Origin of the sequence: Pseudomonas sp. Snoq117.2, assembly GCF_900110545.1 — a bacterium.
In the GTDB taxonomy this organism is placed as follows: Bacteria; Pseudomonadota; Gammaproteobacteria; order Pseudomonadales; family Pseudomonadaceae; genus Chryseomonas; species Chryseomonas benzopyrenica.
In genome coordinates, this window is sequence record NZ_FOED01000005.1 from 1 (window position 1) to 113,053 (window position 113,053).

General features: G+C 66.2%; 100 protein-coding genes and 2 pseudogenes (1 of these 102 cut by a window edge). 39 read left to right on the forward strand and 63 right to left on the reverse strand.

Going from position 1 to position 113,053, the window contains the following annotated elements; translation table 11 throughout:
• The 3 genes from BMZ43_RS13950 to BMZ43_RS13960 form a co-directional block, all read left to right on the forward strand.
• A partial coding sequence (locus tag BMZ43_RS13950; protein WP_305881734.1) for a group II intron maturase-specific domain-containing protein occupies positions 1-266 on the forward strand: 266 nt, incomplete at its 5' end.
• 356 nt (positions 267-622) lie between these two features.
• Entirely contained in the window at positions 623-1,771 is a 1,149-nt protein-coding gene (locus tag BMZ43_RS13955) for a pyridoxal phosphate-dependent aminotransferase (RefSeq protein WP_093254407.1), read from the forward strand.
• Positions 1,759-2,550, forward strand: a complete 792-nt coding sequence (locus tag BMZ43_RS13960) for an amidohydrolase (RefSeq protein WP_093254410.1) — start codon at positions 1,759-1,761, stop codon at positions 2,548-2,550. The genes BMZ43_RS13955 and BMZ43_RS13960 overlap by 13 nt, the downstream gene beginning before the upstream one ends.
• Here BMZ43_RS13960 and BMZ43_RS13965 read toward each other — a convergent pair whose 3' ends face one another.
• Positions 2,551-3,699, reverse strand: a complete 1,149-nt coding sequence (locus tag BMZ43_RS13965; RefSeq protein WP_093254412.1) for an aminotransferase class V-fold PLP-dependent enzyme — start codon at positions 3,697-3,699, stop codon at positions 2,551-2,553.
• 131 nt (positions 3,700-3,830) lie between these two features.
• On the opposite strand from BMZ43_RS13965, the gene BMZ43_RS13970 reads away from it, so the two are divergent.
• Complete coding sequence (locus BMZ43_RS13970) at positions 3,831-4,292, forward strand: Lrp/AsnC family transcriptional regulator (protein WP_064309406.1); 462 nt, start codon at positions 3,831-3,833, stop codon at positions 4,290-4,292.
• 203 nt (positions 4,293-4,495) lie between these two features.
• Here the strand turns inward: BMZ43_RS13970 and BMZ43_RS13975 are convergent, their stop codons facing one another.
• From BMZ43_RS13975 to leuA, 3 genes are all read right to left on the reverse strand, one after another.
• Complete coding sequence (locus BMZ43_RS13975) at positions 4,496-5,446, reverse strand: aldo/keto reductase (protein WP_093254415.1); 951 nt, start codon at positions 5,444-5,446, stop codon at positions 4,496-4,498.
• 53 nt (positions 5,447-5,499) lie between these two features.
• Positions 5,500-8,811, reverse strand: a complete 3,312-nt coding sequence (locus tag BMZ43_RS13980) for an EAL domain-containing protein (protein WP_093254418.1) — start codon at positions 8,809-8,811, stop codon at positions 5,500-5,502.
• Between the two features lie 140 nt (positions 8,812-8,951).
• Positions 8,952-10,622, reverse strand: a complete 1,671-nt coding sequence (gene leuA, locus BMZ43_RS13985; RefSeq protein ID WP_093254421.1) for a 2-isopropylmalate synthase — start codon at positions 10,620-10,622, stop codon at positions 8,952-8,954.
• A gap of 363 nt (positions 10,623-10,985) precedes the next feature.
• Here leuA and BMZ43_RS13990 point away from each other — a divergent pair, with 363 nt between their 5' ends.
• Positions 10,986-11,417, forward strand: a complete 432-nt coding sequence (locus tag BMZ43_RS13990) for a DUF4174 domain-containing protein (protein WP_093254423.1) — start codon at positions 10,986-10,988, stop codon at positions 11,415-11,417.
• Positions 11,418-11,591: 174 nt separating this feature from the next.
• Here BMZ43_RS13990 and BMZ43_RS13995 read toward each other — a convergent pair whose 3' ends face one another.
• Entirely contained in the window at positions 11,592-12,260 is a 669-nt protein-coding gene (locus BMZ43_RS13995; RefSeq protein WP_093254425.1) for a glutathione S-transferase family protein, read from the reverse strand.
• Between the two features lie 28 nt (positions 12,261-12,288).
• Positions 12,289-13,569, reverse strand: coding sequence for a mechanosensitive ion channel family protein (locus BMZ43_RS14000; RefSeq protein ID WP_017640651.1), 1,281 nt, complete (start codon positions 13,567-13,569; stop codon positions 12,289-12,291).
• A 112-nt stretch (positions 13,570-13,681) separates the two neighbouring features.
• Between BMZ43_RS14000 and BMZ43_RS14005 the strand changes: the two genes are divergently transcribed.
• Entirely contained in the window at positions 13,682-14,071 is a 390-nt protein-coding gene (locus BMZ43_RS14005; RefSeq protein WP_093254428.1) for a DUF6491 family protein, read from the forward strand.
• A gap of 6 nt (positions 14,072-14,077) precedes the next feature.
• A complete protein-coding gene (locus tag BMZ43_RS14010) occupies positions 14,078-14,632 on the forward strand; it encodes a DUF488 domain-containing protein (RefSeq protein WP_064309398.1) in 555 nt (184 codons plus the stop codon).
• 5 nt (positions 14,633-14,637) lie between these two features.
• Here BMZ43_RS14010 and BMZ43_RS14015 read toward each other — a convergent pair whose 3' ends face one another.
• The 3 genes from BMZ43_RS14015 to BMZ43_RS14025 form a co-directional block, all read right to left on the reverse strand.
• Complete coding sequence (locus BMZ43_RS14015) at positions 14,638-14,844, reverse strand: hypothetical protein (RefSeq protein WP_064309397.1); 207 nt, start codon at positions 14,842-14,844, stop codon at positions 14,638-14,640.
• A gap of 95 nt (positions 14,845-14,939) precedes the next feature.
• Positions 14,940-15,761, reverse strand: a complete 822-nt coding sequence (locus tag BMZ43_RS14020; protein WP_064309396.1) for a M23 family metallopeptidase — start codon at positions 15,759-15,761, stop codon at positions 14,940-14,942.
• A 75-nt stretch (positions 15,762-15,836) separates the two neighbouring features.
• Positions 15,837-16,943, reverse strand: a complete 1,107-nt coding sequence (locus tag BMZ43_RS14025) for an L-dopachrome tautomerase-related protein (RefSeq protein WP_093254430.1) — start codon at positions 16,941-16,943, stop codon at positions 15,837-15,839.
• A gap of 160 nt (positions 16,944-17,103) precedes the next feature.
• Between BMZ43_RS14025 and BMZ43_RS14030 the strand changes: the two genes are divergently transcribed.
• Entirely contained in the window at positions 17,104-17,298 is a 195-nt protein-coding gene (locus BMZ43_RS14030) for a hypothetical protein (RefSeq protein ID WP_059315809.1), read from the forward strand.
• A gap of 10 nt (positions 17,299-17,308) precedes the next feature.
• Here BMZ43_RS14030 and xseA read toward each other — a convergent pair whose 3' ends face one another.
• Entirely contained in the window at positions 17,309-18,688 is a 1,380-nt protein-coding gene (gene xseA, locus BMZ43_RS14035) for an exodeoxyribonuclease VII large subunit (protein ID WP_093254432.1), read from the reverse strand.
• 102 nt (positions 18,689-18,790) lie between these two features.
• Between xseA and BMZ43_RS14040 the strand changes: the two genes are divergently transcribed.
• Complete coding sequence (locus tag BMZ43_RS14040) at positions 18,791-19,342, forward strand: sugar ABC transporter ATPase (RefSeq protein ID WP_093254435.1); 552 nt, start codon at positions 18,791-18,793, stop codon at positions 19,340-19,342.
• A gap of 519 nt (positions 19,343-19,861) precedes the next feature.
• Here BMZ43_RS14040 and otnI read toward each other — a convergent pair.
• The 6 genes from otnI to BMZ43_RS14070 all read right to left on the reverse strand — a co-directional run bounded on the left by otnI (position 19,862) and on the right by BMZ43_RS14070 (position 25,810).
• Complete coding sequence (otnI, locus tag BMZ43_RS14045) at positions 19,862-20,641, reverse strand: 2-oxo-tetronate isomerase (protein WP_093254438.1); 780 nt, start codon at positions 20,639-20,641, stop codon at positions 19,862-19,864.
• A gap of 15 nt (positions 20,642-20,656) precedes the next feature.
• On the reverse strand, positions 20,657-22,117 hold the full coding sequence (locus tag BMZ43_RS14050) for a GntP family transporter (protein ID WP_017638641.1): 1,461 nt from the start codon (positions 22,115-22,117) through the stop codon (positions 20,657-20,659).
• A gap of 138 nt (positions 22,118-22,255) precedes the next feature.
• Positions 22,256-22,894 (reverse strand): 3-oxo-tetronate 4-phosphate decarboxylase, encoded by a 639-nt coding sequence (locus BMZ43_RS14055; protein WP_017638640.1) that lies wholly within the window; start codon positions 22,892-22,894, stop codon positions 22,256-22,258.
• The gene (gene otnK, locus BMZ43_RS14060) at positions 22,891-24,183 is read right to left on the reverse strand and encodes a 3-oxo-tetronate kinase (protein WP_093254441.1); all 1,293 of its coding nucleotides are present in this window, start codon (positions 24,181-24,183) and stop codon (positions 22,891-22,893) included. Before otnK ends, BMZ43_RS14055 begins: the two co-directional genes overlap by 4 nt.
• Before the next feature lie 5 nt (positions 24,184-24,188).
• Positions 24,189-25,082, reverse strand: coding sequence for an L-threonate dehydrogenase (ltnD, locus tag BMZ43_RS14065; RefSeq protein ID WP_093254444.1), 894 nt, complete (start codon positions 25,080-25,082; stop codon positions 24,189-24,191).
• 23 nt (positions 25,083-25,105) lie between these two features.
• The gene (locus tag BMZ43_RS14070) at positions 25,106-25,810 is read right to left on the reverse strand and encodes a FadR/GntR family transcriptional regulator (protein ID WP_017638637.1); all 705 of its coding nucleotides are present in this window, start codon (positions 25,808-25,810) and stop codon (positions 25,106-25,108) included.
• 192 nt (positions 25,811-26,002) lie between these two features.
• Between BMZ43_RS14070 and dksA the strand changes: the two genes are divergently transcribed.
• Positions 26,003-26,407 carry an RNA polymerase-binding protein DksA gene (dksA, locus tag BMZ43_RS14075; RefSeq protein WP_093254447.1) on the forward strand — a complete coding sequence of 135 codons (405 nt, stop codon included), beginning with the start codon at positions 26,003-26,005 and terminating at the stop codon, positions 26,405-26,407.
• 538 nt (positions 26,408-26,945) lie between these two features.
• On the opposite strand, the gene pdxY is transcribed toward dksA, so the two are convergent.
• Positions 26,946-27,839, reverse strand: coding sequence for a pyridoxal kinase PdxY (pdxY, locus tag BMZ43_RS14080; RefSeq protein ID WP_064309387.1), 894 nt, complete (start codon positions 27,837-27,839; stop codon positions 26,946-26,948).
• A 198-nt stretch (positions 27,840-28,037) separates the two neighbouring features.
• On the opposite strand from pdxY, the gene BMZ43_RS14085 reads away from it, so the two are divergent.
• The gene (locus BMZ43_RS14085) at positions 28,038-28,475 is read left to right on the forward strand and encodes a DUF4345 family protein (protein WP_093254452.1); all 438 of its coding nucleotides are present in this window, start codon (positions 28,038-28,040) and stop codon (positions 28,473-28,475) included.
• On the opposite strand, the gene BMZ43_RS14090 is transcribed toward BMZ43_RS14085, so the two are convergent.
• On the reverse strand, positions 28,476-29,405 hold the full coding sequence (locus tag BMZ43_RS14090) for a LysR family transcriptional regulator (protein WP_093254455.1): 930 nt from the start codon (positions 29,403-29,405) through the stop codon (positions 28,476-28,478). It lies immediately after the preceding gene.
• Positions 29,406-29,525: 120 nt separating this feature from the next.
• Here BMZ43_RS14090 and fpr point away from each other — a divergent pair, with 120 nt between their 5' ends.
• Both fpr and BMZ43_RS14100 read left to right on the forward strand, forming a co-directional pair.
• Complete coding sequence (fpr, locus tag BMZ43_RS14095) at positions 29,526-30,305, forward strand: ferredoxin-NADP reductase (protein ID WP_007160677.1); 780 nt, start codon at positions 29,526-29,528, stop codon at positions 30,303-30,305.
• A gap of 137 nt (positions 30,306-30,442) precedes the next feature.
• Entirely contained in the window at positions 30,443-31,129 is a 687-nt protein-coding gene (locus tag BMZ43_RS14100; RefSeq protein WP_093254457.1) for a dihydrofolate reductase family protein, read from the forward strand.
• Here BMZ43_RS14100 and BMZ43_RS14105 read toward each other — a convergent pair.
• The 6 genes from BMZ43_RS14105 to BMZ43_RS14130 all read right to left on the reverse strand — a co-directional run bounded on the left by BMZ43_RS14105 (position 31,126) and on the right by BMZ43_RS14130 (position 37,708).
• Complete coding sequence (locus BMZ43_RS14105) at positions 31,126-33,363, reverse strand: putative bifunctional diguanylate cyclase/phosphodiesterase (RefSeq protein WP_093254459.1); 2,238 nt, start codon at positions 33,361-33,363, stop codon at positions 31,126-31,128. The two genes, BMZ43_RS14100 and BMZ43_RS14105, sit on opposite strands and share 4 nt — an antisense overlap.
• 349 nt (positions 33,364-33,712) lie before the next feature.
• Complete coding sequence (gene ppnN, locus BMZ43_RS14110; protein WP_093254462.1) at positions 33,713-35,089, reverse strand: nucleotide 5'-monophosphate nucleosidase PpnN; 1,377 nt, start codon at positions 35,087-35,089, stop codon at positions 33,713-33,715.
• A gap of 119 nt (positions 35,090-35,208) precedes the next feature.
• Positions 35,209-35,904 carry a tRNA (N6-threonylcarbamoyladenosine(37)-N6)-methyltransferase TrmO gene (gene tsaA / locus BMZ43_RS14115; RefSeq protein WP_093254465.1) on the reverse strand — a complete coding sequence of 232 codons (696 nt, stop codon included), beginning with the start codon at positions 35,902-35,904 and terminating at the stop codon, positions 35,209-35,211.
• 31 nt (positions 35,905-35,935) lie between these two features.
• Positions 35,936-36,208 (reverse strand): hypothetical protein, encoded by a 273-nt coding sequence (locus tag BMZ43_RS14120; protein WP_017638627.1) that lies wholly within the window; start codon positions 36,206-36,208, stop codon positions 35,936-35,938.
• Between the two features lie 69 nt (positions 36,209-36,277).
• On the reverse strand, positions 36,278-36,904 hold the full coding sequence (locus tag BMZ43_RS14125) for a CatB-related O-acetyltransferase (RefSeq protein ID WP_064309382.1): 627 nt from the start codon (positions 36,902-36,904) through the stop codon (positions 36,278-36,280).
• Between the two features lie 54 nt (positions 36,905-36,958).
• Positions 36,959-37,708 (reverse strand): haloacid dehalogenase type II, encoded by a 750-nt coding sequence (locus BMZ43_RS14130; protein WP_017638625.1) that lies wholly within the window; start codon positions 37,706-37,708, stop codon positions 36,959-36,961.
• A gap of 99 nt (positions 37,709-37,807) precedes the next feature.
• Between BMZ43_RS14130 and BMZ43_RS14135 the strand changes: the two genes are divergently transcribed.
• Together BMZ43_RS14135 and BMZ43_RS14140 are read left to right on the forward strand one after the other, a co-directional pair.
• Positions 37,808-38,395 (forward strand): HAD family hydrolase, encoded by a 588-nt coding sequence (locus BMZ43_RS14135; RefSeq protein WP_064309381.1) that lies wholly within the window; start codon positions 37,808-37,810, stop codon positions 38,393-38,395.
• Between the two features lie 92 nt (positions 38,396-38,487).
• Positions 38,488-40,677 (forward strand): hybrid sensor histidine kinase/response regulator, encoded by a 2,190-nt coding sequence (locus BMZ43_RS14140; RefSeq protein WP_093254469.1) that lies wholly within the window; start codon positions 38,488-38,490, stop codon positions 40,675-40,677.
• Between the two features lie 3 nt (positions 40,678-40,680).
• On the opposite strand, the gene BMZ43_RS14145 is transcribed toward BMZ43_RS14140, so the two are convergent.
• From BMZ43_RS14145 to BMZ43_RS14160, 4 genes are all read right to left on the reverse strand, one after another.
• Entirely contained in the window at positions 40,681-41,682 is a 1,002-nt protein-coding gene (locus tag BMZ43_RS14145; RefSeq protein ID WP_093254472.1) for a hypothetical protein, read from the reverse strand.
• 18 nt (positions 41,683-41,700) lie between these two features.
• Entirely contained in the window at positions 41,701-42,561 is an 861-nt protein-coding gene (locus tag BMZ43_RS14150) for a KPN_02809 family neutral zinc metallopeptidase (protein WP_017638621.1), read from the reverse strand.
• A 118-nt stretch (positions 42,562-42,679) separates the two neighbouring features.
• Complete coding sequence (locus BMZ43_RS14155) at positions 42,680-43,747, reverse strand: NAD(P)-dependent alcohol dehydrogenase (RefSeq protein ID WP_064309378.1); 1,068 nt, start codon at positions 43,745-43,747, stop codon at positions 42,680-42,682.
• Between the two features lie 239 nt (positions 43,748-43,986).
• Entirely contained in the window at positions 43,987-44,919 is a 933-nt protein-coding gene (locus BMZ43_RS14160) for a LysR family transcriptional regulator (protein ID WP_017638619.1), read from the reverse strand.
• A gap of 165 nt (positions 44,920-45,084) precedes the next feature.
• Between BMZ43_RS14160 and BMZ43_RS14165 the strand changes: the two genes are divergently transcribed.
• From BMZ43_RS14165 to BMZ43_RS14175, 3 genes are all read left to right on the forward strand, one after another.
• On the forward strand, positions 45,085-46,149 hold the full coding sequence (locus BMZ43_RS14165) for an SDR family oxidoreductase (protein WP_017638618.1): 1,065 nt from the start codon (positions 45,085-45,087) through the stop codon (positions 46,147-46,149).
• A gap of 102 nt (positions 46,150-46,251) precedes the next feature.
• A complete protein-coding gene (locus BMZ43_RS14170) occupies positions 46,252-47,022 on the forward strand; it encodes a sulfite exporter TauE/SafE family protein (protein ID WP_064309376.1) in 771 nt (256 codons plus the stop codon).
• 372 nt (positions 47,023-47,394) lie between these two features.
• Entirely contained in the window at positions 47,395-48,282 is an 888-nt protein-coding gene (locus BMZ43_RS14175) for an alpha/beta fold hydrolase (protein WP_064309375.1), read from the forward strand.
• A 264-nt stretch (positions 48,283-48,546) separates the two neighbouring features.
• Here the strand turns inward: BMZ43_RS14175 and BMZ43_RS14180 are convergent, their stop codons facing one another.
• The 6 genes from BMZ43_RS14180 to BMZ43_RS14205 all read right to left on the reverse strand — a co-directional run bounded on the left by BMZ43_RS14180 (position 48,547) and on the right by BMZ43_RS14205 (position 55,681).
• A complete protein-coding gene (locus tag BMZ43_RS14180) occupies positions 48,547-49,518 on the reverse strand; it encodes a D-2-hydroxyacid dehydrogenase family protein (protein ID WP_093254475.1) in 972 nt (323 codons plus the stop codon).
• A gap of 108 nt (positions 49,519-49,626) precedes the next feature.
• On the reverse strand, positions 49,627-50,433 hold the full coding sequence (locus BMZ43_RS14185) for an ABC transporter ATP-binding protein (protein ID WP_093254477.1): 807 nt from the start codon (positions 50,431-50,433) through the stop codon (positions 49,627-49,629).
• Positions 50,415-51,428 (reverse strand): FecCD family ABC transporter permease, encoded by a 1,014-nt coding sequence (locus BMZ43_RS14190; protein WP_093254479.1) that lies wholly within the window; start codon positions 51,426-51,428, stop codon positions 50,415-50,417. The genes BMZ43_RS14185 and BMZ43_RS14190 overlap by 19 nt, the downstream gene beginning before the upstream one ends.
• Entirely contained in the window at positions 51,425-52,402 is a 978-nt protein-coding gene (locus BMZ43_RS14195; protein ID WP_093254883.1) for a FecCD family ABC transporter permease, read from the reverse strand. The genes BMZ43_RS14190 and BMZ43_RS14195 overlap by 4 nt, the downstream gene beginning before the upstream one ends.
• A 59-nt stretch (positions 52,403-52,461) precedes the next feature.
• On the reverse strand, positions 52,462-53,406 hold the full coding sequence (locus BMZ43_RS14200; protein ID WP_093254481.1) for an ABC transporter substrate-binding protein: 945 nt from the start codon (positions 53,404-53,406) through the stop codon (positions 52,462-52,464).
• 148 nt (positions 53,407-53,554) lie between these two features.
• A complete protein-coding gene (locus tag BMZ43_RS14205; RefSeq protein WP_093254483.1) occupies positions 53,555-55,681 on the reverse strand; it encodes a TonB-dependent siderophore receptor in 2,127 nt (708 codons plus the stop codon).
• A gap of 165 nt (positions 55,682-55,846) precedes the next feature.
• Between BMZ43_RS14205 and guaB the strand changes: the two genes are divergently transcribed.
• Both guaB and guaA read left to right on the forward strand, forming a co-directional pair.
• Positions 55,847-57,316, forward strand: a complete 1,470-nt coding sequence (guaB, locus tag BMZ43_RS14210; RefSeq protein ID WP_093254485.1) for an IMP dehydrogenase — start codon at positions 55,847-55,849, stop codon at positions 57,314-57,316.
• An 82-nt stretch (positions 57,317-57,398) separates the two neighbouring features.
• Positions 57,399-58,976, forward strand: coding sequence for a glutamine-hydrolyzing GMP synthase (guaA, locus tag BMZ43_RS14215; RefSeq protein ID WP_093254487.1), 1,578 nt, complete (start codon positions 57,399-57,401; stop codon positions 58,974-58,976).
• Between the two features lie 71 nt (positions 58,977-59,047).
• Here the strand turns inward: guaA and BMZ43_RS14220 are convergent, their stop codons facing one another.
• From BMZ43_RS14220 to BMZ43_RS14230, 4 genes are all read right to left on the reverse strand, one after another.
• Entirely contained in the window at positions 59,048-60,052 is a 1,005-nt protein-coding gene (locus BMZ43_RS14220) for a protein NO VEIN domain-containing protein (protein WP_093254489.1), read from the reverse strand.
• Between the two features lie 261 nt (positions 60,053-60,313).
• A complete protein-coding gene (locus BMZ43_RS26080; protein WP_143075262.1) occupies positions 60,314-61,180 on the reverse strand; it encodes a hypothetical protein in 867 nt (288 codons plus the stop codon).
• 223 nt (positions 61,181-61,403) lie between these two features.
• Positions 61,404-63,350, reverse strand: a complete 1,947-nt coding sequence (locus BMZ43_RS14225) for a putative bifunctional diguanylate cyclase/phosphodiesterase (RefSeq protein WP_093254491.1) — start codon at positions 63,348-63,350, stop codon at positions 61,404-61,406.
• Positions 63,351-63,594: 244 nt separating this feature from the next.
• Entirely contained in the window at positions 63,595-64,563 is a 969-nt protein-coding gene (locus tag BMZ43_RS14230) for a LysR family transcriptional regulator (RefSeq protein ID WP_093254493.1), read from the reverse strand.
• A gap of 142 nt (positions 64,564-64,705) precedes the next feature.
• Here BMZ43_RS14230 and BMZ43_RS14235 point away from each other — a divergent pair, with 142 nt between their 5' ends.
• Positions 64,706-65,620 carry an NmrA/HSCARG family protein gene (locus tag BMZ43_RS14235; protein WP_093254495.1) on the forward strand — a complete coding sequence of 305 codons (915 nt, stop codon included), beginning with the start codon at positions 64,706-64,708 and terminating at the stop codon, positions 65,618-65,620.
• A gap of 377 nt (positions 65,621-65,997) precedes the next feature.
• Here BMZ43_RS14235 and BMZ43_RS14240 read toward each other — a convergent pair whose 3' ends face one another.
• The 7 genes from BMZ43_RS14240 to BMZ43_RS14270 form a co-directional block, all read right to left on the reverse strand.
• Entirely contained in the window at positions 65,998-66,675 is a 678-nt protein-coding gene (locus tag BMZ43_RS14240) for a type 1 glutamine amidotransferase domain-containing protein (RefSeq protein ID WP_017640032.1), read from the reverse strand.
• Between the two features lie 146 nt (positions 66,676-66,821).
• Positions 66,822-68,072 (reverse strand): hypothetical protein, encoded by a 1,251-nt coding sequence (locus BMZ43_RS14245; RefSeq protein ID WP_093254498.1) that lies wholly within the window; start codon positions 68,070-68,072, stop codon positions 66,822-66,824.
• 177 nt (positions 68,073-68,249) lie between these two features.
• Positions 68,250-69,425: a chromate efflux transporter gene (chrA, locus tag BMZ43_RS14250; protein ID WP_093254501.1), complete on the reverse strand. Its 1,176-nt coding sequence runs from the start codon at positions 69,423-69,425 to the stop codon at positions 68,250-68,252.
• An 11-nt stretch (positions 69,426-69,436) separates the two neighbouring features.
• On the reverse strand, positions 69,437-69,862 hold the full coding sequence (gene arsC, locus BMZ43_RS14255; protein ID WP_093254504.1) for an arsenate reductase (glutaredoxin): 426 nt from the start codon (positions 69,860-69,862) through the stop codon (positions 69,437-69,439).
• On the reverse strand, positions 69,859-70,944 hold the full coding sequence (gene arsB, locus BMZ43_RS14260) for an ACR3 family arsenite efflux transporter (RefSeq protein WP_256562939.1): 1,086 nt from the start codon (positions 70,942-70,944) through the stop codon (positions 69,859-69,861). The genes arsC and arsB overlap by 4 nt, the downstream gene beginning before the upstream one ends.
• A gap of 44 nt (positions 70,945-70,988) precedes the next feature.
• Positions 70,989-71,312 carry an ArsR/SmtB family transcription factor gene (locus BMZ43_RS14265; RefSeq protein ID WP_093254511.1) on the reverse strand — a complete coding sequence of 108 codons (324 nt, stop codon included), beginning with the start codon at positions 71,310-71,312 and terminating at the stop codon, positions 70,989-70,991.
• A 69-nt stretch (positions 71,313-71,381) separates the two neighbouring features.
• Positions 71,382-72,305, reverse strand: a complete 924-nt coding sequence (locus tag BMZ43_RS14270; RefSeq protein WP_093254515.1) for a LysR family transcriptional regulator — start codon at positions 72,303-72,305, stop codon at positions 71,382-71,384.
• A 64-nt stretch (positions 72,306-72,369) separates the two neighbouring features.
• Here BMZ43_RS14270 and BMZ43_RS14275 point away from each other — a divergent pair, with 64 nt between their 5' ends.
• Together BMZ43_RS14275 and BMZ43_RS14280 are read left to right on the forward strand one after the other, a co-directional pair.
• Entirely contained in the window at positions 72,370-72,903 is a 534-nt protein-coding gene (locus tag BMZ43_RS14275) for a GNAT family N-acetyltransferase (protein ID WP_017640025.1), read from the forward strand.
• A complete protein-coding gene (locus tag BMZ43_RS14280; RefSeq protein WP_017640024.1) occupies positions 72,903-74,063 on the forward strand; it encodes an MFS transporter in 1,161 nt (386 codons plus the stop codon). Before BMZ43_RS14275 ends, BMZ43_RS14280 begins: the two co-directional genes overlap by 1 nt.
• 20 nt (positions 74,064-74,083) lie before the next feature.
• Here BMZ43_RS14280 and BMZ43_RS27395 read toward each other — a convergent pair whose 3' ends face one another.
• From BMZ43_RS27395 to mntR, 3 genes and pseudogenes are all read right to left on the reverse strand, one after another.
• Entirely contained in the window at positions 74,084-74,626 is a 543-nt protein-coding gene (locus tag BMZ43_RS27395; protein WP_371913881.1) for a methyl-accepting chemotaxis protein, read from the reverse strand.
• Positions 74,621-75,397 (reverse strand): annotated as a pseudogene (locus BMZ43_RS27400) (PAS domain-containing protein); the annotation flags it as partial. The gene BMZ43_RS27395 and the pseudogene BMZ43_RS27400, both read right to left, overlap by 6 nt.
• A gap of 101 nt (positions 75,398-75,498) precedes the next feature.
• Positions 75,499-75,948, reverse strand: coding sequence for a manganese-binding transcriptional regulator MntR (gene mntR, locus BMZ43_RS14290; RefSeq protein ID WP_017640022.1), 450 nt, complete (start codon positions 75,946-75,948; stop codon positions 75,499-75,501).
• Between the two features lie 218 nt (positions 75,949-76,166).
• Between mntR and BMZ43_RS14295 the strand changes: the two genes are divergently transcribed.
• Both BMZ43_RS14295 and BMZ43_RS14300 read left to right on the forward strand, forming a co-directional pair.
• A complete protein-coding gene (locus BMZ43_RS14295) occupies positions 76,167-77,513 on the forward strand; it encodes an Nramp family divalent metal transporter (RefSeq protein ID WP_093254523.1) in 1,347 nt (448 codons plus the stop codon).
• Positions 77,514-77,638: 125 nt separating this feature from the next.
• Positions 77,639-78,646, forward strand: coding sequence for a YrzE family protein (locus tag BMZ43_RS14300; RefSeq protein WP_093254525.1), 1,008 nt, complete (start codon positions 77,639-77,641; stop codon positions 78,644-78,646).
• A gap of 353 nt (positions 78,647-78,999) precedes the next feature.
• On the opposite strand, the gene BMZ43_RS14305 is transcribed toward BMZ43_RS14300, so the two are convergent.
• A complete protein-coding gene (locus tag BMZ43_RS14305) occupies positions 79,000-79,935 on the reverse strand; it encodes a DNA/RNA non-specific endonuclease (protein WP_093254527.1) in 936 nt (311 codons plus the stop codon).
• Positions 79,936-80,089: 154 nt separating this feature from the next.
• On the opposite strand from BMZ43_RS14305, the pseudogene BMZ43_RS14310 reads away from it, so the two are divergent.
• Positions 80,090-81,445, forward strand: a pseudogene (locus BMZ43_RS14310) (OprD family porin).
• Between the two features lie 412 nt (positions 81,446-81,857).
• Complete coding sequence (locus tag BMZ43_RS14315; RefSeq protein WP_017638643.1) at positions 81,858-82,838, forward strand: IS110 family RNA-guided transposase; 981 nt, start codon at positions 81,858-81,860, stop codon at positions 82,836-82,838.
• Positions 82,839-83,148: 310 nt separating this feature from the next.
• Here BMZ43_RS14315 and BMZ43_RS14320 read toward each other — a convergent pair whose 3' ends face one another.
• The 3 genes from BMZ43_RS14320 to BMZ43_RS14330 form a co-directional block, all read right to left on the reverse strand.
• Entirely contained in the window at positions 83,149-88,281 is a 5,133-nt protein-coding gene (locus BMZ43_RS14320) for a DUF4011 domain-containing protein (protein WP_093254529.1), read from the reverse strand.
• Positions 88,282-88,421: 140 nt separating this feature from the next.
• Entirely contained in the window at positions 88,422-89,804 is a 1,383-nt protein-coding gene (locus BMZ43_RS14325) for a heavy metal sensor histidine kinase (RefSeq protein WP_093254531.1), read from the reverse strand.
• Positions 89,801-90,472 carry a heavy metal response regulator transcription factor gene (locus BMZ43_RS14330; RefSeq protein WP_093254533.1) on the reverse strand — a complete coding sequence of 224 codons (672 nt, stop codon included), beginning with the start codon at positions 90,470-90,472 and terminating at the stop codon, positions 89,801-89,803. The genes BMZ43_RS14325 and BMZ43_RS14330 overlap by 4 nt, the downstream gene beginning before the upstream one ends.
• A gap of 120 nt (positions 90,473-90,592) precedes the next feature.
• Between BMZ43_RS14330 and BMZ43_RS14335 the strand changes: the two genes are divergently transcribed.
• The 4 genes from BMZ43_RS14335 to BMZ43_RS14350 all read left to right on the forward strand — a co-directional run bounded on the left by BMZ43_RS14335 (position 90,593) and on the right by BMZ43_RS14350 (position 93,721).
• A complete protein-coding gene (locus tag BMZ43_RS14335) occupies positions 90,593-91,204 on the forward strand; it encodes a hypothetical protein (protein WP_017640014.1) in 612 nt (203 codons plus the stop codon).
• A gap of 65 nt (positions 91,205-91,269) precedes the next feature.
• Positions 91,270-91,896: a cytochrome b/b6 domain-containing protein gene (locus BMZ43_RS14340; RefSeq protein WP_017640013.1), complete on the forward strand. Its 627-nt coding sequence runs from the start codon at positions 91,270-91,272 to the stop codon at positions 91,894-91,896.
• The gene (locus BMZ43_RS14345) at positions 91,883-92,638 is read left to right on the forward strand and encodes a molybdopterin-dependent oxidoreductase (protein ID WP_093254536.1); all 756 of its coding nucleotides are present in this window, start codon (positions 91,883-91,885) and stop codon (positions 92,636-92,638) included. The genes BMZ43_RS14340 and BMZ43_RS14345 overlap by 14 nt, the downstream gene beginning before the upstream one ends.
• 201 nt (positions 92,639-92,839) lie before the next feature.
• Entirely contained in the window at positions 92,840-93,721 is an 882-nt protein-coding gene (locus tag BMZ43_RS14350; RefSeq protein WP_093254539.1) for an NAD(P)-dependent oxidoreductase, read from the forward strand.
• Positions 93,722-93,763: 42 nt separating this feature from the next.
• Here BMZ43_RS14350 and mqo read toward each other — a convergent pair whose 3' ends face one another.
• The 3 genes from mqo to BMZ43_RS14365 all read right to left on the reverse strand — a co-directional run bounded on the left by mqo (position 93,764) and on the right by BMZ43_RS14365 (position 96,697).
• Complete coding sequence (gene mqo / locus BMZ43_RS14355) at positions 93,764-95,269, reverse strand: malate dehydrogenase (quinone) (RefSeq protein WP_371913882.1); 1,506 nt, start codon at positions 95,267-95,269, stop codon at positions 93,764-93,766.
• A 26-nt stretch (positions 95,270-95,295) separates the two neighbouring features.
• Entirely contained in the window at positions 95,296-95,691 is a 396-nt protein-coding gene (locus BMZ43_RS14360) for a cupin domain-containing protein (protein WP_017640009.1), read from the reverse strand.
• Positions 95,692-95,788: 97 nt separating this feature from the next.
• The gene (locus BMZ43_RS14365; RefSeq protein ID WP_093254544.1) at positions 95,789-96,697 is read right to left on the reverse strand and encodes an AEC family transporter; all 909 of its coding nucleotides are present in this window, start codon (positions 96,695-96,697) and stop codon (positions 95,789-95,791) included.
• A gap of 440 nt (positions 96,698-97,137) precedes the next feature.
• Here BMZ43_RS14365 and BMZ43_RS14370 point away from each other — a divergent pair, with 440 nt between their 5' ends.
• The gene (locus tag BMZ43_RS14370; protein ID WP_093254547.1) at positions 97,138-97,962 is read left to right on the forward strand and encodes an AraC family transcriptional regulator; all 825 of its coding nucleotides are present in this window, start codon (positions 97,138-97,140) and stop codon (positions 97,960-97,962) included.
• On the opposite strand, the gene BMZ43_RS14375 is transcribed toward BMZ43_RS14370, so the two are convergent.
• Together BMZ43_RS14375 and BMZ43_RS14380 are read right to left on the reverse strand one after the other, a co-directional pair.
• A complete protein-coding gene (locus tag BMZ43_RS14375; RefSeq protein WP_093254550.1) occupies positions 97,942-98,529 on the reverse strand; it encodes a LysE family translocator in 588 nt (195 codons plus the stop codon). The genes BMZ43_RS14370 and BMZ43_RS14375 overlap by 21 nt on opposite strands.
• A gap of 201 nt (positions 98,530-98,730) precedes the next feature.
• Positions 98,731-100,953 carry an ATP-binding protein gene (locus BMZ43_RS14380; protein WP_093254553.1) on the reverse strand — a complete coding sequence of 741 codons (2,223 nt, stop codon included), beginning with the start codon at positions 100,951-100,953 and terminating at the stop codon, positions 98,731-98,733.
• A 253-nt stretch (positions 100,954-101,206) separates the two neighbouring features.
• On the opposite strand from BMZ43_RS14380, the gene tadA reads away from it, so the two are divergent.
• Entirely contained in the window at positions 101,207-101,710 is a 504-nt protein-coding gene (tadA, locus tag BMZ43_RS14385) for a tRNA adenosine(34) deaminase TadA (protein WP_093254555.1), read from the forward strand.
• Here tadA and BMZ43_RS14390 read toward each other — a convergent pair.
• The 5 genes from BMZ43_RS14390 to BMZ43_RS14410 all read right to left on the reverse strand — a co-directional run bounded on the left by BMZ43_RS14390 (position 101,707) and on the right by BMZ43_RS14410 (position 105,404).
• Positions 101,707-102,105: a SufE family protein gene (locus BMZ43_RS14390; protein WP_093254558.1), complete on the reverse strand. Its 399-nt coding sequence runs from the start codon at positions 102,103-102,105 to the stop codon at positions 101,707-101,709. The genes tadA and BMZ43_RS14390 overlap by 4 nt on opposite strands.
• On the reverse strand, positions 102,102-103,310 hold the full coding sequence (locus tag BMZ43_RS14395; protein WP_093254561.1) for an aminotransferase class V-fold PLP-dependent enzyme: 1,209 nt from the start codon (positions 103,308-103,310) through the stop codon (positions 102,102-102,104). Before BMZ43_RS14395 ends, BMZ43_RS14390 begins: the two co-directional genes overlap by 4 nt.
• A 50-nt stretch (positions 103,311-103,360) precedes the next feature.
• A complete protein-coding gene (gene dapD, locus BMZ43_RS14400; protein ID WP_042137936.1) occupies positions 103,361-104,395 on the reverse strand; it encodes a 2,3,4,5-tetrahydropyridine-2,6-dicarboxylate N-succinyltransferase in 1,035 nt (344 codons plus the stop codon).
• A gap of 74 nt (positions 104,396-104,469) precedes the next feature.
• Complete coding sequence (locus BMZ43_RS14405) at positions 104,470-104,832, reverse strand: ArsC family reductase (protein WP_017640000.1); 363 nt, start codon at positions 104,830-104,832, stop codon at positions 104,470-104,472.
• Between the two features lie 131 nt (positions 104,833-104,963).
• Positions 104,964-105,404 (reverse strand): Z-ring associated ZapG family protein, encoded by a 441-nt coding sequence (locus BMZ43_RS14410; protein WP_007160614.1) that lies wholly within the window; start codon positions 105,402-105,404, stop codon positions 104,964-104,966.
• 185 nt (positions 105,405-105,589) lie between these two features.
• On the opposite strand from BMZ43_RS14410, the gene BMZ43_RS14415 reads away from it, so the two are divergent.
• From BMZ43_RS14415 to rpsI, 6 genes are all read left to right on the forward strand, one after another.
• Positions 105,590-106,225, forward strand: a complete 636-nt coding sequence (locus tag BMZ43_RS14415) for an alpha/beta hydrolase (RefSeq protein WP_026083826.1) — start codon at positions 105,590-105,592, stop codon at positions 106,223-106,225.
• A 33-nt stretch (positions 106,226-106,258) separates the two neighbouring features.
• Positions 106,259-107,605 carry a tryptophan--tRNA ligase gene (locus tag BMZ43_RS14420; RefSeq protein ID WP_068383794.1) on the forward strand — a complete coding sequence of 449 codons (1,347 nt, stop codon included), beginning with the start codon at positions 106,259-106,261 and terminating at the stop codon, positions 107,603-107,605.
• A gap of 86 nt (positions 107,606-107,691) precedes the next feature.
• Entirely contained in the window at positions 107,692-108,786 is a 1,095-nt protein-coding gene (gene zapE, locus BMZ43_RS14425) for a cell division protein ZapE (RefSeq protein ID WP_017640912.1), read from the forward strand.
• Positions 108,787-108,840: 54 nt separating this feature from the next.
• Positions 108,841-109,542 (forward strand): deoxyribonuclease V, encoded by a 702-nt coding sequence (gene nfi / locus BMZ43_RS14430; protein ID WP_017640911.1) that lies wholly within the window; start codon positions 108,841-108,843, stop codon positions 109,540-109,542.
• A 207-nt stretch (positions 109,543-109,749) separates the two neighbouring features.
• On the forward strand, positions 109,750-110,178 hold the full coding sequence (gene rplM, locus BMZ43_RS14435) for a 50S ribosomal protein L13 (protein ID WP_007160609.1): 429 nt from the start codon (positions 109,750-109,752) through the stop codon (positions 110,176-110,178).
• A 15-nt stretch (positions 110,179-110,193) separates the two neighbouring features.
• Entirely contained in the window at positions 110,194-110,586 is a 393-nt protein-coding gene (gene rpsI, locus BMZ43_RS14440) for a 30S ribosomal protein S9 (protein WP_017640910.1), read from the forward strand.
• A gap of 510 nt (positions 110,587-111,096) precedes the next feature.
• Here rpsI and rne read toward each other — a convergent pair.
• A protein-coding gene (rne, locus tag BMZ43_RS14445; protein ID WP_093254565.1) for a ribonuclease E crosses the window boundary here: on the reverse strand, positions 111,097-113,053 show its 3' portion. It continues 1,370 nt past the right edge of the window; 1,957 of the gene's 3,327 nt are visible here — the last part of the coding sequence; its start codon lies beyond the right edge, outside the window; it ends in the stop codon at positions 111,097-111,099.

The following is a 113,053-nucleotide window of genomic DNA, read 5'->3' on the forward strand; positions in this document are numbered from 1 at the left end:
CTGTTGTGGAGCTGGACGGCTGGGTCAGACACAAACTTCGCTGCGTCATCTGGCGCCAATGGAAGCGGCCCTCTACGAGGGCCCGCAACCTGATGCGCTTGGGGCTGGGCGAAGAGCGTGCCTGCAAATCGGCCTTCAACGGTCGCGGCCCATGGTGGAACTCTGGAGCGCCACATATGAATCAGGCGCTGCCGAAGAAGCTCTGGGATCGACTCGGGCTTGTCTCGATACTGGATACGATCAACCGGCTTAGCCGCATGACCTGAACCGCCGTGTACGGAACCGTACGCACGGTGGTGTGAGAGGACGGCGGGTGTGAACCCGCCTCCTACTCGATTAGAGGATTGGGGTGCGGGCATCCCGGACGACGTTTGTTCCAGTGGAAAAGACTGAGCCGTTTTCCACGCTACGGTGGTTCCTCTTCGCGGCAGCGGCGGTGCATTGATGCGTCCGGGCGGACGAAACATCCCCTCTCCCTTTGGGAGAGGGGATGTTTGGATCAAGCCTTGTACCCAGGCTATGCCGAGACCGCTGGCTGGCTGATCGGCATAGCACTACTTGCCCTCTCGCGCAAAAAATCGCAGTCTGCCGATCTCCTTCCAGCCAGACCCGTGCCCGCGCGATGATCCAGAGCAAGCTTCCCGACCTCGCCGTCACCATCTTTACCCGCATGTCCCAGCTCGCCGCCCAGACCGGTGCGCTGAATCTGTCCCAGGGCTTTCCCGACTTCGACGGCCCCGCCGAGTTGCTCGCGGCGGTCGGTCGCCATGTCGCGGCGGGCCACAACCAGTACGCACCCATGACCGGATTGCCGACGCTGCGCCAGCAGGTAGCGGCCAAGGTTGCCGCCTTCTATGGCCGCGAGGTGGATGCCGAGGCCGAGGTCACCATCGTGCCCGGGGCCACCCAGGGCCTGTTCTGCGCCCTGCAGACCCTGGTGCGGCCAGGCGACGAGGTGATCGTCTTCGACCCCTGCTACGACAGCTACGAACCCTCGGTGCAACTGGCCGGCGGGCGCTGCGTGCACGTGCCTCTGGCGCTGCCGAGCTTCGGTATCGACTGGACGGCGCTGGAAGCGGCCCTGAGTCCGCGTACCCGCGCCATCGTGCTCAATACCCCGCACAACCCCAGTGGCGCTCTGGTCAGCGCCGCCGAGTTGGATCGCCTGGCCGCACTGATCCGCGGGCGCGATCTCTATCTGGTCAGCGACGAGGTCTATGAGCACCTGGTCTACGACGGCGAGCGCCATGCCAGCGTCACCGCCCACGACGAACTCTATGCCCGCGCCTTCGTGGTCAGCTCCTTCGGCAAGACCTATCACGTCACCGGCTGGAAGACCGGCTATGTGGTAGCGCCGCCGGCGCTGTCGGCCGAGTTGCGCAAGGTGCACCAGTACGTGAGCTTCTGCGGAGTGACGCCGATCCAGGCCGCCCTGGCCGACTTCATGGCCGCCCATCCCGAGCACCTCAGCGAGCTGCCGGCCTTCTACCAGGCCAAGCGCGATCTCTTCTGCGATCTCCTGGGTAACTCGCGCTTCACCTTCCAGCGCGCCGCCGGCACCTATTTCCAGGTGGTGGACTATTCCGCCATCCGCCCGGATCTGGACGACGTGGCCATGGCCGAATGGCTGACTCGCGAGCATGGCGTCGCCGCCATTCCGCTGTCGGTGTTCTACCAGACGCCGCCCGCTGACCTGCGCCTGGTGCGCTTCTGCTTCGCCAAGCGCGAAGACACCCTGCGTCAGGCAGCGGAGCGGCTATGCGCGATCTGACCCCCACCCAGGACCTGCGCCTGGCGCTGCTGCAGAGCGAACTGGCCTGGCATGACCCGGCCGCCAATCGCGCCCATTTCGAGCGTCTGCTGACGGCTGTGGGCGAGACCGATCTGGTCATCCTGCCGGAGATGTTCACCACCGGCTTTTCCATGGAATCGGCGGCCCTCGCCGAACCCGCCGATGGGCCGACCGCCGCCTGGCTGCGCGAACAGGCCCGGCGTATCGGCGCCGTGGTGACGGGCAGCCTGATCGTGCAGGACGAAGCTGGACAGCATCGCAACCGGCTGCTGTGGGCGACGCCCGAAGGCGAGTTGCTGCACTACGACAAGCGTCATCTGTTTCGCATGGCCGGTGAGCACGAGCATTACGCGCCTGGCGAGCAGCGCCTGGTGGTGACGCTCAAGGGGTGGCGGATCCGCCCGCTGATCTGCTACGACCTGAGATTCCCGGTCTGGAGTCGCGCTCGGGACGATACCGACCTGCTGCTCTATGTGGCCAACTGGCCAGCGCCGCGGCGTGGGCATTGGAACCGGCTGCTGCCGGCGCGGGCCATCGAGAATCTCTGCTATGTCGCCGCGGTGAACCGCCTTGGCAGCGACGGCAACGGTCATCCCTATGCCGGTGACAGCCAGGTGCTGGACTTCCAGGGTGAACCCCTGGTCGAGGCCGGCGCGGCGGCCGGCATCTTCCACACGACCCTGTCGGCCGCGGAGCTGGCCGGCTATCGCGAGCGCTTTCCGGCGCAGCGCGATGCCGACGCCTTCCGCCTGGACTGATCAGGCCCAGAAGGGCGCGGGCTGGACGGCATGCTGGTGGATCAGGGCGACGGCCTGGTCCACGTCCGTCGCGGTGGTGTAGCGACCCAGGCTGAATCTGTAGCTGCGCGCGGCCTGTTCGGCGGATAGGCCCAGGCCCAGGAGCACATGAGAGGGTGCCGCCTTGGCCGAACTGCAGGCCGAGGTCGTCGAGAAGGCTAACTGACGCTGCAGCGCCACGGTGTCCAGTGGCGTGGCGAAGGTCAGGTTCAGGGTATGGGGAATGCGCTGCCGGGCGCAGCCATTGAGCTGCATGCCGTTCAACGTCTGCACCCCTGCCAGGAACCGCTCGCGCAATTGACCAAGACGCTCGTTTTCCCGCGTCATGGCCTGGCCGGCGAGGGCGAAGGCAGTGCCCATGCCGACGATCTGGTGAGTGGCCAGGGTGCCGGAGCGCAGCCCGCGCTCATGGCCGCCGCCGTGGATCTGCGCCTGCAGGGCACCCTCCGCCCGCGGGCCGACGTAGAGGGCGCCGATGCCCTTAGGACCGTAGGTCTTGTGCGCGGAAAAGGACATCAGATCGACATCCAGGCCGTTCAGGTCGATGGCGACCTTGCCGGTGGCCTGGGCGGCGTCCACATGGAAGAGGGCGCCACGGGCGCGGACCAGCCGGCCGATGGCGTCGATGTCGGTCAGGGTGCCCAGCTCGTTGTTCACCAGCATCAGCGAGACCAGGCAGGTGTCGTCTCGCCAGGCCTGCTCGACGGCGGCGGGGGTGATCAGACCTGCTGCGTCAGGCGTCAGGTAGGTTACGGTGAAGCCCTCGGCTTCCAGTTGGGCCGCGGTATCCAGGACCGCCCGGTGTTCCAGGCAACTGGTGATCAGGTGGCCGCGCCCGCGACGACGGGCCACGCCGAGCAGGGCGAGGTTGTTGGATTCGGTGGCGCCGGAGGTCCAGACCAGCTGTGCGGGCTGGGCGCCGACCAGGGCGGCTACCTGCTGGCGAGCGCTATCCACAGCCTGCTGGGCGTCGTTGCCGAAGGCATGGCCGCGGGAGGCGGGATTGCCGAAGACGCCCTGGCGGCCCAGGCAACCCAACATGGCCTCGATGACGACATCGTCGACGGGGGTAGTGGCGGCGTAGTCGAAATACAGGGGGTAAGCGTCCATGGCGGCCTCGAGCGTTTGAGTGAAACTAGGCTAACGCTCACGCTCGTGAAGAAATTTGCTTTTTTATCTCTTATTGGCGTTTTTATGAGAATAGAATTCTCTTAAATAGCTTTTATGGAGAAAGCCGTTTCATGGATCGCTTCGATCGCGCCATCCTCGAGATCTTGCAGCAGGACAGCACCCGACCGGTGGCCGATATCGCCGAGCGTATCGGCCTGGGCACCACCGCCTGTTGGCGGCGGATCCAGAAGCTGGAGGAGCAGGGGGTCATCCGCGCCCGGGTGGCGCTGCTCGATCCCCGCCAGCTCAACGTGGGGGTGACGGTGTTCGTCTCGGTGCGCACCAACCAGCACGCCATGGACTGGCTGCAGCGCTTCCACGCGGCGGTGGCGGCCATTCCGGAGGTGGTGGAGCTCTATCGCATGGCCGGCGACACGGATTACCTGATGCGCATCGTGGTGCCGGACATCGCCGCCTACGATGGTGTGTACAAACGGCTGATCCAGGTACCGGGGTTGCTCGATGTCAGCTCCAGCTTCGCCATGGAGCAGATCAAGTACAGCACGGCCTTGCCGCTGGATTATGTGCGTTGAGGGGGCGGTCTATCGCGGCCATGGGCCGCTCCTACGGCTAAACCGGAGCGTGTAGGAGCGGCCCATGGCCGCGATTAAATCCTATGATCGCTACCCAACACTGGCGGCGCCTCGAGGCAAGGCCTGTTGGGCTTCGCTACGCTCAGCCCAACCTACGGCGGCCCGTCATGACCACGATGAAGTGGGTTGGGTGGCGCCAAGTCTCAGCGATAGGCGCTGACCTGATTCAGCAGGGTGACGTCGTCGGCGGGCAGCTGCAGCCGAGTGGCGGCGATCAGGTCGTCGAGCTGGGCCTGGGAGGTGGCGCTGGCAATGGGGGCGGTGATGCTCGGACGGGCGATCAGCCAGGCCAGGGCTACTTGGGCCGGGGTGGCGTCGTGCTTTTCGGCGATCTCGTCGAGACCGGCGAGAATGGCCATGCCGCGTTCGTCCAGATAGCCTTTGACCATCTCTGCCCGTGCACCCTGGAGGTCATCCTTGGTGCGGTACTTGCCGGTAAGGAAGCCGCTGGCCAGGGAGAAATAGCTGATCACGCCCAGGCCGAGCTCTTGGACCACCGGCTCCAGGTCGGTCTCGTAGTCCTTGCGCGCGTGCAGATTGTAGTGCGGCTGCAGGCTCTGGTAGGCCGGCACGCCCAGGCGCTCGGCGACCTGGGCCGCTTCGCGCAGGCGCTGGCCACCATGGTTGGAGGCGCCGATCACCCGCACCTTGCCCTGTTCCACCAGACGGGCGAAGGCCCCCAGGGTCTCTTCCAGAGGGGTGTCCTGATCATCGCAATGCGCCTGGTAGAGGTCGATGCGATCGGTCTGCAGGCGCTTGAGCGAGGCCTCCACCGCCTGCTGTACATAGTTGGCGCCAAGGCCTTTGCGACCCTCGCCCATGTCCATGCCCAGCTTGGTGGCCAGGATCACCTGATCGCGCTTGCCGCTCCGGGCGAACCACTTGCCGAGCAGGGTCTCGGACTCGCCGCCACGGTTGCCTGGCGCCCAGCGCGAATAGACGTCGGCGGTGTCGATGAAATCCAGGCCGGCGTCGAGCAGCGTGTCCAGCATACGAAAGGACTGGGCTTCGTCCAGCGTCCAGCCAAAGACGTTGCCACCGAAGCAGAGGGGCGGGACCTGCAGGTCGGAGTGGCCGAGGGTACGTTTTTGCATGGGATCCTCATCTGGATAGGGAAGACATGCAGGTTACGACCGATGGCCGCGGCTCAAGGTTCGAGACGCGGCGGCCCTGACCACTCCAGCAGGGGGATGGGTTTGCCGAGCGCATAGCCCTGGGCGTAGTCGACGCCGATGGTGCCGAGCAACTCGAAGGTAGCCTGGGATTCGACGAATTCGGCGATGGTCTCGGCGCCCAGGTGGTGGGCGACCTGGTTGATGGACTCGACGATGGCGCGATCCAGCGGATCCTGGTCGAGGGTGCGGATGAAGCTGCCGTCGATCTTCACGTAGTCGACGCGGAAATGCTTGAGGTAGGCGAAGGAGCTGAGGCCGGCGCCGAAGTCGTCCAGGGCGATGCGGCAGCCGCGTCCGCGGACCTGGCTGATGAGTTCGGAGGCCACCGAGAGCTTGTTGATCACCGCAGTCTCGGTCAACTCGAAGAGCAGGCGTTGCGGATCCAGCGGCGAGGCGGCGATCAGCTCCAGCAATTCGGGCAGGAAGTCGGGATCGCTCAGGCTGTTGCCCGAGAGATTGATGCCCACGTGCAACTCGGGTCGCTCCTGCAGCCAGAGCACCAGTTCGACCAGCACCTGACGTACCACCCAGCGGTCGATGCTGCTCATCAGGCCGAAGCGTTCGGCGGCCGGGATGAAGGTGGCCGGCGAGATCAGTTGGCCCTGGACATCGCGCAGGCGCAGCAGCAACTCGACATGCTGCGCCGCGCTGCCGCGGCTACGGGTGGGGACGATGGTCTGGGCGTGCAATTCGAAGCGGTGCTGCTCCAGAGCCTCGCGCAGGCCGCTGGCCATGAGGATCTCGCGGTGTTGGCGCTCCACGTCCTCGCTGCCGGCGCGATAGAGCGCCGCACGATTGCGCCCGGCATGCTTGGCGGTGTAGCAGGCCACATCGGCCTGGCTCATCAATTCGGCCGGACTGCGGGTCTCGGCGGTGATGGCGACGATGCCGGCGCTGGCACCGACGTCGTAGATCCGGCTCTGCCAGTTGAAGCGCACGGCGCCAATGCTGGCGATGAGCTTTTCGGCGACGGCCTCGGCCTGCACCAGATCGCAATCACGCAGCAGCAAGGCGAATTCGTCACCCCCGATGCGCGCCACGGCGTCGGAGCCGCGCAGGGAATCGCGCAGCAGGGTGCCCAGCTCGCGCAGCAGCAGATCGCCCGCGGCATGGCCGGCGGAATCGTTGACCACCTTGAAGCGATCCAGGTCGATGAAGCACAGCGCATGCTGGGTGGTGCCGGCCTGGGCCTGTTGCCAGGCGGCTTCCAGCTCCTGCTCGAACTTCAGGCGGTTGAAGAGTCCGGTCAGGGCGTCGTGGGAGGCGTTGTAGCTCAATTCGCGCTGCAGGTTGCGGGCATGGGTGACGTTCTGAAACACCAGTACCGCGCCGATGATGTGGCCATCCACCGTGCGTACCGGTGCTGCGGAATCCTGTACCTCGTGTCGCTCACCGTGCCGGCTGAGCAGCACGGCGCCTTCGTCCAGCGAGGTGATGGTCTGGTCGCGCAGGCAGCGGGCCACCGGGCTGGGCAGCACCTCATCGCTCTGGCTGTCGTGGATGAGGAACACCTCCTCGTGGGGGCGCCCCTGGGCATCCGCCAGCGACCAGCCGGTGAGCTGCTCGGCGACCGGATTGAGAAAGAGGATGCGACCGTCCACGTCGGTGGTCAGGACGGCGTCGGCGATGGAGGCCAGGGTGACCTGCAGCCGTTCCTTTTCCTCGTAGAGCGCCGTGGTCAGCTGATGGTGCTCGGTGACGTCGCTGTTGCTGCCGACCAGGCGGACGTGGCCATCGGCCTCGACCACCGAGATCAACTCGGAGCGGATGTGCCGCACCTCGCCCCCAGGGCCGCCGCGATTGATGCGGAAGTTGAAGGTGTAGGACATCGAGGCGCTGACGACCTTCTCGAACACCTCCAGCGAGAGTGCCTTGTCATCCGGATGGATGAAGGTGAGCCAGAAGTCCATGTCCCGGCTGAGATTGTCGGGGGCGATGCCATACAGGTCACGCAGGCGGGCATCGGCATTGAAGCCCGGACTGCGGGTATCCCACTCCCAGATGCCCACGTTGCTGGCGCGAATGGCCAGTTGCAGGCGCTCCCGGAGCCGGGCGTTGGTCGCCTCGGCACGGCGCTGGGCGTCGATGTCACGAGCCTGCAGCAGATAGCCGCTGAGCAGGTCGCCGTCGTCGTGGTCGGGCGACAGCGCCAGTTGCATCCACAAGCCCTGGCCATCACGGTGCAGCAGGCGCCGGGTCTGTTCACCTTCCTGGACCGTCAACTGTTCTTCGGGATCGGCGATCAACTCCTTGAGCAGCCGGCCGTCGAGACTGTGGCGCGGATAGCCGAGCATGGCTTCCAGGGCCGCGTTCACCTGGCTCAGACGCCCATCCACCGACAGCAGCGCCATACCATAGGGCGCGGTGCTCAGGGCATGGCGGAAGCGTGCCTCGTTGCGCGCCAGGCGCTGGTTGTGATGACGGCTCTGCTCCACGGCGGCGGCCAGCAGCAGCGGTGGAATCTGCATCAGCGCCACCGGGATGTAGGTCAGGGCCTCCTGCATCAGCGAGACGGCTGGGGCGCCAAGCAGGTAGCCGTGAGCCACCAGGTAGGTGAAGATCAGGATGTTCAGGCCGCCCACCACCGCGGTACCCAGGGCGGTGAGCCTCAGGGTCATCAGCAGCAGCAGGGTGGAGACATAGACGAAGGGATAGGGCACATAGGCCAGCAGTCCGAGCACCAGCAAAGGGCTGATCAGCAGCAGGGCGAGGAATTCGCGGGCACCCTGGCGGCTGAATTGCTGCCACTGCAAGGGGCGGCGAAGAAAGGCGAGGGGCATCACCACCAGCAGGCCAAGGGCGTCGCCCAGGTACCAGTGCATGGCCACCCTCAGCAGCTCGGGATTGCCTTGCTGGGCGGCGATCAGGGTACCCAGGGCGGTACCCGCCAGCGGGGACATCAGCACCCCGTAGAACAGCAGTCGCCCCATGGCCGCGATGTTGCGTTCGGGGTGGAGGATGCGGCCATGCAGCAGCCAGGCGCCGAACAGGATCTCCGCCAGATTGGGTAGGGAATAGAGCGCTCCGATGGCCGGGTCACCACTGAAGGGCAATTCGGCCAGGGCGCCAGCCACCCAGATCGCCAGCAGCTGCAGCGGCCAGCGACGCCGGGCCGAGCGCAGCAGCCAGGCGATCGCCAGCCCATTGGGCAGCCAGAGGGTGGCCACGGTGCTGGAGGCCTGGCGGGTGAAGAGAATGCACAGGACGGAACTGATCAGGAACAGCAGGGACAGCGCGGCGATGTCACGCCGCAGGCTGGTGTTTCGCGACAGAATGGAAGTCATTGCCTATCCAGACAAGCTGCTCGGCCGGCAGGTGCCAGGCAGACGAGACGATCCCTAGGAAGCGGGGAGTATCTCCGCTGGTTCGCCATAAAAAAAGGGAACGCCGACGGGCATTCCCTTAAGTTTGACGAATGTCAGTATTAGGCAGCCTTGGCCTGGGCCTGGGTGACCGCGCGATTCAGGGCGCTGAGCAGGGCACGGAAGCTGGCGGTGGTGATGTTCTCGTCGATGCCGATGCCATGCAGCGGGCGCTGGCCCTCTAGGCGAATCTCGATGTAGGAGGCGGCCTTGGCGTTGGCGCCGGCGCCGATGGAGTGCTCGTGGTAGTCCATGATCTCCACCGCCTGGGGCAGGCTGGCGACCAGGGCTTCCAGCGGCCCCTTGGCGGTACCGTGCCAGTGCTCGGTACGACCTTCGACAGCGACCTTGATGTCGACGGTGGAGGTGCCGTCTTCCTCGCGCAGCTTATGGCTGACCAGCGCATAGGGGCTCTTGGCCTGCAGGTATTCCTGTTCGAGCAGACCGTGGATCTGCGCCGCGGTCATCTCCAGGCCCAGGCGATCGGTCTCACGCTGCACCACCTGGCTGAATTCGATCTGCATGCGACGCGGCAGGCTGATGCCGTATTCCTGCTCCAACAGGAAGGCGATGCCACCCTTGCCCGACTGGCTGTTGACGCGGATGACCGCCTCGTAGTCGCGCCCGATGTCGGCCGGGTCGATGGGCAGGTAGGGCACTTCCCAGAGCGCATCCGGCTTCTGCTGGGCGAAACCCTTGCGGATGGCGTCCTGGTGGGAGCCGGAGAAGGCGGTATGGACCAGATCGCCGACATAGGGATGACGCGGGTGCACCGGCAACTGGTTGCACTCCTCGACGGTCTTGCGCACGGCGTCGATGTCGGAGAAGTCCAGCTCGGGATCGACGCCCTGGGTGTAGAGGTTGAGCGCCAGGGTCACCAGGCAGACGTTGCCGGTGCGCTCGCCGTTACCGAACAGGCAGCCTTCGACGCGATCGGCGCCGGCCATCACCGCCAGCTCCGAGGCGGCGACGCCGGTGCCGCGGTCGTTATGGGTGTGGACGCTGATCAGCACGCTGTCGCGGCGATCGATGTGGCGGCCGAACCACTCGATCTGGTCGGCGTAGTTGTTGGGCGTGGCGCACTCGATGGTGGCGGGCAGGTTGAGGATCAGCTTGTTGGCCGGGGTCGGCGCGAACACCGCGATCACCGCGTTGCACACCTCGACGGCGAAGTCGGTCTCGGTGGAGCTGAACACCTCGGGGGAATACTCGAAGCCCCACTGGGTCTCCGGGCGCTCGGCGGCCAGGCGCACGATGGTCTGGCCGGCGGCCACGGCGATGGCCTTGACGCCCGCCTGGTCCTGGTTGAAGACGATGCGGCGGAAGCTCGGCGCGCAGGCGTTGTAGTAGTGGACGATGGCGCGCTTGGCGCCCTTGAGCGACTCGAAGGTGCGCTCAATGAGGTCGTCGCGGGCCTGGGTCAGCACCTGGATGGTGACGTCATCGGGGATGTGCCCGCCCTCGATCAGCTCGCGGACGAAGTCGAAGTCGGTCTGGGAGGCGGAGGGGAAGCCCACCTCTATCTCCTTCAGGCCCACGGCGACCAGGCACTTGAAGAAGGCCATTTTCTTCTCGGCATCCATCGGCTCGATCAGCGACTGGTTACCGTCGCGCAGGTCGGTGGACAGCCAGATCGGCGCCTTGTCGATGACCTTGTCCGGCCAGGTGCGGTCGGGCAGGGCGACGGGCGTGAAGGGACGGTACTTCTGCGAGGGATCTTTAAGCATGGTCATGGCGATTCTTTCCTTGGGCGTGGTCGGGACTTACGAAGCGAGCGCAGTCGAGCTTCGCAGTCGTCGACTGACCAGTCGCAGGCAGCGGTGCTGCCGGAGGAGGATGAGGGTATGGGCGTTGTGCATGGCGCTAACGGTAGTCCGCTCAGGGTAGGGCTCGCAATCTTCTTTTTAAAATTGGCAGGAATGGTCGTCTAGACTTTATAGCCGACGATTTATTGCTATGTAGGGCTCCCTATTGGTGATTTATGAACAGTGGGCCTGGCGGTTTTTGTGTAACCCGAAATCGCCAGGGCGATCCCTGACGCCGGACCGAGGTCAATGCTGGACGACTCTTGGCAACCGAACGGAAGGAAGGCGTCCATGAAGACCCTCGCACTGGTAGGCCTGGCGACCACCCTGATCGCCGGTCTGGCCTCGACGGCCCAGGCGGCCGACAACCCCCTGGAGGCGGAACGCTGGAAGACCCGACCGCTGATCCTGGTCGCGCCGACGGCGAACGATCCCCAGGTGGTGAAGCTGCGCGAGGAGCTGGCGCAACCGGCCAATCGCGAAGCCTTCGTCGAGCGGGACATGGTGCTCTATACCGTGGTGGCCGGCGCCGGCAGCCGCAACGATCAGCCATTGCGTCCGGAGCAGACCCGGGCGCTGCTCAAGGCGCTGGACGCCCGCGCCGTGCAGCCGGCGACGCTTTATCTGGTAGGTAAGGATGGTGGGATCAAGGTGCGCGAAGAGCAGGGGTGGTCGCTCAAGGCCTTGTTCGGCACGGTCGACCGGATGCCGATGCGGCGGTAAGGGAGGGGACCCTCACCCCAACCCTCGCCCAGGGGGAGAGGGGGCCTGTTGAGGCAGCCGGATGCAGCGTAGGTTGGGTTGAGCGTCAGCGAAGCCCAACACTGTGCCTGTTGGGCTTCGGCGATGGAGCTGCCTCAGCCCAACCTACGGGGTGCCGGTATCGGCGTTCGAGTCTCAGGCGTAGACGTAGGGGCCGCCCTGTTCCAGTGCGCGCTGGTAGGCCGGGCGGGCGTGGATGCGCTTGAGGAAGTCCACCAGCCTGGGGCGCTTGCCGTTGTCGAGGCCGGCGCGGGCGGCGGCGGCTTCCAGGGGGAAGCTGAGCTGGATGTCGGCGGCGGTGAAGCTGTCGCCGACGAACCAGCCGCTGGCGCCCAGCTGGCTTTCCAGGTAGTCCAGGTGCAGGTCCAGTTGCGGCTGGATGAAGCTGGCCGTGGCCTTGGCGGCGATGCCCTTGGCGATGGGCCTGGCGAAGAAGGGCATGGGCGAGGTGGCGATGCGGTCGAATACCAGTTTGAGCAGCAGCGGTGTCATGGCCGAGCCTTCGGCGTAGTGCAGCCAGTAGGTGTAGCGCACGAACTCGGGACTGTCCTGGGCCGGCAGCAGTTGCGGCCCGTAGCGCCGAGCCAGGTAGTCGACGATGGCGCCGGATTCGGCCAGGGTCAGGTCGCCGTCGATGATCACCGGCGACTTGCCCAGCGGGTGCACCTTGCGCAGTTCCGGCGGGGCGAACAGCCCGCCGGCGGCCCGTTCGTAGCGCTGTACCCGATACTCGATGCCGAGCTCTTCGAGCAGCCAGAGCACTCGCTGGGAGCGGGAGTTGTTCAGGTGGTGGACGACGATCATGGTCTTTCCTTAGGCCGGGGGCGGGGGATCAGGGCGCCGGGGTGCCCGGTTCGCCCAGGGAGGTCATGGCCTCGCGTGGTTCCAGGCGTCCGCGGAAGTCACGTCCGCTCGGGTGCTGGAATACATGGAGGCCGAATTCCGGGAGGATGGAGAGCAGGTGATCGAAGATGTCCCCCTGGATACCCTCATATTGCGCCCACACCGTGGTGTTGGTGAAGCAGTAGATCTCCACCGGTAGACCCTCGCCGGAGAGCGGCATCTGGCGCACCAGCAGGGTCATGCCTTGGTGGACCCCGGGATGGGCGCGGAGATAGCGTTCGACATAGGCGCGAAAGGTGCCTAGGTTGGTCACCCGGCGGGTGTTGACCGGCTCCTGGCCGCGCTTTTCCAGCTTGCGGTTCCAGTCCGCCAGTTCCTGTTCCTTGGCGGTGAGGTAGTCGTCCAGCAGGTTGAAGCGGTGCAGGTGCTCGCGCTCGGCGTCGCTGAGGAAGTGCACGCTGTTCTGGTCGATGTTGAGCGCCCGCTTGATGCGCCGGCCGCCGGCTTCCTGCATGCCGCGGTAGTTGCGGAAGGAATCGGTGATGAATCTCTTGGTGGGGATGGTGGTGATGGTCTTGTCGAAGTTCTGCACCTTGACCGTGTGCAGGGCGATGTCGATGACGTCGCCATCGGCGTTGAGCTGGGGCATTTCGATCCAGTCGCCGACGCGGATGATGTCGTTGCTGGAGATCTGCACGCTGGCCACCAGGGAGAGCAGGGTGTCCTGGAAGATCAACAGCAGCACCGCGGCCATGGCGCCGAGGCCGGAGAGCAGGATCAGCGGCGAGCGGTCGATCAGGGTGGCGATCATCAGGATGACCGCGATGGCGTAGATGACGATCTTGCTGACCTGGACGTAGCCTTTGATCGGCTTGAGCCGCGCCGAGGGCCGTCGCGAATAGAGCACGTTGACCATGTTCAGGGCGCTGCCCAGGGCGAGGGCGATGGTCAGCACGATGAAGGCGCTGCAGACGTTCTGCACCACGGTGACCAAGGCATCGGGGCGACCCGGCACCAGCTCGATGCCGATCGAGAGCACCAGGGCCGGGACGATGTTGGCCAGCCGGCCGATGACCCTGTGGTGATTGAGTTCGTGATCCTGGCCGAAGGAGGTGCTGCGCAGCAGGCGATAGAAGCCCCGCACCAGGATGCGCTTGACGATCCAGTTGAGGACCCAGGCCGCCAGCAACAAGCCGAGGCAGGCGACCAGGGTGAGCAGTTGAGGGTGTTTTTCGAGGTCGTCGATCAGTCGGGTCAGGGCCGTGGGCATAGGGGGTCTCTTGACGGGATACTACGGACGCCACGTTAGCAAAGCTGCGCCCTGCTTGCCGTATTCGTCATCTGCGGTCGGTCCTAGGTTCAGCCCTTTCAGGAAGATATCCATGCGTCCCTTAGCTGCTGTTCTTACCGTCGCCGCGACATTGCTGCTCGCCGGGTGCGCCGGGCGTCCCTTCGCTCCACCGACCCTGGATGATCGCCTGGCCGATCTGGGCTATCGGCAGGGCGCTGCCGTGGACACCATCCTGGGCTTCGATCTCTCCGGCTGGCACTACCTGGACACCCGCCATCTGGCGCTGGGGACCGGGCTGGGTCGTGCCTATCTTGTGGACTTCGCCGTGCCCTGCCGCAACCTGGCCGCCGGCAATCGGCTGGGCTATCGCTCGCGAGCCGCCGGCCTGCGTCCGGGCGACTTCCTGGTGTCCACCGATGCCCGGGGCAGTCGGATGGAGTGCCCCATCGGCGGCCTGTATCGCCTCGATCCCTTACGCTGAAACGCGATGATCCTGACCCTCGGGCATTCCAATCACCCACTGGCGCGCTATATCGAACTGCTGCAGGCGCAGGAGGTGACGGCGGTGGCCGATGTGCGCTCGCAGCCCTATAGCCGACACGTGCCCCAGTATCGCCGAGAGGCCTTGCGCGAGGGGCTGGCCGCGGCTGGGATCGCCTATGTGTTCCTGGGCCGGGAGCTGGGTGCGCGCAGCCCGGATCCGGCGCACTACGAGGACGGGCAGGTACGTTATGACCGTCTGGCCGCCAGCGCGCTGTTTCAGCAGGGACTGCTGCGCCTGGAACAAGGCCAGGCACGCTGGCGGATCGCCCTGCTGTGCGCCGAGCGCGATCCCCTGACCTGTCATCGTGGCCTGCTGGTAGCGCCCTGTCTGGTGCAGCGGGGCCTGGCGGTGACGCATATCCACCCGGACGGTCGGCTCGAAAGCCAGACCGAGTTGGAAGATCGGCTACTGGCCGCGAGCGGCCTGGCGGATGGCGATCTGTTCAGCTCGCGCGAGGAGCGGTTGAAACGGGCCTATGCCCGCCACGGTTGGCGGTAGCCCGCCTAGCGCTCCGCCGGCTCGCGCTTCTTCCACCAGCCGGCGTAGAGGCCGATGGGATAGACGCTGACCAGCACGGCGTAGACCACCCAGGTGCGCCAGGACCAGGCCGACAAGACGAAGCCCTGGGAGAAGCCCACGAGCAGGTAGCAGGCGGCGGCGACCAGCAGGATGCTGCCGAGGGCACTGCCGAAGCGGGGTCTTGGGGTCATGGCGGTTCCAGGTCTGGGCAGAGGAGGGCGTCTCTTTTAAGCCAGCGCCGGACGCCTGGCAATGCCCCTGACTGCAACCAATTGTTTGTTATCGATCAGGGCTTGAAGGCCCCGATGAAGATGCTCGGGTCGACGCGCACGTCGTTGAGGCTGACGTTCCAGTGGAGATGCGGACCGGTGGCGCGTCCGGTGCTGCCGACGCGACCGACCACGCCACCGCGGGGCACCTCCTGGCCGACCTGGACGTCGACGCGGGACAGGTGGCAGAACATGCTGATCAGCCCCTGGCCGTGGTCGACGAACACCGTCTTGCCATTGAAGAAGTAGTCGCCCACCAGCACCACCTTGCCGGCGGCCGGGGCCTTGACCGGGGTGCCGGCGGGCACCGCGAAGTCCAGCCCCGAATGCGGGTTGCGTTCCTGGCCGTTGAAGAAGCGGCGCAGGCCGAAAGGGCTGGAGAGCGGGCCGTCCACGGGCTTGTCCAGCAGCAGATTGCTGGGCTGGTTGGGGGAGAACAGTCGGTAGGCGGCCTGCTGCTCGGCCAGTTCGCGCTCGAAACGCTTCAGATCCTCGGGATTGGGCGTGACCTGGCGCTGGTTCTTCAGGGTGATGCGCTGCTCGGCGTAGTGGCGGCTGCCAACCGTGAAGGCCTGGGGCGCGGCGCCGGCGACCTCCAATGGCTGGCGGCCTGTGGCCGTGCCCAGGGGGATACCGACGATGGCCACCCAGCCATTGCCGTCCTTGACCACCAGCACCGGCTTGCCCTGGTAGCGCACCCGCGGCGCGGCGTCACCGGGGATGGGGACCACGGCGACACCGCCCGGCACCGGCTTGTCCAGCAGACGTTGCAGGTAGGTGCCGGCGTGGGCGGGCAGGGCGAGGAACAGGCAGCAGAGCAGCGGCAGCAGGCGAGACATGGGTTTTCCAAAGGCGAAAACGCCCATGCTGGAGCAGGCGAGGGCCGCAGGGCAAGGCACCTGCGGCTCTGGTCGTCAGTTGGGGACGATCTTGTAGAGCACGGTTTCCAGCGCCGGCTTCTGCTTGGGATCGAAGAAATTCATCTCGGGGATGCGCGAGTCCGTGACATAGACGGTGCCATCCGGACCGCGACCAAAGGTGTCCGGCCAGATCAACTTCTTGTCCTGTACCAGGGTGGTAAGCTGGCCGTTCTCGCGGATCTTCACCGCATGCTCTTCCACGGCGCTGACATAGAGGCGCCCTTGCGGATCCATCAGCAGGCCATCGGCCGGACCGTTCTCACCGACCTTTTCCACCTTGGCCGGCAGGCTGGCGAGGTCGTCGCTCTGCAGGCTGGCGGTGGCGATGCGATAGAGGGTGTTGCCCTTGACCGCTTGCCAGTAGAGGTAGTCACCGGCCGGGGAAAGGGCGATACCATCGGCGGAGAATTCCACGCCACGGCCATCCGGACGCATCAGCGGCTTGCCGTCAGCCTTGACCTTGACGCCCTTCTCGGCCTGGGTGCTGGGATCGCCATCCAGGGCGCGGCGCGCCTTGCCGCTGTCCAGGTCCAGCACCACCAGGGCCCCGCGTGCACCAGAGTCGGTGATATAGGCATGGCGGCCATCCGGACTGAGACGGACGTCGTTGAGGTAGCTGCCCTGGGGCGCCACGCTCTCGTCCAGCGCGTAGACCTTGCTCACCTGGTTGCTGGCCAAGTCGATCTTCACCAGCTTGGGTGCCCCTGGCACCACCAGAGCCTGGGCTGGGGCGCCCGGGTCGATGACCCAGAGATTGCCACGGCCGTCGGCCACCACGGATTGCACGCACACCCAGTGATTGCCTGGCGTCAGCTCATCGCGCTTGGCATTGCGCCAGCCGTTCCAGGCCGGATCCGGATAGGGCACCAAACTACCGTCGGGTTTGAGTTCAGCTACCGAGACTTCGCTGTCCTCGGTCCAGCGCGGGAAGTTGACGAAGATCCGACCGTTCTCGCTGACGGTAACGCCAGTGACCTGATGGTCGAAGCTGGCGACCTTTTCCAGCTTGGCGCTGGACTCGGCGGCAAAGGCGGCAGGTGCCAGGGGCAGGGCGGTCAATAGCGTGGCCAAGGCGAGGCGGCTGAGGGTGGGTCTGGACATGGTGGGATCCTGGTGGGCGACCGGAGGGACCGGTCCTGCAGGTACGACTGCGCCGCCCGCCTGGAAGATCGCCAGGGCCGACAGCCGGCTGGCCGTTGGCCCGCGCGGGAACGTCCGTGGAAATCCCGGGGTCCTCCCTGAAACCCCAGAGGAGAAGACCATGTTCCGTCCCATCGCCAGCAGCCTGGCCCTGCTTACCCTGAGTGCGGTACTCGCCGGTTGCGACAAATCACCGGAGACCCCGCCGCCCCAGCGCAGCGAGGTGGTGCAGAAGAGCGCGCCCGGCAGCGATCCGGCCACTCAGTCGCCTGATCGCACCGTGGAGCATGGCAATCCGGGGACCAAGGCGCCCTGAGGCGCCAGCGTCAGTCCAGCAACGACAGGGTGACCGGTGCCTGGTGATTGTCCAGCACCCGTACCTCCAGCTCGCCTTCGGCCAGGCGGGCATGGAGCCTCTGACCGGGCTGTACCTGGCCGGCCGCACGCACGGCCTGGCCGCGTTCGTCGAGGAGGATGCTGTAGCCGCGGCCCAGGGTGGCCAGCGGGCTGACGATCTGTAGGGTCTGGACCGCGCCAGCCAGGCGTTGCTGACGTTCCTTCAGCTGTCGTTGCATGACCCGGGGTAGTTGTTCGGCGAGCTGCTCCAGGCGCTGGCGCAGCAAGGCCAGTTGGCGCCCGGGATGCTGGCCGGCCAGGCGGGTATCCAGGTGGGCCAGGCGATCGCGTCGACGATTCTGGGCGATGACGTAGGCGCGCCGCAGACGCAGATCCAGATCATCCAGGCGTTGGGCCTGCTGGCGCAGGCGCTCGCCAGGATGACGCAGGCGCCGGCTGCAGGCTTCCAGGCGCAGTCGCTCGCGCGCCAGGCGCTCGCGCATGCGCAGGAGCAACTGGCGGTGCAGACCGTCCAGGCGCTGGCGCAGGTCGGCGCTATGGGGGGCGAGCAATTCCGCCGCGGCCGAAGGGGTGGGTGCGCGGACATCGGCAACGAAGTCGGCGATGGAGACATCGGTTTCGTGGCCCACGGCGCTCACTACCGGGGTCTGGCAGGCCGCCAGAGCGCGGGCTACGGGTTCTTCGTTGAAGCACCAGAGGTCTTCCAGCGAACCGCCGCCACGGGCCAGGATCAGGGCGTCGAAGCCTTGGCGGTCGGCCAATTGCAGGGCGCGGACGATCTGGGCAGTGGCCTCGCGGCCCTGCACGGCGGTAGGAATCAGCGTCAGTTCGACCTGGGGCGCCCGTCGCTTGAAGACGCTGACGATGTCGCGGATTACCGCGCCAGTGGGCGAGGAGACGATGCCGATGCGCTGGGGATGGGCAGGCAGCGGGCGCTTGCGTTCGGCGGCGAAGAGGCCTTCGGCGGCCAGGCGCTCCTTGAGGGCCTCGAAGGCCAGGCGCAGGGCGCCGTCGCCGGCTGGCTCGACGCTGTCGAGGATCAACTGGTAGTCGCCGCGGCCTTCGAACAGCGAGACCTTGCCGCGTACCTTGACCGCCAGGCCGTCGCGCAGGGCTTGCCGTACCCGGCCGGCGTGCTGGCGGAACAGCGCGCAGCGTACCTGTGCCTGGCCATCCTTCAACGTGAAATACAGGTGGCCCGAGGCAGGCTTGGCTAGGTTGGAGATCTCGCCTTCGACCCAGACCTGGGCGAAGACGTCTTCCAGCAGCACCCGGGCGCGGCTGTTGAGCTGGCTGACGCTGAGCACCTCGCGGTCGAGACCGAGGCGGGCGAAGGGATCCTTGAACATGGGGCGCTTTCTGTGGCTTTCGTCGGCCTCACCTTAGCAGCTCTGGGCGTGGGGCGAGCAGGGGATTAAGCTGCGCGCCCCCTTTGCCGAGACCCGCGTTCCATGACCCTGCGCCAGACCATCCTCGCTCCCCGCATTTCCAGCCATCCGCGAGTGGAGCGTACCGCCGTGGAGATCCTTGGCTGGCTCGCCGCCAGCGGTGTGGTCAGGGCCGAGGCCTCGCCGTGCCTGCCCAGCCGCGGACGGCGCGGCCATGCGCCGGGACCGCGGCTGACCGAGGTATTGCACCTGACGCCGGGCATGGACGATCCGCGCGACTATCCCGATGGTGGCCTGGAGATCGTCACTGAGCGCTGCATCTTCACTCCGCTGGACGGCTTCGAGGGTCGCGCGCGCTGCCCTGCCTGCCGTCGCGAGATCGGCGAGGCGCTGTTCGAGCACCTGGAAGTCTGGATGCCGGCGGAAAGCGACAACTTCGCCTGCCCGGAATGTGATCACGAAGACGACATCAACGGCTTCGACTTTCCCCAACCCTGCGCCTTTTCCGACCTGGGCTTCATCTTCAACCACTGGCCGGCGCGGGCCTTCGCCCCGGCCTTCCTGGAGGAATTCCGGAGGCGGCTAGGACAGCCGTTGGCGGTGGTGGAGGTGTAGGGGGACGGGAAGCTTCATCGCGGCCATGGGCCGCTCCTACGGTTGCCCCGCGGCCGCATCGGCGGCCGCGCCTAGGCATCGGTACATAACGGTGAACAGGGCTTAACCGTAGGTTGGGCTGAGACAGCTCTTTCGTCGAAGCCCAACAAGGGCACGCGACTGGCGTTGTGAGGTGTTGGGCTTCGCTGTGCTCAGCCTAACCTACGGGTTCACGCTTGCAACTGGCGCAGCCACTCCAGCCTCGCCGGGCACGGTGCCTGATCGTAGGTCGGGCTGAGACAGCTCTTTCGTCGAAGCCCAACAAGGGCGCGCGACTGGCGTTGCGAGGTGTTGGGCTTCGCTGTGCTCAGCCCAACCTACGGGTTCACGCTTGCAACTGGCGCAGCCACTCCAGCCTCGCCGGGCACGGTGCCTGATCGTAGGTTGGGCTGAGACGGCTCTTTCGTCGAAGCCCAACAAGGGCACGCGACCGGCGTTGCGAGGTGTTGGGCTTCGCTGCGCTCAGCCCAACCTACGGGTTCACGCCTGCAATTGGCGCAGCCACTCCAGTCCGGCGGAGGTGTCGCCGCGGGGACGGTACTCGCAGCCGATCCAGCCGTCGTAGCCGAGGGCATCGAAGCGTTCGAACAGATAGGGGTAGTAGAGCTCCCCCAGATTCGGTTCGTGGCGATCGGGTACCCCGGCGATCTGCACGTGGCCGATGCCGGCGAAGTCGCGCTCGAAGGTCTTGCTGACGTCGCCCTCGACGATCTGGCAGTGGTAGCAGTCGAATTGCACCTTGAGATTGTCAACGCCTATGGCCTGGCGGATGGCCTGGGCGTCGTCCTGGCGATTGAGGAAATAGCCGGGCATGTCGCGCGGGTTGATCGGCTCGATGAGAATCGTCACCCCGGCCTTGGCCGCCTGTTCCGCGGCATGGGCCAGGTTGCCCAGGTAGGTGTCGCGGGCGCGGGCCCGGTCGACTCCGGCGGGCAGCAGGCCGGCCATCACATGCACCAGGCGATTGCCCAGCACGGCGGCGTAGTCCAGGGCGCGGTCGATGCCGGCGCGGCATTCGGCTTCGCGACCGGGCAGGGCGGCCAGGCCACGTTCGCCGGCGGCCCAATCACCGGGCGGGGCGTTGAACAGCACCTGGGTCAGGCCGGCGGCGTCCAGCCGGGTCCTGATCTCGGCGGCGGAGTGCTCATAGGGAAAGAGGTATTCCACGGCCTGGAAGCCATCCGCCGCGGCGGCGGCGAAGCGGTCGAGGAAGGCATGCTCGGGGTAGAGCATGCTGAGGTTGGCGGCGAAACGGGGCATGGCTTGTCTCCCAGATCAGACGAAGGGCCAGAGCAGCAGGGTGATGGCGAAGCCCAGGCACCCCAGCAGGGTGGTCAGGACGGTCCAGGTACGCAAGCCGTCGGCGACGCTTAGGCCGACCAGCTTGGTGAAGATCCAGTAGCCGGCGTCGTTGATGTGCGACACGGCCAGACCGCCGGCGCCCATGGCCAGGCAGAGCAGGGCCATGTGGTTGGCCGAGAGGTCCAGGGTGGCGATCAGCGGGCCGAGGATGCCGGCGGTGGTGACCAGGGCCACGGTGGTGGAACCCTGGACCGCGCGCAGCAGCAGGGTCAGCACGAAGCCCAGCGCCAGCACCGGCAGGCCGGTGGCGCGCAGCAGGTCCGAGACCACCGCGCCGATGCCGGTGTCCACCAGCACCTTGCCGAAGACGCCGCCGGCGCCGGCGATGAGGATGACCATGGCCACGCCGGGCAGCGCCGAGCCGATGACATCGGAGACCTGCTCGCGCGACCAGCCGCGGCGGAAGCCCAGCACATAGGCGCACAGCAGGGTGTCGATCAGCAGGGCCACCAGGGGCGCGCCGACCACGGTGAGGATGTCCCGCAGCAGGTTGCCGGCGGGCAGCCAACTGGTCGCCAGGGTGCCCAGCAGGATCAGCACGATGGGCAACAGGATCAGGGTCACCACCAGGCCGAAGCCGGGGGCTGGTGCGGGCGGCAGACCGGCGGCGAGGCCGGCCGGGGTCTCGTCGACCTTGACCGCGGCGGCGCCGAGGCTGGGCAGGCCAGGGGCCATGTCCTGGCCGCGACCCCATTGCTGCAGGTGGGTGTCGGTGATCTGCGGGCCATAGACGTCGCTGCGGATGTCGTCGGTCATGGGGTAGTGACGACGGGTCATGCGCCCGGCCACCCACCAGCCGATCAAGGCCAGCACGGCGGTGATCGGCAGGCCGAACAGCAGTACCCGACCCAGGTCGGCGCCCAGCTGGCCGGCGGCGGCCACGGCGCCCGGGTGGGGCGGCAGCATGGCGTGCACGGTGAGCATGGTGGCGCACATCGGCAGGGCGAAGACGATCAGCGGCTTGCGCGCGGTGCGGGCGATGCCATAGGCCAGCGGCATCAGCACGATCACGCCGACTTCGAAGAACACCGGGATGCCGACCAGGAAGCCGGCCAGGGTCAGGGCCAGCGGCGTGCGTCTGTTGCCGAAGCGCTCGATCAGCGTCTTGGCCAGGGCCTCGGCGCCGCCGGAGAGTTCGATGATGCGGCCGATCATGGCGCCCAGGGCGATGATGATGGCGATGTGGCCGAGGATTTTGCCCATGCCGCCTTCGATGGTGGCGACCAGCTTGGACGGTTCCACGCCAGCGGCCAGGGCCACCAGGATGCTCACCAGCATCAGCGCCACGAAGGGCTGGAATTTGTACTTGAGGACCAGGAACAGCAGCAGGGCGATGCCCGCCGCGGCGATGAGGACCAGCAGTAACGGACTCATGAGCGGGACTCCGGGCAGGTGAGGCTGACGACGTGGGACATGGCACTTTCCTCGCTATTGTTGTTTTTCCAGGGCAAGCCGATCCCGCGACGGCCGCGAGGGCCATCGTGGGGGTGTTGCGGTAGCGCGGGCTTCAGGTCACCAGACGGCGCCGAAGGTCTCCGCCAGTTCGGCCAGGGCGGCGGCATCGAGCGGCGCCGGGCGCGGTTCGCTGAGCAGCCACAGCCGCGCGGTTTCTTCCAGCTCCTCCAGGGCGAAGCTGGCCTTGCTCACGCTGCTCTCCCAGACCACCGGGCCGAGGCGTTCGAGCATCACGCCGCGAACCCGGTTGGCCAGTTGCGCCACCTGCTCGGCGACGCTGGCGGCGCCGGGACGGGCATAGGGAATCAGCGGGATATGGCCGACCTTCATCACCTGGTAGGGGGTGATGGGTGGCAGGATGTCGTCCGGGCGCCAGACGCCGGCCAGGGTCAGGGCCACCAGGTGGGTGGAGTGGGTATGCACCACGCCGCCCACGCCGGGATTGCGGTCATAGACCTGGCGATGCAGGGCCAGGGTCTTGGATGGCTTGTCCCCGGAGACCCAGTCGCCATCCAGGCCGACCTTGGCGATGGCTGCCGGGTCGAGACGACCCAGACAGGCGTCAGTGGGGGTGATCAGCCAGCCGTCTTCCAGGCGGGCACTGATGTTGCCGGCGCTGCCCACGGTGTAGCCGCGGGCATAGAGGCTGGCGCCGACGGTGCAGATCTCTTCGCGCAGACGGGCTTCGACGCTCATGCCTGCTCTCCTGCCAGCTGGCGCAACGCCTTGGCGAAGAAGTCGCGGCTGCCGAAGTTGCCGGACTTGAGCGCCAGGGCCAGGGGTTCGCCCGCGACCTGGCCGAGGGTGGCCGGCACGCCCGGATCGATCTGGGCGCCGATGCGCAGGCTTTGCACGCCCAGGGCCTGGACCACGGCGCCGGAGGTCTCGCCACCGGCCACCACCAGACGGCGTACGCCTTGGTCGAACAGGCCGCGGGCGATCAGGCCGAGGGCGCGTTCCACCAGTTCACCGGCGCGCGCCACGCCCAGCTCGCGCTGGATGGCCTTGACCTCGTCGGCGGGACTGGTGGCATAGATGAGCACGGCCTGGCCCTGCTCGCGCGCCCAGGCGAGGGCGGCGTCGATACTGTCGTCACCCCGGGCCAGGGCCAGCGGGTCCAGGCGCAGGGCCGGGCGACCGGCTTCCAGCCAGGCGGCGACCTGGCCATTGGTGGCCTGGGAAGCGCTGCCGGCCAGCACGGCTTCGCCACCGGCGGGCAGCGCCAGGGCGGCAGCGTCATGGGCCTGGAGCAGGCCGGCGCGGCGGAAATTCTCCGGCAGGCCCTGGGCGATGCCCGAACCACCGGTGACCAGGGGCAGCTCGGCACAGGCCGCGCCCAGGGTATGCAGATCGGTGTCGGACAGGGCATCGGCGATGGCCAGGCGATGACCCGAAGTACGGAGTTCGGCGATGGCCGCGCGCACGGCCTCGAGGCCCTTGGCGACCTGATCGTAGCGCAGCAGCCCTACCTTGCCGCGGCTCTGCGCCTGCAGCACCCGCACCAGGTTGGCGTCGCCCATGGGCGTCAGCGGGTGGTGCTGCATGCCGGACTCGCTGAGCAGCTGGTCCTGCACGAACAGGTGGCCGCGGAACAGGGTGCGCCCGGTTTCCGGGAAGGCCGGGCAGGCCAGGGTGAAATCGCAGTCCAGCGCCTCCTGCAGCGCCTCGGCCACCGGGCCGATGTTGCCTGCGGCAGTGGAATCGAAGGTCGAGCAGTACTTGAAGAAGAATTGCCGGCAGCCGCGCTGGCGCAGCCAGGCGAGGGCGGCCAGGGATTCGCTCACCGCCTCGGCGGCCGGCGTGGTGCGGGATTTCAGCGCCACTACCACGGCGTCGGCCGCTTCGAGTTCGGCGTCGGCCGCGGGCACGCCGATCACCTGCACGGTGCGCATGCCGCCACGCACCAGCATGTTGGCGAGATCGGTGGCGCCGGTGAAGTCGTCGGCGATGCAGCCCAGCAGCGGGCGGGTCTCGGTCTGGCTCATGGGTTTCACTCCGCGGCCTTGGGCAGCTCGATGCCCGGGAAGATCTTGATCACGGCCGAGTCGTCTTCACGACCGAAGCCCGCGGTGGAGGCCTGCATGAACATCTGGTGGGCGGTGGCCGACAGCGGCAGGGGGAATTTCGAGGTGCGCGCGGTATCCAGCACCAGGCCCAGGTCCTTAACGAAGATGTCCACGGCGGACAGCGGGGTGTAGTCGGCCTTGAGGATGTGCGGCACGCGATTCTCGAACATCCAGGAATTGCCGGCGCTGTGGGTGATGACCTCGTAGAGGGCGTCCGGATCGACGCCTTCGCGCAGGCCCAGGGCCATGGCCTCGGCGGAGGCGGCGATGTGCACCCCGGCCAGCAGCTGGTTGATGATCTTGACCTTGGAACCCTGGCCAGGCGCATCGCCCAGGCGATAGACCTTGCCGGCCATGGCGGCCAGGACCGCCTCGCCCTTGGCATAGGCCTCCGCGGTGCCGGAGGTCATCATGGTCATCTCGCCGCTGGCGGCCTTGGCCGCGCCACCGGAGAGCGGGGCGTCCAAGAACAGGATGCCGCGCTGGGCCAGGCGCTCGCCCAGCTCGACGGCGTAGGCCGGAGCCACGGTGGCGCAGGCGATCACCAGGCTGCCCGGCCGCAGGGCAGAGGCGGCGCCGCCTTCACCGAACAGCACGGCTTCGGTCTGCTCGGCATTGACCACCACGGTGATCAGGATGTCGCAGCTGTCGGCCAGGGCCGCAGGCGAGGTGCAGGCCACGCCGCCTTCGCTGGCGAAGCTTTCCAGCACGCTGGCGCGCACGTCACAAGCATGCACGGCGAAACCCGCGCGCAGCAGCGAACGGGCGACGCCCAGACCCATGGCCCCGAGGCCGATGACACCGACGTTGTCTTGCATCTTGTTGTTCTCCATAAAAAAGGTCAGGCGAAGCCGGCCTGCCGCAGGCGGCGGGCGGCGTTGTAGATGTGCTGGCGGGCGGCGTTGGCGGCGGCCAGGGGGTCACCGAGGCGGATGGCGGCAACGATGGCCTGGTGTTCTTCGTGCACCTGGCGGGAAAAGTCCTCGCGCCGCGCCTCGTTGGTACGGGTGATGCGCGTGGCCGTCTCCAGGTACTGGCTGACGAATTCCAGGGTCTTGATGAAGTAGGGGTTGCCGGCGGCCTGAGCGATGGTGCGGTGGAAGGCGACGTCGGCGCGTACCCCGTCATGGCCGTCGGCGACGTCTTCGTCGATGGCGGCCAAGGCCTCGTCGATGGCCACCAGATCGGCCTCGCTGCGGTTGATGGCGGCCTCGGAGGCGATCTCTGCCTCGACGGCGCGGCGCAGGGCCAGCAGGTGGAAGACGCTACCGGGCAGGCTGGCTTCGTCGGCGTCGATACGCAGTGGGCGGATGCTGGCGTGGGTGGTGACGAAGATGCCGCGCCCCTGCTGGGGCTGCAGCACGCCTTCGTTCTTCAGCCGCGAAATGGCTTCGCGCACCACGGTACGGCTGACGCCGAAGGCTTCGGAGAGCAGGGCTTCGCTGGGGATCTTGCTGCCGGGGGCGAAGACACCGGCTTCGATCTTGTCCAGCAGCTGTTGAGCGACGTTATCGCTCAGCACATTGGCGGGGACCTTGGCGAACATGGAGACCTGCTGTTGTGGTTGTAAGGTTGTCATACAGGTTGTGGCGCTACTCTCTCATAGCCTTTTGGCTTTGTGTAGTGGTTTGGCAAAGGCACTACGAGATTTTTGTGACGGCTTCGCTAGGTATAAGACCCAGGCTAGAGCACTTGTGAAGTGTTATAATATAACATTTATATCGAGGAGCGCTGTCGTATGACCCCTGAAGAACTCTTGGCCCAACCCGAGTCGGCCTACATGAACAAGGCCCAGCGCGACTTCTTTCGCCGGCTGCTGCTCGATCAGCGTGGCGATCTGCAGCGGCTGATCGACGAGCAGGTGGAAGACCTGCGTGGCATGGACGCCCACGGCGATCCGGCCGATGTCGGTAACGCCGAGCAGCAGCGGCAATGGCAACTGCGCCAGCTGGAGCGGGAGAAGAAGCTGCTGGACAAGATCGACGAGGCGCTGGAGCGCCTGGCCCGTGATGAGTATGGGTGGTGCGAGGAGACCGGCGAACCCATTGGCCTGGCACGGCTGCTGCTGAGACCCACCGCCACCCTTGGCGTCGAAGCCAAGGAACGCCAGGAGCAGCGCGAGCGGCATATGCAGTCGTCGTGAGGGTGCGGTGACTGGGCTTTCCCTCACCCCAGCCCTCTCCCGAGGGGAGAGGGGGCGGTATGGCGCAGGAAGGGTCGCCCGTAGGTTGGGCTGAGACGACTCCATCGTCGAAGCCCAACAGAGCAAGGCCGAGCACGGTACCGTTAGGCTTCGCTGACGCTCAGCCAAACCTACGAAAGCCGTTGCGCCTCGAACCACTGGCCGTAGGTTGGGTTGAGACAGCTCCATCGTCGAAGCCCAACAGAGCAAGGTCGAGCACGGTACCGTTGGGCTTCGCTGACGCTCAACCCAACCTACGCAAGACATTGCGCCTCGAACCACTGGGCGTAGGTTGGGTTGAGACGGCTCCATCGTCGAAGCCCAACAGGCAGACTCGAACGTGACACCGTTGGGCTTCGCTGGCGCTCAACCCAACCTACGCAAACCGCTGCACCTTGAACCCTGGCCCGTAGGTTGGGCTGAGACGGCTACTCCGTCGAAGCCCAACAGGCAGACTCGAACGTGGCACCGTTGGGCTTCGCTGACGCTCAACCCCAACCTACGCAAGCCGCTGTGCCTCGAACAACTCGCCTGGTCGCACGATTTGCTCGCGGGCGGCGATCAGGGGCAGGTCGCGGCTGCCGGGAGCTGTGCGGGCGACCAGGGCGTAGAGGGCGCTGACCGCATGGGACGCCGCGGCGGGCGTGGACTGGCCGTTCAGCAACTGGCCGAGCAGCACCGCCGAGAAGACGTCACCCATGCCGTTGGGCAGTGGTTGCAGGTCCAGGTAGGGCGTCTGCACCAGCCAGGCATCCTGGCTTTCCACCACCAGGGTACTGAGGACGTCGGCGGGCAGGTCCGGGGTGCGCAGGCTGGTGATGACGATGGTCGCGGGGCCCGGCTGACCAGGGCGGCCAAGCAACAGGCGGGCGGCGCTCACCGCGTCGGCGGTATCCGCCAGCGGCTGCCCGTGCAGCAATTCGAATTCGTACTGGTTGGGGGTGATCAGGCTGGCCTGTTCGATGGCGCGGCGGCGCAGGAAGTCGGGGATGCCGGGACGCACGAATATGCCGCGACCGACATCGCCCATCACCGGATCGCAGAGGTAGTGCAGATCGCTGCGCTGGCGACGGATCTCCTGGACCACGCCCAGGATCACCTCGCCGATGGCGGCATCGCCCAGGTAGCCGGAGAGCACCGCTACGCAGCGCTCCAGCACGCCGCGGGCGCGCAGGCCGTCGAGCACGTCGTGGATGTGTTCGGGCGGAAAGACCTGGCCCTTGAATTCGCCGTAGCCGGTGTGATTGGAGAACTGCACCGTGTTGACCACCACCGGCTGCAGGCCGAGCAGTTGCAGCGGCAGGGTGGCGGCGGCGTTGCCGACGTGGCCATAGGCGACATGGGACTGGATGGACAGCACCAGCGGCGGCTGGGCGGGTAGGGTGGCGGGCATGGCGGTCACCTGGGCAGCGGGCTCGCGATCCGAGCCGAAAACGAAAGGTCTCTGCAGCTTACCCCAGCCCTTCCGGCGAACCCTAACCCGCCTGCGGCGGTCTGCATCGGCAGTGCGGATCGCTACCTGCGCCAGGTCGTTTGGCTGGCTACACTGGAGCGGCTGTCATCCACCTCTGGCCCCAAGGAGAAACGGGGAATGTCCGAGCTTCGCTTCGCACGTCTGGTGTTGGGTCTGCAGGCCCTGGTCTGGTTTGGGCTCGCCCTGGCGCACTGGTTCTACCCCTACGAGATGGCCAATGCCCGCGGCATGGTGCTGATGGATTCGGCGTCGGTGGCCGAGGCGCGGGTCTGGTATGGCGGCATGCAGTTCGCCCTGGCGCTGTTCGCCGTGCTGGCCTTTCGACGGGCGGAATGGCTGTCGGCCGGCCTGCTGCTGGTGGCCTTCGTGCAGCTGACGCTGTTCGTGGTGCGGCTGATCAGCGGCGTGCTGGGCGAGTCGGCTACCGCCGAGCTGGATCTCTATTCCCAGGGCTATCGCCTGATCATCGGCATCCTGGCCCTGTTGGCGCTGCGCGCCCACCGCCGCCACGAGCAGCGGGAGCTGGAGAATCGGCGGCTCTACCAGGGCCAGTGATCAGTAGGATCGGGGCCGCGCGGTGTCGATCTGATCGCTGCGGCTCAGGCCCTGGGTGAGCTGGCGGCAGAGGTCGAGGAATTCGACCATGGCCCCGGTCTGGTACTTCTGCTTGTGCCAGATGAAACAGAACTGGCGACGCAGATCCAGGGTCGGGGTCGCGATGGGCACCAGGGTGCCACGGGCGAAGGCGTCGCGCAGTGCCAGCCGTGACAGGCAACCGATGCCCAGCCCCGACTCCACCGCCCGCAGGATGGCCTCGGTGTGCTCCAGCTCCAGTCGCACGTCCAGCGGCTGGGCGTGATGCCGCATGGCCTGGTCGAAGGTCAGGCGGGTGCCGGAGCCCTGTTCACGGAGGATCCAGGCCTGGGCTTCCAGCTCAGCCTGGGTGGCCTGCTTCCCGGCCAGGGCGTGTCCAGGCGCGCAGAACACCACCAATTCGTCTTCGATCCAGGGCTGCACCTCCAGATCCGGATGCTGGCAGTCGCCTTCGATCAGACCGAGGTCGATGTCATGGTTGGCGATGCGCTGCACCACGCTGGCGGTGTTGTGCACGTGCAGCCGCACCCGGCAGTCGGGATGGCGCTGCATGAAGTCGCCCAGCAGCAGGGTGGCCAGGTAGTTGCCGATGGTGAGGGTCGCGCCGACCTCCAGGGAGCCGAAGCCGGTCTTGCCGCGCAGCAGGTTTTCCACCTCGGCGCTGCGGTCGAGCAGGGCCACCGCCTTGGGCAGCAGCTGACGGCCCAGGGCGTTGAGCGTCAAACGCTTGCCGGCGCGGTCGAACACCCGGCAGTCGAATTGCCGTTCCAGTTCGCCCAGGGCGGTACTGGTGGCCGACTGCGACAGACTGAGCGCCTCGGCCGCGCGGGAAACGCTTTCCTGGCGGGCCACGGCGACGAAGACCTCGAGTTGACGCAACGTGAATCTCATATCTGCCTTTTGGATAACCTATATTCGAATTATTCATTTCACGGATATTTTCCCCCTCTATAAACTGTCGCGCAATTTCTATCCAGCCCCGGGCTGTACCGATTTTTCCTGGAGTCATCGATGAGCAACCTGTACACCGAGCGCGTCCTGAGCGTTCATCACTGGAACGACACCCTGTTCAGCTTCAAGACCACCCGCAATGCGGGCCTGCGTTTCGAGAACGGTCAGTTCGTGATGATCGGTCTGGAAACCGAGGGCGGTCGTCCGCTGATGCGCGCCTACAGCATCGCCAGCCCCAACTACGAAGAGCACCTGGAGTTCTTCAGCATCAAGGTGCCGGACGGCCCCCTGACCTCGCGCCTGCAGCACCTCAAGGAAGGCGACAACCTGATGGTCAGCCGCAAGCCCACCGGCACCCTGATCCTCAGTGACCTCAAGCCCGCCAAGCACCTCTATCTGCTGAGCACCGGCACCGGCATGGCGCCCTTCCTGAGCACCATCCAGGATCCGGAGACCTACGAGCGCTTCGAGAAGGTGATCCTGGTCCACGGCGTGCGCTACGTGAACGAGCTGGCCTATGCCGACTTCATCACCAAGACCCTGCCGGAGCACGAGTTCATCGGCGATCTGGTCCGCGAGAAGCTGATCTACTACCCCCTGGTCACCCGCGAGGAATTCCGCAACCAGGGTCGTCAGACCGACCTGATGCGCAGCGGCAAGCTGTTCGCGGACATCGGCCTGCCGCCGATCAATCCGCAGGACGACCGCGCCATGATTTGCGGTAGCCCGAGCATGCTGGACGAGACCAGCGCCGTGCTGAACGAATTCGGTCTGACCATCTCGCCGCGCATGGGCGATCCGGGCGATTACCTGATCGAGCGTGCCTTCGTCGAGAAGTAACGCGATCCGGCTTCCCGAAAACCCGCCCTCCGGCGGGTTTTTCGTTTCCACGACCCGGCGGGCTGAACTCCCCCGGCGCCGGGCCGGTCGGTTGCTGCAAGGCGTGTCATGGCGACACGCCATTGCCGGGAGTCCCCATGAAGCCCTATGTGATCTGCCATATGATGTCGTCGGTCGACGGTCACGCCCTCACCGATGGCTGGGACCGCGCCGTCAAGAAGCAGGCCGATGCCACCTACGAGCGCCTGGCCGAGCGCTTTGAATTCGACGCCTGGGCCTGTGGCCGGGTGACGATGGAAGAGATCGCCCACGGCGAGGGTTATCCCACCGGCGTCGCCCAGGCGCCCATCCCGCGCACCCACCATTTCGCCCAGCGCGACGCCGCCAAGTACGCCATCGCCATCGATCCCCAGGGCAAGGTGGCCTGGAAAAAGAATGAGGCCCTGGATTCCCATGTGGTGGCAGTGCTCACCGAAGGGGTCAGCGACGACTACCTGACGCACCTGCAGAACATCGGTGCCTCCTATGTCTTCGGCGGCAAGCAGGAACTGGACCTGGCCGCGGTGCTGGAACTGCTGAACGCCGAGCTGGGCATCGAGCGCCTGGTGGTGGAGGGCGGCCCCCATGTCAGCGGCTCCTTTGTCGCCGCCGGCCTGGTGGATGAGATCAGTGTGCTGATCATCCCGCTGGTGGATGGCCGCGGTGCCCATCCGGCCTCCTTCGAGATCGCCGAGCAGGCCTGGCAGCAGCCGCTGTACCTCAAACTGGACGCGGCCGAAGCCCAGAACGACGGCAGCGTCTGGCTGCGCTATCGGCGCGGCTAGCCGAGCGCCTTGGCCAGGGCCAGGGCGTCGGCGTCCGCTTCGGCCTGGGCCTCTGCCTGGGCCTGCAGCGGACAGACCCCGCTGGCATAGCGGGCGATCACCTCGGGCACCTGGGCCAGGGGGACCGGTCGGCTGATGTGATAGCCCTGGATGAAGTCGCAGCCCAGGGCGCAGAGCAGGCGCAGCTGCTCCAGGTGCTCGACGCCCTCGGCGGTGACCTTGAGCTTGAGCGGCCGGGCCATGCCGATGATGGCCTGAACGATCTGGTGGTCGGCATTGCCCTCGGCCAACCCGGTGACGAAGGAGCGGTCGATCTTCACGGTATCGATCGGCAGGCGCTTGAGATAGGCCAGCGACGAATAACCGGTGCCGAAGTCGTCGATGGACACCGTCACGCCCAGGTCGCGGATGCGCTGCAGCAATTCGGCGGTAGGCTGCACGTTCTTGACCAGGGCGTTCTCGGTGACCTCCAGTTCCAGGCGCCGCGGCGACAGCCGATGGTCGTCCAGCCGCCAGGCGATCTGTCCGGGCAGGGCGTCATTGCTCAGGCTCAAGGCCGAGCAGTTGACCGCGAGGCGCAACTCCGTGAGACCGGCGGCGGTCAGCTCGGCGAGGTCCTGGCAGGCACGTCTGAGCACCCAGGCGTCCAGGTCCTCGATGAAGCCATTGGCCTCGGCCACGCCGAGAAAGCAGTTCGGCGCCAGCATGCCGAGGCGGGGGTGATCCCAGCGGATCAGGGCTTCGGCCTTGTCCAGCTGCCCGCTGGCGACATCCAGGATCGGCTGATAGTAGAGCTGCAGCCCGCGTTCCTCGACCAGGGCTTCGCGCAGTTCGGCTTCCAGCTCCAGTTGCAGCGAGATCTTCTCGCGCAGGGTCTCGTCGAAGAAGCTGTAAGTGTTGCGGCCATTGCCCTTGGACAGATAGAGCGCGAGATCCGCGCTCTTGAGCAATTCCTCGCAGCAGCCGCCGTCGCGGGGATAGAGACTGATGCCGATGCTGGTGGTCATCACCAGGGTGCGGTTGCCGATGGTGACGGGGTTGCGCAGGCGTTCCAGGATGCGCTGGGCCAGCTGCCGGGCCTCTTCGGGCCCGGCGAGGCTGGCCAGAATGCAGAATTCGTCACCGCCGAAGCGCGCCACCAGATCGCCTTCGCGCACCGCGTCGCGAATGATCTTGGCCATGGCCACCAGCAACTGGTCGCCGGCATCGTGGCCGAGGCTGTCGTTGATGCGCTTGAAGTGATCGATGTCGAGAAACATCACTCCCAGGTTGCGCCCCTGCTGGGCGTGGCGTTCGAGGATCTCGGCGAAGGCCTGGTTGAAGGCGCGGCGATTGTGCAGGTCGGTGAGGGGGTCGTAGTGCGCCGCCTGCTGCAGCGAAGCGCGGGCCTCGTCGAGCTGGCCGACCAGGGAGTTGACCCGCTCCAGGTCGTTTTCCTTGCGTTGCAGCTGGCGATCCGCCCAGGCCGCGCCCAGGCCGCCCACCCCCAGCAGCAGGGCGATGATGGCGATGCCCACCCCCAGCTGCCAGGAATTGCTGGCGCCTTGCAGGGTGCTTTCGGTCTGGGCCGGTGCGATCAGCACCATGGACCACATGCCGGTGAAGTGCATGGCGGCGATGGCCAGTCCCATCACCAGGGCGGTGGCCATGCGCAGCCAGCGATAGATGCCGGTGTAGTGGCGACGGAAGATCTGGATCAGTTGCAGCGCGGCGAAGCTGGCCCCTACGGCGATGCCGATCGACAGCAGGAAGGGCAGCGGTCGATAGAGCACCACGGCCTCGGTATGCACCGCCGCCATGCCGGTGTAGTGCATGAGCACGATGCCCACGCTCAGCACGATACCGGCCTTGAGGCGCTGTCCCAGGGTGAGGTCGGGCTGGCTGAGGGCGGGCATGGCCATGAGTCCGGCCAGCACCACGATCAGCAGCGAGGCGATGGTGATGAAGAGGTCGTAGTGCACCCGGGTGGGCACGGTGAAGGCGAGCATGGCGATGAAGTGCATGCCCCAGACGCCGAAGCCGAAGCTCAGGGCGCCCATCAGACTCCAGGCCCGCCGCCGCGCCAGGGTGCGGGTCTGGCCGATGCGCTCGGCGAATACCAGGGTCACGTAGCAGGCACTGACCGCGACCAGATAGGCGAGGGCGACCAGCCAGCCGTCGTGCTGACCGTGAAGGTGGATCTGGGTGTGGTCGAGAGGAGCGACGAGAAAGTCGAGTCCCAGCCAGTTGTTCATTCCATGGCCTCGGCAGGAAGTCTGGCGCGACTGGGTGAAGACGGCCCGGCGGGATCTCCGGTCCGGGGGTTTTCACAGCGGCAGCCTGCGCGTTGAGTTTAGCTTGCCTTGCCCTATCGGCGTGGTGAAGAGGGGCTTTAGCAGGCGCCTCGACAGTTAGTGCGCGAGATTTTTTCCTCAGACGAGCGCATCTGGAAACGTAGCGGAAAATCGCCAGAAGAAGCGCTCTAGATAGCTGGCTAGCGACTTATCGATAGCATATCGCCAGTAATGCGACCGTTCGTCGATAGGAGGAGGGATGAACGGTCCCATGAGAGGGAAGACCGGCCAGAACGGCCGGTCGAACGGATCAGCTCACCACGCGGTAGCAGGGCTCGTAGGCCGCGCCGCCGGGTAGCTTCATGCGGTGCTGCTCGACGAAGGCCTGCAGCAGCCGATCCAGTGGCCGCATGATGTCGGGATCGCCATGGATCTCGTAGGGCCCGCGTTCCTCGATCAGCTGAATGCCCTTGGCCTTGACGTTGCCAGCGACGATGCCGGAAAAGGCGCGGCGCAGGTTGGCGGCCAGTTCATGGGGCGGCACGGCATGGGTCAGCTGCAGGGCGGCCATGTTCTCGTGGGTGGGATCGAAGGGCCGCTGGAAGCCTTCTTCGATGCGCAGCAGCCAGTTGAAGTGGAAGGCATCGTGGCGGTCGCGGCGGAATTGCTTGACCGCCTTGAGGCCCTGAGCCATCTGCCGGGCCACCTCGACCGGATCGTTGACCACGATCTGGTAGTGGCGTTGTGCGGCTTCGCCCAGGGTCGCGCCGATGAAGGCGTGCAATTGCTCCAGATAGGGCGCGGCGCTCTGCGGTCCGGTGAGCACCACCGGGAAGGGAATGTCCCTGTTGTCCGGGTGCATGAGAATGCCCAGCAGATAGAGGAATTCCTCTGCCGTGCCGGCGCCGCCCGGGAAGATGATGATGCCGTGGCCGACGCGGACGAAGGCTTCCAGGCGCTTCTCGATGTCGGGCAGGATCACCAGTTCGTTGACGATGGGATTGGGTGCCTCGGCGGCGATGATGCCCGGCTCGGTGAGGCCCAGGTAGCGACCGCCCTGGAGGCGCTGCTTGGCATGGGCGATGGTGGCGCCCTTCATCGGGCCCTTCATCACGCCCGGGCCGCAGCCGGTGCAGATGTCCAGGTTGCGCAGGCCGAGTTCGTGGCCGACCTTCTTGGTGTATTTGTATTCCTCGGTGCTGATGGAGTGACCGCCCCAGCAGACCACCATCTTCGGCTCCACGCCGGCGCGCAGGGTGCGGGCATTGCGCAGCAGGTGGAAGACGTAGTCGGTGATGCCCTCGGAGCTCTCCAGATCGATGCGCAGGCTGCTCTGCTCGCTCTCGGTGTAGACGATGTCACGCAGGGCGCTGAACAGCATCTCGCGGGTGCTGGCGATCATCTCGCCGTCGACGAAGGCATCGGCCGGGGCGTTGACCAGCTCCAGGCGCACGCCGCGGTCCTGCTGATGGATGCGGATCTCGAAGTCCTGGTAGGCCTCGAGGATGGTCTTGGCGTTGTCGCTGTGGGCGCCGGTGTTGAGGATGGCCAGGGCGCACTGGCGAAAGAGCTGGTAGAGGTTGCCCGAGCCGGCGGCGCTGAGCTGCTGGACCTCGCGCTGGGAAAGGGTCTCCAGGCTGCCCTTGGGGCTGACCTGAGCGTTGATGACCTGTCTGCTTGGAGCCATAGATGCTTCCCTATCGGTGATACGGCCGAACGGCGGCCGTAGCCGGGTGCGGACCACTTCATGCGATCCGGCACTGTCATTGTTGGGGGCGCGGGCGCCGGAATGCAAACGGGGCCGTGTCAGACCGCGGCGGTGACGTCCAGCACCTGGATGGAGGTCGCGGTTGGATAGTGCCAGTGCACCTCCACATCCCACAGCCGCACCCCGTAGCGCCGCTCGGGCGTCGGCGTCTGGTAGGCCGGGCGTGGATCCTGGGCCAGGCACTGCTCGATCAGTTCGGCCAGGGGCTCGCCCAGCCGCTGGCCATGGATCTCGGCCTGGACCCGCGCCGCGTCCGCCCAACTGACCGCGAGGGCCGGCGGGGGCGCCTCGGCGATGGCGTTGTGGGCGCCCGGGGGGCTGTCGGCATAGGGCACATAGGGCTTGATGTCCAGTACCGGGGTGCCGTCGAGCAGATCGATCCCCGAGAGCAGCAGCCGTCCCGGTTCCAGGCCGTCGAGGCGCACCACCGACTGGCCGATGCCATTGGGTCTGTGGGTGGCGCGGGTGGCGAAGACGCCCAGGTAGCGATTGCCGCCCAGGCGGGGTGGCCGCACCCGCAGCCGCGGCTGGCTTTCCAGCGCCTGGTGGAACAGGAACAGCAGCCAGACATGGCTGACGCCTTCCAGGCCCGCGACCGCTTCGGGCCGGTCGAAGGGCGGCAGCAGTTCCAGCACGCCACGGGCGGCCGGGGCCAGCGCGGGTTGCCGGGGAATGGCGAATTTCTCCTTGAAGCAGGAGCGGACGTGGCCGATGGGGGTGACGCTGTACTGCATGGGCAGGGGCCGTCTGACGCAGGGCCGGTCATTATGCCCTGCCCGAGGCCTCCGCGACCGCAGCAGCCGGCGCTTCGCCGGCGTTGCGGCGCACCCCGCGCAGATTCATCGCCGCCAGGCCCAGCTGCAGCACGATCAGGGCATAGGCCTCGGCCTGCAGGCCCCAGGCGATCCACAGGCCGTTGCTGAGCAGGAACACCCAGAAGCCCAGATTGCGCCGGCCCTGACGCTGAGAGGCCACCAGCCAGGCGGCGAGCAGGGTGATGGCCATGGCCGGCCATTGCAACAGATCGAGCGCTTCCATGGAGAACCTTCAACGGAGTGACTAATGAAGGTGAACCCTGGGAGCGGTTCCGAGTTCCAGGCGACGGCTTCAGGGCGCCGGATGGCGCGCCCGCGCGTAGGCGATGAAGCCCTCGATATCGGCACTGCACAGGTGTTCGCCGGCGGCGAGGATCTCGGCTTCGGGCCAGTCCCACCAGGCGATGTCGAGCAGCGCCTGGCAGGTGGCTTCGGGAAAGCGCCAGCGGATGAAGCGCGCCGGATTGCCGCCCACCACCGCATAGGGCGGTACGTCGCGGGTGACCACGGCGCCGGCGGCCACCACGGCGCCATGGCCGATGGTGACGCCGGAGAGGATCAGCGCATCGGTGCAGATCCAGCAGTCGCTGCCGATCACCACATCGCCGCGCGTACCGCCGTAGTCGGTGATGTGGGCCAGGTCGTCGACGAAGGCAGGGAAGGGGTAGGTGGTCACCCAGTCCAGCCGGTGGAGGCCGCCGAGCAGGATGCGCACGCCCTCGGCGATGGAGGTGTAGCGTCCCAGGCGCAGGGTGGCGCCTTCCTTGAGATCGAACACCCTGGGCGCGCCGTAGGTGCCGGCACCGATCTCATAGTCGGGCAGCTCGCGGCGCAGGCGCGCCGTGCGCTGGTGCAGGCGGGGCAGGGCGGCCAGCGCCTGGCGTTCACGTTTCTTGCGCAGCTTGTCGAGAAAACCCATGGCGGTGCCCTGGCGAAAGGTATCCGGCAGGATACCGAAGCGCCCGGGCCGTGCTCAATCGCCGGGCTCGGGCTCCGCCGGATCTCGCTCGATGGCCGCCATGCCCAACTGGTCGGCGAGGTCCTGCAGGTCGCTCGCTTCCAGATCCCAGCCGCCGCTGGACACCTCGCCACCCGCCGGACCCTTTTCCCGTGGGCGCTGGATGAAGGCGGTGGCCAGGCCCAGCTCCTTGGCCGCCTGCAGGTCGCCGTTGTGGGCGGCGCAGAGCATCACCTGTTCCGGTTGCAGGTCGAGCAGGGCGCAGGCGCCCAGGTAGACCTCCGCGGCCGGTTTGTAGCGCTTGAAAAGATCGGCGCCGAACAGCATGTCCCAGGGCAGCCCGGCGTGGCGGGCCATGTCCAGCAGCAGGCTGACATTGCCATTGGACAGGGCGCAGACCGGATAACCCTGGCGCAGCCGCGTGAGACCCGGTACGGCATCGGGCCAGGGCGTCAGCTGGTGCCAGAGGCGATTGATCCAGGCCACCTCGGCGGTGGTCAGGCCGACCAGGCCGTGGCGTGGCAGCAATTCGTCCAACGCCAGACGATGGACCTCGTCGAGGGGCAACCAGGGCAGGCTGCGGGCGGCGATCTGCGGCAGGATGGCCTCATAGGCTTCGGCGCGCCAGGCATCGGCCAGCCGCTCCCAGTCGCCCTGGACGCCGTGCTTGGCGGACAGTCCCTGCAGACCGGTGACCAGACTGCCGCGCCAATCCACCACGGTGCCGAAGACATCGAAAAGTAGCGCCCGAACGGTCGTCGTCATGGGTAGACTCCTGCAGAAGGTTGTCTCCACCAGACGGATCACGGGTGACGGGGGTTCCCCCAAAGTGCCCGAAGGTCACCCTCGCCAAAGGATCTCTGCATGACGCTGCGCCACCTCAGCCACTGGGTGTTCGATATGGATGGCACCCTGACCCTGGCGGTACACGACTTCGCCGCCATTCGCCGGCACCTGGGCATTCCCGAGCAGGCCGACATCCTCCACCACCTGGCCGAGCTGCCCGCCACTGAGCGCGAGGCCAAGCACGCCTGGCTGTTCGAGCACGAGCGCGAACTGGCGGTGGCCGCCCGCCCGGCGCCGGGCGCGGTGGAGCTGGTGCGCGCGCTGCATGAGCGCGGCTGCCACCTGGGCATCCTGACCCGCAATGCTCGCGACCTGGCACTGCTGACCCTGGCCGCCATTGGCCTGGAGGACTGCTTCGATCCGCCTGCCGTACTGGGCCGCGACGAAGCGGCGCCCAAACCCGATCCGGGCGGTCTGCTGCGGCTGGCCGAACGCTGGCAGGTGGCGCCCGCCAGCCTGGTGATGGTCGGTGATCACCGCTACGACCTGGAGTGTGGGCGGGCGGTGGGGTGTCGCACCTTGCAGGTCAATCAGCCCGGCGATCCCTGGCCCGCGGCGCGTGACCAGCGCTTCGAAACCTGTGCGGAGATCCTGGCGGCGCTCTGACGCTGGAAATTTGTCCGTTAGGCGTAAATAGTCTGTTGTTTGCCTGGCCGCTGGCTAAGATGCCGGCTTCGGATTCAGGTCGGGCCAGCCGTATGAGCCTCCACACGCCTTCGAGCGATCAGCCAGCCTCCGGCGATCTGCGCCAGTACGAGCGCCAGACGCTGGAAAGCCTTGCCACCGGCCTGCCCCTGACCCAGGTGCTGCACACGCTGCTGCAACGGGTGGAGGTCCTGGCCCAGGTCCGCCTGCACGCCTGCATCCTGTTGCTCAGCGAGGATGGCCGTTATCTGCAGGACGGCATCGCGCCGAGTCTGCCGGACGCCTACAGCCGCGATCTCGGGCGGCTGGAGATCGGCCCGCTGGCGGGTTCCTGTGGCACCGCCGCCTACCGCCGGGAAGCCGTCTATGTCGAGGACATCGCCGGCGATCCGCTGTGGGCCGGCGCGCGCGACCTGGCGCTGCGCTATGGCCTGCGGGCCTGCTGGTCGATGCCACTGTTGGCCCTGGACGGTCGGTTGCTGGGCACCTTCGCCAACTATTTCCTCGAGCCGCGGCGCCCGCTGGCCGCCGAGCGCGACGCCTTCCGCCTGGTCACCGAGACCGCCGCCCTGGCCATCGAGCGCCATCAGGCGGATCTGCAGCTGCGCGAGAGCGAAGATCACTATCGGCACCTGGTGGAACTCAATCCCCAATACACCTGGACCTGCGATCCCAGCGGTCAGCACATGGTCTTTTCGCCGCGCTGGCAGCAGCTGACCGGCCAGCCGATGCTGGAAGCCGATAGCTTTTGGACGGTGGTGCATCCGGACGATCGCCAGGCGACCCGGCAGGCCTGGGACGTGGCGTGCAGCGCCGGTCAGGCCTACGACCGCGAACACCGGGTGCGGGTGGCGGATGGCAGCCATTGCTGGCTGCGTACCCGTGCCTATCCGCGCCGCGATGCGGCGGGCGCCGTGATCCGCTGGTACGGCACCAGCGAAGACATCGATGACCGTCGCGAGGCCGAGGAGGCTTTGCGCCGCGAGCGCGCCACCCTGGAGGTCCAGGTGCAGGCGCGTACCGCCGAGCTGGAAGAGACCAATCGCCAGCTGCGCGAAGAGATGCAGAATCGCGCCCAGGCCGAGGAGCTACTGCGCCAGGCGCAGAAGATGGAAGCCGTGGGGCAGCTCACCGGCGGCATCGCCCATGACTTCAACAACTTGCTGGCCGGCATCCAGGCCAGCCTGGATCTCCTGCGCCGCCGCCTGGCGCCGGAGGTCCTGGCCGGGGTCGGCAACCTGCTCGACACCGCCACCCAGTCGGTAGGGCGGGGCGCCAGTCTCACCCATCGGCTGCTGGCCTTTTCCCGGCGCCAGACGCTCAATCCCCAGGCGGTCGACGTTGCCCGGCTGATCGGCGACTTCCAGGAGTTGTTGCTGCACAGCCTGGGGCCGCAGATCCGCTGCCAGCTCGAGCTGGACGCCGGGCTCTGGCCGGTCGACGCCGATCCGCACCAGCTGGAAAACGCCCTGCTCAATCTGGCCATCAACAGCCGCGATGCCATGCCGGCGGGGGGCACCCTGACCATAGGTGCGCGCAACTGGGTGCAACCTGATGCCAACCCGGCGCTGCCAGCAGGCGACTATCTGCTGATCGAGGTCGACGACGATGGCGTGGGCATGGCGCCGGAGGTGCTGGAACGAGTCTTCGAGCCCTTCTTCACCACCAAGCCGGTGGGCCAGGGCTCGGGCCTGGGGCTGTCCATGATCTATGGCTTCGTCCGCCAGTCCCGGGGCCAGGTGAGCGTGACCAGTGCGCCAGGACAGGGCTGCCGGGTGAGCCTGCTGCTGCCGCGTCATCCGGCCCCGCCGATCCGCGCGCCGCTTGCGCTCTCCAGCGCCACGACCGACCGTGCGCTACCCAGCGTCCGGGTGCTGCTGGTGGAAGACGACGCGGTCATCCGCGCGTTGCTGGTGCAGCTGTTCGTCGAACTGGGCTGGCGGTATCGCGACGCCGTCGATGCCGAAGCGGCCCTGGCAGCGCTGCGCGAAGGCGAAGGCTTCGACCTGTTGATCACCGATGTCGGGCTACCGAGACTGAACGGCCGCTTGCTGGCCAATGCGGCCCGTACCCTCAGACCGCAGTTGCCGATCCTCTTTATCACCGGTTATGCGGCGGGCAACGCGCCACCCGTGCCCCTGGTCGGCGAGCGGATGGCCGTGCTGGGCAAGCCCTTCACCCTGGAGGTCCTGGTCGACCGGGTACAGGAGCTGCTGGGCAAGCCCGAAACCCTGGAAGGTTGAGCGCTAGCCGCCAGCGCCGAACAGCGCCCGACGACCCTCGGGCGAGGTGAAAAGGGCATCGCCGTTGTGACCGACGCCCGGCACCTCCACCAGCGGCTGGCGCAGCTCCGGATGACGGCCCTGCAGGTAACGGTAGTAGTTCAGTCCGCGGGCCAGGCGATAGGGGCCCTGGGCCTCGGCGGCGCAACCCTTGTCCAGCGCCGGATGGTTGGGGTCGGTGTCCTCGGCGCCCAGCAGGTAGGTGACGTCGAGCTCCGCATAGTGCTGCTCCAGGCTGGCCGCCGGGCGTCCTTCGGCATAGGCCGGCAGGCCCTGCATGCCGTATTTCCAGGTGTCGAAATCCGGGCAACTGGCCGCGCCGGCGAAGGGCACGGGTTGGCCCTGGGCATCCGGGCGACGCGCATCGAAATAGGCATAGGACGACGGATTGGCCACCACGTATCTCAGGCGGATGCCCGTGGCGGCGAGGGCGCGCTCGCCGTGGCCGAGCACGGCGTAGCGCTGCACCACCTGGCCACCGCCGGAATGCCCGGCGATCACCACCTCCTGCAGATTGGGCAGGCGCTGGCGGTCCGCCAGGCGGGCGAGCAGGGCGTCGAACACGGCGAAACTGCTCAAGGGTTGCGGGCCCAGGGCGGGCTCGCCGCCCATCCAGGCATTGCCCTGCCAGCGCAGCAGGTCGTCCGGCAGCCGATGCCGGTGGACGTCCTTTTCGTTGAGGAACTGCGGAGCGATCACCAGGGTGTCCGCCGCGGCGCCGGCCGCCGCCGTGGCCGTCTCGCCGGAACGGAAATAGGTGGCGGCGTTGCGCAGGCGACCATGGACGATCACCAGCGCGCGGCGAATTTCCGGGTGCGGCTGATTCCAGTCGGTGGATAGCTGCAACGCGGCCTGCGCCTGACCGAGTGGCAAGCGGTCGCCGACGATACGGGCGACCCCCTCAAGAGGCGCCGCCAGGGCGGAGCCCCAGGCCAAGGCCAGGCACAGCGCGAGCAGGCGACGCATGCGGATTCTCCCGGGGGATCAGAGCGCCTTGGCGGCGAAGGTGTCGCAGCTCTCCACCTTGCCACTGTCGAAGCCGGTGCGGAACCATTTGACCCGCTGCGCGGAGCTGCCGTGGGTGAAGGAATCCGGTACCACGCGACCCTGGGACTGGCGTTGCAGGCGGTCATCGCCAATGGCGTTGGCGGCGTTCAGCGCCTTCTCCAGGTCACCCGGCTCCAGCCAGTTCAAGCGCTTCTGGGCGTCGTTGGCCCAGACCCCGGCATAGCAGTCGGCCTGCAACTCCAACCGCACCGACAACCCGGTGGCGCCTTCGGTGGGGATACCGCGACGGCGCGCTGCTTCCATCTTGTTGGTGGTGCCGGTGAGGTTCTGCACGTGGTGGCCGACCTCGTGAGCGATGACGTAGGCGCGGGCGAAGTCGCCGTCGGCGCCGAAGCGCTGCTGCAGTTCCTGGAAGAAGGTCAGGTCCAGGTAGACCTTGCTGTCCACCGGGCAATAGAAGGGGCCGCTGGCCGCGGTGGCGCCACCGCAACCGGATTGCACCTGGCCGTTGAACAGCACCAGCTTGGGCGGCTGGTACTGCTCGCCATGGGCCTGGAAGATGCGCGTCCAGGTGTTTTCGGTCTCGCCCAGCACCACGCGGACGAAGTCCACCTGGCGATTGTCGGCCGGGGCGGTGGTCTCCTGCTGGCTGGGCGCGCTCTGGCCGCTGAGGCTGATCAGGTTGCCGAGGATCTGCGTCGGACTCTGGCCGCTGAGCAGGCCGAACACCACCACCAGGGCCACGCCACCCAGGCCCAGGCCGCCGCCGATCTTCATGCCGCGTCCGCCGCTGGCCTGTTGCACGTTGTCGCTACGTTGTCCCTTGTCCCACTGCATGGCGCTTGCCTCCTGATCTTTGCTATCGCTAAGACCGCAGGTCACAGCAAAAATGCGTTACCGGAAATGACAACGCCCGCGACGGGCGCGGGCGTTGTCAGCGGAGCGGAGCGCGGGATCAGGCCGCGGTCTGGCCCTGCTTGAGGCTCTGCATGTCGATCACGAAGCGATACTTCACATCGCTCTTGAGCATGCGCTCGTAGGCGTCGTTGATGTCCTGGATGGCGATCTGCTCGATGTCCGAAACGATGCCGTGCTTCGCGCAGAAGTCCAGCATCTCCTGGGTCTCGCGGATGCCGCCGATGAGCGAGCCGGCCAGCTGGCGGCGCTTCATCACCAGGTTGAAGACGCTGGGCGCCGGGTGCGGCTCGGCGGGTACGCCGACCAGGGTCATGGTACCGTCCCACTTGAGCAGGGTGAGGAAGGCGTCCAGGTTGTGCGGCGCGGCCACGGTGTTGAGGATGAAGTCGAAGCTGTTGGCGTGCGCGGCCATCTCGTCTTCGTTCTTCGACACCACCACCTCGTCGGCGCCCAGACGCAAGGCGTCGTCCTTCTTGTTGGCGCTGGTGGTGAAGAGCACCACGTGGGCACCCATGGCGTGGGCGATCTTCACGCCCATGTGGCCAAGGCCACCCAGACCGACGATGCCGACCTTCTTGCCCGGGCCGACCTTCCAGTGGGCCAGCGGCGAGTAGGTGGTGATGCCGGCGCAGAGCAGCGGCGCCACGGCGGCCAGGTTCTCGGTGTGGCTCACCTTGAGCACGAACTTCTCGTTGACCACGATGTGGTCGGAGTAGCCGCCCTGGGTGTTTTCGCTGCCACCGTAGAGGTTGCCGTTGTAGGTGCCGGTGAAGCCGTTCTCGCAATAGGACTCTTCGCCGGCATCACAGGGCGCGCAGTGCTGGCAGCTGTCGACCATGCAGCCGACGCCGACGCTGTCGCCGACCTTGAAGTTCTTCACGTGGGCACCGACCGCGGTGACGGTACCGACGATCTCGTGGCCGGGCACGGACGGATAGAGGGTGTTGTTCCACTCGTTGCGCGCGGTGTGCAGGTCGGAATGGCAGACGCCGCAGAAGAGGATGTCGATCTGCACGTCGTGGGCGCCGGGTTCGCGCCGCTCGAAGGAGAAGGGCGCCAGGGGCTGGTCGGCGGACTGGGCAGCGTAGCCTTGGGCTTGGCTCATGAGATACCTCATCTAGATGGTGGAACTGCAGGGTGGAGCGGGGCGGCCAGGCGGGCATGGCCAGCTAGCAAACCGTCGATCCTGCGCAGCCAGGCACGGCGGCACCAATCGATCGTCTCGATATCGGTCATGCCGCCCATCGATGGAACTCATGGGCGGGCAGGGCACGAGGTCTTACGACCGGGGTGCCAGAGCAGATGTTCCCGCCCTTGCCACGGCCCGCCGTCGACCGGTCGTGCCTAGCGGGACAGCCTGGGCGCCACGGTGGGCAACAGCCGGGTGGCCAGGTGATCGAGCAGCAGCCGGACCCGTGGCAGGGTCTCGCGACTGCGTGGCCATACCAGGTTGATCGGCGAGCCCTCGACGCCATGTTCGGGCAGCACATCGACCAGGGCGCCACTGGCCAGGTGCGTGCCGATCAGCCAGGTCGGCAACTGGGCGATGCCATGGCCGGCCAGGGCGGCCAGCACCTCGCCTTCGCCATCGCCTACCACCAGGCGTGGCTGGAAGATCCAGCGTTCGCTGTCGCCCGGCTGCTCGCCGCGGAACTGCCAGGGGCTGATCAGGCCGTCGGCCTGGCGAAAGCCGATGCACTGGTGCTCGACCAGGTCGGCTGGGGTCTGGGGTCGGCCATGCTGGGCGAGATAGGCCGGGGCGGCGCAAAAGACCTGGCGCTGGGTGCCCAGGAAGCGATGCCCCAGGCTGGCTGGCCAGGCATCGGAGCCGCCGATGCGCACCAGGATGTCGATGCCCTCGTGGACCGGATCGACGAAGCGATCCGACAGCGACAGATCCGGTTGCAGCAGGGGGTAACGATGCAGCAGCTCCAGGATCAGCGGCAGTACGTGCAGGCGGCCATAGGAGGCGGGCAGGTCGATGCGCACCCGGCCATGGGGCTCGCCGTCCTGCGCGGTCAGCCCCAGCTCGGCCTGTTCCAGCTCGGCCAGCACCCCGGTGCAGGTGCGATAGAAACTGGCGCCGGCCTCGGTCAGGCGCAGACGGCGGGTGGTGCGCTGGAACAGCCGCACGCCCAGTCGGCTTTCCAGTCGCGCCACGCTCTTGCCGATGGCCGAACCGGTGAGGTTGAGGCGCTCGCCGGCCGCGGTGAAGCTGCCGAGATCGGCCACGGTGACGAAGACGTCGAGGCCCTTGAGGCGTTCAGAGGAATACAAGGCTGGCTTCCTATTATGGAATCTGATTCCTATTAAATAGGAATTTATACCCAGGATACGCCGTTAATTCTCCAATAGGCTGGAATCAACCCTGAGACAAGGCACTCCCTTATCTACAGCGCCTGCACTGCCGCAGGCCCCTTTTCTTCCCTATCTGGAGGTTTCATGCGCAAGGGCACCGCTCTTATCGTCGGCGTCACCGGCATTTCCGGCTACAACCTGGCTCATACCCTGGTGGCCTCGGGTTGGACCGTCTATGGTCTGGCCCGCAAACCCGTGGCCCAGGAAGGCGTCATCCCGGTGGCCGCCGACCTGCTCGACGCCGAGTCCACCCGCCAGGCCTTGGCCGGCCTGCCGATCAGCCACGTGTTCTTCTGCACCTGGACCCGCCGTGACACCGAGAAGGAAAACGTCGAGGCCAATGGCGCCATGATGAACAACCTCTGCCAGGCCCTGGACGGCGCGCCGCTGCAGCATCTGGCGCTGGTCACCGGTACCAAGCATTACTTGGGCTCCTTCGAGGAATACGGCAGCGGCAAGGCCGAGACGCCCTTCCGCGAAAGCGAGCCGCGCCAGCCCGGTGCCAACTTCTACTACACCCTGGAAGACATCCTCTTCGCCGCCGCCGAGCGGCACGGCTTCGGCTGGAGCGTGCACCGCTCCCACAGCATGATCGGCCAGGCCAAGGGCACCAACGCCATGAACATGGGCCTGACCCTGGCGGTCTACGCCTCGCTGTGCAAGGCCACCGGCCAACCCTTCGTCTTTCCCGGCTCCCGTACCCAGTGGGACAGCCTGACCGACGTCACCGACGCCGGCCTGCTCGCCGAGCAGCTGGAGTGGGCGGCCCTGGCGCCGGCGGCGCGCAACCAGGCCTTCAACACCGTCAATGGCGACGTCTTCCGCTGGCGCTGGCTGTGGAGCGAGATCGCTGCCTTCTTCGACCTGGAGCCGGCACCCTATCCCGAGCAGCCCATGCCGCTGGAAGCACGGATGAAGGACACGGCCCCGGCGCAGTGGCGCAAGCTGGCCGAGGAACATGGCCTGGTGGAGGCCGATGTCGACAAGCTTGCCTCTTGGTGGCACAGCGACGCCGACCTGGGCCGCGAGATCGAGTGCCTCAACGACATGACCAAGAGCCGCGACCTGGGCTTCTTCGGCTATCGCGACACCCGCGCGAGCTTTCTCGACCTCTTCACCCGCCTCAGAGCCCAGCGCCTGATTCCCTGAGTCGCTCTGGATCGCCGGTTCCCGTGAACGCGGGCAGCCGGCGGTTTTCATAGGCCATTCCCGGGGCGCAGAATGCGCTTTCCTGTCGCAGGATGCGCTCCCATGCTCGAAACCCTCGCTGCCTTCGTTCCCGCCTTTAGCCCTCTCGACTGGCTGTTCATCGAAGCCATCGTGGTCCTGGCCTATCTGATCTTCGGCGTGGCCGGTTTCGGCAGTGCCCTGGTCGCCGGTCCCTTGCTCACCAGCTGGATGCCGCTATCGCGCATCGTGCCCTTGCTGGTGATGCTGGATTTCCTCGCGTCCTTCCACAACTGGCTGCCGGATCGCCGCGCCATCGCCGGGCGCGAACTCAGGCGATTGCTGCCCATGCTGCTGCTCGGCGCCGCTCTGGGCACCTACCTGCTGATGCGCACCGATGCCCGGCTGCTGATGCTCTGGCTGGGGCTCTTCGTGGTCGCCTATTCCACCTACAGCCTGCTCACGCCCAAGGGCTTTCGCCAACTGGCGCCGGCCTGGTCGATCCCGGCGGGCGGCGTCGGGGGCCTGTGCGGCGCCCTGTTCGGCAGCGGCGGCTTTCTCTATGCGCTCTATCTCAATGGCCGCCTGGAAGACAAGAACGCCATCCGCGGCACCCAGAGCTTTCTCATCGGCTGCAGTGCCTCCATTCGCATCGTCCTGCTGCTGATCGCCGGCGCCTACAGCGACGGCAGCCTGCTGCTCTTGGCCGTCTGCCTGCTGCCCGCCATGCTGCTCGGCGGCTGGATCGGTCGCCACCTGCAGCGGCGCCTGTCCCGCGAACGCTTCACCCGCCTGGTGACCTGGCTGGTGCTGGTCTCCGGCGTGACCCTGATCGGACGGTATCTGGCGGGGTAGTCAAGTCATCCTGGGCGGAAGACTCGTAGGTTGGGCTGAGACAGCTCTATCGTCGAAGCCCAACGTTAGACCAAACCCTGGACTGTTGGGCTTCGCTGCGCTCAGCGCCAACCTACGTCGGCTTGCCAGGGTGCCGTAGGTTGGCGCTGAGACGGCTCCATCGTCGAAGCCCAACGTCAGACCGCACCGTGGACTGTTGGGCTTCGCTGTGCTCAGCGCCAACCTACGTCGCTGATCGCGGCCATGGCTGCGATGCGCTCGAACGTCGTAGCGAGGAAAACCGCCGGCGTTTTCCGCGCGATGCTTCAACGGCGGGAACTCCCCATCCCTCATGGCTCTCCGCTCTAGAACACCAACAGCGGAGAACCCTCCATGCTGACCTCCCTTCAGGCAGGCGTCTTGGACGTGACCTATCAGGTCCAAGGACCGGAAAATGGCCCGCCGGTCCTGTTGCTGCACGGCTTTCCCTACGACATCCACGCCTACGCCGAGGTGACCGATGAACTGGTCGCCGCTGGCTGCCGCGTCTATGTGCCCTTTCTGCGTGGCTACGGCGCCACCCGCTACCTGAGCGCCGACACCCCGCGCTCCGGCCAGCAGGCCGCCCTGGCCCATGACGTCCTGGCGCTTCTCGATGCCCTGGGCCTGGAGCGGGCGACCCTGGCTGGCTATGACTGGGGCGGTCGCGCCGCCGGTATCGTCGCCGCCCTCTGGCCCGAGCGGGTCGCGGGGCTGGTGCTGGGCGACGGCTATCCGATCCAGGACATCGCCACTGCCGCTACCCAGCCCGGTTCCCCGGAGGCGGAACTGCGCTATTGGTACCAGTACTACTTCCACGGTGAGCGAGGTCGGGCCGGCCTCGCGGAACATCGCCGCGACTTCTGTCGACTGCTCTGGTCACTGTGGTCGCCCAGCTGGCACTTCAGCGACGCCACCTACGCGCTTACCGCCGCGGCCTTCGACAATCCCGATTTCGTCGACACCGTGATCCACTCCTATCGCCACCGCTACGGCTTGGCGCCGGACGATCCAGCCTATGCCGAGACCGAGCGCCGGCTCGCCGCGCAGCCGCCCATCAGTGTGCCCACCACGGTCTTGGCCGGCGCGGACGACGGGGTGACCCCGGTGCAGGGCGAGGCTGCCGTGGCCCGGCATTTCCGCGGACCCTTCCGCTACGAGGTGGTACCCCGCTGCGGCCACAATATCCCCCAGGAAGCCCCGGCCGCCTTCGCCGCCGCGGTAAGGGAACGGCTGCCGTAGGTTGGCGCTGAGACGGGTCCATCGTCGAAGCTCAACGCCGGACCGCGCCCTGGACTGTTGGGCTTCGCTGCGCTCAACGCCAACCTACGTCGGCTAGCCAGACCGCACCTTGGACTGTTGGGCTTCGCTGCGCTCAGCGCCAACCTACGTCGGCTCACCAAGCTGCCGTAGGTTGGCGCTGAGACAGCTCCATCGTCGAAGCCCAGCGGATGCGACTAAGCCAAGGTGGTGAAAACGCTGCCGCCTTGGCGTGCGTATTCGAGGCTACCGCCCCAACACCTCCGGGTTGGCGACACCCGTCGGTTCACCCGCGAAGAAGCCCACCAGGTTGGCGAAGGCCTCGCCGAAATAGAGCTCGTAACTGTGCTTTTCCACATAGCCCAGATGCGGCGTGCAGAGCACCTTGGGGTGGGCGAGCAAGGGGTCATCCGGTGCAACGGGTTCCTGCTCGAAGACATCCAACGCCGCCTGGCCGGGATGACCTCGTTCCAGCGCCGTGAGCAGGGCGCCGGGTTCGATCAGGCCGGCGCGGGCGGTGTTGACCAGTAGCGCGCTCTTTTTCATCCGCGCCAGGTCCTCGGCGCGCACGCAGCCGCGGCTGCGCTCGCTGTATCTGAGGTGCAGGCTGATGACATCGGCCTCGGCGAAAAAGGCCTCCTGGCTGGCGGCCGCGCGATGGCCGTCGGCTTCGGCACGGGCGCGCGAGGCCTCGCTGCCCCAGACCAGCACCGGCATGCCGAAGGCCTGGCCGTAGCGCGCCAGGCGCTGGCCGATCCTGCCATAGCCCCAAATACCGAGGATCTGTCCATCCAGCCGCTCGCCCAGATTGACCTGCCAGCGCCCGGCATAGAGGGCGTCGATGGCCGGCTTGAGCCGGCGGCGGGCCATGAGGATCAGGGTCCAGGTCAACTCGGCGGTGGAGACCGGCGAGCCACTGCCTTCGCAGACCACCACGCCCTGGCGAGTGCAGGCGGCCACGTCGAGATGGGCGGTGGCCTTGCCGGTCTGGCTGATCAGCTTGAGCCGCGGCAGGTGCGCCAGCAGCTCGGCGTCGATACGGGTGCGCTCGCGGGTCAGCACCAGGGCATCGGCATCGCGGAAGCGCTCCACCAGCACCTGGGGATCGCGCTCGGCGTCGTGATAGAGCGTCACCTGGTGCCCGGCGCGCTGGAGCAAGGGATAGCAATCCAGGGTTTCGACGACGTGCTGGTAGTCGTCGGGGATGACGATATGCATGGCGGGCTCCGTTGTTGTTCTGAACCGCCAGTGGAGCACCTGCAAGGTCCTCCGACAAGCTCGGGCGCCGCTGAGACCGCTTCACCGTCAAAACCCAACGTTCAGAGCCTAATAAGGAATCACCAGCGGCGTGCCCGCCAGGGGATTCTCGATCACCGCGCACCTGAGGCCGTACAGCGCCTCGATCAGCTCGGGGGTGACGATCTCCGCCGGCGGGCCCTCGGCGAGGATGCGGCCGGCGCGCAGGGCGATGATGTGGTCGGCGTAGCGACAGGCCTGGTTGAGGTCGTGCAGTACCGCCACCAGGGTGCGGCCACCCTCCCGATTGAGACGGCAGAGCAGCTCCATCAGCTCCACCTGGTGGGCGATGTCCAGGTAGGTGGTGGGCTCGTCGAGCAGCAGCAGCGGGGTCTCCTGGGCCAGTGCCAGGGCGATCCACACCCGTTGGCGCTGGCCGCCGGACAGGCTGTCCACCGCCCGCTCGGCCAGTTCCAGGGTATTGGTGGCTTCCAGGGCGTGCTGCACCGCGCGCTCGTCGGCATCCGTCCAGCCGGCGAAGGCCTGGCGATGGGGATGGCGCCCGCGGGCCACCATGTCGCTGACCAGGATGTCGTCCGGCGCCACCGCGCTTTGCGGCAGCAGGCCGATACGGCGGGCCACCTCGCGGGTCGGCAGGTCCTGGATCAGCCGACCGTCCAGACGCACCTCGCCGGCGCTGGGGCGGATCAGCCGCGCAAGGCTGCGCAGCAGGGTCGACTTGCCGCAGCCGTTGGGGCCGATGATGACGGTGAAGCGGCCATCGGGCAGCCGCACATCGAGGTCGGCGCAGATCGGCTGGCCGCCGTAGCCCACGGTAAGGCCGTGAGCGACGAGGCGGCTGGAGGGGGCGTCTTGGCTCATGAGGTCCGCCGCCATTCGCGGCTCAGCAGGAAGATCAGATAGAGGCCGCCCAGGGCGCCGGTGAGCAACCCGACCGGAATCTGGAAGGGCGCCAGCAACCGCTGGGCCAGCAGATCGGCCAGGGCGGTGAGGCAGGCGCCGAGCAGGGCGGGGGCGAGGATACCCAGATCGGCGCTGCGGGTCAGGCGACGGGCCAGTTGGGGCGCCGCCAGGGCGACGAAGCCGATGGGGCCGGCGGTGGCGATGGCCAGGGCGGCCAGGGCCACGGCGACGGCCAGCAGCAGATTCTGGCTGGGCAGCACGGCCAGGCCCAAGGCGCGGGCCAGGTCGTCGCCCAGCTCCAACAGGCGCAGCCGCCGCGCCAGCCAGGCGGCCAGCGGCAGGAGCAGCAGGCAGCCGGCGAGCAGGGTCAGGGTGCGACTCCAGGTCAGCATGTCGAGGCTGCCGAACAGCCAGAGCCGGGCCTCCTGGGCTTCGTCCAGCTCGGCGCGGGTCAGCAGGTATTCGTTGAGCGAGGCGAGCAGAGCGCTGATGGCGATGCCCAGCAGGATCATCCGCTCGCCGCGGATGCCGGCCAGGGCGGCGAGTCCGGCCACCAGTACCGCGGCCAAGAGACCGCCGCTGAGGGCGCCCAGCATCAGCGCCGCGCCGCCCAGTTGCAGCCACAGCAGGGTGATCAGGGCGCCACTGGCCGAGCCGACGGTGAACCCCACCAGATCCGGACTGGCCAGGGGATTGCGCGCCAGCCGCTGGAAGATGGCGCCACTGGCGCCCAGGGCCGCGCCGACGCCAAAGGCCGCCAGCAGCCGCGGCAGGCGCAGATCCAGCAGGATCAGACTGGCCAGAGCATCACCCTGGCCCATGAGGGTAGCGACTACCCGGTGTGGCGTCGGGGCGAAGGCGCCGCCGCTGAGGGTCAGGGCGCAGATGCCGATGGCCGCCAGCCCGAGCAGCAACAGGCAGGCCTTGAAGCGCGCCGAGCGGCGGGGGGCGAAGCGATGACGACTCAAGGGCGCACCCGCCGGGCGGAACGGATGATCAGCGCGAGCAGCACCGGGGTGCCGAGCAGGGCGCAGACGATTCCCGCCTCCAGCTCCCCTGGCAGGGCCACGCGGCGGCCCAGGGTATCGGCCAGCAACAGCAGATTGGCTCCGGCCAGGGGCGCCAGCGCCAGGATCCAGCGCCAGTCGGCGCCAACCAGCAGGCGCAGGGCGTGGGGCACTACCAGGCCGAGAAAGCCGATGGGTCCGGCCACCGCAGTGGCGGCGCCGCACAGCAGCACGATGGCGACGAAGGCGAGCAGCCGCAGTTGTCCGGGGCGGGCGCCGAGAGCGCGACCGAGGTCGTCGCCCAGGGCCAGGGCATTGAGCCGGCTCCCCAGGGGTAGGCCCAGCAGCAGGCCGATCAGCAGCAGCGGCAGGATGCCGAGGGCGCCACCCGGCGTCTGGCCGCTCAGGGCGCCCACCGCCCAGAAGCGGTAGCTGTCGAACACCGCGCTGTCGAACAGGGTGATGATGCCGGTGCAGGCGTTGAGGCTGGCGCTGAGGGCGATACCGGCCAGGATCAGTCGCAGCGGCTGGCCACGGGGCGGGGCGCTGCCACCGAGCAGATAGACCAGGCCGGCGGCCAGGGCCGCCCCCAGCAGGGCGCAGGCCAGGCGCGTCGGGGCGTCGTCCAGCCCCAGCAGCGACAGCCCGGCCACCACGGCGAAGGCCGCCCCGGCATTGATCCCCAGCAGTCCGGGGTCGGCCAGAGGATTGCGCGTCAGCGCCTGCATCAGGGCACCGGCCAGGCCCAGGGCCGCACCCACCAGCAGTCCGAGCAGGGTGCGTGGCAGACGCAGCTGCCAGAGCACCACGGCCTCGGTGGAGTCATCGGGCGCGACGAGCAGGTGCAGGATCTGCGCCGCCGACAGCGACCGCGCCCCTATGGCCAGACTCGCTACTACCGCCAGCGCCAGGATGATCAGCAGCAGGACCAGCACCAGGCCACCGCGGGCGGCGGATGCCCGTTGCGCAAGGGGAGCGGGGCGGGCCGGCGGGGTCATGTCATCCCCAGGGCGCCGGCGACCGTGCCGATCACCTGGCGGGCGGCGAGGGGCCCGGCGTTGAGATAGAAGGCGTCGGTATCCACGCGAACGGCCCGGGACTGACGCACCGCAGTCAGCCGCGGCCACAGCGGTTGCCGCGCCAGACTGGCCAGGGCAGTGCCCTGTTCGGCATAGAACAGCCAGTCGGCGTCGGCCAGATCCAGCAGCTCGGCGCTGACATCCCGCGAGGTGCCCTTGAAGCGCTGCGCCGCCGGGCGGGTCACGCCCATGGCCTGCAGCAAGCCGCCGGCAAAGGAATCCACGCCCATCAGGCGCAGTCGGGCGCCGCTGGAAAACAGTAGGGAGGCGGAGGGCGGCTGAGTTCCCAGGCGCTGCGTCATGCCGGCGAGATCCCGATCCAGCTCCGCCAGCAGGCGCTCGGCCTGCTGGCGCCGCCCCAGGGCATCGGCCAGCACGAGGAAGTCCGGCCGCCAGTTGCCACCGGTACCGCGCGCCACCACCGTGGGGGCGATGCGCGAAAACAGCTCCAGACCGCCGGCCTTGAGCACGGTGCGATTGAGCACGATCAGATCCGGCGCCAGGCGCGCCAGGGCTTCCAGATCCGGTGCCTGGCGACTGCCCAGATCGACCATGGCGTCCAGCTCCGTCGCGCGGCTGGCGAGGGCGGTGCGCAGATAGCCGGGTGCCAGTTCGCGATTGTCCACCCGGGTGGTGCCGGCCGGGATCACGCCCAGGCTCAGAGCGGCGTCCAGCTGGCCGGTGGAGATCACGGCCACCCGCTGGGGTTGGCGTGGGATAAGGGTGCTGCCCACCACATGCTCCACCTGCCGCGGGAATTCACCATCCGCCGCCGACGCACGCGCGAACACCCCTGCGGGCAACCCGGCGAGCAGGGCGCTACCGGCGGCGAATCGAAGAAGGGCGCGACGATCGAGCATGACGGAGACTGGCTGAAGACCGAAAGAGGCCCGCCAGGCGGGCCGAGGCCCCACGGCGGGGCGGCTAGGATAGAGCATCATTACGGGGCTGGCATTCTTTACCCCCTCTCCCGCTGGGAGAGGGCTGGGGTGAGGGCAGGCCGCTGGCTTAGAAGCTCACCGTGGCACTCAGCCGCGCCGTCCGCGGCTCACCCACGGCCACCTGCAGCGGGCTGTTGGCGCTCGAAGGGTAGTATTCCTTGTCGAACAGGTTATCCACGTTCAGCTGCAGCCGGGTCTGGTAGCCGGTCACCGGCAGGTCCCAGCGCAGGAAGGCATCGGCCACGGTGTAGCTGCTCAGGTAGAAGCTGTTGGCCGCATCGCCGGCGCGCTCGCCGACGTAGCGCGCGCCGCCGCCGAGGTGCCAGCCACCGAGGTTGGAGGGGACCAGCAGGTGGTGGGTCAGATAGAGACTGCCGCTGTGCTCGGGTGCCTGGGTCAGGCGATTGCCCTCGTTGCTGGGATCATCGAGCACCTCGGTGTGATCGTAGGCATAGGTGGCAATCATGTCCCAGCGCTCGGCCAGATGGCCGGTGAGGTCCACTTCGAGGCCCCGCGAGCCGACTTTACCGGCGGCTTCGCTCACGCTCACACCCGCCACGTTGCTGGTGGTCACCACATTCTTCTTCTGGATGTCGTACAGCGCCACGTTCAGATTCAGACCAGGCGTCAGGTCGTATTTGGCACCCACCTCGAAGCTGCGGCCTTCTTCGGGATCGAAGGTGTTGCCGCGGTCGTCGACGGTGGTGTTCGGCACGAAGGATCGACTGTAGTTACCATATAGCGACAAGGTATCGGTGGCCTGGAACACCAGGCCGGCCAGCGGCACCACGGCGTGATCGCGCTTGTCCAGATTGACCACATGGGTGTTGCCCAGGCCCTGGGCAGCATACTGGTCGAATTGCTGATAGCGCCCGCCGAGGACCAGGATCCAGCGGTCGTTCAGGTGCCAGTTGTCCTTGAAGTACAGGGAGGTCGAGTCCAGGTCGCTGTCCTGATCGCTCTGGGCGGCGCTGAGCAGGCTGGGCGCCGCCAGGTTGCCGTACACCGGCGCGAAGATATTGATGTTGCGGCGTGAGGCCGTGTTGTTGCGGTAGGTTTTGCCGCGGTACTGGCTGCTTTCTTCGTGATCGATACCCACCAGCAGCTCGTGGCGCTGGCCGAACAGCTCCTGGCGGCCGATGAAGTCCCAGCTGGTGTACTGGGTTTCATAGTCGTAGTCGGCGCCATTGCCCGCGCGCAACAGATTGCCGTTGGCAGCCAGCGAGATCGGCTGGGCGAAGTCCAGGCTATAGCGGTCGTTGTTCCAGGCATAGGTCAAACGGGTCTTCCAGTCATCGCTGAGCTGATACTCATAGCGCGCACTGGCGGTCTCGGTGATACCGCTCGTTGAGGCCCACTTCTCGTCCAGGCGCTTGTTGTAGTCGACGTTGGCCGGATGCCCATTGACGAACACCGTCCCGCGATCCACCGGGCCGCTGTAATCGTTGTAGGAATAGGCCAGGGTCAGGCTGGCGCGCTCGCCGGTCCAGGACAGCGACGGCGCCACCAGACTGTGCTGATCCACCCCGTAGTTGCGCCAGTAGTCCTCGCTCTGGCGTTCGGCGATCAGCCGATAGGCGAAACCGCTGTCACCCAGGGGGCCGGTGGTGTCGACGCCGAGATTGCCGCCGCCTTCGCTGTAGGCCGAGCCGCTCAGGGTGGTGCGTTGCTGGTACTGCGGCTGCTTGCTGACCACGTTGATCAGGCCGCCGGGCTCCAGGGCGCCATAGAGCAGCGAGGCGGGGCCCTTCAGGACCTCCACGCGCTCGGCGGTGGCGTCGAAGTTGTGCGACAGATTCGAGCGCACCCCATCGCGAAAGATGGAGCCGTCGGCGTTGCTGCCGAAGCCGCGTTTGACGAAGGCATCCTTGGTCCCGGCCAGGGTGTTGCCCTGGGTCACGCCGCTGACGAATTTCGAGGCGTCGTCCAGGGTCCGCACCTCGTAGTCCTGGATCAGCTGCGGGGTCACGGTCTGCACCGACTGCGCCTCTTCCCTGATCGGCACATCGCTCTTGCTCGCCGTGGAAGCGGTAGCCGCCCGATAGCTGTCGTCCGCCTCGCTGGCCGTGGCGGAAATGTCCATGGGGGCGAGGCTGGCGTTTTCCGCGGCCAGCACGCCCGAACTGGTTGCCAGGGCCAGGGTGCTGAAGGCGAAGGGCGCGAAACGGCGAAGGGCTCTGGGCGGCGTGTTCAAGGGCGATCTCGGCAGGGGCGGGTAAAGTGGCGGCGATTCTATGTTGATAGTCATTCTCACGTAAATCGAATCCTCTTACCGTTGGTGTCCGAGTGCGTTGCCGCCCATCCCCAAGCGCAGGTATAATGTCGCGCTCCTAAATTTTCCCGCCCGGGAGCGCCCGCCATGCTGCGCATCAGCCAAGAAGCCCTGACGTTCGACGATGTTCTCCTCATCCCCGGCTATTCGGATGTCCTGCCGAAAGACGTCAGTCTCAAGACCCGCCTGACCCGTGGCATCGAGCTGAACATTCCCCTGGTGTCCGCCGCCATGGACACCGTGACCGAGTCCCGTCTGGCCATCGCCATGGCCCAGGAAGGCGGCATCGGCATCATCCACAAGAACATGACCGTCGAGCAGCAGGCCGCGGAAGTCCGCAAGGTCAAGCGCTTCGAAGCCGGCGTGGTGAAGGACCCCATCACCATCGACGCCGACGCCAGCGTGCGCGACCTGTTCGACCTGACCCGCCTGCACAACATCTCCGGCGTCCCGGTACTGTCCGGTCGTGATCTGGTCGGTATCGTCACCTCCCGTGACGTGCGCTTCGAGACCCGTCTCGACGTGCCGGTGCGCGAAGTCATGACCCCCAAGGATCGCCTGGTCACCGTGCGCGAAGGCGCCGACAAACAGGAAGTCCGCGAGCTGCTGCACAAGCACCGCATCGAGAAGGTGCTGATCGTCGACGAAGCCTTCGCCCTCAAGGGCATGATGACCGTCAAGGACATCGAAAAGGCCAAGGCCTACCCCAACGCCAGCAAGGACGACGCCGGTAGCCTGCGCGTCGGCGCGGCCGTCGGTACCGGTGCCGAGACCCCCGAGCGCGTGGCCGCTCTGGTCGCCGCTGGCGTCGACGTCATCGTCGTCGACACCGCCCACGGTCACTCCAAGGGCGTGATCGAGCGCGTGCGCTGGGTCAAGCAGACCTATCCACAGGTACAGGTCATCGGCGGCAACATCGCCACCGCCGAAGCCGCCAAGGCCCTGGCTGACGCCGGCGCCGACGCGGTCAAGGTCGGCATCGGCCCGGGCTCCATCTGCACCACCCGCATCGTCGCCGGTGTCGGCGTGCCGCAGATCTCCGCCATCGCCAACGTCGCCGCCGCCCTCGAAGGCACCGGCGTCCCGCTGATCGCCGACGGCGGCATCCGCTTCTCCGGTGACCTGTCCAAGGCCATCGTCGCCGGTGGCTACTGCGTGATGATGGGCTCCATGTTCGCCGGTACCGAAGAGGCCCCGGGCGAGGTCGAGCTGTTCCAGGGCCGCTCCTACAAGTCCTACCGCGGCATGGGCTCCCTGGGCGCCATGTCCCAGACCCAGGGCTCCAGCGACCGCTACTTCCAGGATTCCGCCTCCGGCGCCGAGAAGCTGGTCCCCGAGGGCATCGAAGGTCGCGTCCCCTACAAGGGCCCGCTGGCGGCGATCATCCACCAGCTGATGGGTGGCCTGCGCGCCTCCATGGGCTACACCGGTTGCGCCACCGTCGAGCAGATGCGCACCAAGCCGCAGTTCGTGCGCATCACCGGCGCCGGCATGGCCGAATCCCACGTCCACGACGTGCAGATCACCAAGGAAGCGCCCAACTACCGCGTGGGCTGATTTCCAACCTGTTTCTACGTTGCGATTCGGGGCTGTCTTACAGCCCCGAATCGTCTGAACCTAGCGCTATCGAGACCTGGCCATGTCCCAAGACATCCACGCCCACCGCATCCTCATCCTCGACTTCGGCTCCCAGTACACCCAGCTCATCGCCCGCCGCGTGCGCGAACTGGGCGTCTATTGCGAGCTGCACCCCTTCGACATGGACGACGCCGACATCCGCGCCTTCGCTCCGCGCGGCATCATCCTCGCCGGTGGTCCCGAGTCGGTCCATGAGGCCGGCAGCCCGCGCGCACCCAAGGCGGTGTTCGATCTGGGCGTGCCCCTGTTCGGCATCTGCTACGGCATGCAGACCATGGCCGAGCAACTCGGCGGCAAGGTCGAAGGCTCCAACATCCGTGAATTCGGCTATGCCAAGGTCGACGTGGTCGGCAAGAGCCGCCTGCTCGAAGGCATCCAGGACCACCTCGACGACGACGGCGTGCTCGGCCTGGACGTCTGGATGAGCCATGGCGACAAGGTCGGCAAGCTGCCGGACGGCTTCCACATCGTCGCCAGCACCCCGAGCTGCGCCATCGCCGCCATGGGTGACGACGAGCGCGGCTGGTACGGCGTGCAGTTCCACCCCGAGGTGACCCACACTAAGCAGGGCGGGCGCATCCTCTCGCGCTTCCTGAAGGACATCTGCGGCTGCGAAGCCCTCTGGACCCCGGCCAACATCGTCGAGGACGCCATCGCCCAGGTGCGCGCCCAGGTCGGCAGCGCCAACGTACTGCTCGGCCTCTCCGGCGGCGTCGACTCCTCGGTGGTCGCGGCCCTGCTGCACAAGGCCATCGGCGACCAGCTGACCTGCGTCTTCGTCGACAACGGCCTGCTGCGCCTGCACGAAGGTGACCAGGTGATGGCCATGTTCGCCGAGAACATGGGCGTCAAGGTGATTCGCTCCAACTCCGAGCAGCGCTTCCTGACCAACCTGGAAGGCGAAGCCGACCCGGAGAAGAAGCGCAAGATCATCGGCCGCACCTTCATTGACGTCTTCGACGCCGAAGCCAGCAAGCTCGACAACATCAAGTTCCTGGCCCAGGGCACCATCTACCCCGACGTCATCGAGTCGGCCGGCGCCAAGACCGGCAAGGCCCACGTCATCAAGTCCCACCACAACGTCGGCGGCCTGCCCGAGGAGATGAACCTCAAGCTGGTCGAGCCGCTGCGCGAACTGTTCAAGGACGAGGTGCGCAAGATCGGCCTGGAGCTGGGCCTGCCCTACGACATGGTCTACCGCCATCCCTTCCCGGGCCCGGGCCTGGGCGTACGCATCCTCGGCGAAGTGAAGAAGGAATACGCCGACCTGCTGCGTCGCGCCGACGACATCTTCATCACCGAACTGCGCAAGGCCGACTGGTACCACAAGGTCAGCCAGGCCTTCGTCGTCTTCCAACCGGTCAAATCCGTCGGCGTGGTCGGCGACGGCCGCCGCTACGCCTGGGTCGTCGCCCTGCGCGCGGTGGAAACCATCGACTTCATGACCGCCCGTTGGGCCCATCTGCCCTACGAGCTGCTGGAAAAGGTCTCCAACCGCATCATCAACGAAATCGACGGCATCTCCCGCGTCACCTACGACGTATCGAGCAAGCCGCCGGCGACGATTGAGTGGGAGTGATCGCTCTGCGCTAGATATAAAAGCCCGCGTTACAGCGGGCTTTTGTTTTGTCGCGGTACGGGGACTAAATGTCAAAGTTCGGGCTTTGGTACGAATGCCCCGATGTAAACGTAAGGCTCAAGATTAAACGCCTCTCTTAGTTGGCGAGGATTGTATTCCGTAACTTGGGGGGCATCCGATAGCGCCGATGTCACCATGGCCAACCTCCAGTCTGGATTGAGCATTAATCCTGCATTGTGTTCGTTACGTGTGAGGAAAAAACGTGGTGTCGTGCCGGCCGTACCCTTCACTTCGATATGTAGCTCTGAATCTTCTCGTGTGAAGATAAAGTCGTACCCACAGGGAAGGTGTGTTGTGCGCTGGTAGCCGTAACCTTGTTTTATATAATGGGCGATCACTGCATCCTCAGCGGCCAGTTCAACGGCTTTACGGTGTTCAGGGCTGCCAAATCCCCGGAGGGGGTCGGCCTGATCTAGTTCTGGATCAAAAACGGTGTGTTCATTGGGGTTGTAAATTGCGACTGAGGCTAAACGCGTCATTAAGGCTTCGAGTCGCGCTTGCACTCTTTCTTTGTTCTCAGTCTTCGTAATATTTGGGCCGTCTAGAAAAGAGTATTTTCCTTGTCTCACTGATGGATCCGAGAAGGGCAGAACCCGCTCCTCGGGGGGGATAAAGTAAGCGGAATTGCTGGTTATGCAATATGACCAGTCATAAGCAGGGTGGGGAAAAATTTGCTGGCGCTGGTCGGTGTTGTTGGGGCGGACAATCCATTCACCATGAAGCGTTGCGTTTTCGTACCAGCCGACCACGTGTATACCCGGGGTTGCCGGATTTTTGGCCAGACATACAACCGTCCAGCCTTCCGGGTCGTCGTGAGAAGGTGCATAGTTGCCTCCTTGGGGGGGAACATAGCAGTAGTAGGACCCATCAGCATCTGGCATGAAGTTATAAGCTTCATGGCCTCGTCCTTCATTTTCCGTACCTTTGTTCTGATTTAGCCAAGCAAAATTACCAGCGATGTCGCCGCCTCGATAATATTCTGACCATCCGAATTTTACCCATAATACTTTTTTCACCTAATGCTGCTCCTTTGAGAAAAGGGTAAAGATTCATTTTTGGCAGAAATAAATCTGCGCCCTTTTTTCTTTTTCATTTGATAGTTATCGGAAGCATTCGCCTATTTACTGGTAGCGCGATATGCATCTAGATGAAATCCCATGAAGGATTTGACTGTTTTTACTTGCGCTTCTTGCTGGGTGAAAAAAATCCTGCCTCAGATCGAAAGCAACTATCTAAAAGCGATGCGCCAAAGATTTTTTATATGGATTATCTAAGGTTTAAGGAATCTGCCTACGAATCGCTGCTTCAATTTTCTTGTGCAATTGGCTGTTTGACATGTCGTATTTTTCAGCGGAAGGGTTATGAAGTTTGGGGCAAGACAGCATGTTAATAACCTTGAATATAAACATGCTGATATTTACTGAGCACATTTGGATGTATTCAATGGGGTCTTTATATTTGCTGCATAGCTTTAAGATATAATTCAAATCATCAGGGTTCTGGATCGTGTAATTTTGATCTTCAAATTCAACCAGCCATGAAGTGGACTGGTGTGCAGGATGAACAACTTGGCAAAGTTCAGCGTATAACTTTTTCAGAGGTCGTTCTGGGCTGTCTAGTTGTTCAATGTAATAGCTCGCTGTTTTGGCTTCGTGACTCTTTGGCGCGTCTTCGTGCTTAGACAATTTACGTGCATAGCTGAAATGAATTAGGCTGTCTTCTAGCTCTTGGCTCACACCTCTTTTCAGTGTTGGGCGACGTAGGAGCGCGTCTTCGATATATCTAGCTGTCTCAGCTATAGTGAGAGGCACACTACCTAGGGCATGGTATGTGTCGGTAGTGCACTCAAGAAGCCCTCTAAGACCAGAGCAAAAAGCAAGGTAGTTTGGCTTTACAATCGAGCTGTGATGACAAAGCTCGTACCATTTTTCATATCTAATTAGGCTTGAGGTCGCTGCCCAATGGGATCGGTAGAGGATCTCAATCCAATACACATAATTTGATTCGACTTCACTCAGTGACCTGAAATTCTCTAAAGATAGGAATTGATAATTTCTATCATAGGAGCCGGCAAGGAGGTCTTGGACTATCGGCGGGAAGACTTCTCCAGCTCGGCCGAAAATATCTCTTACTGAATTGGTCATATTAAATCCTTTTTAAAGATGTATTCAGAGATGAATGCTATAGTGGTAGGGCGAACAATACTGCTTCCTGAGGCGTTTTCCTATAATTACGAATGGCGCGCTTTAGCGTTGGCTTTTCGAGCACTTTGCAATGTATAGGCACTACGGTGCGAACCTTTGCGACGCGTATTGGACGCGGTGAAGTCGGGTGTTCCTGCTAGGCTTGGTCGCTACCTGATGCAGATCAAACCGCCAACACCTCAGCCAAATGCTCCCCCTCCAACCAACCCCTGATATCACTCGCCCGCATAGGCTTGGCGAACAGATAACCCTGCGCCCTCGTACAACCAAGATTCTTCAACGCACCCAGTTCCGCAGCGGTCTCCACCCCTTCCACGATGCATTCCAGCTGCATGTCCTGGCACAGGGCGATCAGGGATCTGACGATCTTCACGCTGGCCGGGTCGAGGTGGAGGTTGGTGACGAAGGTGCGGTCCACCTTGAGTTTGGTCAGGGGTAGGGCGTGGATCTGGCTCAGGCTGGAATAGCCGGTGCCGAAGTCGTCGAGGGAGATGCCGCAACCCAGTTCGCGAAAGCGGCTGATGGCGCGCTGGGTCTGCGGTAGGTCCTGGATGGCGGCGGTTTCGGTGATTTCCAGGTCGAGGCAGGCCGGGTCGAAGCCGCTGCGCTTGATCAGTTCGACGATCTGCTGGGCGGCGTCTTCCGAGCCGCAGTCGTGGGCGGAGAGGTTGAAGGCCAGGCGGATGCCTGCAGGCCAGCGTGCGGCCGCGTTTAGCGCCTTGTTCAGCAAGGGCAGGGTAAGGCGATTGACCATGCCAACGCGCTCGGCGGTGGCGATGAAATCACCCGGTGGCACGTTGCCCAGCTCCGGGCTTTCCCAGCGCGCCAGGGCCTCGAAGGCCACCGTCTGCTTGCTTTGGATGTCCACGATGGGCTGGAAGACCATGTAGAACTCGCGCTCCAGGTCGGCCCGGCGCAGGGCCTGTTCGGTCAGGCCTTCGCGATTGAGTTGCTGGCGATGGGCAGTGCTGAACAGGCAGGCCGTGCCGGGGCGGTGGCGCTTGCTCTGGTAGAGGGCGTAGTCGGCGTGTTCATAGACGTCCGTGGCGGTAAAGGCCTGGTCGGGAAAGGTCGCGATGCCCAGCGAGCCACTGATCTGGATGGGCATGTCCACCAGCAGGAAAGGCGCGCGCAGGCTGGCGCAGACTTTTTCGCCAAAGGCCCGCAGCTGCTCGTCGTTCAAGATCTTGGTGATGATCAGGCTGAATTCGTCACCGCCCAGGCGGGCCAGGTGGACGTCCTCGTCGAGCAGTCCGCTCAGGCGCTGGCCGACCTGATAGAGCAGCCGGTCGCCCACGCTATGGCCATAGATATCGTTGACCGGCTTGAAGCCGTCCAGGTCGATCAGGCCCACGGCCAAGCGGGTCCCCTGGGCACGCGCATCGGCTAGCAGCGTATCGAGGCGGGCAAAGAATTGCCGTCGATTGGCGAGGCCGGTCAGGCTGTCCTGGTTGGCGAGCTTGAGGTTTTCCTCGCTGAGCTTGGCTGTTTGCGCCTGCATGTTCACCAGGCGGGTGAAGTCGCCGTACTGCGCCTTGAGGATGACCAGCATGGCGATGGACACCAGCAGGACGTCGATCGCCGTGGCCACGAAGGTGCTGATGGTGGTGGAGGCGAAGAACACCACGAAGGCCGTGTTGACCACGGCGGTGGTGGCCAGGGCCGCTGGCAGCAGGTGCATCATGCAGAAGATGCAGCCGATTACCGTGATCGCCATGTAGAAGCCCACATGCGCCTGGGTATAGCTGTCGCCATAGGGAAACAGCGCCAGCGCCCAGGCGGTGAAGGCCGAGGCCACGATGGGCGCGAGCCTGTTGGTGCGCTTCAGGGCCGAGAGCATCTGCGCCGGACTGCGCGGCCGATTGCGCGTGCGGAACCATTCGGCCGCCCGGATCACGCCGAACAGCGTCATGAGCAACGGGCAATACACCACCAGCCAGCGCGGCGCGACGGCATAGTGGGTGCCGGCCAGCATCAGGGTGTTGGTCAGCAGGATGAAGTACATCATCGGCAGCTGGCGAGACAGCGCGAGGTATTGCGCCTTGACCAGGCCAGGATTGTCCTTGGGCACCGACATCAGGGCGCGCACGCCGAGCAGGATTTTCTTCATCGGGCAATGCTCTGAAAATACGACCAGGTAACCAACTGCACGGAATATCCTTTCCAGCCTGGGCGGCGCAGGGTTAGAGGCTGCGCTCATGAGAGGCTGTCGGCTGGCGCCTACTTTTCTGCAGTCTTCGCGACTAATGGCACTTGGCCGTGGTTGCGGGCCTTTACCTTTCCAGGGCCGACACATTGCTGTGAAGCCTTTAGCGAAGGCTGGCTTTCCACGACTGCGCGGTCTTCGCTTACCGTCAGGAAGCTGCACCTTCCTTGCGCGAACCCCTGGACGCAGCCAATTGCCCGGATGTTGGGGCGCCTGGTTCCACGGCACGTCTGCGTGGTACCCAGGCGACGACTGCATCGATGAAGGCACGCACCTGAGGCGGCAGGAAGGTACGGTCGGGATAGACCAGCGCGATATGCAGTTCAGTGCCGACGACGTCGGCGAGGACCTGCTGGAGCGCGCCACGCTCCAGGTCTCGCGCTACCAGGTCTTGGGGAAGAAGCGCGATGCCAAGCCCGGCTACGGCAGCCTCGCACAGCAGGGTGATGTCGTTCGAGAAGAAGGTGCCTTCCACATGAAGCTTGCTTCCGGAGGTCATGGGCCAGTGAGTGTCCGGGAGCTCGCCACGCGTGAAGCCGAGCAGGCAGTGGTGATGCTTGAGATCGTGGTGCGTGCGCGGTACGCCGCGAGCGGCCAGGTAAGCAGGCGCCGCAATGGCGATCATTCGGTCGCGCAAGAGGGTACGGGCGATCAAGCCGGGCTCGAGCTGGCTGCTGGCCCTGAGCGCGACATCGTAGTCACCGCGAAGCAGGTCGACGTGATGGTTTGACGTGTGGATATGGACGCGTAGCTCGGGATAGCGCGCCGCGAATTCGCAGAGCATGGCATGGAAGCCAAGACCCGGGATAGGCGGCGTCGAGACGCGCAAATCACCACGCACTACGTCGTCTGTCCTGCGCACGCTCTGCTCGGCAAGACGCACCGCCTCGAGTGCGATGCAGGCCTCCCGATAGAACACCTCGCCCACCTCGGTAAGGACCAGACTGCGCGTGGTGCGAAGCAGCAGGCGAGCGCCAAGACGTTCCTCGAGGCGGGCAAGACGTCGGCTCACGGTGGCCCGCGGAATGCACAATTCGGCCGCGGCGCGCGAAAGGGATGTGGCCTCGACCGTCTTGGTGAAGGCGACGAGTTCGGCTGTTTCTATTGGCTCGCTCATATGGATCAAATCATAGCAAGTGATGCCATTTTTTGGAGAATTGATGCATCGGTCAGCCAAACGCAAGATGGCGTTCGAGTCACCCTGACAAGCGCGCTTGGCATCCGGCTAGGCGCCTGATCAAGATCGAACGAGGTAAAGGATGTCTAGCGAAAAGCAGCTGATCGCCGTATTCGGTGCGAGCGGAAATCAAGGTGGAGGGGTCGTGCGGGCCTTGAGCCAAGGCGGGCGGTTCAGGGTGCGTGCGCTCTCGCGTGACCCGGCTGGGTACGAGGGACCCGCTGACGAAGTGGTCGCCGCGGATCTGGAGCGGCCCGAGACACTCGCCGCGGCGCTCGAAGGGGCCTATGGCGTCTTTCTCGTCACCAACTTCTGGCAAGCCGGCACCGATGAAATCAAGCAGGCCGACGCGGCGGTCCAGGCCGCGAAAGCCGCCGACGTGCAGCATCTGATTTGGTCCACCCTGCCGGATGTCGAGGCCATCAGCGGCGACGAATTCAAGGTGCCTCAGTTCACTGGGAAGGCGAAGGTTGACTCGATCGTCAGGAAGGCTGGGTTTTCGCGGCATACCTTCGTCATTCCACCGGCGTACTACCAGAACTTCGTAGGGCCGTACGGGCCGCAAGCTCAGCCGGACGGAAGCCTGGGTTGGACGCTGCCTATCGATCCAGCGGTGCGTTGCCTGCACATGGGTGACATAGGCGAGCTGGGTGACCTCGTGGCGGGCGCCTTCGCGCATCCGGAAGAAACGGAGGACGGTGCCTACCTTCCGCTGGTGGGCGACTTCATGAGCTTTAACGACCTGGTCGACACCTTCAATGGCCTGGGGCTCAAGGTGACCTTCACCCAGGTTCCTCGCGAGGCCTATGCAGGCTTCTTTCCCGGAGCAGACGCCCTGGGTGAAACACTGGCCTACTATCAGACCTACACCTACCTCGGGCCGGGCTCCCACGACGCCGGGATCGCGCTGGCGAACAGGGTGGCGGGTAAGACACCGACGCCCTTTGCCGTCTGGGCGCGGGACAGGCTCCGCTTCGCCGTCGTGCCCTCGGCCTGAATCCTCGCGTTTCTCGACTGAGGCAGGGGACGGCGATAGCTGGACGCGCGAACTTGTGCTGGCTATTGGCTCAGAGCGTACGACTCCGGGCGATAGGGTCTCGATGGTGCTGAGGCTTGCGCCAGACGTTTGCCGATCAGGAGAGCTGGCGTATCGCGGCGGTAGTGGCTGTCGTCCCTATCACGAGCGGCGTCGTGCCCTCTCGACCGCACCAGAAGCGGCGCCTGCGTGTTGAGCGTCTGGAATCTTCTGGCCGGTTCGATACAGCTGATCGATCCTTGTGGACGATTGATCAGGGGTACGAGCGATTCCCGCGGAGCCTAGAGCCGCACCCGCAAAAGCCCGCCATCAGGCGGACTTTTTCCTGTCCGGGATGCTCAACCCAGCTTGGTCAGCAGGGCATCCGCCGCGGCTTCCGAACTGGCCGGATTCTGGCCGGTGACCAGGTTGCCGTCCTCGACCACGAACTCGCCCCAGTCCGGCCCTTTTTCGTAGCGGGCGCCGAGCTTCTTCAGCTCGTCTTCCACCAGGAAGGGCACCACGTCGGTGAGTTGCACGCCGGCTTCTTCGCTGTTGGTGAAGCCGGTAACGGTGCGACCCTTGACCAGCGGGGTGCCGTCGGCGGCCTTGACGTGGCGCAGCACACCAGGGGCGTGGCAGACCAGGCCGAAGGGCTTGTTGGACTGGGCGAAGGCTTCGAGCAGGGCGATGGAGTCGCGGGATTCGGCGAGGTCCCAGAGCGGGCCGTGGCCGCCGGGATAGAAGAGGCCGTCGTAGTCGTCGGCGTGCACTTCAGCGAGCTTGACGGTGCCAGCCAGCGCCTTTTGCGCCTCGGGATCGGTCTTGAAACGCTCGGTGGACTCGGTCTGGGCGTCGGGGGCGTCGCTCTTGGGGTCCAGCGGCGGTTGGCCACCGGCGGGGGAGGCCAGGGTGATCTCGGCACCGGCATCCTTGAACACGTAGTAGGGGGCAGCGAATTCTTCCAGCCAGAAGCCGGTTTTCTTGCCGGTGTCGCCGAGCTGGTCGTGGGAGGTCAGGACCATCAGGATCTTCATCGCGCGTTCCTCGTGTTCGGAAGGGTATCGCTAGACAGACCCTGGGTTCCTGCTGTGAGTGCCCGGCGCTTGTGGTAAGCCACGAATACCTCACAGAAGCAGCCGGCGAGCCGCCCGGTTGGGGCGGCCGTGGCGTTCAGGGGCGATCAACCCCAGCCAAGCGTGCCGCCCGGCTCATAGCGCTCACGAGCGGAGACGGTGCTGGCGACGTCATCGAGGTTATGAACGCCTACCAGTTTGATCAGCGAGTCCAGGTTGTCGACCTGGCCTTCGTAGCCTGCGTCACGGAAGACATAGGTGTCCTGGCCGTAGTGGAAGACGGCGGCATTAACCAGGCCGGTGGTGGACTGGGTCACGGTGTTGAGCGCGGCGAACAGGCTGGTCGCCTTCGCCAGGGCGGCGTCCTGGATGGTGACCACGGCTTTCTCGTCGTACACCGCGAAGCCGAAGATGATGTGGTCATCGTTCGCGTTGTAGTCGGTGACCGTCACATGGTTGGCGGCCAGGGAACGGTTGGCGGCGGCGCTGCTACTGCCATCGAAGTTGACCAGACTGGGTTCGAGGCTCAGGTAATCGGGCCCTTCGCCCAGGGTAATGGTGGCCCCGTGACCGTAGCTGCCGCTCAGGTTGGCGTTGTGGGCGGCCACGCCTTTGGTGAACAGCAGGTCCACGTAATCGTTGCCAGCGCCGGCGTTGATGGTGACATCAGCCTGCTGGATATGGGCGCTGATCTGATCGCTACCGGCGCCGGTATCGACGGTGATGGCCTTGACCCGCGAGTGGGCGAGGGAGGCGACGCTATCCAGTTCCGCGGCGGCGATGGTGCTGACACTCACCGAGTCCTTGCCGCTGCCGGTGATCACGCTCTTCAGGAAGGCGCTCTGGCTGGCATAGGTGTAGTCAGGGCCTTCGGTGTAGCCATGCAGGAAGTCAATCGACAGGCCGGCAGTGGAAGTAGAGCCATCGAAGGTCTGCAGGCCATCGAAGTTGTCCAGGGTGATCAGATCGCTCTCGTGGAACTGATTGTCCGCGGTGTCGGTGAGGCTGACGGTCAGCTTGGCAATGGACGAATCGAGGGTGCTGTCGCTGGCGGTGGCACCGCGGGTATGGCCGTCGAGACGCGTCAGCTGGTCTTCCCAGTGACCGGTCAGGGTCAGTTCGCTCAGGGTCGAGGCAGTCGCATAGTGCGGGCCCTTGGCATCGAAGGTCTTGGCGAAGCCGACGTATTCGGGCGCGGCGTTGACATCGAGGGTAAGGCGCGGCTGGCTCTGGAAGGCGTAGTAGGTGACGCCATCAAAGGTGCCGGCTGGCTTGGCGGGCGCGGCGGCCAGGGGCGCCTTGGCGAGGGCAGCGGTGAACAGCGGGGCGGTGGTGTCCAGGGGGTTCTTGTAGGTCATGGCGGTCATCCTTAATGCATGTCAGGCCGAGCGCTCGCTGGACACGTTCTCGCGCAGGGCAAGACGTTTCATACAGCTGAACGTCACGCCGACAGTGCCTAGCTTTCCACGGAGCTACAGCGAACCACGCCGCAATTTCATCGGGCCACTAGTGGCACGCCGCCAAACGGTAGTGCGCTAAAAGTTCAATAGACTGACGAATAGAACGACCAACAGCGCGATCAGCACCGGCGACCAGTGGGTCCGCAAGAGCAGCGCCAGGGCCAGTGCGGCGAGGGCGACATCCAGCAGGCCGCGGATGGCCCCCGTCCAGACCGGATCGTAGAGCGCCGCCAGCAGCAGGCCGACCACGCCGGCGTTGAGCCCAGTGAGGGCGCGCTGCCAGCCGGGGTGTTGGCGCAGGGTCTGCCAGAAGGGCAGGGCGGCGAGCAGGACGAGGGCGCCGGGCAGAAAGATCAGCAGGGTCCAGAGCAGGCCGTTGAGCCAGGCGGGCAAGACCGAGGGCACCAGGGCGCCGAGGTAGGAGGCAAAGGTGAACAGCGGGCCCGGTACCGCCTGGGCCAAGCCATAGCCAGCCATGACCTGGCCATCGCTGACCAGGCCGTTGGGCACCACCACCGCCTGCAGCAGTGGCAACACCACATGGCCACCACCGAAGACCAGGGCGCCGGCGCGATAGACACCCCCGGCCAGGTGGCTCCAGACGGGCAATAGCAGCAGTGGCAGCAGGAACAACAGCAGGGCGACAATCCCCAGGCGCCGGGAGAGTCCGGTTCGCAGGACCAGGGCCGGCGGCGTGGCGGTCGGTGCCAGCGCCAGGCGACCGACCAGGGCGGCCAGGCCCAGCCCCAGCAGTTGCCCCGCCGAACCGGGCAGCCAGAGCGCCAGGCCGGCGGCGACTAGCGCGAGGACGCGACGCGGGGTATCCGAGCACAGGCTGCGGCCCATGCTCCAGACCGCCTGGGCCACCACCGCCACGGCAAAGATCTTGAGGCCATGCACCGCCGCCGAGTCGGCCAGCCCAGGATAGTGGGCCAGGCCCAGGGCGAAGAAGATCAGCAGCAGGGCCGAAGGCAGGGTGAAGCCGAGCCAGGCCGCCAGCAGACCCCAGCCCCCGGCGCGGCCCAGGCCCAGGGCCATGCCGACCTGGCTGCTGGTCGGACCGGGCAAGAGCTGACAGAGCGCGACCAACTCGGCATAGGCGGGCTCGTCCAGCCATTGGCGACGGGCGACGAAGGCCTGTCGGAAATAGCCCAGGTGGGCGATGGGGCCGCCAAAGCTGGTGCAGCCCAGGCGCAGAAAGATCAGAAAGACCTGCCAGGCGCTGTCCTTATCGCGGGCGATGTCGCGCATGGCGGCCCAGATCAGCCGCGCGGCGCCGCAGGCGGAACTACCACCTCGCCGTCTTCCTTGACGAAAGGCCCGCGTTGCGGCTCGGGCAGGATCTCCAGCACCTGCTCCGAGGGCCTGCAGAGCCGGGTGCCCAGGGGCGTCACGACGATGGGTCTGTTGATCAGGATGGGATGGCGCAGCATGGCGGCGATCAGCGCCGCGTCGTCCAGTTGCGGATCGTCCAGCCCCAGCTCGGCATAGGGCGTGCCTTTCTGGCGCAGCAGGTCGCGCACGGGCATGCGCAGGTCCGCGATCAGCCGTTCCAGCTGCGCCCGGTTGGGCGGTGTCTCCAGATAGTGGATCACCGTCGGCTCGACGCCGCTGTTGCGAATCAGGCCCAGCACGTTGCGCGAGGTGCCGCAGGCGGGATTGTGATAGATCGTGATGTCGCTGTTCATGGACGGTCTCGACGGGAGGAAAGGGCGCCGCGTTCGTACCAACCGCGTGAGCCGTTCACCAGGCGCACGACCAGCAGCATCAGCGGTACCTCGATGAGGACTCCCACCACGGTAGCCAGGGCGGCGCCCGAGTGGAAGCCGAACAGGCTGATGGCGGCGGCCACCGCCAGTTCGAAGAAGTTGCTGGCGCCGATCAGCGCCGACGGACAGGCGACGCTGTGGCTCTCGCCCACCAGGCGATTCAGCCAATAGGCCAGCGCCGAATTGAACAGCACCTGGATCAGGATGGGCACGGCCAGCAGGGCGATCACCAGCGGCTGCGCCAGGATGGCCTCGCCCTGGAAGGCGAACAGCAGCACCAGGGTGGCCAGCAAGGCGCCCATCGAGAAGGGTCCCAGGCGGGCCAGGGTGCGCTCGAAGGCAGCCTGGCCCTGGCGCAGCAGCGCGCGTCGCCAGAGCTGGGCGAGGATCACCGGCAGCACCAGATAGAGGATCACCGAAAGCAGCAGGGTGGCCCAGGGCACCGCGATCGACGACAGCCCCAGCAGCAGGCCGACGATGGGGGCGAAGGCGAACACCATGAGGGTGTCGTTCAGCGCGACCTGGGACAGGGTGAACAGCGGATCGCCCTGGGTGAGGCGACTCCAGACGAAGACCATGGCGGTGCAGGGCGCCGCCGCCAGCAGGATGAGCCCGGCGATATAGCTATCCAGCTGGTCGCTCGGCAGCCAGGGGGCGAAAACTTCCCGAATGAACAGCCAGGCGAGCAGCGCCATGGAGAAGGGCTTGACCGCCCAGTTGACGAACAGGGTGACGCCGATCCCGCGCCAGTGCTGGTGCACCTGGCCGAGGGCGCTGAAATCCACCTTGAGCAGCATCGGCACGATCATCACCCAGATCAGCAGGCCGACCGGCAGATTGACCTGGGCCAGCTCGATCCGGCCGATAGAGCGGAACAGATCCGGCGCCCATTGGCCGAGAGCGATGCCGGCGAGGATGCAGAGCGCCACCCAGAGGCTGAGGTAACGCTCGAAGGTGTTCATGGCGGGTACTGCCGGTGGGCAGGCGTGGGGACTGTGCATGGCGGGCCTGGTCTTGCGGTCGGTGGATGGGGGTTGGTCGAGGATCAGCAGGAATAGCGCAAGGGTTCGCTGACCACGCAGTCGCCGCCGGCGCAGCAGTGTTCGGTCAGGTAGCCGAGCAGGGCGTTCATCTGGTCATAGGCCGCGCGATAGATGAGGTTGCGACCCTGCTGTTCCACCGAGACCAGGCCGGCGGTAGCCAGCTCCTTGAGATGGAAGGAGAGGTTGCTGCGGCTCACTTCGAGCTGGTCGGCCAACTGGCTGGGGGTGAGGCCATCCGTGCCCGCCACCACCAGGGCGCGAAAAACCCTCAGGCGTTGGGCGTGAGCGAGGGCGGCGAGGGCGGATACGGCGCTATCTTCATGCATGATTCTATAATTCAATGATCGTTGAATAATTGAATCATAAAGCGTGGCGGCCGCCTGGTCGAGTCCTGCTCAGCGACGCAACCGCCGGAGCGCTTCCAGCACCTGCTGCAGCGGGCGGCTTAGGGGTTTGTCGCGGCGCAGCACCAGGGCCAGGGTGCGCGTCAGCGGCGGCGCCAGCGGCTGGACCCTCAGGCCCTGGCGATGGTGTTCGGTGGCCACGGCGATACCGGGCACCAGGCTGTAGCCGAGACCGGCGGCCACCAGTTCCTTGAGGGCTTCGATGCTGCCCAGCTCCATCACCGGTCGGCTGGGCTGGCCCGCGCGGCGAAACCAGTCGTCGATCAGCAGTCGGGTGCTGCTGCCGGTCTCGAAGGCCAGCAGCGGCGCTTCGGCCAGCGCCGCCGGCGCCAGCGCGCCCTTGGGCAGCGGACTGGCAGGTGGGAGCAGGGCGACGAAGGCATCCTCCAGCAGCGGCTCCACCTGCAGGTTGCGGCCACTGGCGGGCAGGGTGACCAGCCCCAGGTCGAGGCGGTTGTCCTCCACCGCGCGCAAGACGTCCAGGGTGTTGCCGGTGCTGACGCGCACATCCAGCTGGGGAAAGCGCTGGCGCAACTGGCCCAGCAGCGGCGGCAGGAGATGGATGCAGGCGGTGGCGCCGGTGCCGATGGCGACCCGTCCGCTGACCGTCTCGCCATGGCTGGCCAGGGCCTGCAGGGCCTGGTCCACCGCCGTCTGGATATGGTCGGCGTGTTCCAGCAGCAGACTGCCGGCGGCGGTGGGCTTGAGGCCGCGCCCCAGGCGCTCCAGCAACTTGAGCCCCAGGCGCCGCTCCAGCTGGCGAATCTGCAGGCTGACCGCCGGCTGGCTCAGCCCCAGGCGATCGGCCGCGGCGGAAAAGCTGCCGGTGGCGACCACCTGGACGAGGGTCTGCAGTTGGGTGAGGTTGAGGTCGGCCATGCCAAGGTTTCGCTTATACCGGAGATAATCGAGCATAGCTTTATCTTTGGCTGGGCGTCCCGGCATGATCGCCCCATCGACCCCTGGATGGATAAACCTCGTGAACACCGCCCTGCAATTGCGTGACGCCACCTCCGCCGATCTTCCCGCCATCCAGGCCATCTATGCCCAGCACGTATTGCACAGCTGCGCCAGCTTCGAGCTGGAGCCGCCGGACGTGGCCGAGCTGGAACGGCGCCTGGCGGCGGTGCGTCAGGCCGGGCTGCCCTATCGGGTGGCCGAGCGGGACGGCGAGGTGTTGGGCTATGCCTATGCGGTGCTCTATCGACCGCGCCCGGCCTACCGCCATACCGCGGAAGACTCGGTGTACGTGCGCGACGGCCTGGGTGGCCAGGGGATCGGTCGGCGGCTGCTGGAGGATATCGTCGCAGCCTGCACGGCGGCGGGCTTTCGCCAACTGGTAGCGGTGATCGGCGACAGCGCCAACCAGGGCTCCATCGCCCTGCACCAGCGGCTGGGCTTTCGCACCGTCGGCACCTTCGAGGCGGTGGGCTTCAAGCATGGACGCTGGGTGGACACGGTCCTGATGCAACTCAGCCTGGGCGAGGGCGAGCGTACCCCGGGGACACGCTGATGACGCCGATGCCGAGCGATCGCGCCATCTGGCAGCTGGGGTTGATGCAGTTGCTGGCCTGGGGCCTGGCCTTCTATCTGCCGGGGGTCTATGGCCCGGCGATGGCCGCGGGACTGGGCTGGGATGCGCGCTGGGTCTATGGCGGCTTTTCCCTGGCGATGCTGACCATGGGGCTGGTGTCGCCTTTCAGCGGCGCGGTGATCGAACGCCTGGGTGGCTGCCGCACCCTGCAACTCGGCCTGGTGCTCGACGCCCTCGGTTGCCTGGGCCTTGCCGCGTCCCAGTCGGCGCCGCTGTTCTATCTGGCCTGGGTGACCCTGGGGGTGGGCATGCGGCTGTCGCTGTACGACGCCGCCTTCGCCACCCTGGCGCGCCTGGCCGGCGAACGCTCGCGGGCGGTGATGGTGCGCATCACCCTGCTCGGCGGGCTGGCGTCGGCGGTGTTCTGGCCCCTGGGGCACTGGCTGCTGGAGGCGCTGGGCTGGCGCCTGGGGCTGGTGGTCTATGCCGGCATCGCCCTGGCCGGCCTGCTGCTGCTCCTGCCGCTGCCCAATGTGCGCGGACGCTTGCCCAGTGCCGAGCTACCGCCCACGGCGGGGGGTGGCTCGCCACGCCTCGCCGGCGTGCTGTTCGCCACCGGGATGGCGTTGATCGGCTTTCTTTCGGCGGGGTTGTCGGCGCATCTGCCGGCGCTGCTGGCCGAGCGTGGGGTGCCGGTGGGGGTGGCGGCGCTGTGGGGCATCGGCCAGGTCTGCGCGCGGCTGGCGGAACTGGCCTCCGGACAGCGGCTGTCGGCGCGCCAGCTCAATCTGTTGCTGGGCCTGGGCCTGCCGCTGAGTTTCGCCCTGGCGCTGGCGAGCGAAGGCCACCTGCTGCTGACGGCGGGCTTCGTCTTTTGCTATGGCGCCCTCAACGGCCTGGTGGCGGTGTTGCGGGCCAGCCTGCCGCTGGAATTGTTCGACCGGGCGCTCTACGCACGCCTGACCGGCAAGCTGCTGGCGCCGAGTTTTCTGCTCTCGGCGGCCGCGCCCTGGTGCTATGCCTTGGCGCGGGAGAGTTGGGGCGATCGGGGCCTGCTCGGGCTGTGCCTGCTGGTCAGCCTGGGCGTGACCCTGGCGGCGCTGGGGCTGCTCCGGCGGCGGCGTCCGGCGCCGGCCTGAGGCGGGAGCCGGCCCGCGAGCTAGTTCAGGCGACGGGCGAACTGACCTACGGCGCCCACCACGCGCTGGGCGCCGTCCTGGATCTCGGTGATACGGGTGCCCGCGGCGTTGGCCAGTTGCAGGCCCTGTTCCGCCTGGTGCTTGCTCGCCGCCATGTTGGCAACGGCGGTCTGCGCCAGCTGCTGGTTCTGCTGCACCACGCCAACGATCTCTTCGGTAGCCTTGCTGGTCCGGCCAGCCAATTGGCGGACCTCGTCGGCCACCACGGCGAAACCGCGACCCTGTTCACCGGCGCGTGCGGCTTCGATGGCCGCGTTCAGGGCCAGCAGGTTGGTCTGCTCGGCGATGCCGCTGATGGTCTTGACGATGGTGCTGATGACCAGCGACTGCTCGCCCAGGGCCTCAATGCCATTGGAGGCCACCTGCAGTTCCTCGGCGATCTTGCGCATCACCGAGACGGTGTCCTGTACCACTTCGGCTCCCTGGCGGGCGCTCTCGTCGGTCTGCTGGGAGATGTCGAAGGCCACCTTGGCCGCTTCGGCCACCGCCTGTTCCTGCTCCACCTGCTCGGTGATGACGGTGGCGAATTTCACCATCTTGTACAGCTGGCCACGGGTGTTGAGCACCGGGTTGTAGGAGGCTTCCAGCCAGACGGTGCGGCCGTGGCTGTCGATCCGCTTGAAGCGACCGGCGATGAATTCCCCGCGATTGAGCCGCGCCCAGAACGCCTGGTAGTCGGCGGAGTTGGCTTCTTCGCTGGTACAGAATTGCCGGTGATGCTTGCCCTGGATCTGCTTGAGCGAATAGCCCATGCCCTGCAGGAAGCGGTCGTTGGCGGTGAGCACCTCGCCGGCCAGATTGAATTCGATGACTGCGGTGGAGCGCAGCAGGGCGTTGATCAGGCCGGAATGCTCGGTGGCGGTTTCCACCTGTTCGGTACGGTCGTTGGCGTAGCAGATGGTCTTGTGGATGCGGCCAGCGGCGTCGCGCAGCGGCTGCCAGGTCGCATAGAGCCAGGCTTCCTGGCCGTTGGCCCGCAGCAGGCGGTACATGCCGCTGGTCTGGGTACCCTGGCTGAGCGCGCTCTTGAGGTCGCGATAGCAGGGCAATTGTTTAACGTATTCTGGAATGAAGGCGTCCAGGGGACGCCCCACCACGTTCTCGGAGCGGTAGCCCATCTCGCGGCAGAAGCGCTCGTTGACGCGCTCGATATTGCCGCGGTCATCCACGGTAAGACTCAGCGCCTGGCTTTCGAAGCCGGCGTGCAGCTGACGCAATTCGGCGACCTCGGCCCGCAGTTGGGCGAGTTCGGTCTTGAGAGGGCGATTGAACATGGCAGGGCACCAAGAGGAGTGAAAGTATGACTTCCACTACTTCGACGGTACCCGGATTTTCTGAAGGGGGAGCCGTGGCGACTTTCGACTAAAGCCGCAGCCTACGCCTGACGACTGGCGATGAAGCGCCGGAAGACTGCCAGGGTGGCCTCGCTGACATGGTGCTCCATGCCTTCGGCGTCGCGGCGCGCGGTATCGGCGTCCACGCCCAGGGTCAGCAGGAAGGTCTCCACCACATGGTGGCGCGCGCGACTGGCTTCGGCCAGGGCCTCGCCTTCAGGGGTGAGGAAGACGCCGCGATAGGGGCGCTGCACGATCAGGCCGGCGGCGGCCAGGCGCTTGAGCATCTTGGCCACGGTCGGCTGGGCCACGCCGATGCGCGCGGCGATGTCCACCTGGCGCGCTTCACCGCCGTCCCGGATAAGATCGGAAATGAGCTCGACATAGTCTTCGATCAGCTCCTGACGATGCGCCTCGCGGACCTGTTGAAAACCTTCCATATGAATGGATGGATCGACCAACCGATTCAGCAGTTCGTCGTCCTTTGTCATGTTGCCCACCTGAATGACCTTCTCCGCAAAGACCTGAGGCGCGTCAAGAGGACGCGTTCGGGCGCCATTTTGACCGAGTTGCGGGCGAATACCAAAGATTCCTTCGCCAATGGGCGTTATCGACGGATGAGATAGAGATTTTTTATTGCTGAATGTGTGAATTTTAGCCTAGGCTAAATTCTCCAAAGGGTATTCCTATTTTGCCGCACGAGTCCGCCATGAAAGAATCCGCCAGCTATGTCGAGCCAGCCTGGCAGGAGTCCGCGCCTTCCGCCCGGCCCAGTCTGGGGCGGATGAATGCCAGCGTGCCGGTACCCGAGGGTGGCAGCTGGTTACGCCGGTTGCTGGCCTTCGTCGGCCCGGGCTACATGGTCTCGGTGGGCTACATGGATCCGGGCAACTGGGCCACGGACCTGGCCGGGGGCTCGCAATTCGGCTACCTGCTGTTGTCGGTGATCCTGCTCTCCAACCTCATGGCCATCCTGCTGCAGGCCCTGGCCGCGCGGCTGGGCATCGCCACCGGGCTGGACCTGGCCCAGGCCTGTCGCGCACGTTATTCGCGGCCGGTCAGTCTGCTGCTGTGGATCGCCTGCGAGATCGCCATCATCGCCTGCGACCTGGCTGAGGTGATCGGCACCGCCATCGCCCTCAATCTGCTGTTCGGCATCCCGTTGATGTGGGGCGCCATCCTCACGGCGCTGGACGTCTTTCTCATCCTGCTGCTGATGAATCGCGGGTTTCGCTGGCTGGAAGCCTTCGTCATCGCGCTGCTGACGCTGATCTTCGTCTGCTTTGGCGTGCAGATGGTGCTGGCCCAGCCGTCCATCGCCGCGATCGCCGACGGCTTCCTGCCCAAGGCGGAAATCGTCACCAATCCGGCCGCGCTCTACCTGGCCATCGGCATCATCGGCGCCACCGTGATGCCCCATAACCTCTATCTGCATTCCTCCATCGTCCAGACCCGCGCCTATCCGCGCACCGAGGAGGGGCGGCGCATGGGCCTGCGCTGGGCGGTGGCCGACAGCACCCTGGCGCTGATGCTGGCGCTGTTCGTCAACGCCGCCATCCTGATCACCGCCGCGGCGGTGTTCCACAGTGCCGGGCGCACCGACGTGGCCGAGATCCAGGACGCCTATCACCTGCTGTCGCCGATGCTGGGCGTGGGTATCGCTTCGCTGCTGTTCGCGGTCGCCCTGCTGGCGTCGGGCATCAACTCCACCGTCACCGCGACCCTGGCTGGCCAGATCGTCATGGCAGGCTTTCTGTCGCTGCGCATCCCCGACTGGGCGCGGCGGCTGATCACCCGCGGTATCGCCGTCATCCCGGTGGTGGTGGTGACCGGTCTCTATGGCGAGAGCGGCACGGCCAAGCTGCTGGTGTTGAGCCAGGTGGTGCTGTCCATGCAGCTGCCCTTCGCGGTGATCCCGCTGGTGCGTTTCGTCTCGGATCGCCAGCTGATGGGTTCTTTCGTGATCGGTCGGGTCACGCAGGTGCTGGCCTGGGCGATTGCCGGACTGATCGTGGTGCTCAATGTGAAGCTGCTGGCCGATATCCTGTTGGGTTAGAGGATGTCTGAGGTCTGATGACCTTCGGTGGCTCTGGCGTGCTGGTTTGGGAACTTGTTAAAGCGGAAGGGTATCCATCCGTTACCACAATAAGTTCTTCCCCTAACCATCCCGGAGCACTCGCCATGTCCTACGACGCCCGCCAAACTCCCGCCTATGCGGCCACCACGGCCACCGCCCCCTTGCTCAAGCGTATCTCCTGGAGCTCGATCATCGCCGGCGTGGTCATCGCCCTGACGGTTTCGTTGCTGCTGAGCCTGCTCGGCACCGCCATCGGCACCGCTTCCATCGATCCGCAGCAGGAAGCCAATCCGCTGGATGGCCTGGGCAAGGGCACCGGTATCTGGGTCGGCGTCAGCGCCGTGGTCTCGGTCTTCATCGGTGCCTGGATCTCCGGTCGCCTGGCCCAGCGCGAAGGCGCCCTGCACGGCATCCTGGTCTGGGCCAGTGTGACCCTGGTCAGCGTCTATCTGGTGTCCAGCGCGGTGAGCGGCGTGGTGCGTACCGGCCTCAACGTGGCGGGCAGCGGTCTGTCGATGATCGGCAGTGGTCTGTCCCAGGCCGCACCGGCGTTGACCAACCAGGTTCAGGATCAACTGCGCCAGCAAGGCATCCAGCTCGACCTGGGCGATCTGCAGAACGAACTGGAAACCGCGCTACGCCAGACCGGTAAAGCCGAACTGCAGCCGGAGAATCTGCAGCAGCAGGCCCAGGGCGCCGAGCAGGATGCCAAGAACACCGCCCAGAACAGCGCCAACAATCCGCAGCAGACCGATGATCAGCTGACCGCACTGCTGGACCGTCTCAAGGCCCGTGGCGACCAGGCTTGGAACGCCGCCGATCGTCAGGCCCTGGTCAACCTGATCAAGGCCCGTACCGGCAAGAGCGACGCCGAGGCCAATGCCATCGTCGACAAGGCCCAGCAGACCTACCAACAGGCCTATGCCAAGTACCAGGAGCTCAAGGCCCAGGCCGAGCAGAAGGCTCGTGAAGCCGCTGACGTGACCGCCCGCAAGGTCTCCCAGGCCAGCTGGGTGCTGCTGATCAGCCTGGTGATCGGTGGCATCGTTGGCGCCATCGGTGGTGCCCTGGGTCGTCGTACCCAGCCGGCCAACAAGGTGGTCGCTGCCTAAGCGCCCCCTCTGGCGGATCCTTCGGCTTCCGCTGTAAGACTAGATGCCCGGACTGGCGACGGTCCGGGCATCGGCGTTTTTGGGTGATCGCTTTTTCTAGCTGTCTGGCCGCTCGGCACGAACAGGTGGCGATAGGTTAGCGGGGCGACCAGGGTGTGCCTGAGCCTGGCCTGGCCGCACTGGACTGCTGGCGGCCTGCTAAGTGCTGAGCGACCTGGCCTTCTACCGACCGGCCCTGGCGGTGAGCACCTGGGCGCTGCGCCTGGGGTTGGCGAATGCTGCCGAACTCTACCTGGCCGGGCTCTCCTGCTGGGGCTGCGCAACAGCCTGTCACGCGCCTGCGGCCAGCTCAGCTAGAGCAGGATGTCGCCCGGTCCCTGGATGGCCTGCTCCACCGCCTGGCCTGTGGCGCGCTCTTCGTTGGAAAAGCCGTCATGGTCGCGCAGCGGGCCGAAGTCGATGCCGGTCAGTTGTTCGATGCGCACGACGCTGCACTGGTAGGTACGCAGGCGGCCAAAGGCGATGGACAGCTCGTCCAGCTCCCGGCGCTGGTCGATGAGGTAGGCACTGGCAGAGGGTTTGCCGTCGTCACCGAGAAAGGCCACCACCTTCCAGAAGGCCTCGGGAATCCGGGCGTCGCGATAGACACGGTCGTCCGGGCGCAGCACCGGGCCGCTGAAGACGGTGATGCGTGCCTGCCAGCGCTGGGTGTTGTCGAGCAGATAGTCTTCCAGTTCCAGCCAGGTCCGCTGGTTGAAGGCGGCCATCTGCGGCGCGCAATTGGTGAAGTGAAAGGTGTCACGGTTGGCCTGGGCGGCAGCGGGGCCCCAGTTGGGATCCTGGCGCCGCACCAGGTGGCCCCGGTCGAGCAGGTTGTCGGCATAGAGCGCCTCACCGAGCTGGGCCTCCAGCGGCACTCGACCGTCATAGGCCCAGGCGTCGCGGCTACGCGGCACGTCCCGGTGCTGGCCGCCATCGATATTGACCCCGACCCAAAGCGCCATCCGTCGGCTGCGCGAGAGCGTGACCGAGAAGTGGGTGTAGTCCAGGCGATCGCCCGAGGCGGGCAGGGGATGGACGTCGGTGGCCAGGGCGGCGCTCGGGCCTGGCCAGGGGACCTGGAAGTCACCCAGGAAAGCGGCCTGGTAGCCCTGCCGATCCGCCAGGCTGGCGGCGGGCGTGATGCGGGGTTCGGCGCGCAGGCCGGCGGGTTGCGCTGGCAGCAGGGGACGCAGATCGGCGAGGCGCGGACGATAGGCGAGATCGACGGCAAAGGGCTGGCTGGGCATGGTGGACCACGAACGCAAGGGGCGGACCGCCAGCGCAGCACAGGGAGGTTACCGGGCGATGACGACGGTCAGCGAAGTGGTATGCACTGGCGCTAGCTGGCAAACTCGTTCGCGACCTAACGATTCCCAACCGAGATCCGTGAGTGAACCGCCCATGAAGCTATCGCTGTTTTCCCCCTTTGCCCGTCAGCGCGTCTGGCTGCTCGGCGTGCCCGGACTGCTCCTTACCGGCGCGGCCCTGGCCAGTCAGCAGTCCGATGCCAAGGGCTTCGTAGAAGACGGTGACCTGACCCTGCTGCTGCGCAACTACTACTACCTGCGCCAGAACGAGGGCGACGGCCATGGCGCCGAGGCACGCAACAGCCGGGATCCGCGCAGCTGGACCCAGGCCTTTCTGCTCAACTACACCTCGGGCTTCACCCAGGGCACCGTGGGGGTCGGGGTGGATGCCTATGGCTACCTGGGCCTCAAGCTCGACGGCGGCGATGGCCACGCCAATACCCCGAACATGCCGGTGGACGGCGACGGCAGCCAGCGCAGCGAATTCAGCAAGGGCGGAGCGGCCGTCAAGCTGCGCGTTTCCAACACCGTGCTCAAGTACGGCGACCAGCAACCCACGGCGCCGGTACTGGCGGCGGGCGGTAACTGACTGTTTCCCCAGACTGCCCGTGGCTGGAGCCTGGTGAGTCAGGAGGTCGATCACCTGATGCTGGAAGGCGGTCACTTCACCGCCGCCACGGCGCCGCGCACCACCGGCGCGGACGGCGGCATCTTCGCCGGCTACGCCGGCGTGGAAGCGGCCTCGGCCAGCTATGCCGGGGGCGTCTACAAGTTCAGCGATCATCTCAGTGCCTCGCTCTACGCCGGGCACTTCGAAGACGTCTGGGACCAGTACTACGGCAACCTCAACTATGTGCTGCCGCTGGCCGCCGAGCAGAGTCTGACCTTCGACGCCAACCTCTACCGCACCCTGGACGCCGGCAGCGCCAAGGCCGGCAGCATCGCCAACACCGCCGGCTCGCTGGCCGCCGCCTTCCAGACCGGCGTCCACACCTTCACCCTGATCCACCAGCGCATCCATGGCGACCAGCCCTTCGACTACGCGGTCTTTGGCGCGCCGGTGCCGGGTGCCTTCGGTGATTCCATCCTGCTCGGCAACTCGATGCAGTTCTCCGACTTCAACGGTCCGGGCGAGCGCAGCTGGCAGGCCCGCTATGACCTGGACATGGAAAGCTACGGCGTGCCGGGGCTGAGCCTGATGGTGCGCCATACCCGTGGCAGCGGCATCGACGGCAGCAAGGTAGCGGCGGATTCGGCCTATGCCGGGCTCTATGGCGACGGCGACAAGGAACACGAGACCGATCTGGAGGCCAAGTACGTCCTGCAGAACGGCCCGGCCAAGGACTTGAGCTTCCGCCTGCGTCAGGCCTGGCATTCCGGCAGCCAAAGCACCGGCGGCACCGTGGCCGAGACGCGGCTGATCACCGAGTATCCGCTGAATATTCTTTGATACCGCCGAGTGGTGGGCAAATCGCCGTAGGTTGGCGCTGAGCACAGCGAAGCCCAACGGTGCCGAGGTCAGCGCGGCTTGTTGGGCTTCGGCGATGGAGCTGCCTCAGCCCAACCTACGGTTCCAGACAAACCACCATAGGTTGGCGCTAAGCGCAGCGAAGCCCAACGGTGCCGAGGTCAGCGCGGCTTGTTGGGCTTCGGCGATGGAGCTGCCTCAGCCCAACCTTGTATCTCTCCCGGGTAATGGGATTAGCTACCTCATTACCCGGAGCCGGCTAAGCACTTGCCCAACCTGAGCACTCGATGCTGTGTCGTAGAGTGTGTCTGCCGGCTCCCTTTCTCCACATCCTGAATGGTATCCAAGCCCCTCCGCTGGAGTGAGGCTGTATGCACAAGGCAAGGAGCGAGAAATGGCGATCATTGGTATCGACATCAGCAAGCATAAATTCGATTGTTTGTGGCTGCGTGACGTCCGCAGCCTGAAGGTCAAAACCAAGGTCTTCGCCAACCGGTCCACAGGATTCGCCGAACTGATCGACTGGTGTTGCGCCCAAACGGGTGAGACGGTGGAGCAGTTGCAGGTCTTCCTCGAAGCGACTGGGGTCTATCACGAGCCGCTGGCTCTGTATCTCCATGATCGTGGCGTCCAAGTCTTCGTCCTTAATCCTGCGCGGGTGCGCGAATACGCCCGCAGCCTGGGCATACAGGGCAAGACCGACAAGCAGGACAGCCTGGTGCTGGCGCGCTATGGCGCGACCCAGCCCGTACGTCCCTGGACGCCGGAGCGACGTGAGGTCCGCGAGCTCAAGGCATTGATTGCTCGCCATGAGGCGCTGCAAGACGATCTGCAACGTGAACTCAACCGTCGTGAAAAAGCGGAGGTCAGCGGGAGTCCGGGCGTCCTGGCCTCCATCGACAACCTGGTACAGGCTCTGCGACAGGAGGCAGAGCGGATTCGCCAGGATATCGACGACCACATCGATCGGCACGACGATCTCAAACGCGATCGTGCCTTACTGCAAAGCATCGATGGAATCGGCGAGGTGCTATCACGCCATCTATTGGCCCTGCTGCACAGTCGCGACTTTGGCGACGCTCGACAATGCACTGCCTTTGTCGGCTTGGTGCCCCGCCCTTGGCAATCGGGCAAGACGGTGGAGGGACGCACGGTATTGAGCAAGGCCGGTTCCCCACTTATCAGAGCCAAGCTGTACATGGGCGCCATAGTCGCCAAAGAGCGCAACCCCGACGTGAAAGCGCTGTATGAACGACTACTGGCACGCGGCAAAGCCCGAATGAGCGCCTTGGGCGCTGCCATGCGCAAACTGCTGCAGATCGCCTATGGCGTGCTCAAGACGCAGCGACCTTATCAACCACGACAGGCCCTTTAGAGGACCTGTTGTGATTGATGGGAGAGATGGTATCTACGGCATCAGACAAACCACCGTAGGTTGGCGCTGAGCACAGCGAAGCCCAACGTTGGCGAGGTCGAGCTCGGCTTGTTGGGCTTCGGCGATGGAGCTGCCTCAACCCAAGCTACGGCATCAGGCAAACCGCCGTAGGTTGGCGCTGAGCGCAGCGAAGCCCAACGGTGCCGAGGTCGCGCCCGGCTTGTTGGGCTTCGGCGATGGAGCTGCCTCAGCCCAACCTACGTACCATTCTCGTAGGTTGGCGCTGAGCGCAGCGAAGCCCAACAGCCACTCAACCCTTCGCCCGCGATTCTTCCAGCAGCCGCTCGATCTCCCCATGCAACCGCTCGGTCGCCCCCGCGCGGTCGATCCACCATTCGGTGGACCAGACGCGCAGCAGCGTCCAGCCGAGACCCTGGAGGATGGCGCTGCGGGTCTTGTCGCGGTCGCGGGCGGTGGCGGCGCTGTGGTAAGTGGCGCCGTCGCATTCGATGCCCACCAGGTAATCGCCCGGCCGATCGGGATGGACGATGCCCAGGTCGATGCGGAAACGCGACACGCCGATCTGCGGCACCACCCGCCAGCCCTTGGCTTCCAGCGCCTGGGCCACGGCTTCCTCGAAGGGCGAGTCGTGCCCACCCAGCGAACCCTTGACCGCGGCGGCCAGAGCCTGGGGGCCGCGCTGGGCGAATTCCAGGAACAGCTTGAGATCGCGCACGGCGCGGGCATTGGTGCGATTGAGGTCGATCAGCCCCGGATCGAAGGAGGAGAACACCAGCATCTCCCGTCGCGCGCGGGTCACGGCCACGTTGAGGCGCCGCCAGCCACCGTCCTTGTTCAGCGGACCGAAATTCATCGACATCGTATTGGCGCCCGGCTCGGTGGGACCGAAGCCGATGCCGAGCATGATCAGGTCGCGCTCGTCGCCCTGGACCGTTTCCAGGTTCTTGACCACCACCGGCTCGGCCAGGTCCTCGGCGAAGTGCGCCTCGATCTCTGGGTGCTGCTGGCGCGCGCGGTCGAGCAGGTCGGTGACCAGCCGCTGCTGTTCGCTGTTGAGGGTGATGATGCCCAGGCTCAGCCCGGCGAAGGCGGGATCCAGCAGGCGCTTGACCGCCTCGGCGACCATGGCCTGGGCCTCGATGGCATTGTGGCGGCCCTTGCCCTTGGCGTAGACGCCGTCGACCCGCCGCCATTCCACCGCGCTCGGACGGATCTCCGGGGCGGGAAAGGTGATGAGCTTGCCGTCGTAGTAGTGATGGTTGGAAAAGGCGATCAGGCTCTCGTGGCGACTGCGGTAGTGCCAGTTGAGGCTGTGGCTGTAGATGCCGGCGCCCAGGCATTCGTCGAGGATGCTTTCCAGGTCCTCGGCGGTGTCGTCCTCGCCGGCGGCGCGGTCGAAGAAGCGGGTCGGCGGCATCTGCCGGGGGTCGCCGGCGATCACCACCTGCACGCCCCGGGCGATGGCGCCCACCGCGTCCCAGGGCGCGATCTGCGAGGCTTCGTCGAAGATCACCAGGTCGAACAGGCCGCCGTCCGGGGGCAGGTACTGGGCGATGGACAGCGGACTCATCAGCATGCAGGGCGCCAGTCGCGCCAGGGCGTCGCCCATTTCCAGGGCCAACTGGCGCAGCGGCCGGTGTCGGCGCTGCTTCTGCAACTCGTGCTTGAGCACGGCGAAGCCGCCACCCTGGCGCGCCGCATCGTTCTTCGGCGGCAGGCCATGGCAGAGCAGGGCGCGGATATGGCGCACGGCGAGGGTCTGCAGACGGTCGTCCAGCCGGCGATAAGCCTGGATGTCGCTCTCGTGCTCGGCCGGGACGAAGTCGCGCAGCAGCGGCTCGGCGTCCAGGGCGGTGGCGGCGAACCAGCGGGCATAGGCGGTCTCGAACAGGGTCGGGAGATCGTCGGCCGCGGCGGTCGTGGCGCGGGCGATCAGGGGTGCCAGGCCGAGGGCGTCGGCTTCTTCGTGGACGCGTTGCCAGTCACACCAGGCCTTGAGCCGACCGGGCTGCCGCAGCAGCGCGGCGGCGGTGCGTACCAGCTCGGCGGCGGCGGTATCACCGGCCAGTCCCGCCTGCGCGGCGAATGCCTGGCGAGCGGCTTCGGCTGCATCCAGGGCCTCGGCGAAGGCACTGCTGGCCGGGGCCAGGGTGGTGTCCACCGGCTGATCCTCGGGATGCTGCAACCGCCGCGCTGCCGCCTGGCGTAGGGCCAGCAGCTGCTCGGGCGTTTCCGCCAGGGTTGGCAGCGCCGTGCTCAGCCTTTCCGCCAAGGCGCGTCGGGCGAGCAGGGCGTCGAGGTCGCTGGTGACGCCCTGCCAGCCGGCGATACCGCCAAGGGTGGGCGCCAGATCGTCCAGCTCGGTGAGCAGGGTGCGCTGGCGGCGCAGGCGCGGCAGGTCGGCGGCGACATCGGGTTGGCCCTGGGTTTCGCCCTGGCGGGCGAGGTCCTGGGTGACCTGTCGCTGGGCGCGGCTGGCGAAGATCCAGAAGCGGCGGCCGGCGGCATCCCAGGCGGTTTCCAGCTGGGTCAGGGCGACGCGGCGACAGGCTTCGGCGGCATAGGGCACCGACAGCTCGCGCTCCAGCGCCTGGTAGTCCCGCAGCAATTCCAGGGCGCGTCCCAGGTGACGCTGGCGCTCGGCGGCGCCGGGCCCGAAGGCGAAGGCCAGATCCTGGCCAGCGGCGTTCTGCAGCAACTCAGCGAATTCCAGCAGGCGACGGGGCGCCACCTGGTCGGCCAGTGGCAGACCGAGGACATCGCGCAGGCGTTGCCGCGCCTGCTGCAAGGCTTGTTGGGTGTCGCGCAGCCGTTCGGCAGCGGTGACCAGGGCGTCCTGCCAGGCGTTGGACCAGGGATGCGCCGGCAAGAGGGCGAAATCCGCCGCCAGGCTGCGCCCGGTTTCGGCGTGCAGGGCCAGGCGGCGCACGGCGCTGCGCAACTCGGCCAGGGCCTCGGCGTCGTGGGCATCGGCCTGGGACCATGCCAGGCGTGGGGTATCGGGAGCTGCGTCACGCAAGACGCGGCCAATGCTCTGCTGCAGGGTCAGGCCATTGGGCCAGCGGCGGTGCAGGCGCTCCACCACGGCGTTGAGACGATCCCGCAGGCGCTCCACCTCGGCGGCCTCGACCAGCCATTCCTCTTCGTCGAGGCCGTCGCGGGTGTCCCAGGCGCGCTCCAGCTGCTTGAGCACCTCGGCCTTGGAGGCCTTGCTCGAATGCAGTTCCAGGCAGAATTCACCAAGCCCCTGGGCCTCAAGACGGCGATACACCACGTCCAGGGCCGCGCGCTTCTCGGCGACGAACAAGACCCGCCGGCCGAGCGCCAGGTTGTGGGCGATCATGTTGGCGATGGTCTGGGACTTGCCGGTGCCGGGCGGGCCGTCGAGGACGAAATCCTGGCCACCGGCTGAGGCCAGCACCGCCGCCAGTTGCGAGGAATCCGCCGGCAGCGGGGTGAAGAGTTCGGCCGGGGTCACCTGGCGATCCAGCTCGCGCTCGCGAGGAAAGCTGCCGCCGCTGAGGTAGGCGCCGGATTCCGTGGTGCGCTCCAGCAGGTGCCGTACCAGCGGGCTTTCCATCAGCTGGTCGCTGCGCTCGGTGAGGTCCTTCCACATCAGGTACTTGGCAAAGGAAAACTGGCCGAGCAGCAGCTCGCTACTGACCTCGAAGCCGGGCAGGTCGCGTACCGCACGGCGGACCTTGGTCCAGATCCCGTCCACGTCGATGCCGTTGCCATCCCCGGGCAGGGGGCCGTCGAGCCCGGGGATGTCCAGGTCGAAATCGTGGCGCAGCAGTTCCAGCAGGGTGAGGTTGAAGCGCGGCTCGTCCTCGAACAGGTGCAGGGTGATGCCGCTGGCGGCGCTCTGCCGTTCCAGGCGCACCGGCAGCAGGATCAGCGGCGCACGGTAGTGCTTGGGATCGTCGGCGGCCTTTTTCCAGCGCAGGAAGCCCAGCGCCAGGTAGAGGGTATTGGCGCCGCCCTCGTCGAGGTCGCTGCGGGCGCGCCGATAGAGTTCCACCAGCGCCGCGTCCAGCTTGGTCGCATCCAGGGGGGCGACCACCTCGCCACGGGCCAGGGCGCCGCGGGCGTATTCGTCTTCGAGATTCTCGTGTTCGCGAGCCTCGTGCAGCACCGCGTCGCGCCCGCTCACCGCCAGATCCGGCAACGGCACCAGGCGCAGCGCCCGGCCCTCGGCCAGGCGATCTTCCAGCGCCGCCGGCTCGGGGCAGAGCAGGGGCACGCTGCGGGCGTTTTCCGGCACGTGCAGCAGGCGATTGCGGGTGGTGAGGTCGAGCAGCTTGCGCTGCCAGAGCGCCAGGCGACCGACCGGGGTGGTGGGCGCGGCCTCGACGTCCACGTCGAAGGCTGGCAGCGGCGGGGCCTCTTCCAGGGCTTCGCCCGGCAGCAGCAAACCGTCCAGGGGAGTGGCGAGCTGTCCGGGCACCGCCAGTGGGCGGATGCGTTGCAGGCGGGCGCGGCGGATGTCCAGGGCCAGCACGAAACTGTCGTCGTCCAGCTGCCGCTCGGCCAGTTGCACTGCCTGGCTGAAGGACGGCGGCGGGGAGGCGGTGGCCTGGGTGGTCTCGAACACCAGCAGGTCCTTGAGCGCCACCCGCTTGCGTACCGGCTCGGCGTCGTCGGTGAGCAGCTGAGCGAATTCCTGGGGCTGCAGCCAGACGCCGGCGAAGGCATGGCCGCGGGTAATGACCAGCAGCGGATTGAGGCCTGCCTGGTCCAGCGCCGCGCAGGCGAGCAGCGCGAGATCCAGGCAGGTGGCCAGGCCACCGTCGAGGATGGCGCCGGGCGTGCGGATCTTCTGGCCCTGGCGCTCGAAGCTGGCCGGCGGCACCGCGTAGGTCAGCTGCAGGCCGCACAGGGCCGACCAGAGCGCCGAACCGAGCTCCCAGACCCGGCGGCGCGACTCCCCCTCGTAACCATCCAGCGCCGTGGACTTGCCGGCGCGGCGCAGCACCTCGGCGGCTGCCCCCAGCAGGCGATCCACCGCCGGGTCGTTGGGCATGACGAAGGCCGCCGCCAGTTCCGGCATGCTGTCCACACCGCCCCACTGGTTGCGGGCCAGCAGCTCGACCGGATACCGCCGCGTCTGCAGGATCTCGTCACCCTGGCGCACCGTGAAAGTCAGCTGGGCGACCAGGCTTTCCTGGAGGCTGCCGAGCAGGGCGGCGTCGAATTCGAGGTCGCGATCATCGAGATAGAGAGTGCCCTGGGGATCGAGGCGCTCCAGGTGCCAGGTGCGCGGCACCACGAAAGCCGGCTCGGCGGTCACCGTGAGGCTGAGGTCGGCCAGGGGTTCGGGGCCGCTGTGGGTGAGGCGCAATTCACGCAGCACGGGCACCGCGTTCTGGTGCGCCGCGAAGCCGATCTTGCCGGCCAGCACCAGTTCGACATCCACGCTCATCGCCTACCACCCTTGCTTATTGCCTAAGGTAGATGAATGTACAGTAGTGGGCGGGTCGATGCAGCCCATAGCCCGCTTGGGCAAGCGGAAAAAGTCCTTTGGTGACGGGCGGTTGCGTGGTTTGAGCGGCAGGTCGCGGTTCAGGCGGCCGGGGTCGGGAAGACCAGGCTGAAATGGATGCCCCGCGCATCCTGCTCGACCTCGGCACGCCCACCATGCAGACGCATGATCGCGGCGACGATGGCCAGGCCCAGACCGTTGGAATCATGGGGCTGATGACGCGAGGGATCGGCGCGATAGAAGCGATCGAATAGCCGTCGCAGGTGTTCCGGCGCCAGGGCGGGACCGGCATTGCTGACGCGGATGCGCCCGCCGTCCGCCTGCAGCTGGATCTCGCCATCCGGGTCGGCATAGCGGATGGCATTGGCCACTAGGTTGCTCAAGGCGCGACGGAGCAGGAGCGGATCGGCGATCACCTCACCGCCGCCTGCTACGACCAGGCGCAGGCCGCGCTCGTCGGCCGGCCCTTCGAAATAGTCGGCGATGCGTGCCAGCTCTTCGTCTAGTCGCAACGGTTGCGGGGTCAGCACCGCCTGGGCGTCGTCGGCGCGGGCAAGGAAGAGGATGCTTTCCACCAGGCGCGAGATGCGCTCCAGCTCTTCCAGGTTGGAGGCCAGCAGCGTCTGGTATTCCTCGCTGCTGCGTACCTGGCGCAGAGCGACCTCGGTATGGCCCATGAGGGCATTGATCGGGGTGCGGATCTCGTGGGCGAGGTCAGCGGAAAACTGCACCAGCCGACCATAGCCGTCGGCCAGCCGCGCCAGCATGGCGTTGTAGTTTTCCACCAGCGGTTGCAGCTCGCGCGGAGCATCGGCCAATTCCAGGGGGGCAGCCAACCGGGTTGGAGTGATGCCACCGGCATGGCGGGCGATGCGCCGCAAGGGGGCCAGGCCCCGGCGCAGCAGCAGATAGCCAAGCCCGGCGGTAGCCAGGAAGGCCAGGGTCACGGCGCCGAGCAGCCCCAGACGGAAATCGGCCAGGGTGGTGTCTTCGTTGCGCAGCACATGGGCGGCGGTCAGTTCCACCGGGCCTTCGGGGGTGTTCACCGCGACCCGCGCCGCGCGCCAGCGGGTGCCGTCGGCCAGGGTGCCTTCCCGTATATCGGCCGGCGTCGGTCGCCGCGTCTGGGGTACCACGGCAAGATCCGGGAGGGCGATATTCAGCGGATTGGAGGCGATCACCGGCTTGGCACCCGGCGCGCCGATGAGAAAGACATCCTGCTCGTTGCCCAGCATGTTGGCGAACAGCTGCGGACTGCGGCCCAGGGTCTCCAGCGACAGGTCGGCGCTGAGCAGGCTGCGAAAATGCGCCAGGCGACCGAGCAGAGCGTAGTCGGCGCGCTCCAGCACCGTCCGTTCCAGGCTGTGGTAGAGAAACAGGCCGGCACCGCCCACGGCGAGCAGCGCCACCAGGGCGAATCCCAGGGTGGCGCGCAGGATCAGCGAGGGTGAGCGCGCACTCAAGGCCGAACCTCGCAGACGTAGCCGATACCACGCACGGTATGGATCAGCTTGACCGGGTAGGGGTTATCGACCTTGGCGCGCAGCCGCTTGATGGCCACGTCCACCACGTTGGTGTCGCTGTCGAAATTCATGTCCCAGACCTCGGCGGCGATCAGGGTGCGCGACAGCACCTCGCCTTCGCGGCGCAGCAGCAGGTGCAGCAGGGCGAATTCCTTGTTGGTCAGCACGATGAGGTCGTCGCCGCGGGTTACCCGTCGCCGCAGAAGATCCAGCTGCAGATCGGCCAGGTGGAAATGCTCGGGCTCGCGCACCACGCCACGGCGCAACAGGGTGCGGATGCGCAGCAGCAATTCGACGAAGGAGAAGGGTTTGACCAGGTAGTCGTCGGCGCCCAGCTCCAGGCCGCGGATGCGATCCTGCAGGCCGTCGCGGGCGGTGAGAAAGAGCACCGGCACGTCGAGCTTCTTGCGCAAGACCTCCATGATCTGCCAACCGTCGATGCCGGGCAGCATCACGTCGAGGATGACCAGATCATAACGGCCGTCCAGGGCCAGGTGCAGGCCATCGGCGCCGTGCTGGGTCCAATCGACCGCGTAGCCGGATTCGCCGAGGCCCTTCTTCAGGTACTCGCCGGTCTTCTGGTCGTCTTCGATGAGGAGAATGTGCATGGCGTAATGGTAGGGCCTCCGGTCGCTTCGCTGGGTGACATTTTTGTCATTCGCCGGTCATCTTGCTGACCCCCCACGCGTCGCACTGTGGCGGGGCGATTCCCTATCCCAGGAGGCTTCATGCGTACCCAGACCCTGCTCCGCGGTTCCCTTGCCCTGCTGCTCGCCAGCAGCGCCCTGCTGGCCCAGGCCGCGCCCATGCCCACCGTCAAGCCCATGCGTGGCACCGTGGACAGCGTCCAGGGCGACACCCTGGCCTTCACCACCCGCAATGGTGCCCACCAGACGTTGATGCTGGACGACAAGACCAGCTACCGCGCCGTATCCAAGGCCAACCTGGATCGCATCGAAGCCAACAGCTTCATCGGCTCCGCCGCCACCCCTCAGCCCGATGGCACCCTCAAGGCGCTGGAGGTGACCGTGTTCGAGGCCAGCCTGCGCGGCTCCGGTGAAGGCCACTACGGCTGGGAAAACGCTGACGGCAGCACCGGCACCATGACCAACGGTACCGTGGGCGAACTCAAGAAGGCCAATGGCCGTACCCTGACCGTGCAGTACAAAGGCGGCGAGAAGCAGCTGGTAGTACCGGAAGACGTGCCCATTGCCTATGTCGAGAAGGGCGACCGCAGCCTGCTCAAGCCCGGCGCCAAGGTGGTGCTGTTCCCCGCCGAAGACGGCAAGCACGCCAAGGGCGTGGCCGTAGGTAAGGACGGTTTCACCCCGCCCATGTAAGACCCCCCGCGGTCGCCTGATTGGGATGGCGACCGCCTCCATCTCGCGGTGAAGAGGGACAGATCATGACCACCTCGCGACGGCGTCTGGTGCACCGCTGGCCGGTGCGCCTCACCCATTGGCTCAACGCCCTGGCAATGCCCTGCATGTTCATGAGCGGCTGGGCAATCTACAACGCCTCGCCGCTGTTCCCCTTCACCTTTCCCGCCTGGGCGACCCTTGGCGGTTGGCTGGGCGGCGCCATCGCCTGGCACCTGGCGGTCTTCTGGCTACTGCTGGCGAACGGCCTGATCTATCTGCTCTATGGCCTGTTCAGCGGCCACTTCCGGCGGGATTTCCTGCCGCTGTCACCGCGCGCCATCGGCCGTGATTTCGCCGCGGCCGTGCGCCTGCGTCTGGGTCATCACCTCGGCACCTATAACGCCGTGCAGCGCCTGCTCTACTGGGGCGTACTGGCCCTCGGCGTGCTGGTGGTGCTCTCCGGCCTGGCGATCTGGAAACCAGTGCAATTGCAGGGGCTGGCGGCCCTGCTCGGCGGCTTCGACACCGCTCGCTACGTGCATTTCTTCGCCATGGCCGGCATCGGCGCCTTCGTCGTCGTGCACCTGGCCCTGGTCATCCTGGTCCCCCGCACCCTGCCGCCGATGATCACCGGTCGGGCGCACGAGGAGGTTAACGATGAGTCGGCGTGAACGCCTGCGCCTGGAACCGGCGCAACAGCGGCAGGTGGAGAATCTGCAGCGACGCCTGCTGCTCAAGCAGGGCCTGACGGTGGGCGCCCTGGCCATGCTCAGCGGCTGCAACCTGCAGGACGGCGACAGCGTCGACAAGGTGCTCTGGTCCATGTCGCGCTTCAACGACCGGGTGCAGGCCTGGCTGTTCGGCCGTGAGCGCCTGGCGCCGACCTATGCCGCCAGCCAGATCACCAATCCCTTTCCCTTCAACGCCTTCTACCCCGAATACAACGTTCCGGAAGTGGACCTCAGCGATTACCGCCTGGAGGTCTCCGGCCTGGTCGCCAACAAGCAGGCCTGGACCCTGGAAGACCTGCGCCGCCTGCCGCAGCGCGCCGACATCACCCGCTTCATCTGCATCGAAGGCTGGAGCGCCATCGGCCAGTGGGGTGGGGTGCCCCTGCGTACCTTCCTCGAACGCATCGGCGCTGACACCACGGCCAAGTACGTCGGCTTCAAGTGCGCCGACCGCTACTACTCCAGCATCGACATGGCCTCGGCGCTGCATCCTCAGACCCTGCTGGCGCTGGACTTCGGCCAGGTGGCCTTGCCGCCGGACTACGGCTATCCGCTGCGCCTGCGGGTGCCCACCAAGCTCGGCTTCAAGAATCCCAAGCACATCCAGGCTCTGTTCGTGACCAACGACTATCCCGGCGGGTACTGGGAGGACCAGGGCTACAACTGGTTCAGCGGGATCTAGGCGCAACGTCTGCTGCGCGTCGGCCGAACTGCGTTGAAAAGACCTTCGGAATGCTCATTTACCACTCGTAAACTGCGCTTCCTCAGGTCTTTTCGCCTTGTTTGGCTCTAGCTCGCGAGACTTTGCCTAAGCTTTTGATGGCGGAACCCCGGCCCGGAGGTAGAGTCGAGATACCACTATCCTCTACCGGGAGCTCCCCTCATGTCCGCTCATCCCTCGATCGGTTTCATCGGCTTTGGCGCCATGGCCCAGCGCATGGGCGCCAACCTGCGCGAGGCCGGTTATCCGGTCCGCGCCTACGCCGAACACCAGCAGGACGGCGAGCGCCACGGCACGCCCATGGAGCCCCTGGCGACCTTGTTGCCCCAGGCCGAGGTGGTGATCGTTTCCCTGCCCAACGACGCCATCCTCGAACAGGTGCTGCTCGGTGCCGACGGCGTCCTCGCCCGTCTGGAAAGCGGTCGCCTGCTGATCAACACCAGTACCAACTCGCCCGCGCTGTCGCTGCGCCTGGAAGCGGCCGGCCGCGCCCGTGGCATCGCCGTGGTCGAGGCACCGGTGTCCGGCAGCACCCACGAGGCGGAACAGGCGCAACTGGTGGTCCTGGCCGGCGGCGAACCCGAGGCCGTGGAGCGTGCGCGGCCGATCCTCGAAACCCTGGGCAAGACCGTGCATCACGTCGGTCCGACCGGGCAGGGCGCGGCCATCAAGCTGGCCATCAACGGCCTGATGGGCGCGGGTCTCGCCGCCCTGGCCGAAGCCCTGGCCTATGCCACCCGCGCCGGTCTCGATGCCGAGGTGTTGTTCGAGGTGTTCGGTGACCTGGCGGTGCTCTCGCCCCACCACCAGCGCAAGCTGGCAGCCCTGCGCGAGGGCGACTTCGCGCCGCAATTCCCGGCGGCGCTGATGCACAAGGACATGGGCCTCCTGCTGGCCGAACTCAATGCCACCTTCCAGGGCGCGCCAACCCTGGCCGCCGCCGCGCAGCAACTGGCCCTGGGCGCCGAGCTGCATCCCGACGCGGACTACGTCATCACGGCCGATGTCCTGTTGGAAGAAGCCGAAGACGCCGCTACCCGGTAAGGGGGATGGCCGCATGCCCGTGCATGCGGCCAAGGAGGAGCCTCACACGTCGGCGATCCCCAATACCTTGGCGGTCTCGGCGCGACTCTGCCGGCAGGCTGCCGCGTCGGTCTTCAAGTCGAGGCCGTAGGTCGGCAGGATGCGCCGCAACGCCGGCAGCCAGGCGTCTTCGGTGAGACGCTCCGGGAAGCAGGTTTCCAGCACCTCCAGAGCGATGGCTGCGGCTGTCGAAGCACCCGGTGAGGCGCCGAGCAGCGCGGCGATGGAGCGATCCGCGGCGCTCACCAGTTCAGTGCCGAATTCCAGTTCGCCCTTCTTGCTCAGCAGGCCATGCTGGCCGGTGGGCTTGATGGTCTGCACCCGTTGCCCGGCCACCGCTTCCTGCCAGTCGCGCTTCTTCGCCAGGGGGAAGAACTGCTGCAGCATGGCGAATTGCTGGCTGGAGCTCTGGAAAATCTGCCCGATCAGGTATTCGGTCAGGTCCAGGTTGTCCTTGGCCACGTTCAGCAACGGCAGGATGTTGTCATGACGCAGCGAGGTGAAGAGATCGGTCAGGGCGCCGTGTTTGAGGAAGCGCGAGGAAAAGCCCGCATAGGGTCCGAACAGCAGCGAGCGCTGGCCGCCGACGATGCGGGTGTCCAGGTGTGGGACCGACATGGGCGGCGAACCCGAGGGCGCCTTGCCATAGACCTTGGCCTGATGCCGTTCGGCCAGCGCCGGGACGTCGCAGCGCAGCCAGATGCCGGAGATGGGAAAACCGCCGAAACCGTGCCCTTCGGGGATGCCGGACTTCTGCAGTAACGGCAGCGAGCCGCCACCGGCACCGATGAAGACGAACTTGGCGGTGACCTCCGTGCGGCCGCCGTGGTCGACATCCTCCACCGTCACCCGCCAGCGACCGCCATCGGTACGCGCCAAGTCCACCACCCGTTGGTGATAGTGCACGGCGAAGCCCGATTGCTGGCTGAGCTGACGCACCAGCAGGTGGGTGAGGGCGCCATAGTCGACGTCGGTGCCGGTCACCATGCGCGTGGCGGCAACCGGTTCGTCGGCACCGCGTCCTTCCATGATCAGCGGTGCCCACTGAGCGATCTGCGTGCGGTCCTCGCTGTATTCCATGCCGTGATAGCAGTGATGGGCGCTCATCGTCCGATAGCGTTCGCGGAGGAAGGCGACGTTGTCCGCACCCCAGACGAAGCTCATATGGGGGCAGGCGTGGATGAAAGCCTGCGGGTCCGGGATCGCACCCTTGCGGACCAGGGAGGCCCAGAGCTGGCGCGAGAGATCGAACTGGGTATTCACCTTGAGCGCCTTGGCGATGTCGACGCTGCCGTCATTGCGCTGCGGCGTGTAGTTCAGCTCGCAGTTGGCGGCATGGCCGGTACCGGCGTTGTTCCAGCCCTGGGAACTCTCCTGGGCGCAATCGTGCAGGCTCTCGAACAGCGTCACGCTGAGGCTGGGGTCGAGTTCCTTGAGCAGGGTACCCAGGGTAGCGCTCATGATGCCGGCGCCGATCAACACGACGTCGGGCGAATCCGTGGAAGACAATGACGACATGACAGTTTCCTCAGGCATTACGCCGGCTGGTTGGGAACGAAGCGCAGGTTCGCGTTGGGCTCGTAGATGACGTAGGCACGCCGCCAGGGCTCGTCGCCGAGCAGCTTCCAGCGGTGCCCGGAGCCAGTGTCGTCCTGGGCCAGCAGGACGTCGCCGGGCCGCAGCACGAAGGTCTTGCCCGACTTGACCTCGAACTCCAGGGTGCCGCTCAGGGTGATGACGAACTGGGGCTGCGGGTCTTGGTGCCATTCGAAGGCACCTCCCGCCGTGGTTTCCTGGAAGGACAGCTCGTTTACCGCGATGGGCAGGCCTGAGGCCTTGCCATGCAGGCCTTCGCCCAGTTCCAACTGCCCTTCCTCGAACAACGAATTACCGTCGTTGCCGGTCCAGAGCCGTACACATCGAATGGCCATTTCTGTCTCCTGAAACATCGGTAGGTTGCTTGCGGCGCGGGTTTCACCAAGGCAACGGGGCACCCGCCGGGCCCCGGTTCACGTGAGGGCCGGCCTCTTACAGGCTGGCCGCCAGTACGATGCCCAGGGCTATTCCGGGAATGGCGAGCAGGGTGCTGAACAACACGCTGCGCGCTGCTTCCTCGGCATAGACGCCCTGGGCCATGGCCAGGCTGGGCGCCGCGGTGGCCGAAGGCAGCAGGCCGAGCAGGAACACCTGCTGGAGCAGCTCGCCGTGCAGGCCCAGCGCCAGACCCATACCCAGCAGCACTAGCGGCTGCAGCAGATTCTTCAGCAGCAGGTTGCCGAGGATGTCCCGGTCGAAGCTTGGGCGGATGCTGGCCAGGATCAGGCCCAGGGTGAACAGGGCGACGCCGCCTGCCGCCCGGCCGATTTCGTCCGTCGCCGCCACCAGCAATGCCGGGGGCCGCAGGCCGAGCAGGGCGCAGGCCAGTCCCAGCAAGGGCAGCAGCACCAGCGGCTGGCGCACGGCCTTGGCGAGCGCCTGGGCGGCCCCGCCACTGCTCAAGAGCACCAGCGACAAGGGAATGATCACCAGGGTGACGATCAGGTTGCCGACGATCACCGCCAACAGGGCGGACGGGCCGACCGCCGCGAGCAGGACCGGCGGCCCGCAGTAGGCCATGTTGGGAAAGGCCACGGTGATGCCACGCAGGGTCGCCTCGCGCCAGTTGTATCCGCCGCGCACGCGACCCAGCGCCAGGCCCAGTAGCCAGATACCGATCAGGCCGGTTGCCAGGGTCGCCACATAGGGCAGGTTGAGGATCTGTTCGGGCCGGGTCTTGGCGGCAGCGAGAAAGAGGCTGATGGGCAGGGCGAAGGTGACTACGAAGGCGGCGAGGATCTTGCTCGCCTCCGCGGGCATGACCCGCCAGCGACCGGCACACCAGCCGAGGGCGGTGACGAAGACGATGGGCGCAAGGGCCTGGGCGATGATCTCGATCATGGCCGCGCCCTCCCAGGGATGACGAGGGCGCCAGGGGCAGCGGCTGAAGGTGGTTGGCAGGTGAGTCGCGCGGGGATGTCGGCGGTACGACGGTTCATCCGAAACTCCTGAGCTGGGATCGACAAGGTGTCGCTCCAGGCGTGTCCTACGGCAGAGGTGGTGGCCTCGCCTGAAGCGCTCTGGAAGGCGGCTTTGCTCTCTTATTGATGGTGTTTAGAAACTTTTGTTTACAAATAATGTGCGGCAAATTGTCGCATCTAGACCTTGGTCGGATTCCCGTGCTTGCCTTCTTGTGGGTCTTCATCTCGCTCTTCGCGCGGCTGCGCTTCCGCGCGCAGCGTCGGTCGCTCCTGGATGCGGGAGCGTTGCCCTTCCTCTAAGCTACCGGCTGGATTCCCGGGGCGGCCCGGGCACTGGCGGTCCTTGCGGGGAGAAGGATGATGACCACCACCCCGAGTTTCTGGCGCGATCCCGCGCTGCCCTTTCTCGAAGCCCGCTCCATCCAGGACGGTCGCGCGCTCTGCTATGCCCCTCATTCCCACGAGACCTTTTCCATCGGCACCGTGCTGGGTGGGCGCAGCCGCTATCACAATGGACCGACCCGCGAACTGGTAGGGGCGGGTACCCTGGTGCTGATGAATCCCGGCGACGTCCATGCCTGCAATCCCCAGGGCGAGGACGCCTGGCGCTATCGCATGCTGCATGTGGACGCTGGCTGGCTGGCCGAGCTACAGCGCCCGGGTGCCGACGACTTCCAGCCGCTGGCGGTGCAGCTGTCCCAGGACGGCCAGCTGTACGCCGGGTTGGAGGCGCTGCATGCATGCCTGGTCGACCCCGACAGCCTCACCCTGCAGCGCCAGAGCCGGGCGCTGCTGTACTTCGAAGCCGTGCTGGCGCGCCTGGGTCGCACGCCCGTTGCGATGTCGCTAAGGCGCGAGGATCGCCGCCTGCGTCGCGCCGCCGACTTCCTCGAAGCCCACTGCGCCGAAGGCGTCAGTCTCGACCAACTGAGCCAGGTCGCAGATCTCTCGCCCACCCAGTTGATCCGCAGCTTCCGCCGCCACTATGGCCTCACGCCCCACGCCTACCTGATCGATCGCCGCATCCGCCTGGCGCGACAACGACTGCGCCAGGGCGAGGAGCTGGCCGAGGTCGCCCTGGCCACTGGCTTCGCCGACCAGGCCCACCTGCAGCGCACCTTCAAGCGCCTGGTGGCGGCTACTCCCGGTCAGTACCGCGCCGCTTCAACCCTCCCACAGCAGTGAGGCGGCGCACAGCACCAGCAGCACCGCCAGGCCGCGATTGAGCAGGCGCAGGCGGGGCGCCGCCAGGGCGCGACCGCGCAGCCATTCGCCGGCCACCGCCCAGCAGGCGAGCGAGGCGAAGCAGATCACCAGATAGAGGACGGCGAACAGCGCCAGGCGCCCGCGATCCTCGCCGACGAACAGCGCCACCCCGGCCGCGGCGGCGAGCCAGGCCTTGGGATTGAGCCACTGCAGCAGGGCGCCATCACGAAAGCCCGGACAGTGCCGCAGCTGGCCGGTGCCCAGGTCCCCGGAGGCCCTCGCCAGTTTCCACGCCAGGTACAGCAGAAAGAGCGCGCCGGCCGCGCGCAAGACCCAGAGCAGCATTGGCCAGGCCGCCAGCACCCCATGCAGGCCAAGGCCAACCGCCACCAGCAACACCACGAAGCCAAGGGTGGCGCCCGCGACATGCCACAGGGCCGGGCGCCAGCCATGGGTCAGGCCGGTATTGAAGCCCACCAGGTTGACCGGGCCGGGCGAAAGGGAAGCCACCAGGGCAAAGGTGGCCATGGATAGAATCAGGGTCATCGCTAGGTCTCGTCGATTGCGCAAACCTGACCCTAGCGAGCGTGACCGTCCGCCGTATTGAAGAAAATGACCCTTCGAGCCCGACGAAAGGCGGGAATTCGCGGCGTTTCGCTGACGTCCATTACAGCGAGCCGAGCGCTCCCCCGGTGGTTTCAACGTCGCTGTCGGCCATCGGGGCTTTCTTCTTTCACGTCCTGACGGCTAGGGCGCGATGGGCAGGGTGAAGGTGAAGGTACTGCCCTCGCCCAGGGTACTGGTGACGCTCAGCTCGCCACCATGGGCCTCGACGATGCCCTTGGCGATATACAGCCCCAGCCCATGGCCGGTGGGGTTGTCTTCCTGCACATGCCAGAAACGCTCGAAGACCCGCGCCTGCTGCGCCTGGCTCATGCCACGACCGTTGTCGCTCACACTGATCTGGGCCATGGGACCGACCCGCTGCATGCTCAGTTGGACCAGACCACCCGGCGCGGTGAATTTGATGGCATTGCCCAGCAGATTCATCAGCACCTGGAAGATGCGCTCGGCTTCCACCAGCACCTGAATATCCTGATCGGCCGCGTATTCCAGGCTGATGTACTTGATCTCCGCCAGCGGTCGCGACAGCAGGATGGGTTGCGCACAGACGTCGGCCAGACGCGCCTGCTTCAGATCCAGCGCCAGGCGATCGGATTCGATCTTCGACAGGTCCAGCAGGTCGCTGATCAAGGCATTCATGCGGTTGGCCGCGGTCTCTATCACCTCCAGCGAACTGGGCAGGCGGTCATCGCCCAGCGCCAGCTTTTCCAGCTGGCGCTGCAGCATCCCGACCTTCATCAGGATAATGGTGATGGGGCTGCGCAGGTCGTGGGAGACCGCCGCGACGATCTCGTCGCGCAGGCGTACCGCCTGGCGCTCACGCTCGACCTGACGCGCCAGGTCCAGCTCGATGGCCGAACGGCGCAGGTCCTTGGCGGCGAACAGGTCGGATGGCCGCCAGCGCTGGGAGCGCAGCTGTACCAGTTCCTTCCAGGCGTCGAAGGAGCGCCGTGGATGGGGATAGTTGAGGCCAGGACCCGAGACGGGCGCCGTGGGCTCCAGCTTGGCCGGATTACCGCTCCAGACCACGGTGGTCACGATCTCCGGGCGGAACCAGAGCACCAGGTTACGTACCGGTTTGGGGAGCGCCAGCGCCAGGACGCCGCTGGCCCGGTCGCTGTAGCGACGGGCATCGGGCAGTTCGTCGGCCAGGCAGCGCGTCGCATAGATGCCCGAGGCGTCCATCTCGGCGGTGACCCAGGCGGCGAGGATACGGATGTCTTCCGCGCTGGGGCATTCGCCCAGGCTGCAGAGCTCGTCCTCCACCAGCACCGCGACACCGGTGGCATCCACCAGCTCCAGCAGATCCGTGGCCCGCTCGCACAGGCCGCTGAGCACCTCGCCGCGGCTGTCGCACATCCCCTGGATCAGCGCGGCCAATTGCGCCTCGCGGGCATCAATCTCGCGCTGGACCTGGCGATTCTCCAGCGCGCGGATCATCAGGGACACCAGCACCCCGACCGAGCGGCAGGCCATCCGGGTGCGATAGGGCAGGTACAGCGGCTCGCGATGGCCACAGCTGATCAGCCCCCAGAGCTTGTCGTCGCTGATCAGCGAAACGCTCATGGAGGCACGCAGACCCTGGTTGCGCACGTACTGGCAATGGATGGGCGACACGCTGCGCAGCACGGCGTGGGTCAGGTCGATCGGATCCCGCTCGCTGCCGTGTAGAAAGGCCGGCACCAGGGGCACTGCCTGGTACTGGGCGTCGGGAATGTTGCGGATCCAGTTCTCATGATAGAGCGCCCGCGCCTGGGCAGGAATGTCGGCTGCTGGGAAGTGCATGCCCAGATAGCTGTCGATATCCTCGACGCGGTCCTCGGCCACCACCTGACCATCGCCACCGTCGTCGAAACGATAGACCACCACCCGGTCGAAGCCGGTCAGTGCCCGCACTTCCCGTACCGCGCCTTCGCACAGCTCGGGCAGGGTGCGCGCCTGTTGCAGACGCGCCAGGGCGCGGGCCAGGCCCGCCGGCTCGACACCGCCGTGGTCATCCGGCTCGAATTCCAGGAACACCAGCCCATGATTGCGATGCAGGATCACGTCCATGTCGCGAATCGGGCGCGTCCAGCTCAACGGATTGGCTTCTTCCAGATGTTCCAGCGTCAGCGCCTGTCGCACCTGTTCCAACAGATCGACGGGCAGGACCTGCTGCAGCGGCCGACCCAGCAACTCCACCTGCGGCTTGCCCAGCAACTCGGGCAGGTTGTGACTGACATGCTTGACCAGCCCCTCCACCTCCTCGAAAGCGATGAGATAGCCATGTGCCTGGATAGCGCCTGGAATGCGGATCGGCTCGCTTTCGCAGCTTTGCAGCGACTGACCGGAAGGTGCAGCAATCATGCGACTGTCTCAAATGAACTCTTGAATAGGACCGCTCCAGGGCGATCCTGTTAAAGCTTTAGCACCGAATGGCTGTGAATGTGATGCCGGTCACGCAGTTTCAGCATCCGTTGCACTAGTTTCGCATTCGCAGTGGCCGATAACGATTATTGCGCTTCTCTTTCGGACGAAGGGTTCTTGGACTGACCTGAGATGTCCTGGCTGGCCTCCCTGCCTGACGGCGGTATCATGGGCTTTTGCCCAGAGTCCCAACATGGCCCGCTTCCGTCCCTTGCCCATCATCGACCGCAGCCGGGATGACCTGTTCATGCGTGAGGCCCTGGCCCTGGCGGAGCAGGGCGCGGGGCAGGGCGAGGTGCCAGTCGGCGCGGTGGTGGTGCTGGATGGAGAGGTCATAGGCCGGGGGTTCAATCGGCCCATCGGGGCCCATGATCCCAGCGCCCACGCCGAGATGCAGGCCATCCGCGATGCCGCCGCGCGCCTGGCCAACTACCGGCTGCCGGGGGCGACCCTCTATGTGACGCTCGAACCCTGCAGCATGTGTGCCGGCCTGATCGTCCACAGTCGTATCCAGCGGCTGGTCTATGGCGCCAGCGAGCCCCGCGCCGGCATGGCCCAGAGTCGCGGTCGCTTCTTCGAGCAGGACTTTCTCAACCATCGGGTGCTAGTGGAAGGCGGGGTGCTGGCCGAGGCCTGCGGCCAGATGCTGACCGAGTTCTTTCGCGCGCGACGCCATCCGGTGGCTGGCGAGGGTTAGGCCGCCAGTTCGCGCATCCGCGTGAGCACCGCATTCAGGCCATTGCTGCGCGATTGCGACAGCTGCCGTTCCAGGCCCAGCTCGGTCAGCCAGCCATGGATATCGAGACGGCCCAACTCGTCGCGGGTCAGGCCATTGGCCCGCACCAGCACCACCGCGAGCAGCCCCTTGAGTACCCGAGATTCGCTGCTGGCGCGAAAGAAGTGGCGATCGCCCTGGGCTTCATGGGTCAGTCGTACTCGGCTCTCGCAGCCCTGTACCAGATCCTCGTCGCGTTCTTCGCGTACCGCCGGCAGGCGCTCGGCCCACTGCAGCAGCAGGCGCGAGCGCGCTTCCCAGCCCTTGGCGATGACGAAGGCGCGGCGGGCTTCCGCTGCATCGGGAAGCAGATTCATCGCAAGAGCTCCAGAGCGTTGTCGAGTGCCGTGAAAAAGCGCTGCAGATCTTCGGCATCGTTGTACAGGCCCAGGGACACCCGCAATGCACCCGGCGTCTGCAGGGTCTGGAACAGCGGCATGGCGCAGTGCTGACCGGCACGCACCGCGATGCCCTGTTCACCCAGCAGGTGGGAAAGATCGCCGACATCGACGCCAGCTACCTGGAAACTGGCCAGGGCGATCTGCGGCTCGCCCAGTACCCGGACACCCTCGCGGGCGGCCAGCCCGGCCAGCAGCTTCAGACTCAGGGCCTGCTCGTGACCGCGGATCAGCGTCTCATCCTGGCCCTGAAGCCAGTCGACCGCCGCGCTCAGGGCGATGGCCGCCCCTATGGGCGGCGTCCCCGCCTCGAAGCCCATGGGGGCAGCGTGAAAGCGGGCGTCGGTGAAGGAGGTGTGCTGCACCATCTCGCCACCGAATTGCCAGGGCTTGAGCTGCGCCAGGCAGTCGGCCTTGCCCCAGAGCACGCCGATGGCCTCGGGCGCATAGAGCTTGTGGCCGGAAAAGACATAGAAATCGGCGTCGAAGTCGCCTGGGCGATGACGTCCGTGGACCGCGCCCTGGGCGCCGTCCACCACCAGCCAGGCCGGCGAGCATGCCCGTACCAGGGCGGCGAGCTCCGCCAGCGGCTGCCAGGTGCCAAGGACATTGGACAGCTGGCTGACCGCGACCACGCGCGTTCTCGGCCCCAGCAATCGCTCGGCGGCTTCCAGATCCAGATGACCGCTCGGGGTCAGGGGGATAACCCTGAGCTGCAGTCCCTTGCGCCGGGCCAACTGCTGCCAGGGCAGCAGGTTGGCGTGATGTTCCAGGGCACTGATGAGGATCTCATCCCCGGCGGCAAGGGCGTCTTCCAGACCATAGGCCAGCAGGTTGAGCGCCTCGGTGGCACCGCGGGTCAGCACCACCTCGTGCGGCGAGGCGGCGCCCAGCCAGGCGGCGATCCGCCCCCGGGCGCCTTCGTAGGCAGCGGTGGTGCGCTCGGCCGCCCAGTGCTGGGCCCGGTGCACATTGGCCGCGCCCAAGCGGTAGCTGGCCAGCAGGGCATCCAGCACCACCTGGGGCTTCTGCGCCGTGGCGGCGCTGTCGAGATAGGTGATGCCATCGGCGGCGAACGCGGTGAAAGCCGGAAATTCGGCTCTCCAAGGGGAGGGTAGCGACATGGCGACAGCTCCGGGGTAGCCCGCATGGCGCGGGCTGCCCGGTTGTGGACTCAGTTGTGCGCGTGCAGCGCTTCGTTGAGTTCGATGGCGGTCTTGTTGGTCTTGCATTCGACCGCGCCGGTTTCCGAATTGCGGCGCAGCAGCAGATCGCTCTGACCGGCCAATTCGCGGGCCTTGACCACCCGCACCAGCTGGTTCTGGTCGTCCAGCACCGCCACCTTGGTCCCGGCGGTGACATAGAGACCGGATTCCACGGTGCAGCGATCGCCCAGTGGGATGCCGATGCCGGCGTTGGCGCCGATCAGGCAGCCTTCGCCGACGCTGATGATGATGTTGCCACCACCCGACAGGGTGCCCATGGTGGAGCAGCCACCACCCAGGTCCGAGCCCTTGCCGACGAAGACGCCCGCGGAAACGCGGCCTTCGATCATGCCGGGGCCGGCGGTACCGGCGTTGAAGTTGACGAAGCCTTCGTGCATCACGGTGGTGCCTTCACCCACATAGGCACCCAGACGCACGCGGGCGGTATCGGCGATGCGCACGCCGGCCGGCACCACGTAGTCGGTCATCTTGGGGAACTTGTCCACCGAGAAGACTTCCAGCAACTTGCCGCGCAGACGCGCTTCCAACTGCTCGGCCGGCAGCTCGGCCAGGTCCACGGCGCCCTGGTTGGTCCAGGCCACGTTGGGCAGCAGGGCGAAGATGCCGCTGAGGTTCAGGCCATGGGGTTTGACCAGGCGATGGGACAGCAGGTGCAGCTTCAGGTAGGCCTCGGGAGTGGAGGCGGGCGCGGCGTCTTCGGCCAGCAGGGTGGCCACCAGCGGCTTGGTGCTTTCCGCCAGACGGGTCAGCAGCGCCGATTGCACGGCATCGATGCCCTTGAGGGCTTCGGCCAGACCGCGCGCCTGGGCCGGGGCGAAGGCGATAGCCTGGTTGCCGCCCTGGTAGTCCAGCAGCGGCGCGACCGCCTCGACCAGCGCCGCCGGGGGATTCAGCAGGGGCTGTGCATAGAAGACTTCCAGCCAGGCGTCCTGGCGATTCTGGGTGCCGACACCGAAGGCGATACTGAAGAGGGCATTCGACATGAGACTGTTCCTTTGCAGAGGCACCGATCCGGTCGGTGCGAGATGTTCGGTAGTAGGGGCGGTGGCCGCGGGGTTCAGTTCAGGGCCGCGGCATAGAACTCGGGCTTGAAGCCCAGCAGGGTACGGTCGCCGAGATCGAGCACGGGTCGCTTGATCATCGAAGGCTGCGCCAGCATCAGATCGATGGCCCTGGCGGTGTCGAGGTCGGCCTTCTGGGCGTCGTCGAGTTTGCGGAAGGTGGTGCCGGCGCGATTGAGCACCTTGTCCCAGCCATGTTCCGCGCACCAGGCCGCCAGCCGCTCGCGGTCGATGCCGCTCTGCTTGTAGTCATGGAAGTGATAGGCCTGGCCGTGCTCGTCGAGCCATTGGCGGGCCTTCTTCATGGTGTCACAGGCCTTGATGCCGTAGAGGCTCAGGCCACTGGCCGCTGCGGGCATGGCGTTCTCCTGCGAAAGACTGCAACCGCAGATTATGCCATGACGGGCCGGAAAAGGGCCGGGCGTCGCGCCCTGAGTGAAGAGGGTGGAGGCCGGAAAGCAGAAGGCCGGGGAGTCCCCGGCCTTGGCGATCAACCGCGGCTTTTCACGCCGTAGGTTTCGTCGAGGGTGCCGGGGGTACCGTCACCCTTGGGCGCGTAGTCCCGCGGCGCTTCGGTCGGACCGTCGATGCGCTCGCGACTGGACGGGTAACGCTGCTCGGCGCTGTGCAGCGAGGCCAGCAGGTGCTGACGGGTCAGTTCGTCCTGAGCCAGACGCTCGGCGCCTTCGGACAGGTGCGACTGCATGTCCTGGTAGGTCTGGGTGAGCTTGCGCACCAGGCCGGCGGTGGTACTGAAGTGGCTGGTGACCTCGTGCTGGTAGTCGTCGAACTTCTTCTGCAGATCATCCAGCTGGCGCTGCACCCGGCTCGGCGCGGCACCCGGCACCAGGCGTGCCAGCAGAAAACCTATCCCGACCCCGATCAGCAGCGCGACCAGGGGCAACAACCAGGTAGTGAGCGACTGTTCCACGAAACTTCCTCTATGAGCGGCTTTGCTTTACGGTAACGGCAGACCGGCGAGCCTGTACACTGGGTTGCGTCTTCTGCCATTCGCTGGGCGTCATCATACCCCGCAGTCAGGCATCGCGCAGGATCGACCCTATCAAAATCAACTCCTTGGATGAGCACTGTTCGTCCGGGATCACGGAGTCAAGCGTGTCAGCCCGTGAACAACCCCTGCTGCTGGAGGGCCCCGCGGGCACTCTGGAAGCGCTGTACCAGAGCCCTGAAGCCCCCACCGGCGCGGTCCTGCTCTGTCATCCCCATCCGCTCCATGGCGGCGCCATGCAGAACAAGGTGGTCGCCACCCTGCAGCGCATCGCCCGGGATGCCGGCCAGGCCACCCTCAGATTCAACTTTCGCGGCGTCGGCGCCAGCACCGGCGTGCATGCCGGTGGCGAAGGCGAGATCGACGATGCCGCGGCCGCCCTGGCCTGGTTGCGCGAGCGCCATCCCGACCTGCCCCTGACCCTCTGCGGCTTCTCCTTCGGCTCCTGCGTCGCCGCCTGCCTCGGCGGGCGCCTGGAAGGCGAGGGCGTGGCGGTGGAACGGCTGTTCATGCTGGCGCCGCCGGTGGAGCGTTTCGCGGTCGACGGCCGCCTGCCGCAACGGGCGCGCCTCACCGTGATCCAGCCCGAGGCCGACGAGGTGGTGACCCCCGAGCGGGTCTATGCCTGGTCCGCCGCGCTCGAACAGCCGCACGAATTGCTCCGCGTCGCCGACTGCAGCCATTTCTTCCATGGCAAACTCGTCGAACTCAAAGATCTGGTCCTGCCCCGCCTGCAGGCCTGACCCTCGTTAGTCTCTCGGATTTCCAGCGCCTCCATGACCACTCGCATCCTCACTGGCATCACCACCACCGGTACCCCGCACCTGGGCAACTATGCCGGGGCCATCCGTCCCGCCATCCGCGCCAGCCTGGCCGACGATGCCGACTCCTTCTATTTCCTCGCCGACTACCATGCCCTGATCAAGTGCGACGACCCGGCGCGCATCCAGCGTTCGCGCCTGGAGATCGCCGCCACCTGGCTGGCCAGCGGCCTGGATCCGCAGCGGGTGACCTTCTATCGCCAGTCCGACATCCCCGAGATCCCCGAACTGACCTGGCTGCTCACCTGCGTCGCCGGTAAGGGCCTGCTCAATCGCGCCCATGCCTACAAGGCCGCGGTCGACCGCAACCTGGAGCAGGGCGAGGATCCCGATGCCGGGGTCACCATGGGGCTCTACAGCTATCCGGTGCTGATGGCCGCGGACATCCTCATGTTCAACGCCCGGCGCGTGCCGGTCGGGCGCGACCAGATCCAGCACGTGGAGATGGCTCGCGACATCGGTCAGCGCTTCAACCACCTGTTCGGCAACGGGCGCGACTACTTCGCGCTGCCCGAGGCGGTGATCGAGGAAAGCGTCTCCACCTTGCCCGGTCTCGATGGCCGCAAGATGTCGAAGAGCTACGACAACACCATCCCGCTGTTCGGCAGCGCCAAGCAGCTCAAGGACGCCATCGCCCGCATCGTCACCGACTCGCGCCTGCCCGGCGAGCCCAAGGACCCCGACAGCGCCCATCTCTTCACCCTCTACCAGGCCTTTGCCACCCCCGAGCAGAGCGCGGCCTTCCGCGCGGCCCTGCAGGACGGCCTGGCCTGGGGCGAAGCCAAGGGCCAGCTGTTCGAGCTGCTTGACGCCGAGCTGGGCGAGGCCCGCGAGCGCTATGCGGCGCTGATCGCCCGTCCCGACGATCTGGAAGACATCCTGCTGGCCGGCGCCGCCAAGGCCCGCCGCGATGCCACGCCCTTCCTCGGCGAACTGCGCGAAGCCGTGGGCCTGCGCTCGCTCAAGACCCAGGTCGCCGTCGGCAGCACCAAGAAGAAGACCAACAAGACCGCCCGCTTCGTCAGCTTCCGTGAAGGCGATAGCTTCCGTTTCCGCCTGCTCGACACCGACGGCACCGAACTGGCGCTGTCGATCCCCTTCGCCGAAGCCAAGACCGCCGGCATCACCAGCAAGCAGCTGGTCGCGACGCCGGCCAGTGTCGTGGCGGGAGACGGCAATGGCTTCCAGCTGCTGCTGGACGATCAGGTGGTGGCCGAAGGCGTCGCCAGCGATTCCCCCGCCACCCGTGACGCCCTTGTCGAGCGCACCCGCGCCGCCCTGGCGCAATTGGCCGAAGCCTAAAGGGCACCCGCGGTCCCCGGCGTTGTCAACGCCAGGGACCGCCATTACAGTGACCACCCTTTTTTCCCACCCGACCAGAAGCCGCCATGACCCCCCTCGAGCGTTACCAGGCCGACCTCAAGCGCCCGGAGTTTTTCTACGATGCTGCCCAGGAAGAGGCCGTCCGCCATCTGCAGCGCCTCTATGATGAATTGCTCGCCGAGCCCGCGGCCAAGGGCGGCCTGTTCGGCAAGCTGCTCGGGCGCAAGACGGTCACGCCGGTCAAGGGGCTGTATTTCTGGGGTGGGGTAGGGCGCGGCAAGACCTATCTGGTCGATACCTTTTATGACGCCCTGCCGTTCAAGCAGAAGATGCGCACTCACTTCCATCGCTTCATGAAGCGCGTGCATGAAGAGTTGCGCACCCTCAAGGGCGAGAAGAATCCCCTGACCATCATCGCCCGGCGCTTCGCCGACGAGGCGCGGGTGATCTGCTTCGACGAATTCTTCGTCTCCGACATCACCGATGCCATGATCCTGGCGACGCTGCTCGAAGAGCTGTTCAAGAACGGCGTGAGTCTGGTCGCCACCTCGAACATCGTCCCCGACGGCCTCTACAAGGACGGTCTGCAGCGCGCGCGCTTCCTGCCGGCCATCGCCTTGCTCAAGGAGCACACCGAGATCGTCAACGTCGACAGCGGCGTGGACTATCGCCTGCGCGCCCTGGAGCAGGCCCAGCTCTTTCACTATCCGCTGAGTGAGGAGGTCGAGGCCGCGATGGCCAAGAGCTTCCGTTCGCTCACCGTCGAGTGCAACGACCTCTGCGAAGACGTGCCGCTGATGATCGAGAATCGCGAGATTCGCGCCCGCCGCACCTGCGAAGACGTCGCCTGGTTCGATTTCCGCGCCCTCTGCGACGGTCCGCGCAGCCAGAACGACTACATCGAGCTGGGCAAGATCTTCCAGACGGTGCTGGTCAGCAACGTCGAGCAGATGGATGCGCTCAAGGACGACATGGCGCGGCGCTTCATCAACCTGGTCGACGAATTCTACGATCGCCAGGTCAAGCTGATCCTGTCCGCCGAGGTCGAACTCAAGGACCTCTATTCGGGTGGCCGCCTGGAGTTCGAATTCCAGCGCACCCTCAGCCGTCTGCTGGAAATGCAGTCCCACGAGTACCTCGCTCGACCGCACAAGCCCTGAACCCTGGCTGGGTTGAAGGATCAATCCTTTGACCCAGGTTTTCGGGAGGTACGTGTGAATTCTGACCCCTTCGCCGATTGGGATGGCTCGCCTACCCAGGCGCGCATCCTGCAAAAGCAACTGGCCAAGCAGGTCCTGTTGCACGACGACTTCGGCTCGCCGCGGCGTTATGCCGGTGTCGATGTAGGCTTCGAGGAGGGCGGCGAGATCACCCGCGCGGTCGCCGTTCTGCTGGATGCCGAGACCTTGCAGCCGCTGGCCCATGCCGTCGCCCGCATCCCCACCGTGATGCCCTATGTGCCAGGCTTGCTGTCCTTTCGCGAACTGCCGGCGTTGCTCCAGGCCTTGGCGGAATTGCCAGAGACCCCCGAGCTGGTGTTCTGCGATGGCCACGGCATCGCCCATCCACGCCGATTGGGTATTGCCGCCCATCTGGGCGTGGTCACCGGTCTGCCGACGATTGGCGTGGCCAAGAAAATCCTCACTGGCCACCACGGCGAACTCGCCGAGACGCGCGGCAGCCAGGTCGACTTGCTGAATCGCGAGGGTGGGGTGATAGGTACGGTGCTGCGCAGCAAGGATCGGGTCAAGCCGCTGATCGTCTCGCCCGGCCACCGGGTCAGTCTGGCCACCGCGCCCGCGCTGGTCATGGCCTGCGTCAGACGCCACCGCCTGCCGGAACCCACACGGCTGGCAGACCACCTGGCCTCACGCCGTCAGGGCTCGGCGGCTACCCAGGCGCTCTTTTCCTTCTGATTCTCTGCTTGCTTTTTTACCCTGAGCGGGTATCATGCCGCAGCTTTCTTGGCGGGGGATGCCTAAGCCTGCCGAGATCGCCGTAGCGGACGCCGACCCGAGCCCCCGAAGAGCGTCTGTTTCCGGCTGCCCCTGACTTGTCTGGGGTTGCACTGTTGTGTAGAATTTGCCGTCTTTTTACCAGGGCGGCCTCTGAGGCCATAGAGAATGAAAACTTTCACCGCAAAACCGGAAACCGTTAAGCGCGACTGGTACGTCGTCGACGCTGCTGGCCAGACTCTGGGTCGTCTGGCTACTGAAATCGCCACTCGCCTGCGTGGCAAGCACAAGCCCGAATACACTCCTCACGTTGACACCGGCGACTACATCGTCGTCATCAACGCCGAGCAGGTTCGTGTGACCGGTGCCAAGACTACCGACAAGATGTACTACCATCACTCCGGTTTCCCGGGTGGCATCAAGTCGATCAACTTCGAAAAGCTGATCGCCCGTGCTCCCGAGCGCGTCATCGAGACCGCCGTCAAGGGTATGCTGCCGAAGAACCCGCTGGGCCGCGACATGTATCGCAAGCTCAAGGTGTACAAGGGTGCGAACCATCCGCACACCGCTCAGCAGCCCCAAGAACTCAAGTTTTAATCGGGATAGTACAACATGTCGGCAACTCAAAATTACGGTACCGGCCGTCGTAAGACTGCCACCGCTCGTGTCTTCCTCCGTCCGGGCACTGGCAAGATCTCCATCAACGATCGCGCTCTGGACACCTTCTTCGGCCGCGAAACCGCGCGCATGGTCGTGCGTCAGCCCCTCGAGCTGACCGAGACCCTGGAGAAGTTCGACATCTACGTTACCGTCGCTGGCGGTGGTGTGAGCGGTCAGGCCGGTGCTATCCGTCACGGCATCACCCGCGCTCTGATCGAGTATGACGAAGGCTACCGCAGCTCCCTGCGCAAAGCCGGTTACGTCACTCGTGACGCCCGTGAAGTCGAGCGTAAGAAAGTCGGTCTGCGCAAAGCGCGTAAGCGTCCGCAGTACTCCAAGCGTTAATCCTTCGGGATACGCTCGAAAAACCCAGCCAAGCGGCTGGGTTTTTTTATGCCCGGCATTTTTCCAGCAGGGATGTCGTAGGTTGGGCTGAGGCAGCTCCACCGCCGAAGTCCGGCAGCGACCGTACCTTGAGGCGTTGGGCTTCGCTACGCTCAGCGCCAACCTACGGGAGTATGCCTGGGCAACGTAGGTTGGGCTGAGACGGCTCTATCGTCGAAGCCCAGCAAGCAAGCAATGCATCCCTGCTGGCATTGGGCTTTGCTACGCTCAGCGCCAACCTACGGGGGGTTACCCAGGCAACGTAGGTTGGGCTGATACGGCTCTATCGTCGAAGCCCAACAGGCAATGCATCCCTGCTAGCATTGGGCTTTGCTACGCTCAGCGCCAACCCGTGGGGATGTATCCGGGCGGCGTGGGTGGGGCTTACCAGCTACCGCAGGCCCTGGCACCTCCTTGAATTCCGGGCATGAAAAAGGGCGCCAAGGCGCCCTTTTTCATCTACCGCCAGAATCAGCGGGTGTGGTTTTCCCGCGACTCGTTACGCTTGCGGTCGATCTCGGCCTGAGCGGCTTCATCTGCCTGCACCGTGTCGGCCTGAGCGGCTTCATCTGCCTGCACCGTGTCGGCCTTGGGGGCTTCGGCGGAGCTATCGTGCTCACCGGTCAGGGCGACGTTGGCCGCTTCTTCCTGGGCAGGGCTAGGCACGACTTCGACGGGCTCTTCCACCACGATTGGCGCGGACTCGGCTTCAGCGGCGGGCAGCTCTTCGGCGGCCTGGACGGGCTGAGCCTCGGGTGCCTGCTGCGGCTCTACGGTCCCTACCGCTGCGGTAGCGAAGGTTTTCTCGGTTTCCGCGATGGCGCCCAGGGCAGGGGCTTGCGCATCCTGCTCGGCCTGCTCGGCCTGCTCGGCCTGCTTGGCACGGGCAGCCTCAGCTTCACGGGCCAGGCGCTCACGGCGACGACGCTCGCGCGGATCATTGGAGGCGCGACCTGCAGCCGATTCTGCCGCGTCGGTCTCGACCGGTGCTGTGGGGATGGGCGCGGTTGCAGTTACCGGAGCGACCTGCTCGGCGACCGGTGCGGCGATTTCCACTTCCTGATGCGGTGCACGCTCGTCCTGCAGCTGGCTCACCTGGGGGGTGAGAATCTCCGGCTGGGCAGGGGCGTCGGCGGCAGGCTGCTCCAGCGCAGCTTCCTGAGTCGCTTCGGCGGCGGCAGGAGTGGTGTCGGCAGCGAATGTCGGTTCCTGCTGGCGAACGTCACGAACCTCTTCCTGGGTAGCAATGGCGGTCACGCTTTCGCTGACCACGACGGCGGTACCCAGGGCGACCGCGGCCGGCGCGACAGGGGCATCGGTGGCTGCAGTACTCTGCTCTTCGTCTTCGATGAAGTTGCCGTTGGCATCACGCTGACGCTCGCGACGGTTGCTGCGACGACGCTGACCGCGGGAACGGCGACGCGGACGCTCTTCGCCTTCTTCCAGCTCCTCGTTGCCGTCCAGTACCTCTTCTTCGTTCAGCTCTTCGGCACTGGCCGCTTCCTGACGCTCTTCGCGCACCTTGCGTTCTTCGCGCGGTTGACGCTCTTCACGCGGCTTGCGCTCTTCGCGAGCCGGACGCTCTTCGGCACTCACGCGCTCTTCGCGCGGCTGACGCTCCTCACGAGGTTGGCGCTCTTCGCGGGACTGACGCTCTTCACGCGGCTGGCGCTCTTCGCGATTGGCGCGCTCCTCACGGGGCTGACGCTCTTCGCGCGGCTGACGCTCCTCGCGGGGCTGGCGTTCTTCACGCGGTTGACGCTCTTCGCGGTTGGCGCGCTCTTCACGGGGCTGACGCTCCTCGCGAGCCGGACGATCTTCACGGGCCTGACGCTCTTCGCGGGGCTGACGCTCTTCACGCGGCTTGCGCTCTTCGCGGGCCGGGCGCTCGCTACGCTCGCCACGGTCGGCGCGGGGCTGACGCTCTTCACGCGGCTTGCGCTCGTCGTCACGACGGCCTTCGCGGCGGCGATTCTGCTGGCGACCGTTGCGGCGCTCGTCCTGGCTGCGCTGCTCGTCGCTGCTCTTGGCGGCGACCGGCGCGGCAACGGCCTTATCGGCCATCGGCTGCTCTTCGGTCTTGCCGGCGAACAGGCTGACCAGGGACTTCACCAGGCCCTTGAACAGGTTCGGCTCGGCAGTGGCCTTGGCTGCGGGGGCGGCGGGCGCCACCACTTCGGCGGTGACCGGAGTAGGGGCCGGCGCGCGCTCGGGCGCGACCTTCACCGCCGCTTCCTGGCGCACCAGGGTGCGGGTGGAGCTGACCGGTTGCACCTCTTCGGCTTCGGTATTGGCCATCTCGTAGCTGGACTGGCTGTTCAGCAGCTCGGGATTGTCGTCACGCAGACGCTGCACTTCGAAGTGCGGGGTCTCGATGTGATCGTCCGGCAGGATGATGATGCGCACGCGGGTACGCAACTCGATCTTG

Bases quoted from the DNA above. Each gene is read 5' to 3' on its own strand.
- BMZ43_RS14040 (WP_093254435.1), top strand. From the start codon at position 18,791: ATGACCCTGCGCCAGACCATCCTCGCTCCCCGCATTTCCAGCCATCCG.
- BMZ43_RS14280 (WP_017640024.1), top strand. From the start codon at position 72,903: ATGACGCCGATGCCGAGCGATCGCGCCATCTGGCAGCTGGGGTTGATG.
- BMZ43_RS14010 (WP_064309398.1), top strand. From the start codon at position 14,078: ATGATCCTGACCCTCGGGCATTCCAATCACCCACTGGCGCGCTATATC.
- BMZ43_RS13995 (WP_093254425.1), bottom strand. From the start codon at position 12,260: ATGATCGTCGTCCACCACCTGAACAACTCCCGCTCCCAGCGAGTGCTC.
- BMZ43_RS13955 (WP_093254407.1), top strand. From the start codon at position 623: ATGATCCAGAGCAAGCTTCCCGACCTCGCCGTCACCATCTTTACCCGC.
- BMZ43_RS14170 (WP_064309376.1), top strand. From the start codon at position 46,252: ATGCTCGAAACCCTCGCTGCCTTCGTTCCCGCCTTTAGCCCTCTCGAC.
- arsB (WP_256562939.1), bottom strand. From the start codon at position 70,944: ATGCACAGTCCCCACGCCTGCCCACCGGCAGTACCCGCCATGAACACC.
- BMZ43_RS14270 (WP_093254515.1), bottom strand. From the start codon at position 72,305: ATGCTCGATTATCTCCGGTATAAGCGAAACCTTGGCATGGCCGACCTC.
- BMZ43_RS13965 (WP_093254412.1), bottom strand. From the start codon at position 3,699: ATGGACGCTTACCCCCTGTATTTCGACTACGCCGCCACTACCCCCGTC.
- BMZ43_RS14185 (WP_093254477.1), bottom strand. From the start codon at position 50,433: ATGGCGGCGGACCTCATGAGCCAAGACGCCCCCTCCAGCCGCCTCGTC.
- BMZ43_RS14230 (WP_093254493.1), bottom strand. From the start codon at position 64,563: ATGAGCGAGCCAATAGAAACAGCCGAACTCGTCGCCTTCACCAAGACG.
- BMZ43_RS14030 (WP_059315809.1), top strand. From the start codon at position 17,104: ATGTTCCGTCCCATCGCCAGCAGCCTGGCCCTGCTTACCCTGAGTGCG.
- BMZ43_RS14305 (WP_093254527.1), bottom strand. From the start codon at position 79,935: ATGCCCAGCCAGCCCTTTGCCGTCGATCTCGCCTATCGTCCGCGCCTC.
- BMZ43_RS14005 (WP_093254428.1), top strand. From the start codon at position 13,682: ATGCGTCCCTTAGCTGCTGTTCTTACCGTCGCCGCGACATTGCTGCTC.
- BMZ43_RS14235 (WP_093254495.1), top strand. From the start codon at position 64,706: ATGTCTAGCGAAAAGCAGCTGATCGCCGTATTCGGTGCGAGCGGAAAT.
- BMZ43_RS14420 (WP_068383794.1), top strand. From the start codon at position 106,259: ATGACCACTCGCATCCTCACTGGCATCACCACCACCGGTACCCCGCAC.
- BMZ43_RS14050 (WP_017638641.1), bottom strand. From the start codon at position 22,117: ATGAGTCCGTTACTGCTGGTCCTCATCGCCGCGGCGGGCATCGCCCTG.
- mntR (WP_017640022.1), bottom strand. From the start codon at position 75,948: ATGACAAAGGACGACGAACTGCTGAATCGGTTGGTCGATCCATCCATT.
- BMZ43_RS14105 (WP_093254459.1), bottom strand. From the start codon at position 33,363: ATGAACAACTGGCTGGGACTCGACTTTCTCGTCGCTCCTCTCGACCAC.
- BMZ43_RS14360 (WP_017640009.1), bottom strand. From the start codon at position 95,691: ATGGCCATTCGATGTGTACGGCTCTGGACCGGCAACGACGGTAATTCG.
- BMZ43_RS14000 (WP_017640651.1), bottom strand. From the start codon at position 13,569: ATGCCCACGGCCCTGACCCGACTGATCGACGACCTCGAAAAACACCCT.
- dksA (WP_093254447.1), top strand. From the start codon at position 26,003: ATGACCCCTGAAGAACTCTTGGCCCAACCCGAGTCGGCCTACATGAAC.
- BMZ43_RS14265 (WP_093254511.1), bottom strand. From the start codon at position 71,312: ATGCATGAAGATAGCGCCGTATCCGCCCTCGCCGCCCTCGCTCACGCC.
- BMZ43_RS14145 (WP_093254472.1), bottom strand. From the start codon at position 41,682: ATGCGTCGCCTGCTCGCGCTGTGCCTGGCCTTGGCCTGGGGCTCCGCC.
- BMZ43_RS14135 (WP_064309381.1), top strand. From the start codon at position 37,808: ATGACGCTGCGCCACCTCAGCCACTGGGTGTTCGATATGGATGGCACC.
- BMZ43_RS13980 (WP_093254418.1), bottom strand. From the start codon at position 8,811: ATGACTTCCATTCTGTCGCGAAACACCAGCCTGCGGCGTGACATCGCC.
- BMZ43_RS14300 (WP_093254525.1), top strand. From the start codon at position 77,639: ATGTCCTACGACGCCCGCCAAACTCCCGCCTATGCGGCCACCACGGCC.
- guaB (WP_093254485.1), top strand. From the start codon at position 55,847: ATGCTGCGCATCAGCCAAGAAGCCCTGACGTTCGACGATGTTCTCCTC.
- BMZ43_RS14150 (WP_017638621.1), bottom strand. From the start codon at position 42,561: ATGCAGTGGGACAAGGGACAACGTAGCGACAACGTGCAACAGGCCAGC.
- BMZ43_RS14165 (WP_017638618.1), top strand. From the start codon at position 45,085: ATGCGCAAGGGCACCGCTCTTATCGTCGGCGTCACCGGCATTTCCGGC.
- BMZ43_RS14380 (WP_093254553.1), bottom strand. From the start codon at position 100,953: ATGATTGCTGCACCTTCCGGTCAGTCGCTGCAAAGCTGCGAAAGCGAG.
- arsC (WP_093254504.1), bottom strand. From the start codon at position 69,862: ATGAACAGCGACATCACGATCTATCACAATCCCGCCTGCGGCACCTCG.
- guaA (WP_093254487.1), top strand. From the start codon at position 57,399: ATGTCCCAAGACATCCACGCCCACCGCATCCTCATCCTCGACTTCGGC.
- BMZ43_RS14320 (WP_093254529.1), bottom strand. From the start codon at position 88,281: ATGAGCGTGGATGTCGAACTGGTGCTGGCCGGCAAGATCGGCTTCGCG.
- BMZ43_RS14175 (WP_064309375.1), top strand. From the start codon at position 47,395: ATGCTGACCTCCCTTCAGGCAGGCGTCTTGGACGTGACCTATCAGGTC.
- BMZ43_RS13975 (WP_093254415.1), bottom strand. From the start codon at position 5,446: ATGCAAAAACGTACCCTCGGCCACTCCGACCTGCAGGTCCCGCCCCTC.
- zapE (WP_017640912.1), top strand. From the start codon at position 107,692: ATGACCCCCCTCGAGCGTTACCAGGCCGACCTCAAGCGCCCGGAGTTT.
- rpsI (WP_017640910.1), top strand. From the start codon at position 110,194: ATGTCGGCAACTCAAAATTACGGTACCGGCCGTCGTAAGACTGCCACC.
- BMZ43_RS14020 (WP_064309396.1), bottom strand. From the start codon at position 15,761: ATGTCTCGCCTGCTGCCGCTGCTCTGCTGCCTGTTCCTCGCCCTGCCC.
- BMZ43_RS14100 (WP_093254457.1), top strand. From the start codon at position 30,443: ATGAAGCCCTATGTGATCTGCCATATGATGTCGTCGGTCGACGGTCAC.
- BMZ43_RS14330 (WP_093254533.1), bottom strand. From the start codon at position 90,472: ATGCACATTCTCCTCATCGAAGACGACCAGAAGACCGGCGAGTACCTG.
- otnI (WP_093254438.1), bottom strand. From the start codon at position 20,641: ATGCCCCGTTTCGCCGCCAACCTCAGCATGCTCTACCCCGAGCATGCC.
- BMZ43_RS14025 (WP_093254430.1), bottom strand. From the start codon at position 16,943: ATGTCCAGACCCACCCTCAGCCGCCTCGCCTTGGCCACGCTATTGACC.
- dapD (WP_042137936.1), bottom strand. From the start codon at position 104,395: ATGTCGAATGCCCTCTTCAGTATCGCCTTCGGTGTCGGCACCCAGAAT.
- ppnN (WP_093254462.1), bottom strand. From the start codon at position 35,089: ATGGCTCCAAGCAGACAGGTCATCAACGCTCAGGTCAGCCCCAAGGGC.
- BMZ43_RS14155 (WP_064309378.1), bottom strand. From the start codon at position 43,747: ATGAGCCAAGCCCAAGGCTACGCTGCCCAGTCCGCCGACCAGCCCCTG.
- BMZ43_RS14225 (WP_093254491.1), bottom strand. From the start codon at position 63,350: ATGAAGAAAATCCTGCTCGGCGTGCGCGCCCTGATGTCGGTGCCCAAG.
- pdxY (WP_064309387.1), bottom strand. From the start codon at position 27,839: ATGCCCGCCACCCTACCCGCCCAGCCGCCGCTGGTGCTGTCCATCCAG.
- BMZ43_RS13990 (WP_093254423.1), top strand. From the start codon at position 10,986: ATGAAGACCCTCGCACTGGTAGGCCTGGCGACCACCCTGATCGCCGGT.
- BMZ43_RS14390 (WP_093254558.1), bottom strand. From the start codon at position 102,105: ATGAATCTGCTTCCCGATGCAGCGGAAGCCCGCCGCGCCTTCGTCATC.
- BMZ43_RS14055 (WP_017638640.1), bottom strand. From the start codon at position 22,894: ATGAGCGTCGAAGCCCGTCTGCGCGAAGAGATCTGCACCGTCGGCGCC.
- BMZ43_RS14335 (WP_017640014.1), top strand. From the start codon at position 90,593: ATGCGTACCCAGACCCTGCTCCGCGGTTCCCTTGCCCTGCTGCTCGCC.
- tadA (WP_093254555.1), top strand. From the start codon at position 101,207: ATGGCCCGCTTCCGTCCCTTGCCCATCATCGACCGCAGCCGGGATGAC.
- BMZ43_RS14130 (WP_017638625.1), bottom strand. From the start codon at position 37,708: ATGACGACGACCGTTCGGGCGCTACTTTTCGATGTCTTCGGCACCGTG.
- BMZ43_RS14070 (WP_017638637.1), bottom strand. From the start codon at position 25,810: ATGTTCGCCAAGGTCCCCGCCAATGTGCTGAGCGATAACGTCGCTCAA.
- leuA (WP_093254421.1), bottom strand. From the start codon at position 10,622: ATGACCATGCTTAAAGATCCCTCGCAGAAGTACCGTCCCTTCACGCCC.
- BMZ43_RS13960 (WP_093254410.1), top strand. From the start codon at position 1,759: ATGCGCGATCTGACCCCCACCCAGGACCTGCGCCTGGCGCTGCTGCAG.
- fpr (WP_007160677.1), top strand. From the start codon at position 29,526: ATGAGCAACCTGTACACCGAGCGCGTCCTGAGCGTTCATCACTGGAAC.
- BMZ43_RS14240 (WP_017640032.1), bottom strand. From the start codon at position 66,675: ATGAAGATCCTGATGGTCCTGACCTCCCACGACCAGCTCGGCGACACC.
- ltnD (WP_093254444.1), bottom strand. From the start codon at position 25,082: ATGCAAGACAACGTCGGTGTCATCGGCCTCGGGGCCATGGGTCTGGGC.
- tsaA (WP_093254465.1), bottom strand. From the start codon at position 35,904: ATGCAGTACAGCGTCACCCCCATCGGCCACGTCCGCTCCTGCTTCAAG.
- BMZ43_RS14085 (WP_093254452.1), top strand. From the start codon at position 28,038: ATGTCCGAGCTTCGCTTCGCACGTCTGGTGTTGGGTCTGCAGGCCCTG.
- BMZ43_RS14200 (WP_093254481.1), bottom strand. From the start codon at position 53,406: ATGCTCGATCGTCGCGCCCTTCTTCGATTCGCCGCCGGTAGCGCCCTG.
- BMZ43_RS14315 (WP_017638643.1), top strand. From the start codon at position 81,858: ATGGCGATCATTGGTATCGACATCAGCAAGCATAAATTCGATTGTTTG.
- BMZ43_RS14345 (WP_093254536.1), top strand. From the start codon at position 91,883: ATGAGTCGGCGTGAACGCCTGCGCCTGGAACCGGCGCAACAGCGGCAG.
- BMZ43_RS14370 (WP_093254547.1), top strand. From the start codon at position 97,138: ATGACCACCACCCCGAGTTTCTGGCGCGATCCCGCGCTGCCCTTTCTC.
- BMZ43_RS14180 (WP_093254475.1), bottom strand. From the start codon at position 49,518: ATGCATATCGTCATCCCCGACGACTACCAGCACGTCGTCGAAACCCTG.
- BMZ43_RS14350 (WP_093254539.1), top strand. From the start codon at position 92,840: ATGTCCGCTCATCCCTCGATCGGTTTCATCGGCTTTGGCGCCATGGCC.
- BMZ43_RS14405 (WP_017640000.1), bottom strand. From the start codon at position 104,832: ATGCCCGCAGCGGCCAGTGGCCTGAGCCTCTACGGCATCAAGGCCTGT.
- BMZ43_RS14340 (WP_017640013.1), top strand. From the start codon at position 91,270: ATGACCACCTCGCGACGGCGTCTGGTGCACCGCTGGCCGGTGCGCCTC.
- BMZ43_RS14365 (WP_093254544.1), bottom strand. From the start codon at position 96,697: ATGATCGAGATCATCGCCCAGGCCCTTGCGCCCATCGTCTTCGTCACC.
- BMZ43_RS14295 (WP_093254523.1), top strand. From the start codon at position 76,167: ATGAAAGAATCCGCCAGCTATGTCGAGCCAGCCTGGCAGGAGTCCGCG.
- xseA (WP_093254432.1), bottom strand. From the start codon at position 18,688: ATGTTCAAGGATCCCTTCGCCCGCCTCGGTCTCGACCGCGAGGTGCTC.
- BMZ43_RS26080 (WP_143075262.1), bottom strand. From the start codon at position 61,180: ATGACCAATTCAGTAAGAGATATTTTCGGCCGAGCTGGAGAAGTCTTC.
- BMZ43_RS14120 (WP_017638627.1), bottom strand. From the start codon at position 36,208: ATGGAAGCGCTCGATCTGTTGCAATGGCCGGCCATGGCCATCACCCTG.
- BMZ43_RS14375 (WP_093254550.1), bottom strand. From the start codon at position 98,529: ATGACCCTGATTCTATCCATGGCCACCTTTGCCCTGGTGGCTTCCCTT.
- BMZ43_RS14015 (WP_064309397.1), bottom strand. From the start codon at position 14,844: ATGACCCCAAGACCCCGCTTCGGCAGTGCCCTCGGCAGCATCCTGCTG.
- BMZ43_RS14125 (WP_064309382.1), bottom strand. From the start codon at position 36,904: ATGGGTTTTCTCGACAAGCTGCGCAAGAAACGTGAACGCCAGGCGCTG.
- BMZ43_RS14090 (WP_093254455.1), bottom strand. From the start codon at position 29,405: ATGAGATTCACGTTGCGTCAACTCGAGGTCTTCGTCGCCGTGGCCCGC.
- BMZ43_RS13970 (WP_064309406.1), top strand. From the start codon at position 3,831: ATGGATCGCTTCGATCGCGCCATCCTCGAGATCTTGCAGCAGGACAGC.
- BMZ43_RS14140 (WP_093254469.1), top strand. From the start codon at position 38,488: ATGAGCCTCCACACGCCTTCGAGCGATCAGCCAGCCTCCGGCGATCTG.
- rplM (WP_007160609.1), top strand. From the start codon at position 109,750: ATGAAAACTTTCACCGCAAAACCGGAAACCGTTAAGCGCGACTGGTAC.
- BMZ43_RS14395 (WP_093254561.1), bottom strand. From the start codon at position 103,310: ATGTCGCTACCCTCCCCTTGGAGAGCCGAATTTCCGGCTTTCACCGCG.
- otnK (WP_093254441.1), bottom strand. From the start codon at position 24,183: ATGAGCCAGACCGAGACCCGCCCGCTGCTGGGCTGCATCGCCGACGAC.
- BMZ43_RS14245 (WP_093254498.1), bottom strand. From the start codon at position 68,072: ATGACCTACAAGAACCCCCTGGACACCACCGCCCCGCTGTTCACCGCT.
- chrA (WP_093254501.1), bottom strand. From the start codon at position 69,425: ATGCGCGACATCGCCCGCGATAAGGACAGCGCCTGGCAGGTCTTTCTG.